Annotated in this window: 95 protein-coding genes, 1 tRNA gene, 1 riboswitch and 1 other annotated feature (1 of these 98 cut by a window edge); of the genes, 80 read left to right on the top strand and 16 right to left on the bottom strand. The window is 37.5% G+C overall.

Going from position 1 to position 104,805, the window contains the following annotated elements:
* Nucleotides 1-129: 129 nt before the first annotated feature.
* The 3 genes from GVV19_RS06170 to GVV19_RS06160 all read right to left on the bottom strand — a co-directional run bounded on the left by GVV19_RS06170 (nt 130) and on the right by GVV19_RS06160 (nt 5,266).
* Nucleotides 130-2,076 carry a M28 family peptidase gene (locus GVV19_RS06170; RefSeq protein ID WP_159646392.1) on the bottom strand — a complete coding sequence of 649 codons (1,947 nt, stop codon included), beginning with the start codon at nt 2,074-2,076 and terminating at the stop codon, nt 130-132.
* Nucleotides 2,069-3,118 carry an extracellular solute-binding protein gene (locus tag GVV19_RS06165; protein WP_159646389.1) on the bottom strand — a complete coding sequence of 350 codons (1,050 nt, stop codon included), beginning with the start codon at nt 3,116-3,118 and terminating at the stop codon, nt 2,069-2,071. The genes GVV19_RS06170 and GVV19_RS06165 overlap by 8 nt, the downstream gene beginning before the upstream one ends.
* A gap of 183 nt (nt 3,119-3,301) precedes the next feature.
* Nucleotides 3,302-5,266 carry an alpha/beta hydrolase family protein gene (locus GVV19_RS06160; RefSeq protein ID WP_159646386.1) on the bottom strand — a complete coding sequence of 655 codons (1,965 nt, stop codon included), beginning with the start codon at nt 5,264-5,266 and terminating at the stop codon, nt 3,302-3,304.
* Between the two features lie 210 nt (nt 5,267-5,476).
* Between GVV19_RS06160 and GVV19_RS06155 the strand changes: the two genes are divergently transcribed.
* From GVV19_RS06155 to GVV19_RS06080, 16 genes are all read left to right on the top strand, one after another.
* Complete coding sequence (locus tag GVV19_RS06155) at nt 5,477-6,496, top strand: phosphate/phosphite/phosphonate ABC transporter substrate-binding protein (RefSeq protein ID WP_201287486.1); 1,020 nt, start codon at nt 5,477-5,479, stop codon at nt 6,494-6,496.
* A 52-nt stretch (nt 6,497-6,548) separates the two neighbouring features.
* Nucleotides 6,549-7,331 (top strand): phosphonate ABC transporter ATP-binding protein, encoded by a 783-nt coding sequence (gene phnC / locus GVV19_RS06150; RefSeq protein WP_159640486.1) that lies wholly within the window; start codon nt 6,549-6,551, stop codon nt 7,329-7,331.
* Entirely contained in the window at nt 7,318-8,139 is an 822-nt protein-coding gene (gene phnE / locus GVV19_RS06145; protein WP_159646383.1) for a phosphonate ABC transporter, permease protein PhnE, read from the top strand. Before phnC ends, phnE (GVV19_RS06145) begins: the two co-directional genes overlap by 14 nt.
* Complete coding sequence (gene phnE / locus GVV19_RS06140; RefSeq protein ID WP_159640492.1) at nt 8,139-8,942, top strand: phosphonate ABC transporter, permease protein PhnE; 804 nt, start codon at nt 8,139-8,141, stop codon at nt 8,940-8,942. The genes phnE (GVV19_RS06145) and phnE (GVV19_RS06140) overlap by 1 nt, the downstream gene beginning before the upstream one ends.
* 320 nt (nt 8,943-9,262) lie before the next feature.
* Nucleotides 9,263-9,778 carry a GNAT family N-acetyltransferase gene (locus GVV19_RS06135; protein ID WP_159646380.1) on the top strand — a complete coding sequence of 172 codons (516 nt, stop codon included), beginning with the start codon at nt 9,263-9,265 and terminating at the stop codon, nt 9,776-9,778.
* A gap of 479 nt (nt 9,779-10,257) precedes the next feature.
* Complete coding sequence (locus GVV19_RS06130; RefSeq protein ID WP_159639090.1) at nt 10,258-10,506, top strand: hypothetical protein; 249 nt, start codon at nt 10,258-10,260, stop codon at nt 10,504-10,506.
* Between the two features lie 98 nt (nt 10,507-10,604).
* A complete protein-coding gene (locus GVV19_RS06125) occupies nt 10,605-12,407 on the top strand; it encodes an ABC transporter ATP-binding protein (RefSeq protein ID WP_159646377.1) in 1,803 nt (600 codons plus the stop codon).
* A complete protein-coding gene (locus tag GVV19_RS06120; RefSeq protein WP_159646374.1) occupies nt 12,391-14,196 on the top strand; it encodes an ABC transporter ATP-binding protein in 1,806 nt (601 codons plus the stop codon). The genes GVV19_RS06125 and GVV19_RS06120 overlap by 17 nt, the downstream gene beginning before the upstream one ends.
* A 149-nt stretch (nt 14,197-14,345) precedes the next feature.
* Nucleotides 14,346-15,008 carry a response regulator transcription factor gene (locus GVV19_RS06115; protein ID WP_159646371.1) on the top strand — a complete coding sequence of 221 codons (663 nt, stop codon included), beginning with the start codon at nt 14,346-14,348 and terminating at the stop codon, nt 15,006-15,008.
* Entirely contained in the window at nt 15,005-16,567 is a 1,563-nt protein-coding gene (locus tag GVV19_RS06110) for a HAMP domain-containing sensor histidine kinase (RefSeq protein ID WP_159646368.1), read from the top strand. The genes GVV19_RS06115 and GVV19_RS06110 overlap by 4 nt, the downstream gene beginning before the upstream one ends.
* Before the next feature lies 1 nt (nt 16,568).
* Nucleotides 16,569-17,438 (top strand): ATP-binding cassette domain-containing protein, encoded by an 870-nt coding sequence (locus GVV19_RS06105; RefSeq protein ID WP_159640504.1) that lies wholly within the window; start codon nt 16,569-16,571, stop codon nt 17,436-17,438.
* Complete coding sequence (locus tag GVV19_RS06100) at nt 17,422-18,171, top strand: ABC transporter permease (RefSeq protein ID WP_159646365.1); 750 nt, start codon at nt 17,422-17,424, stop codon at nt 18,169-18,171. The genes GVV19_RS06105 and GVV19_RS06100 overlap by 17 nt, the downstream gene beginning before the upstream one ends.
* Before the next feature lie 394 nt (nt 18,172-18,565).
* The gene (locus tag GVV19_RS06095; RefSeq protein WP_159638872.1) at nt 18,566-18,913 is read left to right on the top strand and encodes a DUF1622 domain-containing protein; all 348 of its coding nucleotides are present in this window, start codon (nt 18,566-18,568) and stop codon (nt 18,911-18,913) included.
* A gap of 67 nt (nt 18,914-18,980) precedes the next feature.
* Nucleotides 18,981-19,082: riboswitch (purine riboswitch) on the top strand.
* A 55-nt stretch (nt 19,083-19,137) separates the two neighbouring features.
* Nucleotides 19,138-20,151: an adenosine deaminase gene (gene add / locus GVV19_RS06090; RefSeq protein ID WP_159646361.1), complete on the top strand. Its 1,014-nt coding sequence runs from the start codon at nt 19,138-19,140 to the stop codon at nt 20,149-20,151.
* Nucleotides 20,152-20,325: 174 nt separating this feature from the next.
* Nucleotides 20,326-20,670, top strand: coding sequence for a hypothetical protein (locus tag GVV19_RS06085; protein ID WP_159640510.1), 345 nt, complete (start codon nt 20,326-20,328; stop codon nt 20,668-20,670).
* 113 nt (nt 20,671-20,783) lie between these two features.
* A complete protein-coding gene (locus tag GVV19_RS06080) occupies nt 20,784-21,404 on the top strand; it encodes a TetR/AcrR family transcriptional regulator (RefSeq protein ID WP_159646357.1) in 621 nt (206 codons plus the stop codon).
* 21 nt (nt 21,405-21,425) lie between these two features.
* On the opposite strand, the gene GVV19_RS06075 is transcribed toward GVV19_RS06080, so the two are convergent.
* Nucleotides 21,426-22,178 carry a putative ABC transporter permease gene (locus GVV19_RS06075; protein WP_159646353.1) on the bottom strand — a complete coding sequence of 251 codons (753 nt, stop codon included), beginning with the start codon at nt 22,176-22,178 and terminating at the stop codon, nt 21,426-21,428.
* Between the two features lie 150 nt (nt 22,179-22,328).
* Between GVV19_RS06075 and GVV19_RS06070 the strand changes: the two genes are divergently transcribed.
* The gene (locus GVV19_RS06070) at nt 22,329-23,261 is read left to right on the top strand and encodes an alpha/beta hydrolase (RefSeq protein WP_159646350.1); all 933 of its coding nucleotides are present in this window, start codon (nt 22,329-22,331) and stop codon (nt 23,259-23,261) included.
* Between the two features lie 23 nt (nt 23,262-23,284).
* Here GVV19_RS06070 and GVV19_RS06065 read toward each other — a convergent pair whose 3' ends face one another.
* Complete coding sequence (locus tag GVV19_RS06065) at nt 23,285-23,539, bottom strand: hypothetical protein (protein WP_159640522.1); 255 nt, start codon at nt 23,537-23,539, stop codon at nt 23,285-23,287.
* A 162-nt stretch (nt 23,540-23,701) separates the two neighbouring features.
* Between GVV19_RS06065 and GVV19_RS06060 the strand changes: the two genes are divergently transcribed.
* From GVV19_RS06060 to GVV19_RS05995, 14 genes are all read left to right on the top strand, one after another.
* Nucleotides 23,702-24,871, top strand: a complete 1,170-nt coding sequence (locus tag GVV19_RS06060; protein WP_159646347.1) for a DUF998 domain-containing protein — start codon at nt 23,702-23,704, stop codon at nt 24,869-24,871.
* Nucleotides 24,872-24,950: 79 nt separating this feature from the next.
* Nucleotides 24,951-27,110: a peptidase domain-containing ABC transporter gene (locus tag GVV19_RS06055; RefSeq protein ID WP_159646344.1), complete on the top strand. Its 2,160-nt coding sequence runs from the start codon at nt 24,951-24,953 to the stop codon at nt 27,108-27,110.
* A gap of 1 nt (nt 27,111) precedes the next feature.
* A complete protein-coding gene (locus tag GVV19_RS06050; protein WP_159646341.1) occupies nt 27,112-28,284 on the top strand; it encodes an HlyD family secretion protein in 1,173 nt (390 codons plus the stop codon).
* A 92-nt stretch (nt 28,285-28,376) separates the two neighbouring features.
* Nucleotides 28,377-29,090 (top strand): DUF1361 domain-containing protein, encoded by a 714-nt coding sequence (locus GVV19_RS06045; protein WP_159646338.1) that lies wholly within the window; start codon nt 28,377-28,379, stop codon nt 29,088-29,090.
* Between the two features lie 15 nt (nt 29,091-29,105).
* Nucleotides 29,106-29,441 carry a DUF6054 family protein gene (locus tag GVV19_RS06040; RefSeq protein ID WP_159646335.1) on the top strand — a complete coding sequence of 112 codons (336 nt, stop codon included), beginning with the start codon at nt 29,106-29,108 and terminating at the stop codon, nt 29,439-29,441.
* Between the two features lie 17 nt (nt 29,442-29,458).
* Nucleotides 29,459-30,226 carry an SDR family oxidoreductase gene (locus GVV19_RS06035; protein ID WP_159646332.1) on the top strand — a complete coding sequence of 256 codons (768 nt, stop codon included), beginning with the start codon at nt 29,459-29,461 and terminating at the stop codon, nt 30,224-30,226.
* Nucleotides 30,227-30,535: 309 nt separating this feature from the next.
* Nucleotides 30,536-31,732, top strand: a complete 1,197-nt coding sequence (locus tag GVV19_RS06030; protein WP_159646329.1) for an ABC transporter ATP-binding protein — start codon at nt 30,536-30,538, stop codon at nt 31,730-31,732.
* The gene (locus GVV19_RS06025) at nt 31,732-32,370 is read left to right on the top strand and encodes an ABC transporter permease (protein ID WP_159646326.1); all 639 of its coding nucleotides are present in this window, start codon (nt 31,732-31,734) and stop codon (nt 32,368-32,370) included. The genes GVV19_RS06030 and GVV19_RS06025 overlap by 1 nt, the downstream gene beginning before the upstream one ends.
* 1 nt (nt 32,371) lies before the next feature.
* The gene (locus GVV19_RS06020) at nt 32,372-33,343 is read left to right on the top strand and encodes an osmoprotectant ABC transporter substrate-binding protein (protein WP_159646323.1); all 972 of its coding nucleotides are present in this window, start codon (nt 32,372-32,374) and stop codon (nt 33,341-33,343) included.
* Nucleotides 33,344-33,976 (top strand): ABC transporter permease, encoded by a 633-nt coding sequence (locus tag GVV19_RS06015; protein WP_159638902.1) that lies wholly within the window; start codon nt 33,344-33,346, stop codon nt 33,974-33,976.
* Nucleotides 33,977-34,031: 55 nt separating this feature from the next.
* Complete coding sequence (locus GVV19_RS06010) at nt 34,032-34,562, top strand: dihydrofolate reductase family protein (RefSeq protein ID WP_159646320.1); 531 nt, start codon at nt 34,032-34,034, stop codon at nt 34,560-34,562.
* 29 nt (nt 34,563-34,591) lie between these two features.
* The gene (locus GVV19_RS06005) at nt 34,592-36,169 is read left to right on the top strand and encodes a DUF4118 domain-containing protein (RefSeq protein WP_159646317.1); all 1,578 of its coding nucleotides are present in this window, start codon (nt 34,592-34,594) and stop codon (nt 36,167-36,169) included.
* Complete coding sequence (locus GVV19_RS06000; RefSeq protein WP_159646314.1) at nt 36,132-37,196, top strand: sensor histidine kinase; 1,065 nt, start codon at nt 36,132-36,134, stop codon at nt 37,194-37,196. The genes GVV19_RS06005 and GVV19_RS06000 overlap by 38 nt, the downstream gene beginning before the upstream one ends.
* Nucleotides 37,171-37,851 carry a response regulator transcription factor gene (locus GVV19_RS05995; RefSeq protein ID WP_236262330.1) on the top strand — a complete coding sequence of 227 codons (681 nt, stop codon included), beginning with the start codon at nt 37,171-37,173 and terminating at the stop codon, nt 37,849-37,851. Before GVV19_RS06000 ends, GVV19_RS05995 begins: the two co-directional genes overlap by 26 nt.
* Before the next feature lie 47 nt (nt 37,852-37,898).
* Here GVV19_RS05995 and asnS read toward each other — a convergent pair whose 3' ends face one another.
* The gene (asnS, locus tag GVV19_RS05990; protein ID WP_159646308.1) at nt 37,899-39,263 is read right to left on the bottom strand and encodes an asparagine--tRNA ligase; all 1,365 of its coding nucleotides are present in this window, start codon (nt 39,261-39,263) and stop codon (nt 37,899-37,901) included.
* 39 nt (nt 39,264-39,302) lie between these two features.
* Nucleotides 39,303-39,540, bottom strand: a binding site (T-box leader).
* A gap of 157 nt (nt 39,541-39,697) precedes the next feature.
* Here asnS and GVV19_RS05985 point away from each other — a divergent pair.
* Nucleotides 39,698-39,859, top strand: coding sequence for a hypothetical protein (locus GVV19_RS05985; protein ID WP_159640563.1), 162 nt, complete (start codon nt 39,698-39,700; stop codon nt 39,857-39,859).
* A 15-nt stretch (nt 39,860-39,874) separates the two neighbouring features.
* Nucleotides 39,875-40,039, top strand: coding sequence for a hypothetical protein (locus GVV19_RS05980; RefSeq protein WP_159640566.1), 165 nt, complete (start codon nt 39,875-39,877; stop codon nt 40,037-40,039).
* Nucleotides 40,040-40,252: 213 nt separating this feature from the next.
* Here GVV19_RS05980 and GVV19_RS05975 read toward each other — a convergent pair whose 3' ends face one another.
* A complete protein-coding gene (locus GVV19_RS05975; RefSeq protein WP_159640569.1) occupies nt 40,253-40,693 on the bottom strand; it encodes a GNAT family N-acetyltransferase in 441 nt (146 codons plus the stop codon).
* Nucleotides 40,694-40,873: 180 nt separating this feature from the next.
* On the opposite strand from GVV19_RS05975, the gene GVV19_RS05970 reads away from it, so the two are divergent.
* From GVV19_RS05970 to pip, 5 genes are all read left to right on the top strand, one after another.
* The gene (locus GVV19_RS05970) at nt 40,874-41,464 is read left to right on the top strand and encodes a nuclease-related domain-containing protein (protein ID WP_159646305.1); all 591 of its coding nucleotides are present in this window, start codon (nt 40,874-40,876) and stop codon (nt 41,462-41,464) included.
* 156 nt (nt 41,465-41,620) lie between these two features.
* The gene (locus GVV19_RS05965) at nt 41,621-42,520 is read left to right on the top strand and encodes an ABC transporter substrate-binding protein (RefSeq protein WP_159646302.1); all 900 of its coding nucleotides are present in this window, start codon (nt 41,621-41,623) and stop codon (nt 42,518-42,520) included.
* The gene (locus GVV19_RS05960) at nt 42,517-43,215 is read left to right on the top strand and encodes an ABC transporter ATP-binding protein (RefSeq protein WP_159646299.1); all 699 of its coding nucleotides are present in this window, start codon (nt 42,517-42,519) and stop codon (nt 43,213-43,215) included. Before GVV19_RS05965 ends, GVV19_RS05960 begins: the two co-directional genes overlap by 4 nt.
* Nucleotides 43,199-43,930, top strand: coding sequence for an ABC transporter permease (locus tag GVV19_RS05955; protein ID WP_159646296.1), 732 nt, complete (start codon nt 43,199-43,201; stop codon nt 43,928-43,930). The genes GVV19_RS05960 and GVV19_RS05955 overlap by 17 nt, the downstream gene beginning before the upstream one ends.
* 49 nt (nt 43,931-43,979) lie before the next feature.
* Complete coding sequence (pip, locus tag GVV19_RS05950) at nt 43,980-44,894, top strand: prolyl aminopeptidase (protein WP_159646293.1); 915 nt, start codon at nt 43,980-43,982, stop codon at nt 44,892-44,894.
* A gap of 51 nt (nt 44,895-44,945) precedes the next feature.
* On the opposite strand, the gene GVV19_RS05945 is transcribed toward pip, so the two are convergent.
* Nucleotides 44,946-45,938, bottom strand: coding sequence for a YeiH family protein (locus GVV19_RS05945; protein ID WP_159646290.1), 993 nt, complete (start codon nt 45,936-45,938; stop codon nt 44,946-44,948).
* Between the two features lie 182 nt (nt 45,939-46,120).
* Here GVV19_RS05945 and GVV19_RS05940 point away from each other — a divergent pair, with 182 nt between their 5' ends.
* From GVV19_RS05940 to GVV19_RS05920, 5 genes are read left to right on the top strand one after another with little or no spacing between them, the layout of a single operon-like run.
* Nucleotides 46,121-47,008 (top strand): helix-turn-helix transcriptional regulator, encoded by an 888-nt coding sequence (locus GVV19_RS05940; protein WP_159640591.1) that lies wholly within the window; start codon nt 46,121-46,123, stop codon nt 47,006-47,008.
* Nucleotides 47,005-48,087, top strand: coding sequence for a Gfo/Idh/MocA family protein (locus GVV19_RS05935; protein ID WP_236261968.1), 1,083 nt, complete (start codon nt 47,005-47,007; stop codon nt 48,085-48,087). The genes GVV19_RS05940 and GVV19_RS05935 overlap by 4 nt, the downstream gene beginning before the upstream one ends.
* A complete protein-coding gene (locus GVV19_RS05930) occupies nt 48,084-49,052 on the top strand; it encodes a sugar phosphate isomerase/epimerase family protein (RefSeq protein WP_159646287.1) in 969 nt (322 codons plus the stop codon). The genes GVV19_RS05935 and GVV19_RS05930 overlap by 4 nt, the downstream gene beginning before the upstream one ends.
* Entirely contained in the window at nt 49,052-49,762 is a 711-nt protein-coding gene (locus tag GVV19_RS05925; protein WP_159646284.1) for a ThuA domain-containing protein, read from the top strand. The genes GVV19_RS05930 and GVV19_RS05925 overlap by 1 nt, the downstream gene beginning before the upstream one ends.
* Nucleotides 49,763-49,782: 20 nt before the next feature.
* The gene (locus GVV19_RS05920) at nt 49,783-50,832 is read left to right on the top strand and encodes a Gfo/Idh/MocA family protein (protein ID WP_159646281.1); all 1,050 of its coding nucleotides are present in this window, start codon (nt 49,783-49,785) and stop codon (nt 50,830-50,832) included.
* A gap of 42 nt (nt 50,833-50,874) precedes the next feature.
* Here the strand turns inward: GVV19_RS05920 and GVV19_RS05915 are convergent, their stop codons facing one another.
* Nucleotides 50,875-51,543 (bottom strand): YoaK family protein, encoded by a 669-nt coding sequence (locus GVV19_RS05915; protein WP_159646278.1) that lies wholly within the window; start codon nt 51,541-51,543, stop codon nt 50,875-50,877.
* A gap of 191 nt (nt 51,544-51,734) precedes the next feature.
* On the opposite strand from GVV19_RS05915, the gene GVV19_RS05910 reads away from it, so the two are divergent.
* The 10 genes from GVV19_RS05910 to rlmD all read left to right on the top strand — a co-directional run bounded on the left by GVV19_RS05910 (nt 51,735) and on the right by rlmD (nt 63,956).
* A tRNA-Arg gene (locus GVV19_RS05910) sits at nt 51,735-51,811 on the top strand.
* Nucleotides 51,812-51,963: 152 nt separating this feature from the next.
* Complete coding sequence (gene brnQ, locus GVV19_RS05905) at nt 51,964-53,328, top strand: branched-chain amino acid transport system II carrier protein (protein ID WP_159646275.1); 1,365 nt, start codon at nt 51,964-51,966, stop codon at nt 53,326-53,328.
* A 347-nt stretch (nt 53,329-53,675) separates the two neighbouring features.
* The gene (locus GVV19_RS05900; protein ID WP_159646272.1) at nt 53,676-55,193 is read left to right on the top strand and encodes an FGGY family carbohydrate kinase; all 1,518 of its coding nucleotides are present in this window, start codon (nt 53,676-53,678) and stop codon (nt 55,191-55,193) included.
* A 61-nt stretch (nt 55,194-55,254) separates the two neighbouring features.
* Entirely contained in the window at nt 55,255-55,779 is a 525-nt protein-coding gene (locus tag GVV19_RS05895) for a DAK2 domain-containing protein (protein ID WP_159646268.1), read from the top strand.
* Between the two features lie 140 nt (nt 55,780-55,919).
* Nucleotides 55,920-56,246, top strand: coding sequence for a DUF1093 domain-containing protein (locus tag GVV19_RS05890; protein ID WP_159646264.1), 327 nt, complete (start codon nt 55,920-55,922; stop codon nt 56,244-56,246).
* 149 nt (nt 56,247-56,395) lie between these two features.
* Nucleotides 56,396-57,520, top strand: coding sequence for an exonuclease SbcCD subunit D (locus tag GVV19_RS05885; RefSeq protein ID WP_159646261.1), 1,125 nt, complete (start codon nt 56,396-56,398; stop codon nt 57,518-57,520).
* Nucleotides 57,517-60,591 carry an AAA family ATPase gene (locus GVV19_RS05880; protein WP_159646258.1) on the top strand — a complete coding sequence of 1,025 codons (3,075 nt, stop codon included), beginning with the start codon at nt 57,517-57,519 and terminating at the stop codon, nt 60,589-60,591. Before GVV19_RS05885 ends, GVV19_RS05880 begins: the two co-directional genes overlap by 4 nt.
* A 10-nt stretch (nt 60,592-60,601) precedes the next feature.
* Nucleotides 60,602-61,573, top strand: a complete 972-nt coding sequence (locus tag GVV19_RS05875; RefSeq protein WP_159640624.1) for a nucleoid-associated protein — start codon at nt 60,602-60,604, stop codon at nt 61,571-61,573.
* 90 nt (nt 61,574-61,663) lie between these two features.
* Nucleotides 61,664-62,365: a GntR family transcriptional regulator gene (locus tag GVV19_RS05870; protein WP_159640627.1), complete on the top strand. Its 702-nt coding sequence runs from the start codon at nt 61,664-61,666 to the stop codon at nt 62,363-62,365.
* A gap of 226 nt (nt 62,366-62,591) precedes the next feature.
* Complete coding sequence (gene rlmD / locus GVV19_RS05865) at nt 62,592-63,956, top strand: 23S rRNA (uracil(1939)-C(5))-methyltransferase RlmD (protein WP_159646255.1); 1,365 nt, start codon at nt 62,592-62,594, stop codon at nt 63,954-63,956.
* 103 nt (nt 63,957-64,059) lie between these two features.
* On the opposite strand, the gene GVV19_RS05860 is transcribed toward rlmD, so the two are convergent.
* Nucleotides 64,060-64,893 (bottom strand): helix-turn-helix transcriptional regulator, encoded by an 834-nt coding sequence (locus GVV19_RS05860; protein ID WP_159646252.1) that lies wholly within the window; start codon nt 64,891-64,893, stop codon nt 64,060-64,062.
* A 95-nt stretch (nt 64,894-64,988) separates the two neighbouring features.
* On the opposite strand from GVV19_RS05860, the gene GVV19_RS05855 reads away from it, so the two are divergent.
* Nucleotides 64,989-66,722 (top strand): glycoside hydrolase family 2 protein, encoded by a 1,734-nt coding sequence (locus tag GVV19_RS05855; RefSeq protein ID WP_159646249.1) that lies wholly within the window; start codon nt 64,989-64,991, stop codon nt 66,720-66,722.
* Between the two features lie 21 nt (nt 66,723-66,743).
* Here the strand turns inward: GVV19_RS05855 and GVV19_RS05850 are convergent, their stop codons facing one another.
* Nucleotides 66,744-67,982: a competence/damage-inducible protein A gene (locus GVV19_RS05850; RefSeq protein ID WP_159646246.1), complete on the bottom strand. Its 1,239-nt coding sequence runs from the start codon at nt 67,980-67,982 to the stop codon at nt 66,744-66,746.
* Nucleotides 67,983-68,127: 145 nt separating this feature from the next.
* Here GVV19_RS05850 and GVV19_RS05845 point away from each other — a divergent pair, with 145 nt between their 5' ends.
* The 26 genes from GVV19_RS05845 (at nt 68,128) to GVV19_RS05720 (ending at nt 98,795) form a co-directional block, all read left to right on the top strand.
* Nucleotides 68,128-69,723, top strand: a complete 1,596-nt coding sequence (locus GVV19_RS05845) for an ABC-F family ATP-binding cassette domain-containing protein (protein WP_159646243.1) — start codon at nt 68,128-68,130, stop codon at nt 69,721-69,723.
* Between the two features lie 143 nt (nt 69,724-69,866).
* Nucleotides 69,867-71,633, top strand: a complete 1,767-nt coding sequence (locus tag GVV19_RS05840; protein ID WP_159646240.1) for a phosphotransferase — start codon at nt 69,867-69,869, stop codon at nt 71,631-71,633.
* Entirely contained in the window at nt 71,630-72,817 is a 1,188-nt protein-coding gene (locus GVV19_RS05835; RefSeq protein WP_159641214.1) for an ethanolamine utilization protein EutH, read from the top strand. The genes GVV19_RS05840 and GVV19_RS05835 overlap by 4 nt, the downstream gene beginning before the upstream one ends.
* Before the next feature lie 193 nt (nt 72,818-73,010).
* Nucleotides 73,011-73,859: a MurR/RpiR family transcriptional regulator gene (locus tag GVV19_RS05830; RefSeq protein WP_159636216.1), complete on the top strand. Its 849-nt coding sequence runs from the start codon at nt 73,011-73,013 to the stop codon at nt 73,857-73,859.
* Between the two features lie 79 nt (nt 73,860-73,938).
* A complete protein-coding gene (gene murQ, locus GVV19_RS05825) occupies nt 73,939-74,844 on the top strand; it encodes an N-acetylmuramic acid 6-phosphate etherase (RefSeq protein WP_159646237.1) in 906 nt (301 codons plus the stop codon).
* 2 nt (nt 74,845-74,846) lie between these two features.
* The gene (gene anmK, locus GVV19_RS05820) at nt 74,847-75,992 is read left to right on the top strand and encodes an anhydro-N-acetylmuramic acid kinase AnmK (RefSeq protein ID WP_159646234.1); all 1,146 of its coding nucleotides are present in this window, start codon (nt 74,847-74,849) and stop codon (nt 75,990-75,992) included.
* 95 nt (nt 75,993-76,087) lie between these two features.
* Nucleotides 76,088-77,197, top strand: a complete 1,110-nt coding sequence (locus GVV19_RS05815) for a hypothetical protein (RefSeq protein WP_159646231.1) — start codon at nt 76,088-76,090, stop codon at nt 77,195-77,197.
* A gap of 35 nt (nt 77,198-77,232) precedes the next feature.
* The gene (locus GVV19_RS05810) at nt 77,233-78,216 is read left to right on the top strand and encodes a sulfatase-like hydrolase/transferase (protein ID WP_159646228.1); all 984 of its coding nucleotides are present in this window, start codon (nt 77,233-77,235) and stop codon (nt 78,214-78,216) included.
* Between the two features lie 178 nt (nt 78,217-78,394).
* On the top strand, nt 78,395-79,117 hold the full coding sequence (locus tag GVV19_RS05805; RefSeq protein ID WP_159646225.1) for a WecB/TagA/CpsF family glycosyltransferase: 723 nt from the start codon (nt 78,395-78,397) through the stop codon (nt 79,115-79,117).
* Nucleotides 79,114-80,223 carry a non-hydrolyzing UDP-N-acetylglucosamine 2-epimerase gene (wecB, locus tag GVV19_RS05800; protein WP_159646222.1) on the top strand — a complete coding sequence of 370 codons (1,110 nt, stop codon included), beginning with the start codon at nt 79,114-79,116 and terminating at the stop codon, nt 80,221-80,223. Before GVV19_RS05805 ends, wecB (GVV19_RS05800) begins: the two co-directional genes overlap by 4 nt.
* Nucleotides 80,224-80,237: 14 nt before the next feature.
* Complete coding sequence (locus tag GVV19_RS05795) at nt 80,238-82,049, top strand: EpsG family protein (protein ID WP_159646219.1); 1,812 nt, start codon at nt 80,238-80,240, stop codon at nt 82,047-82,049.
* A 15-nt stretch (nt 82,050-82,064) separates the two neighbouring features.
* Nucleotides 82,065-83,258 carry a glycosyltransferase family 4 protein gene (locus tag GVV19_RS05790; protein WP_159646216.1) on the top strand — a complete coding sequence of 398 codons (1,194 nt, stop codon included), beginning with the start codon at nt 82,065-82,067 and terminating at the stop codon, nt 83,256-83,258.
* A 1-nt stretch (nt 83,259) separates the two neighbouring features.
* Nucleotides 83,260-84,276: a polysaccharide biosynthesis protein gene (locus GVV19_RS05785; RefSeq protein ID WP_159636242.1), complete on the top strand. Its 1,017-nt coding sequence runs from the start codon at nt 83,260-83,262 to the stop codon at nt 84,274-84,276.
* On the top strand, nt 84,276-85,385 hold the full coding sequence (locus GVV19_RS05780; RefSeq protein WP_159646213.1) for a polysaccharide biosynthesis C-terminal domain-containing protein: 1,110 nt from the start codon (nt 84,276-84,278) through the stop codon (nt 85,383-85,385). The genes GVV19_RS05785 and GVV19_RS05780 overlap by 1 nt, the downstream gene beginning before the upstream one ends.
* Nucleotides 85,386-86,513 (top strand): non-hydrolyzing UDP-N-acetylglucosamine 2-epimerase, encoded by a 1,128-nt coding sequence (gene wecB, locus GVV19_RS05775; protein ID WP_159641247.1) that lies wholly within the window; start codon nt 85,386-85,388, stop codon nt 86,511-86,513.
* Nucleotides 86,510-87,700 carry a glycosyltransferase gene (locus tag GVV19_RS05770; protein ID WP_159646210.1) on the top strand — a complete coding sequence of 397 codons (1,191 nt, stop codon included), beginning with the start codon at nt 86,510-86,512 and terminating at the stop codon, nt 87,698-87,700. The genes wecB (GVV19_RS05775) and GVV19_RS05770 overlap by 4 nt, the downstream gene beginning before the upstream one ends.
* A gap of 187 nt (nt 87,701-87,887) precedes the next feature.
* Nucleotides 87,888-88,853: a glycosyltransferase family 2 protein gene (locus tag GVV19_RS05765; RefSeq protein ID WP_159636250.1), complete on the top strand. Its 966-nt coding sequence runs from the start codon at nt 87,888-87,890 to the stop codon at nt 88,851-88,853.
* Nucleotides 88,854-88,863: 10 nt separating this feature from the next.
* The gene (locus GVV19_RS05760; protein ID WP_159641253.1) at nt 88,864-90,348 is read left to right on the top strand and encodes an O-antigen ligase family protein; all 1,485 of its coding nucleotides are present in this window, start codon (nt 88,864-88,866) and stop codon (nt 90,346-90,348) included.
* Nucleotides 90,349-90,445: 97 nt separating this feature from the next.
* Complete coding sequence (locus GVV19_RS05755) at nt 90,446-91,402, top strand: glycosyltransferase family 2 protein (RefSeq protein WP_159646207.1); 957 nt, start codon at nt 90,446-90,448, stop codon at nt 91,400-91,402.
* A 2-nt stretch (nt 91,403-91,404) separates the two neighbouring features.
* A complete protein-coding gene (locus tag GVV19_RS05750) occupies nt 91,405-92,451 on the top strand; it encodes a sulfotransferase domain-containing protein (protein WP_159641259.1) in 1,047 nt (348 codons plus the stop codon).
* A complete protein-coding gene (locus GVV19_RS05745) occupies nt 92,451-93,620 on the top strand; it encodes a glycosyltransferase (protein ID WP_159646204.1) in 1,170 nt (389 codons plus the stop codon). Before GVV19_RS05750 ends, GVV19_RS05745 begins: the two co-directional genes overlap by 1 nt.
* On the top strand, nt 93,617-95,119 hold the full coding sequence (gene murJ / locus GVV19_RS05740; protein ID WP_159641265.1) for a murein biosynthesis integral membrane protein MurJ: 1,503 nt from the start codon (nt 93,617-93,619) through the stop codon (nt 95,117-95,119). Before GVV19_RS05745 ends, murJ begins: the two co-directional genes overlap by 4 nt.
* Before the next feature lie 164 nt (nt 95,120-95,283).
* Entirely contained in the window at nt 95,284-97,065 is a 1,782-nt protein-coding gene (locus GVV19_RS05735) for an NTP transferase domain-containing protein (protein ID WP_159646201.1), read from the top strand.
* Nucleotides 97,055-98,017, top strand: coding sequence for a DMT family transporter (locus GVV19_RS05730; RefSeq protein ID WP_159646198.1), 963 nt, complete (start codon nt 97,055-97,057; stop codon nt 98,015-98,017). Before GVV19_RS05735 ends, GVV19_RS05730 begins: the two co-directional genes overlap by 11 nt.
* 53 nt (nt 98,018-98,070) lie before the next feature.
* Nucleotides 98,071-98,433 carry a PaaI family thioesterase gene (locus GVV19_RS05725; protein ID WP_159646195.1) on the top strand — a complete coding sequence of 121 codons (363 nt, stop codon included), beginning with the start codon at nt 98,071-98,073 and terminating at the stop codon, nt 98,431-98,433.
* A gap of 50 nt (nt 98,434-98,483) precedes the next feature.
* The gene (locus GVV19_RS05720) at nt 98,484-98,795 is read left to right on the top strand and encodes a DsrE family protein (protein ID WP_159636259.1); all 312 of its coding nucleotides are present in this window, start codon (nt 98,484-98,486) and stop codon (nt 98,793-98,795) included.
* A 152-nt stretch (nt 98,796-98,947) separates the two neighbouring features.
* Here GVV19_RS05720 and deoB read toward each other — a convergent pair whose 3' ends face one another.
* The 5 genes in view from deoB to GVV19_RS05695 are tightly spaced (at most 15 nt apart) and all read right to left on the bottom strand, a layout consistent with a single transcriptional unit that may run on beyond the window.
* The gene (gene deoB, locus GVV19_RS05715; protein WP_159646192.1) at nt 98,948-100,135 is read right to left on the bottom strand and encodes a phosphopentomutase; all 1,188 of its coding nucleotides are present in this window, start codon (nt 100,133-100,135) and stop codon (nt 98,948-98,950) included.
* Nucleotides 100,122-101,036: a tyrosine-type recombinase/integrase gene (locus GVV19_RS05710; protein WP_159646189.1), complete on the bottom strand. Its 915-nt coding sequence runs from the start codon at nt 101,034-101,036 to the stop codon at nt 100,122-100,124. The genes deoB and GVV19_RS05710 overlap by 14 nt, the downstream gene beginning before the upstream one ends.
* Before the next feature lie 15 nt (nt 101,037-101,051).
* Complete coding sequence (gene dinB / locus GVV19_RS05705) at nt 101,052-102,209, bottom strand: DNA polymerase IV (RefSeq protein WP_159646186.1); 1,158 nt, start codon at nt 102,207-102,209, stop codon at nt 101,052-101,054.
* On the bottom strand, nt 102,209-103,849 hold the full coding sequence (gene recN / locus GVV19_RS05700; RefSeq protein WP_159646183.1) for a DNA repair protein RecN: 1,641 nt from the start codon (nt 103,847-103,849) through the stop codon (nt 102,209-102,211). The genes dinB and recN overlap by 1 nt, the downstream gene beginning before the upstream one ends.
* Before the next feature lie 2 nt (nt 103,850-103,851).
* Nucleotides 103,852-104,805, bottom strand: partial view of a 1-deoxy-D-xylulose-5-phosphate synthase N-terminal domain-containing protein gene (locus GVV19_RS05695; RefSeq protein WP_159646180.1) — the 3' portion only. 819 nt of this gene lie beyond the right edge of the window; the window shows 954 of its 1,773 coding nt (coding positions 820-1,773); its start codon lies off the right edge, out of view; its stop codon occupies nt 103,852-103,854.

Here is a 104,805-nt window from a genome sequence, read left to right as displayed (position 1 = left end):
TTCATTTTTATCTCATAACTATGCATAATCCGTGTTCCCATAAGAAAACCTCCCGTATTGAATCATTTTACAATAATTCGTTTACAAGAGGTTTTTTCTTGAGTCCCAAGGAACTAGGTCAGTTCCAGATTAGGATGGTTTTTTTGTAATTAAATCGAGGCATGTTTGTATATGGTCTGAAAATAGATGAAGATGTGCCATTACTTCATTCAAAACTATCTCATACCGCAATCGTTCTGATTCAACTGCTTGCTCTATAATCTCGAAATCATGAGAATCTATGAAATCAAACAAGTCGCAATGTGTTGGTTTAAATGTAGTACCCCACATCATATTTGCAGTTTCCGATAGGACATTTTGGGTATGATAATAGTATGTTTCGCTACTCCAATGAACAGCGTATTTATTATTGTCGACAAGACTTACATATTCCATTGAACGTTTTGGATCATACAACATATGCTCTAGAACACGAACATTTGTTTGATTCTGTTCAAAAGGAAATAATACATCGTCTTCCCACGATAATCGTAGAAACTGTGTTGCTGCAAAACGGAAGATTTTTCTCACGTGCTGCTTAAGTGCTTCGTTTTCCTCGGCATCTGTAATACTTGTCAGTAGCGTGTATAAAGCGTTTGATTGATTACTGATTGTGATCACCAACTCTTTAAAAGCATTGATATCAATGTATTCGCTTGCCATTTCAAGATCGAGGGCATGTTTCAATGCTTGAATTCTTTCGCTAAAGTCCAGTGGCAACACGGTGAGAGTATCATACTGCAACATTAGAAGTCCGTAGACATAATGATGGTATAAAAATGCACCTTCGTGATAGGTATCAACGGTATCAAATTGAGTATGATAATGTGATGCGGCAAATTTTGGCTTTAAAGCAGAAACAGTCGACGGAATTCCAAATATCTCAAATGAAAAATCATCGGACCATGTTTCAATTGGATTGAGCACTTTGATGCCATTTGGATAGACGTCAGATGCTTGCGGTAAAGTAAGTGAAAATTCGCTTAAGTACCGTTTGAGTTCGTAGCTTGCACGAATCCAGTCTGTACCATCTTCGAGCATTGCTGGGAGCTCAAAGTTAATGTTTGCGAAAATTATATCTGCCCACTCTGGTGTTAATGTACTCATCTGTGTATAGGAGCCTGTTAACCAATCATATCGCGTATCAGTTGCACCCCATTCTTCGGCACTTAAAGCCCCAAACATGAGTGTTTTTTCGGGTTTGATTCCTGATGAACATAATGCTTTTGCAATTCCCATCATTAAGCCAACCGCAACAGAGTTATCCTGAAATCCTTCAAAATAGGCATCATAATGAGCGCTCATAAGAATGATTTCCTCACTTTCTCCAGGGATACATCCGAATACGTTATATGCAGTCCCATTCGGATCCAAAAGACTTGAGACATCAAGCGTTAGAGTAGGCTTGAATTTCAAGGCTTTTCGTAAGATTCTTGCATCGTGTCGGGACATAGACAGCGCTGCAGCGCCGTGAGGGATAGAGGTATTCTGTGCATTGAGCGTGTGATCACTTATTTCGCCATAGCCGCCGTCTTGAACGGCAATGATGCCCAAGGCGCCACGGTAAAAGGCTTCAGTCGCAGGGTAGTTAATCCACCAATCTTCACGCTGATTAATATCGATAAGAATCCATTTTCCGGAAATGTCTGAAGGGAAATCATGACTATCGGATCGACCAACATCAATTATTTCAATAGTTTGAGGTCCTTGAGTATCTATATGGGAAGGGTAGGCACTGAGTGTAAACGTCAAATCTTGTGATTCTGTCTTGCAACGAAGGCGTGCATGCTTAAATGTCCATGATGTGACTGGATAACTGTACCGCTTGATCTTTTGCAGTCCTATTTCAGTCATCTCAAGTTCTAAAAAATCAGCTGCTTCATGTTCGGCAAATGATCCAACCGTACGAAATCCTAGAGATTCATTTGTTCGAAACGTCCCAAGCTTTTGTGCCAGTTTGTAACCATAATCAACATCAACATGTTCCATAAATTGTGATGCATTATTCGGGTATCGATCGGTAAATGTCTTATCCATTAGATTTTACTTTAACCCAGTAATCCGCCATTGTGACGCGTGTTACGTCATCAAAACGATAATTCTCATCGAGATTGTAATTTTGACGTGTTTCATATGAATCAATACCGTTAAATGCACCGCCAGTACCCGTGACAATATCGATGACATCTTGACGCGCACTAGTGTATCCAATTTCTTCGGTGATACGTTGTTGGCTTTCTTTGCTTAAAATGAAGTTAATCCATTCATGAGCCAGATCAACGTTTTTTGCATTTTTAGTAATGACCATGGCATCCATCCATGAGTTTGTTCCTTGAGTAGGGACATAGAAGGCCATATTTTCATTCTCAGATAAAACATATGTTGCATCTCCAGAATACATGGTTCCGATTGGTTTAACTCCAGATACCATGCTGTCAATCATTTCATCACGAATGTATACAGGACGTGTTTTTTGGTTCATATCTTTGAGCCAGTTAAACGCTTCTTGTAATTCTGTTTCACTGGTTGTATTCATTGAGTAACCAAGTGCTTTGAGTGCGACCATAAATGCATCTCGTTCCGAATCTAAAAAGAATATCTGGTCTTTATAGGTTTCATTTTTGAAGATATTCCAACCTTGTTGTTCTAAATCCGTTAATGAGATTTTTGTTTTGTCATACACGATTCCTACATTTCCCCAGAAGTAACCAGCAGTATATTCAGCTGCGGGGTCCATTGCACGGCCTTTTAAACTATCAAGCGTTGCAGTGTAATTTGGAATTTTTGAATAGTCTAGTTTTTGAAGACGGTCTTCAACGCGTAAGCGTTCAATCATATAATCGGTAGGGTAGAGCACATCATAAGAGTCTTCACTTGCAACTTTGATATACATTGCTTCGTTGGAATCGAACTTGTCGTAGATGACTTTCGCGTCGAATTCTTTTTCAAATTCTGTAATGAGCGACTCATCAATGTAGGATCCCCAATTATAGACTCGGAGTTCTTGTTTGGTAGTATCTTTGTTAGCACAACCTGCAAGCGCAAGTAGCGCAATGAATACGATAGTTATTTTTTTCATACTGTCTCCTTAATTAGTATTGATTTGTTTAGTATTACTAAACTAAAAGATTAGTCATACATGACACAAGACTTATTATACATCGCAGATTCACAAAATCAACACTTTTTATTATGATTTTTTTGCAGCTCTTTCTAGCGTAGAAAATGTATAAAAAAAGCCTCAATAATGAGGCTTGAAATTTTATAGGTGTGTGTCCATCCAAGTTGTAATTTCTTGAAGGCGTTTGAGTCGTGATTGTGGGCGGCCTGATCGTGACAAATCATGATTTTCACCACGAATCCAAACAAATCGTGTTTCAACACCATTCTGTTTAACGGCCGTAAAGAGTTGCATCGCTTGTTCGATTGGACAACGGTAGTCTTCTTCGGAGTGAATAAAGAGAAGTGGTGTTTTAATCGCGTGAGCATGTTTCAATGGAGATTGTTCCCAAGCCGCTTCCAAGTTTTTGAATGGTGATCCTCCTGTTTGGTCGGGACCAAAGTAAACACCAATGTCCGATGTTCCGTAAAACGAAATCCAATTTGAAATGCTACGTTGTGTTGCTGCAGCTGCAAAACGGTCTGTATGACTCACAATCCAATTCGTCATAAATCCGCCATACGATCCCCCCGTAACACCGACCCGTGCGCGATCAATTGCGTAACGCTCTAGCACAAGATCTGTAAACGTCATGATATCGGAATAGTCAATAGTTCCATATTTACCACGAATATCGGCAAATTCATTGCCATAAACATCGCCACCATGTGGGTTTGTAAAGAATACAACGTACCCAAGATTAGCCCACGCTTGCATTTCATGATAAACCACGGCATTATAGATTGTTTTTGGACCCCCGTGGATATCAAGGATTGCGGGATATTGTTTCATAGCGTCATAATCTTGCGGGAGTAAGACCCAACCGTCCAGTAAATCGCCATTACTTTCATATTGGATATGTTGAGGCGTTGCAAGGTAGTGTGAATCCCAGTATTCGGCATTAAATGACGTAAGGAGTGTATACGTGGCTTCACTGAAATTGAAGGCATACAATTCCTGATGACGATTATCGAAAAGTCCAATCCCAAAGAATTGATCGTTTAATTTAATCCAACCATCAATACTTCCTTCAGGGCTAAACACCGTTTCAATCGTCTGGCCATCGAAGCAGTAAAGTACAGTTCGGTCTTGATATGTTCCAACAAAATAGAAGTTATTGTCGATGACGTGTTCTTGGGCACTGCCTAAGAAACGCACATCACTCCCAACTGAGTTCCATGAGCTACGTCCAAATTCACATACGCGAACAAGGGCATCATTTTCGAGGCGATAGACATCTGAGTTTTGATTGATACCGAATGCTTTTCCTGTCGATGCAAAGACATAAATCTGTCCGTCTAAAACGGTCATATTTGAAATCATATAGGCATCGTTTTTGAAAGTTTCGATAATATCTTGTGTCTGTGTATTAAAACTAACAATGTCTGCATGGAATTGAGGTAATCCATTTGGAATTTCCTTATAAAAGTAAGCAATTTGTGTTGTTTCATCAAAATGCGCCAAAGCGATATCCACATTTTGTTCTGCAATAGGATGATAGGTGCTTTCTTCAGTATTATAGATAAAAGCTTGTCCGATTTTTGCTTTTGTAAAACCGCCACCATTCGCATAAAAAGGAACACTATCAAAAACTTCGTAATTGGTGTCTTTTTTAATCTTTGCGAGATAGTCATTACGCTTTTCTGAATCAAATAGGATGTGATCATCAGTATTCATGTGTGCTGTAATCAAGAGATTGCCATTTTGAAGAACCTTGAGTGATCCAATAGCAATCGGGAAGGTATAAGCTGGTTCAATAATCCCCGTAATAATATGATAACGATAAATAATACTTTTTTGCTGCGATACTGCTTCTGTTTCTTGACTGTTGGTCGTATGGTGGAAAAGAATGGTATCATCATGTTCCCAGTAGAAACGTGCATCCGTGTCCAAATCTAATACTCTTTTAGATTGTGTTCCATCAAATAAGAAAAGACTGTGTATATAATCGTTGTCATCATAGCGTGCTTCTGAGACAACATACGCTGCGTGTGTTTTACTTGGATTTGCTTTAAGTGATCCAAGATAACGATAGTTTAAAAAATCTTCAATTTTCAGTTGTTTCATAAATAATGTATCTCCTTTCAGAAAGTATATCATATATTTTCACCACTGACTTATAATTCATTCAAAGTCTTGTTTATCCAAACAAAACATGAATTGTTATGTTTGTGTTAAAAAATACAAGTAATGTCATGATTGTGTAAATTATATGGATTTACTTGAAATCTAGGTGATGGTATGGAATTATAGACTTAGGTATTACAGGAGGAAATGATGAAAAAATACTTGTTAGTGCTTTTAGTTTCAATACTTGTTTTAACGGGTTGTAGTAGTGGAAGTGAAAAAGGAAATGACAAGAAAATAGAGACTTTAACGGTGTTCTTTATTCCAAGTCGTGATTCAAAAGAAATCATTGCAAAGACAGAACCATTAAAAGGTCTTATTAAAACAGAACTTGCTAAAGATGGCTATGAAGTTGGAAATGTTAATATCCAAGTATCTCCAAATTATGAAGCTGCTGGGGAAGCACTAGATGCTGGCCAGGCTCATATTGGATTCATTCCTGCAAGTACATATGCAATGTACTCACAGGACGGAAACATTGATGTTGCATTAGCGGCATCACGTGATGGTTTGAATAAAGATTTTGTGGAAGCAAAAGAGTGGAATGACGGTGAAGCAACATTACCTGTTGAAGAACAAGTCACATTCTACCGTTCATTGATCTATGCAGGAACATCTGCAAAAGGACGTGAACTTGCTGATAAAGTAAATGCAGGCATGAAATTAACATGGGATGATTTAAATAGTGCATCATGGTGTCATTCAAATACGACATCATCCGCAGGTTATGTTTACCCATCATTATGGTTAGCAGATCAATTCGAAGGAAAAATGATCTCTGATCTTGCAAATAAAGTTGAAGTAACGGGTTATCCTGATACAGCAGCACGTTTAGCAACTGGACAATGTGATGTCGGAGTCGGTTATGCTGACATTCGCCGTGACTTTGAAACAAACTGGACAACAGAATGGAACCAAGAAAACATTTGGAAGCAAACGGATGTTATCGGTGTAACAGATAAAATCATGAACGATACGATTTCGATTTCAAATAAACTTGTTGATGCAGACTTGAAGAAAGCATTACAACGTTCATTTATTGAAATTGCTAAAACGGATGAAGGAAAAGAAGCTATCTCAATTTATAACCACACCGGATATAAAGAAGTAACAGATGCTGATTATGATTCATCACGTAAAGTATTGGATATGCTAAAAAACAAACAATAATGAGTCAAGGTGGGTCATCGAACCCACCTTTTAAAAGTCTGTGGAGGTCTCAATGATTGAATTTCAAAATGTAACAAAAATTTATCCAAATGGCGTCAAGGCCTTGGATGGTGTTAGCTTAACGATAGAACAAGGGGAGTTTGTTGCGATTATCGGACTTTCAGGTGCTGGTAAATCAACGTTACTTCGAAGTGTTAACCAAATGCATACGATTACTGATGGAACACTTTTGGTTAATGGTAGCAATGTCTCGGAATTAAAAGGGAAGGACCTTCGAAAATTCAGACGACAAATTGGTATGGTATTCCAATCATTCAATCTTGTTAAGCGAACAACAGTACTTAAAAATGTGCTAACAGCACGCGTCGCAGAAATGCCATGGTTTAAAAGCTTATTGGGCTTGTATTCAAAAGAAGATACACTCAAAGCACTTGAGTCATTGGATCAAGTTGGTATCTTAGAAAAAGCATATAATCGTGCTGATGAACTTAGTGGTGGCCAGCAACAACGTGTTGCATTAGCACGCTGCCTGGCTCAAGAACCGCAAATCATTTTAGCGGATGAACCCGTTGCGTCATTAGATCCGATTACAGCACAACAGGTGATGGATGATTTTGTCAAAATCAATGAAAAAACAAATATCACAGTTATTGTTAATATGCACCACGTTGACCTTGCACTTAAATATGCAAAACGTGTAATAGGGATCAACAAGGGAGTTATTGTTTTTGATGGCCCATGTGAAAGTGTAGACGAAGCAGTCTTGAAACAGGTTTATGGACGTTCTTTAGCCGAGGATGAATTGATGGGAGTGACGACACATGTCACAGCTTAAAAGTCTTTTCTATCCAAAACCAATTGTTTTAAACAATGGCAAAGAAGTGAAGCCACCTTTTCGAATCGGAATCATCGTTATTGTAATCGTGGGGGTGCTTCTTTACTTTAGTGCAAAAGTTACAAATTTTAATCTTATTTTGCTAATTAATGGAGGTGAAGAGTTCTTTCGCTTTCTCGGTCGTTTATTTCCGCCTAATCTGAAATACGCGTCTACTGTTATGAATCCGATGATTCAAACATTTGCAATGTCATTTTTAGGGACATTGTTTGCTGGTATTTTTGCACTTCCTGTGGCATATCTATCAGCAAGTAACATGAATCAAAATCGAATTGCGAGAGGCATCGTTCGATTTGTGATGAGTTTCTTCCGAACGATTCCTGTATTAATTATTGCCCTAATCATGACTTACATCTTTGGATTGGGAACATTTTCAGGGATGATTGCTATCTTCTTATTTACTTTCTCGATTCTTACGAAAATGACGTATGAGCAAATTGAATTGGTTGATATGGGACCTTTTGAAGCAAGTATCTCGACGGGTGCATCTCGTTTCAAAGCTTTTATTGCCTCAGTGGTTCCACAAATATCGGGTTTGTACTTGTCTTCTATTCTCTATAATTTAGAAATGAATATCCGTTCGGCTGCTGTATTGGGATATGTTGGGGCAGGTGGAATTGGGACATTGATGAATGAAAATATTGGTTGGCGCCAGTATCAAAATTTATCAACAATACTTATCATTTTACTAATCAGTGTTATTTTAATTGAAATGCTGAGTCGTTATATTAGAAAGAGGCTTATCTGATGTCGACACGAATCTTAGAAACGTATGAAAATAGACCGCGTTATATTAAGCAAGCTTGTTTTATTGTGGGTGTTATTTTACTGATTACAGCATTGAGTCTACCTTATGTTGAATTCAACGGATTGGTTACCAATGGTTTTTCAATAGTTAATAGTATTATTCAAGGGATGATTGCACCCAACTGGGAGGCATTACTCAATTTTACGAAAGAGGGAATTCCTTACTTAGTTTTTGAAACAGTAGCAATTGCTTTCTTAGGTACTTTTATTGGTCTTGTATTATCTGTGCCCGTTGCATTTTTATCTTCACAAAATATTGTAGGTCGTAAATTCGCAACAATAGGAACATTTATGATTACAGTAATTCGGACTTTTCCTCCGTTTGTTTATGGGCTAATGTTAATTCGAGTGTCTGGGCCAGGACCGTTCACTGGTGTACTAACACTTGCGATTACTTCAATTGGAATGATTTCTAAAATGTTTGTAGAAGTTATTGAAGATTTGGATAATGGCATCATAGAATCTTTGGACGCCGCAGGATGCAATACGTTGCAGAAAATTCGTTATGGAATAATTCCTCAACTGATGGGTAATTTTGCATCGATTTCAATTTATCGCTTTGAGATTAATGTAAAAAATGCTTCAATTTTGGGTCTTGTAGGAGCTGGTGGAATTGGAGCGCCACTTCTTTTTGCAATGTCTGGTTTCCGTTGGGCAGATGCAGGAGCGCTTCTTTGGGGATTAATTCTTCTGGTGGTTACAGTTGAAGCTCTATCTTCATGGATTCGAAATAAACTAGGATAATACCTGTTAGCCGACATTTTAATGTCGGTTTTTTTGTTATCGTGAAATTTCATGTATACTTTGAGTATAGCGAAGAAGGATTTAGAGGAGTAACGTATACTGTAGCGCAAAGATTAGATGCAAGGGTTAGTAAATGCGATTTTTTCACTCTCTCTAATCATATCGGATCAATCATTTTTGTTAGGATATTTAACCACTTAAAGTGTTGGAATGATTCGTATTGATGCTTTTTTGTATGCAAAGCAGATAAAAACAACGACCTTAAAAAGAAACATTACTTCTCAAGTTGAACGTATACATATAGGAAATGAGAAATTTAGATGAAACTAATCTTAGAAACTGAACGATTGATAATTAGAAACTATGTAGCTACCGATGTCACGGATGCTGCTGAATTTCTGATGGATGAGGAAACAATGTACTATATTCCAGAAACGTTTAAGAGTCTGTCGGAATTGCAACAATTTATCGTTGCCCCTGAACACACGAATAATTATCTACCGGTTGAATTGAAATCGTCAGGGAAGATAATTGGTCATATTTCGTTTATGGATGTATTTCAAGGTCATACTTACGAGATTGGGTGGGTGTTTAATAAAAAGTATCAAGGACAGGGATATGCGTTTGAGGCAGCAAAGGCAATTATGGTGGATGGTTTTTCTAACCGTGCCCTTCACCGGATCATCGCAACGGCTCAACCTCAAAATTCTAGTTCTTGGAAATTGATGGAACGACTCAATATGCGCCGTGAAGCCCACCATATTGCCTGTATTCCGTTCCAAGACACATGGTGGGATGAGTTTTATTACGCAATATTAAAAGATGAAATGAAGTAATTGTATGGGAACGATTGTAACTATCAATCTGTTGGTATATTTGGGATAACCGTGATCCTGAATCATTTTCTGCAGATTAAGAATGGCGTTTTATCCAAACTTCAGGTTTATGGTTTATTCAAGCGGTACATGCCGACATTTTAATGAAAAGGGACGCGAATCATTTGTTGGGATGATGCATGTGAAGCTAATATACTGGGCTTAGCGTTGGATAACGGCACGTCTTTGGTACCTGACTATATAATCAAAGAAACGAATTGCCGCGTCTAATTCTCTTTAATCAAAGTGAAGCAGGTTTGGCCTAGCAAGAACTTAAAGATGATAATTCTATACCTATTATTTTAATGATTTAGGTATCGTTTTATATGAGAGTTTGAAGAAAGTATGATGTGTTGTCGTGTCAGGTGTATTTTTACAGTAAAAACTGTGTTAAAATTGAAATAGATAGAGCATAGGCTCTTTAGAAATGGAGGAATAGGATGAGTAAACATCATAACAATACGGGTAAAATTATTAAGTATGTTGCAGCAGGTGTCGCAGTTGCGGGAGTTACATATGGTGCAGTACAAGTTGGAAAATTTGTTGCAAACCACAAAATGGAACAAGAAGCAGAAACATTGCTAACAGAAAAATATGGGGATCGCTTAGAAAACAAGTCAGTGATTATTGTTGATAAGCGCGATTCCATATTCAAAAGATTTCTTAAAGTATTCTCGAGTGCACTTTAATGAAAACAGACAAAATGTCTGTTTTTTTTATGCGGTCACTAATAAATGAAATATCTATTACCCATCTAAATACTATATAATACATGTAGAGGTGGGGTATGAGTAAATCAAAAGCAAGCGAAAATAATCTAATATACTATTTCAAAACGATAGGATCAGAGCGTCCAATTACTTTTCTTTTGTTGGCTTCTGATATCTTTTTGAATGTTCTAATTGCTTTAATTGTTGCGGTTATACCATCAGTTTTGATAGGCTATGTTAGCACAACGATGTCACTTGATCGTACATTACCGTCACTAATAATTATTACCGCCACTCTAGCAGTTTTATCGTACTGTGGTGTTATGCAACAAGTAAGAAACGGAATTAATAACATTGCGGTTCGACTTTTGGTTTTTTCACTTAAATTGTCTCGTAAATACTTAACGATTGATTTCGAAACGATAGAGGAACCGTCGGTCTATCGTTTATTTCAGCGTGCCCTTGATAATGGGGTAGGTGATGTATCCTCTGGTACTCAGTCAGTTCTTGTAAGCACTAAAAATTTATTTGTGAATCTTATTACCTTTGCGCTTTTTGCCTTCTTTCTGTCTTACTTTAATGTTTGGGCGTTTATCGTAACCGTAATGGTAGGAATCATTGATTCACTGCTACTTCGCCAGTCAATCAATTTTGAGCTTGAGAATCGAGAAAAAAAATTGAGTTTGGTAACCCAACGTCATTATCTAAAATATGCGGCTGTTAATCTTGATAATAGTAAAGATGCAAGAATATACAATGTTTCATCTCTTTATATGAGTAAAGTAAAGGAACTAAACGATGAACTCGAATCAATAAACAAAAGAGCAAATTCAATAGAGTATAGAAATCAAGTTATATCAACAATTATGATATTTGCTCGTGATTGTTTTGTTTATACGATTTTAATACACCTAACCCTAATCGGAACCATGACAATAGCTGAATTTTCAGTTTTTCTAACTGTCATGGGTTCTTTAAATGGATGGATGCGTGAAATTGTACGATCGATTCATGAAATTCGTCTTTCGAGCTTGGATATTGCGGATGTTAAAGACTTCATCGAATATCCTACAATTCTATGTGAAGATTTCGCTTTGGATGATGAAGAATATTTTGACATAGAATTCCACAATGTATCGTATTGCTATCCAAACAGCAACCATAATGTCATATCAAATGTGTCTTTCGAGCTGAATACTGGAGATAAACTTGCTTTAGTGGGAGCGAATGGATCTGGGAAATCAACGTTAGTTAAGCTACTTCTAGGACTTATTCGCCCTACAGAAGGTATAATCACACTCAATGGAGTCAATATTAATACACTAAGTCGTGGGGAGTACTTTTCCTATTTTTCGCCTGTTTTTCAAAATGTTGATTTGTGGGCGTTAACATTAGAAAAGAACGTATCGCTTTCAACCATAAGCAACAAAGAGGCAACAATCGCTGCGCTTACAGCTGCTGGCTTAATAGATCTTGTTGATGCATTACCGGATGGATTGATGACAAATCTTACCCATTACGTTCATCAGAATGGTGTAAATTTGTCAGGAGGTCAAATCCAAAAGATTATGTTATCACGTGCGATTTATAAAAACTCTCCAATACTTGTTCTAGATGAACCAACTGCAGCTTTGGATGCTATTGCAGAACAGAGTGTCTATGAGGATTATAATAGACTGTCTGAGAGTAAAAGTTCTCTTTTTATATCACATCGACTCGCATCGACACGTTTTTGTGATCGTGTCATTTTACTGAATTCAGGTCGAATACTCGAAGAAGGAACTCATGAGGATTTAATAAAATTTGATGGAGAGTACGCAGCAATGTTCGCACTACAACGACATTATTATGAGGAGATGAATCATGAAGTCATTATTTAAAGTCATAGACCTTATCTATAGCCTTAATCCTAGAGTTTTAGTTCTTACTGTTCTAACTCAGCTTACTTCAGTGATGATTCCTTTCGTAAGTTTATATTTTGGTGGACAGATCATAAACTTGTTACTTGAAGGAACCTTGTATGTTTGGATCGAATTTTTAAAGTTTGTCAGTATCATATTTTTGTTGTCATTGGTGAAGACTACCTTGAAGAGAATTTATAATAATGAAGTATTTAAACTTGATCTCCAACTTGATGATTCACTTATAAATAAATCATTAACGATGAAATATGATGTCTTAGTGGATGCACAAACGCGTCTTGATTTCCAACGTGCTGAGGAAGGGAACATGATGACAGGTGGCATTACTAATTTTATTGATAGTATTGTAAATACAGGATTCACGATTATATTGAGCAGTATCGTTACATTTTTTGCGATGTATCAATTGCTTGCAACACGTACGGACACGATTTCACAATTAGGGATGTTCACGAATTCGAAACTGTTTACAGTATTATTAGTATTGATTTTGATAATTCCTATAGTTGTATCCTACTACGTAAATAAAAAAACTGCGAGTAAGCGTGAAGAAGCATATGCGACACTTAGTCAAGGTAACAGAGAAATGAATTATTATTATGAGACTTTATTGACGGATAACGAAAGTGGCAAGACTGTTCGTCTTTATAATGCGGACGAAATGGTTTTTCAGACCATCGAGAAGGGGAACTTGGATACACTTAAAATTCTTAAAAATGTGAATATCTCAAATGGAAGATACTTAGGTTTTGTTCAAGTCGTTATTGTAATAATTACATCGATTTTATTTGGTTTGATTGCTATGAAGGCAGTCGTAGGTGCAATAAGTATCGGCTCAATCCTAATTTATGCAGGTTTTCTCCAACAACTCTTGGATGCTCTAATTTATGGGGTAGCATTACTAGCTACTGCTGAACATACTCTAAAATATATGCAATATTACATTGAATTTCTAAATAAAGAAGGTCCGAAAAATCATGACTTAAGCACCACTGGGGATCTTCGCTTCAAAATAGTATTTGATAATGTATCTTTTATTTATCCAGGAACAAACACCTACGCGCTTAAAGATGTAAGTGTGATAATTAATGCTGGAGAGCGAATTTCAATTGTTGGAGAAAATGGAGCGGGTAAATCAACCTTCATTAATCTTCTATGTCGATTGTACACACCGACAAATGGAAAAATTTTACTCGATGGTGTGGATATCCAAACATTATCTTTTGATAGCTATATGGAAAAAATGGCCGTTGTTTTTCAAGATTTTACACTCTATCCGTTTACAATTGCAGAAAATGTCGCAATGACGACAACTTACGATCAAGATAGAGTTCATAAAGCATTAAATCTTGTTGGTCTGAAGGATAAAGTTGATAAATTGGAAGCAGGAATTAATACCACACTTACTGGCATATATGAGCATGCAATTTCATTATCAGGTGGTGAAGGACAGAAACTAGCAATTGCAAGAGCATGGTATAAAGATACAGCTCTTATTATTCTTGATGAACCGACATCTGCACTTGACCCGCGATCTGAATTCGAGATATATCAAAATATAACTGCGTTACTTAATAGAAAGACGTCATTATTTGTTTCACATCGTATGAGTTCATGTACATTAAGTGATAGAGTGCTAGTTTTTCAAAATGGATCAATTATTCAAGACGGTTCCCATAATAATTTGCTCAGACAATCGGGAATGTATCAGAAACTATTTAAAGCGCAATCGGATTATTATCTATAAAGTTGGACATTTTTGGTTGCCCAACTTTTTGTAACTAATGAGAAGGTTTCGTTCTCATCCTTACATCGTAAATACAGAAAATGTTTAAATTCACATCGAATTCATACGACATTCATAACACTTTGATTAAATAGCCTTAGGAGGACAACATGGTTAAAATTCTTTACTTAGAAGATGAGCAATATATACGTGAAGTTACGCAGGAATATCTCGTAATGGCACACTATGATGTAGATTGTGTTACAGATGTTTTAGAGGCTCGTGAAGCCCTGCGTACCAATACCTATGATATTGCGATTCTTGATATTCTAGTACCGCATGGTACAGGTTTTGATATTTTAGAAGCGATTCATGCGAGCTCAGCAAACACGCGTTGCATTATGCTTACAGCGTTGGACGATGAATCATCACAAATAAAAGCATTTAATGGCTTTGCTGATGACTATATGATCAAACCATTCTCTCCTGTAATTCTCATTAAACGATTAGAAGCGCTGATGCGCCGTAGAGCGTCGACATCTTCGGCTACTGCAAGTGGCTTAGTGCTTAATCCAGAGTCATACGAGGTCCTTTATAACGGCAATTCAATCCTACTTACATACACTGAGTTTTTAATTTGTGAAGCACTCATGACTCACAAGAACCGCGTTTATACACGTGAAATGTTGCTTGATATTATTGCACCGGATGATTATTTGGTAAGTGATCGGGTCATTGACGCCCATATCAAAAATATCCGGAAGAAATCACCAGTATCTATTGTTAGGACAGTGGTTGGTGCAGGTTATCAGTTTCAGGAGGGGAATTTATGAAATTGACGACAAAGGTACTCCTCTATACAGCCCTTACGACACTAACAGTTGGCTTACTAATTATTGGTTATTTCATGTTTATGCTTCCTGGCTTATATGTGGAACACAAATTAAATCAAAATGTTAATATCGTAGCAACGACGCTTGAACAGACTCGAGAAAATAACGGATGTGACATTGCATTACAAAATCATGATGTTATGAATGCTACATTTCGTTTTGCAAAGGCATCTGGGAATTATGAATTACTTGTTTGTACCAATTATTCATCAAGTACAATAGTTGTTAAAGATGATTCACTCCAAAGTATTATGGATCAACTCCGATTGATTCCAACAGCCATAAAAAATGGTGAGCCTGTAACAGAAATCGACTTTTCAGGGTTCGATCTATCAAAATACAGTGCAAATTTTGATAACGATGCACTATTTACAGTTGTTGATCATGCATTTCGTGATTTTGGGACATCATTTCAAGTAGATTCGGAGCGCATTTACCAAAAAGGGGATTCAATTCAAGTAATGAGTTCCCAAGTATCAAATGACTCAGTGAACTATACAAATTATATTGGTTTTACTGAAAACTCTGAGAATATTCTGGTAACAGTGGCGACGACTTTGACACCAAAGTTGAATGAACTTAAGCCAATCTTGCTACAAAGTATGCCAATGATTCTTGTGGTTCTTGTCTTCTTTGCAATGTTTACGGCTGCGTTATTTACAAAACTCTTGGCATTACCAATTGATACGCTTGCAAAGCAAGCTCTTCATAATGCACGCGGTGAAACTGTTCGTTTTAAACAAAAAAACCAACATGATGAATACAAAGTTTTGGAAGATGCACTAAACTCAATGCAAGATGCGATCCAACAATCAGTTGATGAGTTACGCAGTGCGAATGAGTCTTTATCATTACAAAGCGAACGTCAAAAAGTTTTCCTTATGAATGCGTCACATCAATTAAAAACACCGCTATCAGGAGCGTTGTTACTTACTGATGGTATGATTCATCAAATCGGAACATATAAGGACGTCTATAAGCACTTACCAAGTGTGCAGCAAGAACTTGTGACAATGAAACACATGATTGACAATATGTTATCGGCATTTGAGACAGAGTTGGAAAGTAGTCCCTATACCGAAGAAGCAATTGCAGCGGTTGTTCAAAGCATTCTTGCTGATTACACCAACCTTATCAACCAAAAAAATCTAAAAATTTCTGTATTGGGTGAACACACTTTAAGAACTGAATCATCGACGTTCCATTCAATTTTGGATCACTTGATTCAAAATGCCATTCAATATTCACCAGATAATGCGAACATCTCGATTTACATATCTTCCTTGGAGATAAAAATTATAAATACCGGTGTGACCATCGAACAGAACATTCTTGATCATATTTTTGATCCTTTTATTAGAGATCATCGATCAAACCACAAGGGGAGTGGCCTCGGATTATACATTGTCGCTCAAATGGTAAAAAGCCTAGACATGACAATCACCATTCAGAATTATGAAAACAGTGTGGTAACACACCTAGACTGGAGACAACATTAAAATGATTACATTTGAAAATATTATCGTAAACTATGGTGATTTTAAAGCCCTAGATTTACAAACAAAAATTGAAATCGGTCCCAATGATCGTGTTGGGATTATTGGTTCAAACGGTTCAGGGAAAACAACCTTGATAAAAGCTTGCCTCGGATTGCTACCTTATACAGGTTCGATTACAAGTGATGCATCTGTAAATGAAATGGCAGTGCACTTACAAGCAAATGATTATGTAGACACTATGAACTGTAAATCAATTATGGAAACTGTACTGCAATGTCAAATTTCGAAATCACAAGAACTTAAAGAATTAATAGATTTCTTCGACTTTAACGCTTCACTAAAGAAAAAATACAAACAGCTATCCGGAGGACAAAAACAACGTTTTACCCTAATTCTTGTATTGATGCAAAATGCACCACTGACCTTTTTTGATGAAGTGACGACTGGGTTGGACTTTGAGACACGGATGAGCCTCATGGATAAATTGTCAACATGGTATCAAGATAAAGGGGCAGCAATTGTCTTTGTAACACATTATTTTGAAGAATTGTCACGTCTAACGAATAAACTACTAATCATTGATAAAGGACAATTTATCGATTATGGAGATCGTGATGAACTTTTCAGAAAATATTGCGGACACGCAGTAATTATATTTGATGACAATGAATCTAATCAGCGAATTGCATCCGCATTCACAACATGTAAAGCACCCAATGGTCGTCTGGCTGTTGTTTGTGAAAACCAAGAAAGTGAACTTCAAGTTTTGCTTCAACTTAATGAAGCATCTGTTAATTATGTTCGATCTGATTCGGATGTTGAATTATTATACTTAAATGCATTGGAGGCTTATTATGAAGCATTATCTTAAATATGAACTAAAGAATACATTTGGAAATATCTTTTCCATAATTTTCGGAATTTTGTTTCCGATTATGATGACATTACTCTTCTATAACATGTTTAGCAGCAACGAAGCTATTCCAAAAGATGCATTGGCACTACAATTGTATCTAACCAACGTGTTGATGTCTCCATTAGCTATGGTCTTTGTAGGTTTCTCAGCATTGTTTTCACAAGAGATTGAACACGATGTCACAACACGGATGTTATTGTTTGGATACACAACATCCAATCAACTCAAAACAAAGTTTGTTGCGCAAATGGTTGCAATGGGAATTGCATTGGCTATCTTTAGTGCTGTTATTGTCCCACTACTTGGCATTGGTGCACCTTCAATCTTTGGCTTCATTGTATTTATTGTTTTCTTTGCAATAATATCCATGATTCTCTTTGTCATTGCATATAGCATTACATTACTAACGCGTAAATTTAGCTTAACATACGGAATTAGCATGACCCTATACTTTGCAACCATGATCTTCTCGGGGATGATGGGAATTCAAACATCTAATTTTAAAGGAATCATGAAGGGGATATCCAATTTATTGCCAACAACATATTTTGTGAATGATATGCCAACAGTTTGGACTGCGACATCTTACAACTTTGCACCAATGATTCAGAGTCTCGTATTCTTTGCTGGGATTGCAAGCATTCTTTATGTGATTGCCTACAACAAAACAAAACGTAGTATTCATTAATTTCTGACAGATACAACAACCTTCAAAAAGTCTCTAAGAACTTTTAAGGAAGCCCAAAAGAGCATCTCAAATGAGAATGTTCTTTTTTGATTGTCAAATATGAGGTTGTTTTGAAACGTTGATTGAAATTCATGGTACAATGGCGATAGTGAGGTAAAATAATGTTCAATCATGATAGCATAATAAAAAGAGTTAGAAACTGGTATTCTCTTACTAATGTTTTAAAAATCTTTATACTGGCTTTTATCGTAGCGGGAATACTTGATTTGTTAGCGCCACAGTTAGCGAAAGTGTACTTTAGTACGATTATGTGGGTGCTTGTCGTGTATACCGGATATGCAGTGATTTCAAAAGTTTTATCGAGCACTAAAGATAAAGACAAAGGGGGCAGTCTATGACGGTAGAAACAGTCGTGCATATCTTAATTGTTATTCTAAATACGATTTCTGTGCTTATATTAGTATTGGGGGTAATCAAAGCAATCATTCGTTTTATTAATGTGGAATTTTCACTTAAAAATAACGTCGATCGTGATGAGGTTGAACTTCGATCTATCAATATTATTAAACGAAATCTAGGAGCTTATGTGCTTTTAAGTTTAGAGGTACTCATTGCGGCTGATATTATTGAATCGATTTTAAATCCAACGATCGAAGATATCTTGATGCTTGGTGCAGTTGTCATTATCCGAACAGTAATTTCATTCTTTCTTGGTAAAGAAATAGAAGCTGTCGAAAGTTAATCCATAAACCGTCATAGAAGACGGTTTTCTTTTTGCAGATGGGTTGACCAACAGATTGGGAGTTACTATAATAACTGTATTAATAACCAATTTAATGCTCTCAATATGGGAGAGCAGTCTCTACTGATGAACCGTAAATTCGTCAACAATTGTGGAAGAAATGTGTCTTGTTTCTCCTCAATGCATTGGGGATTAATGATCGTCGAATGACGCAGGAGGAAATAATGACACACGCAACAAAAGAATTCATCTATGGTTTACCAAAGGCAGAACTTCATTTGCATTTGGAAGGCACCTTAGAACCTGATTTAAAACTTAAGCTTGCTCAGAAAAATAATATTGAGATTGCTGCGAAAACTATTGAAGATGTTGAAGCGACTTATAAGTTTAATGATTTAACATCATTTTTAGCAGTGTATTATCCAGGGATGGAAGTCCTTCGAACACAAGAAGATTTCTATGACCTTGCAATGGCTTATTTCCGCAAGGTAAAAGAACATAATGTACGTTACGTTGAAGTCTTTTTTGATCCTCAAGCCCATACGGCTCGAGGTGTTTCATTTGAAACATTATTTGAAGGCTATTATAAAGCAACGCAAGATGCAAAAGAGCTCGGAATAGAAGCTCATTTAATCATGTGCTTCTTAAGAGATCTGAGTGAAGAATCCGCTTTTGAACACTACGAAATGGCACAACCATTTAAGGATCGCATTCTAGGAATTGGGTTAGATTCTGATGAAAGAGATAACCCACCACTTAAATTCCAACGTGTCTTCAAAAAGGCGAAAGATGATGGCTTTAAGATTACAATGCATTGTGATATTGACCAAATTGGTTCAATTCAAAATATTCGAGACGCGCTTCATGTAATTGGTGTTGATCGTATTGATCACGGTACAAATATTGTGGAAGATCCAGAACTTGTTGCATACGTTATTGAAAAAGGCATTGGTCTAACCAGTTGCCCAGTTTCTAACGGATTTGTGACAGATGATATGAAAGGTGAAGAGCTCAAAGCACTCTTACACCAAGGGGTAAAAATCACCGTTAATTCTGATGACCCAGCGTACTTCCAAAGCTACGTTTCGGATGACCTTTATGCAGTCGCACAAAAAGTTTCGTTAACAGAAACGGATATTGTTACCCTTGTCAAGAATGCCTTTGAAATAGCATGGACAAGTGATGAAAACAAAGGTAAGTATCTCCAAGAAGTTGACGCTTATCTGGCACAACAGTAACTTATAAACACAGGTTAACCTGTGTTTTTTTACTTATATTTTATTCGTGGTATAATAGATGTAGAAGAGGTGATGGTGTAAACGATGAATCATGATGTGGATGGCTCAATAAGACAGGTTCCTGAATAGTTTCTATAGGCAATTCATTGAATAGAAACAAGAAGGAGACCATTAATGAGTAAAAACGATATTATGCAGACATTGCAGCGCTTTATTGCTGAATCAAATTCAGTCATTGAAAATGAATCATTAGACTTATCTGAGAAGGGTAAAAAAGTTCTTGCGCTACAAACGGAAATGCAGTTGTATGCGAAAAATTTAAAAAAGAAGCTTAAAGATCAGAGTATCGCATTTAATATAGATGCAATCACGTATGCACACAGTGCGATAGAATACTTAGAAGACACGTCAGCATTGGATAGTCTAAGGACAAAACGAGAAACATATTTCGATTTTATGAAGACGTTAAAAAGCAATACAAAAGAATTTGCTGAAGCACTTCAATTTAGCATTGAGTAAAAGGAACACTGCACATACTGTGTTCTTTTCTTTATGCAAATGTTTGGATTGACAAAATAATTATTAAATCGTACACTTTATGAAAATACTGATTGAATGATTGAGGTATAAATATGAAAAACAGATATGATTCTGAACAGACAGTGCAAGATATTATCAATGTTTCCATTAAGCTCTTTTCTGAAAAAGGATATGAAAAAACATCAATCCAGGATATTGTAAATGGCTTAAATGGGCTGACACGAGGGGCCATTTACCACCATTTTAACAGTAAAGATGACATTCTAGTTGCAGTCATTCATGAGATTGTCATGAATAGTGACTATTTCAATCAATTTTTAAATGTTGAAGGAAAAACTGCAAAAGAGCAGCTCCAAGCGCTTGTTATCAAGGCATTTTCTAACTATGGCCAGGTGAGTAACGATGTCGGTGCAGAGTTTTTAAAAAAGAATCCTGCTATTTTAGTAGAAATTTTCAAACTTACGGTTAACCAAATAGCCCCAAAAGTTGAAATGCTTCTTGAAAGTGGAAATGCTGACGGCTCATTAACAATTAAAAATCCTAAGCAAGTAGCACAAGTTATGGTGTTGCTTGGGGATACATGGTTCTCATCAGCAATGTTTGAAGATACAGGCGCAAATTTTAATGTAAAGATTGACGTCTTGATCGATGCTTTAAATGGACTTGGAGTTACAATTTTTGATGAGGCAACAATTAAAGCATTAAAACGATAAAAGAGCTCATGATTGAGCTCTTTATTTTTTGTTTTTACGAATGCGATAGAAGTCTTGGACATCTTCAATAAACTCTTGAAGCGACTCGCTTTTAAGACGTGGGAAGGCTTTAAGTAGACGAACTTCACGTGACTTAAGAGTTGCCTTTAAGGTATCGTAAGAAGTATTAAGTTCTTTCAATCGAATTTCGTACGAACCTTCTAGTTTTGATTTCAATTTATCAATTTCATACTTGATGTTGTTTAACTCGAATAAGCGACTTTGAAGGTTCAACGTTGCTCGGAGTGACGCTATGAAGTCGATAATGACTACTACAAACAACGTAAACGCAATATAATTAAGGTATTCAATGGAAATGTTGGCAACCAAATCTACAATAACAGGGTGAATGTATTCAACTAGGACGAGCGATAAAGCACCAAACATGGTTGAATTAAGCAAACATACTCGGCCGTTGATATTCATAAACATTTCTGAATAGTCCCACCATCGCATTTTGAATGCTTTCTCCATGATGTAACTCGTCAGATACTCAAGTGAGCTTGTAAGAATCAGTCCGAGTATAAAGACAAGTACCGGGTTGAAAGCATAGGGTAGTAAAGTAGCGAGGATAATCATGGCACCGAAACCATAAATTGGAACCAGAGGTCCATTTAAAAAACCGCGTTCTTCGAATTTTCCGGAGAGGATCGAACAATAAACTGTTTCTAAGATCCAACCAATAAAACTATATATAATCCAATAGACAAATAAAAGTGCAAGCTGTGAATTCATTATGAATCCTCCTAATGAAATCATACCAAAAATAGGATGTGTTTAATAGCGTTTAAGGTGAACAGACACTTACGACTAAATATACTTTACAAGTTGCGTATTGAATGTTATCCTAAATATTATTTTGATTATCAAACTATTGGAGGAATTATGAAAAAAAGAATAACGATAGTAAGCTCAGTTGTATTAATGTTTTGTCTCGTACTCTGGGGTGCTGGTGAGTATTTTTTTGCACAAGCAATCAAGATTGGTCCTAAATCATTTATTGATTCAGAAGTGTCCGATGTATGGCGTGAAGCGAACGAGTGGTTTGCAACAACAGATTTAGAAACATGGAAGATTACATCAGACAATGGCTTATTGTTGTCGGCAACATATATAGCAGCTACGGAAGCAACGAATTCAACAATCTTTGTCGCGCATGGTTATGGAAATAGTACAGCAACTATGACACAGTATATAAAAATGTTCCATGATGTAGGATACAACGTGCTTGCAGCGGATGCACGAGGACATGGTGAGAGTGAGGGGTCATATATTGGGTTTGGCTGGCCTGAACGGCGGGATGTTGTTCAGTGGACACAGGAAATCGTCAGTCGATTGGGTTCACAGCAACAAATTGGACTCTATGGATTGAGTATGGGTGCTTCGACAGTAATGATGGCAAGTGGCGAATCTGATCTTCCAAGTAATGTAAAGGTGATTGTTGAAGACTGTGGTTATAGTTCTGTTGATGCAGAGTTGTCATTTCAACTTAGTGATATGTATAGTTTGCCCGCGTTTCCGATGATTCCTGTTACAAGTTTATTGACTGAAGTGAAGGTAGGATACAGTTTTTATGAAGCGAGTGCTATTAATCAATTAAATAACAATGTAAAACCAATTCTGTTCATTCATGGAGATGCCGATACCTTTGTCCCAACATCGATGGTCTATGAACTATTTGAAGCAACACGTGGTCCTAAAGAGTTATGGATTGTTGAAGATACAGATCATGCTGATTCATATGAAAATAAAGGTTTTGAATATGCACAACGTGTGGTTCAATTTATGGATGCGCACATAGAAAAAGCACACGAATGATTCGTGTGCTTAGAAACGCGGTTCTATCTGTAGACTTTACCAATAATGCCTTTGATACCATCTAAGGCAATTTCTTCAGGAATTACAAACCAAAGAGACGTTTTTCCGAAAAGTGGAAAACCTCCCGGTTTGTTATCATCACCATTCCATCGCATTGCGTAAACATCTGAGCCTTTCCAATTTATGATCGCAACGGCATATCCATCTGCGCCGCCATCGTAAAGAACTCGGACATTTGTTGCACTTCCGCCAACATCTTGCGGTTTGATGTAAGTCATAATAGTACCTCCTTATATCCATAATAACACACTTATTCGTGTAAATTATGATGTTGGGCATAGAATTGTCTTGAATTATTAGGAAATTAATAAAAATAGTGAAGGTACTGATATAAATATATTTGAAAATATCGTATTATAAAAACATAGGGGGATTCTTCCATGAAAGAAAAAAACTTGGGATTACCAATTCCAGAAGCATTGCGGGAAACTGTCGAATTTGTCGATGGCCAAGAGGTTACAGTGACACTGACCGATACCGGTTTATTATATCAGTTAGATAGTTTAGCAAAAAAGGTTACGGTACCATTGATTCCTGTAATCGTAGCATCAATACTTGCGATGGCGGCGATGACAATCGTGTTTATGCCATATCATCAAATTCCTTTGGTGGGGATGAAATCAATTGCGAGTGTCGTCATTATAACGGGTGTTATAACAGGTGTCGTAAATTTTACATATTTCTTTACTAAAAATAAAAATAACCAGATGGGGCATCTATCGAGTCAGATTTTTTGGCGAAACTACCCCGTGGTATTGATTTCCTTTACATTACTGCTCGTTGTCTCATTATTGTTTGGGTTTTGGATCATTGGTGAATTGTTTTCCGGAGCGACCTTTGATGTCTATACTTCATCCTTGATGGGTGGGATTGTCATTGGGGTTGTGAACTACTTAATGATTCATACAGCCTTGAGTATTACACCAACGGTAATGATTCGCTCATTAATTACAATTATTCTTGGCGGTGTTGGTGTTGCTATGATTACGAATCGTGACCAACAATGGTGGTTGTACAACTTTAGTTTCCTCGGAACTCCTGAAGCGACACGTAGTTGGCAATTTAACTTAACGCTTATTTTGTCTGCATTTTTAATGATTGCATTGATTGACTATGTTTTCGTGCTCTTGTATGAAGTGCTTGGAAAATCAAAAAACTTATTGATTTTAAAACTTCTCTTGATCGCAACTGCAATATGTCTTGGCGGTGTTGGGTTCTTCCCATACAATGACAGTGTTTTTTATCAAAATATGCACAATCGCGTTGCGGGGTATCTTGTATATCTCTTTATTATTCTGATAATTGCCATTAAATGGTTATTACCAAGTGTATCTAAAGAATTCTTGCGTCTTTCGTATATTCTCGGAGGTGTATTGGTAATTGTGTGTATTCTATTCTTAGGAGTCCACTACTTCTCACTTACAGCGTTTGAATTGATGGCTTTTGTCATCGCGTTTAGTTGGCTTTTACTGCTCATGCAATACCTCATCAATATAATCAATACTCATGGTAAAACATTTAAAGTTACCATTCACACAACAAAAGACTAACAGCCCTCTGGCTGTTTTTTTAGATAGGATAGGAAATTCTAAGATTAGCACATACTTAAACCTATAGAAGAGGTGAAGTATGTTTAAACGTTTCAAGCACACGCAGCAACATGAGTCTTGTGATTGTGGAGTGGCTGCTGTAAGTACAATTCTCAAATCGTATCGTATTTGTGATAGTTATGGAGTTATTAAGGATGCGGTAGAGACTGATAAAACTGGAACCCAGTTAAATCTCATTTCCGAGTATTTTAAATCACTAGGCTTCATAACATGTATGATTCGAACACAAATTAACGAACTAACTCCACGCTTGACCTATCCAATTCTCATTCATGTTTACTTGGAAAATGCTGCGGAACACTATATCGTAATTCATGCAATGACACGTCGAAATAAATTCATTATTTCTGACCCTAGGGATAAGAGTGTTAGAAAAGTATCTAAGGATACATTAGAAGCGATATTCTCAGGAAATGCACTCTTTCTAATTGCAGCATCAGATCAGTCACGTATTTATCATGAGCAAACGACAATATATACATTTATGAGCTCACTTATAAAACCAAATTTATCAGCGGTTATCTTATTAATTGTATCGTCAATCGTAATGAGTATCTTAGGCCTGTTCTCAAGTACCTTTCCAAAATTGGTAATGGACTCTATTATTCCGTATGATTTGAAAAACTCACTTCCAGTCTATGGAATTATTTTTGTAATATGTATAATATTTCAATCCATTCTAAGAGCATATCGTAGCATGGGAATGTATTATTTTATGCGCCGTATTGAGGTGCCGACAATTTTGAATTTTTTCGAACATCTTTTAAAAATTCCTTTACATTCAATATCTCAAAGACAAAACGGTGATTTACTCACACGGTTTCAAGATATTATCAGTGTTATTAATACGCTTGGAACTGTGACTATCAGTGTGGTAGTGGATGTGATAATCGGCACAATTGCACTTTTGCTTATGACAAACACGAACCCCAAATTATTTGGGGCATTAGTTTTAATCATATTTATTAATATTTTGTTGATCTATTTCTTTAAAGGGCCATACCAACGTATTAATCAACAACAAGTCAGTGCTCAAGGTCAGGTAAATTCAGTCATGATAGAGTCATTGCAGAATATTGAAACTATTAAATCGATGAAAGTTGATAAGTACGCAATTAATCGCTTTGAGAAGTGTTATGAAAAACTTACGCATCTTTCCCATAAAGAACATGCGATGGGAACCCTTCAACAGTTATTGCTTGGATGCATTAATGAAAGTAGTGGTATTATTTTTCTAATGCTTGGAGCTTTCATGATTATGGATGGATCATTGAAAATTGGTGATTTACTAGTCTTTCAGACGTTAAGCCAGTATTTCATGGGACCAATTCAGAACTTTATTGATTTACAGATGCGATGGGTTGAGGCTAAAATTGCATTTGAACGTTTTGATGAAATTGCATCGTTGTCTGAGTATGATGCAGACTATGAACACCATAATCTGAATATGTCAGATGCATATATTAAAATAGAAAAAATTGGTCTGAAACAAAAACATAAAGAAGTATTAAAAGATGTAAATTTAAATGTCATTAAAGGTTCAAGAGTTGCTCTTGTTGGACTTTCAGGTTCTGGGAAAAGCACGTTGAGTAAAGTGTTGGCAGGTTTAATTAGACCGACGACAGGGAGTGTGTCTATAGCGACTAATAGTTTAGACGAAGTAGATGATTTAGAGACTGCAAAAATTGGGTACATGCCACAAAAGCCACAACTCTTCCAAGGAACAATTTTAGAGAACATTTGCTGTGGTCGTGCAGTTTCGGTCGAATCAATCCAATACTTGATCCATCAACTTGGGGTCAAAGATATTTTTGACTCAATGCCTCAAAAACTAAATACATTGCTTTTTGAAAATGCATCAAATTTATCAGGAGGTGAACAGCAAATCATTACATTAATTAGAACACTCATTCATAATCATGACATTTATATTCTTGATGAACCGACGGCAAATCTTGATAGCCAGCATCAAAAATCTGTCTGCGAGTACTTAATGCAGCAAAGTAAAGAAAGGACAATGTTTATAATTTCGCATCAAATTTTACCCGTAATTCATTGTGATTTAGTTTGTTTTATGGAAAATGGAACGATATCCGGAACTGGAACACATCATCAATTGCTTCAGAATCATCAAGGATACGCAACCCTTGTTGAAAATCAAAAGGTTGATGGGCTGTAATATGTCTACAAAAAAACAAAAAAGGGCATTAAACTCACGAATCCAACTAATGCAAACGCCGAAGGGGATGACGGTATTTCTTCTCATAATTTTGAGTGTTATTGTTTTATCGGGTTATATTGCAGCTATAACTGTACAACCTACAAAAGTCCTTTCTACTCAAGGGTATATCACAACATCGAATCGTCAGATTCTATCAGTGAACAACCCTCTCAAAGTTAAGTCAATTCACTATAAAAATGGTGACTACGTTGAAAAAGGAGTAAAAATTTTGGAAGGCGATGCATCCAGTCATATCAATAATGTTGAACTAATTGAAGAGCAATTACGAAACTTGGACAAGCGACATGAGGCAGTAAATCAGTTCATTACAAGTTTACAGCAAAAGTATAATCATTTAAGTCAAAGCGGATATCAACTCGAATATTATGGCAAAGTGGCATATTTTTTGAATACAATAAAGCAAGAAAAAGATCAGAAGCAAGTTATTAAGGACAAGATAGACTTGAAGAAGATACAATTGAGCACGATGGCAAGCAATACCTTTGAGGAAAAAGAGCAGATCCAAAATGAAGTGGAAGCGTTGCAGCAACAAAGCGAAAGCTTTACTCAGGCTGACAGCTTATACTATCAGCTATTGTCAGAATCAGGCCATGCCAAAACACAGATAATGAATGAAACCGAGGGTTTAAATTTGAAACGGATCGCGCTCGAAAAAGAAATGGATCAACAATCCATTAAAGCACCTGAAAATGGTATTATTCACTTATATCAACCAATTACGGTTGGAACTGAATTTCAGGCTCAACAGATGTTTGGAGAAATTATTGATGGGACGAACACGGAATCATTTATCGAAACATTTGTAGAGAGCCAGAATCGCTCCAAAATAAGTGAGAAGCAGCAGATTAAGTTCTCAATTATTGGAAACAGGCAATTAAATCGTGAACTTATCAAGGGGTCAGTTACTTCGATTGAAGAATCTCCGACCATGACAACTCAAGATGGCAATACATCGTATCGGTACAAGGTAAGAATTCAATCGAACAAGCTTGAAGATTTAATTTCTAAACACCACGTTACTACAGCAGTAGAGCCACTCCTCATTCATTTCTTAGAAAAGGATGAAACATACATGGATATTTTCTTGAAGGCAATTAATCTAAAGGGTTAACGATTTCCCAATCCATAGATACTATACAATTAAAGTAAACGAAATAATGTGATACAATAAGTTCATAACTTTACTTGTAAGGGGGATCTTATATGGGCGTATCTAGCTTAATTCTGTCGGCTGTTTTACTCAACATATTTGCATATACTACGATTAAACTTAGACCACGAATTTATGGAGTCTCATTGTTTAAGCCGATGATTTGGAACTTTAAATTATCATTATTACCGTTTGCGATTCTTGTCGTAGATATAATTATCTTTCTCTTAGCTGCAATCATTGCTTCATATTCGGGGATTGCATTTATCCGTTATGCTGGAATGTTCACAGCAATCATGGGTTTGTTCGTGTGGCTGTTGGCACTACCAAATTCAGGTTATCTTATTACCGAATTAAATTTGACGCATCGTGATGTTGATGGTGATAAAGTACCGATTTGGTATGATATTATTTCGGTGATGGCATTTGCTATGTCAGGAATTGTGAATACTCTAGTTAATATTGTAATGATTCAAGTAATGATTTTAATTTTCTACGATCCGAGCACTGTAACAAAGACCCATCAATCAATATTCATGTTGACTGCACTCATTTTGAATCTATTAGTTGCAATTGGTGTCTATTTAGGTCGTTCAATACGATTCAACTCATGGGATGTCATCCATATCAAATCATTTTTTACCAAATTGAAAAATCATTTTGAAAAACTAGGAGAATGGAAAAACTGTGTATTATTTGTAGTGTTTCATACATTATTCTTCATGATTATGTATGTCCTGGCAGGAATTCCATTTTTCTTTAAATAGAAAGGAACGATGATCATGGCGAATTTTAGATTTCAAACAAGTGGTAATTTAGTAACGTTTAAAGAGTCTGTTCAAAAAATGACACGTGCACTTAGCATGTCAATTACGCAAGAAGAAGATATTCAGGTTAATGAACATACATATCTTTTAGGATTTGAGCGTTATAGCATGACTGGAAGCAATCGCATCTCCTTAACATTGGTGATTTCACAAAATGGATCAACCATTGATCTGGTTGCAATTTCAACTGGAGGAAGCCAAGCGAAACTTTTTAAATTCAATACTTTTGGTGAATCCCAGTTTATTATCGATTTTGAGCGTGCGCTTGAGCGTCTTCCGCAAACGTGGTAGTTAAAAAAGGAGATTCAATGAAGCAAATAATAGTAACGGGAGTTAGCAGACAAGAAAGTATTGGTCCGTCGGTCGTGCGCCAACTTTTAGCAGATGGTCACCGTGTTATTGTTCACGGGTTTTCACCATTTGATAGTTTAGTTGGTGGCTACAGCGATGCATCTCAGACATTTACTGAATTGTTTGTTAAGTCACTTCAAGAACAAGGTTACGATGTCGATATGGTGTCTTCGAGTGACCTTTCAGATCCCAATAATGCTGAACGACTCATTCACGAAGCTAATTCAAAATTCGGAGAAATTCAAGGCCTCGTTCAATGTCATGCTTACTCCAAGCCTGAGACATTTGAGGATATTACATCTGAAGAAATGAGAATGCATTTTGATGTGAATGTAGTCAGTGGTCTCAAATTAATTCAAGCATTTACTAAGCAAAAAAAATCAGATAAACAGGCATCAATTGTCATGTTTACGAGTGGACAATACTTGGGACTTATGAAGGATGAGCTATCATACGCAATTTCAAAAGATGCCATAATTACTATCGTAAGGCAAACAGCACGGCTTTTGATGGATTCAAACATTCAAATTAATGCTATCAATCCAGGGCCTACGGATACAGGTTACGCAACCGGTTCTGATTTTGAAGCAGTTCGAGATCGCTTCCCATTAAAACGTTGGGGAACTCCTCAAGATGTTGCGAATCTAGTTTCAATATTGATGGATACAAAAGCACAATGGATCACTGGTGAAGTGATTGCAAGTGAAGGTGGATTTCGTCGCTAATCATTCACCTAAATGAAAAGTTAACAAATTTTAACAATTTTTTTCAGTCTATCTAAGGACTAGGATTGAAGCGGTCATAATGATTATTAGAAGGCATACATTTAGACCATTTAACCCTCACTTTTTGAGATTGAACTGTAAAAATGGTATACTTACTCCATTAGTATTCAGTGTTTTACAAATCATACAATCAAAGAACATGTAAATTATGTTCTTTTTATTTACATTTTGAAGGCGTTTTATTTTCAAGTAATTCCACAATTCACAGATTTGTAACATTGGGTACAGAAGACTGGAAGGGGATTTATGATGATAGAATTTAAAAATGTGACAAAAACATACGGTAATAAAAAAGCGGTCGATAACGTAGATATAAAAATTGAAACGGGGTCATTTGTGTGCTTTATCGGAACATCTGGTAGTGGTAAAACAACGACCATGCGAATGATTAACCGTATGATTGACCCAAGCAGGGGAACGATTCTCATTGATGGAGAAGATATTCAAAAAACCAATGAGGTAGCATTACGTAGAAAGATAGGATATGTCATCCAACAAATTGGTTTGATGCCACATATGAGTATTTATGAAAACATTGTTATGGTCCCAAAATTACTGAAGTGGGATGAAACAACAATGCGTGAAAAAGCCGAGACATTGATGAAACGTGTCGATTTACCAATGGAACTACTCGATGCTTACCCATCTGAACTTAGCGGTGGCATGCAACAACGCGTTGGTGTTATTAGAGCTCTAGCTGCAGATCAAGATATAATTCTAATGGATGAACCATTTGGAGCTTTAGATCCAATTACTCGAGATGCGCTGCAAAGACTGGTTAAGCAATTACAACGTGACATGAATAAGACCATAATATTTGTAACTCATGATATGGATGAAGCATTAGCATTGTCTGACAAGATAGTCGTCATGGATCATGGTAAGGTTGTTCAACAAGGATCACCCAAAGACATCTTAACGAGTCCAGCCAATGACTTTGTGCGCAACTTAGTGGGTGAAGATCGTTTACATCAAGCGACATTTGAGTACAACTCGGTTGAACAATTAATGATAAAGCCAATTAAAGTAAATGCATCCGTGTCAATTGCTGAAACAGTTCGTCATATGCAGCAAACACGTGTTGATGATATTTTAGTTGTTGATGATGAAAATGTTCTAATTGGTAGAGTAGATATCCGTGCACTGATGCGTCGAAACAATCGCGAAGATGCCGTTCAAACTATCATGAAGCAAGTAACATATATCCATAATACGACGACAATTCGTGATGCTATTTACTACATTCAAGAATTAGGACATCGAAATATTTCAGTTGTCGATAGCGATGGGAAGCTCGTTGGAATTGTGACACGTGCGGCAGTTGTTGGAGCAGTCTATGATGCATTCTGGAAGGATTACGAACCACAAGAAGACCTTGAAGTAATAGACGATGAATTATCAGATAAAGCATCTTCTGCTGTTGCTCAGAATGGTGGTGTTGCTTAATGTTTTTTATTGAAAATGGTCCTATGATTCTTTCGAAAATTGGCGAACACTTATTGATTAGCGCCGCTGCACTCCTGCTTGGGTGTTTAATTGCGATTCCTTTAGGGGTTATCGTCAGTCGAAATAAGAAACTCGCTCAATTTACAATTTCAATTGCTTCTGTTTTGCAGACGATTCCATCGCTTGCGTTGCTAGCGATGATTGTGCCAATAATGGGTGTGGGGCGTGTTCCGGCAATCGTTGCACTTTGCATCTATTCATTACTGCCTATCCTTAGAAATACGGTTTTAGGGATGGAGGGTGTTAACCCCGGCATCGTGGATGCATCCAAGGGTATGGGAATGAATACCCTACAACAAATTTTTAAAGTACAACTTCCGCTCGCATTATCTGTAATTATGGCAGGTGTTCGATTATCAGCAACCTATGTATTGGCGTGGACTACGTTGGCATCATACATTGGTGCTGGCGGATTAGGAGACTTTATTTTTAGTGGTCTGAATAATTTTGATTTCAATCTTATCATTGCCGGAACATTACCAATTATGATTCTTGCATTCATTGTTGATCTTCTGCTTGAGAAAGTAGAAATAAAGTTATCGCCTCAAACAGGTTCAGAACTTAGAGAGGGGGCATAACATGAAAAAAATAATCACAACATTAGCAGCACTTATGATTCTTACAGGATGTTCACTTCCAGGTTTAGGTGGAAATGCTCGTAACAATGATATTGTGATTGCTGGTGGTAACACTACTGAACGGCAGATTCTATCTGAAATTGTCAGTCAAATGACACAACACTACTTACCAGAAACACGTGTGTCCCTTATCAATAATCTCGGATCAACCCTGCTCATATATCAAGCGATGAGTCGTAAAGATGCGAATATTTCGGGAGCTATGTATACGGGAACCTCACTGACAGGTGAGTTAGGACTTCCGGCATCAAGGGATCCGCAGGATGCGCTCAAACAAGTTCGTGAAGGTTACTTTGAACGGTTTGATATGGTTTGGTTTCCATCTTATGGTTTTGCAAACTCCTATGCATTTATGGTAACGCGTGAATTTTCAGATACACATAACATTACCAAAGTTAGCCAACTTGAAGAACTCGCCCCATCGTTGCGTGCAGGGGTTGACGCATCATGGATGGATCGCAAAGGGGATGGTTACGCTGACTTTAAGACTCAATATGGTTTTGATTTTGGCACAATGTACCCAATGGAGATAGGCCTAGTTTATAACGCCGTTCAAGTAAACGAAATGGATGTGGTGTTGGGGTACTCAACAGATGGCCGTATCGATGGCTATGACTTGGTTGTACTTGAAGATGATAAAAATCTCTTTCCACCGTATGATGCGAGTCCCGTGTTATCACGCGCTGTGCTTGAGCAATATCCAGAACTTGAGCCAATTATGCTTAAACTTGAAGGTGCTATCCCTCAAGAAACGATGCAACAATTGAATCAAAAATCTGATGAAGGTAAAATCGAACCCAAAGTAGTTGCTCGTGAGTTTTTAGAAGCGCATAACTATTTCGAAGATAAAACGGTTAAACCGTTGGTACAACGTTCCGATTACCAGTTTTTGACAAAAAAGGAGAGTGAATAAATGATTCAGGAAATAATTGAATACTATATTGCGAACGGAGGAATTGTTTTCCAACAATTTCTTCGACACTTTCTAATATCAATATACGGTGTGCTATTTGCATCACTCGTAGCCATTCCCTTGGGATTCTTTATTGCTCGACATCGAAAACTGGCACCTTGGGTGATTCGTTTGGGAAATATCATTCAAACAATTCCGTCCCTTGCGATGCTATCAATATTAATGATTGGAATGGGACTTGGGCCCAATACAGTCGTTGTGACAGTTTTTTTGTATTCTTTGCTACCGATTGTAAAAAACACTTACACAGGTGTTCTAAATGTTGATGACCAATTGCTAGACGTTGCAAAAGGAATGGGAATGACCCAATGGCAAATTCTATACAAAGTTGAGTTACCTTTAGCCGTATCGATTATCATCGGGGGAATTCGAAATGCGCTGGTGGTTGCGATTGGAATAACGGCAATTGGCACCTTTATAGGCGCCGGTGGTTTGGGCGATATTATAACCCGCGGTATCAATGTCTCGAATGGGAGTGCAATTGTATGGGCAGGAGCGATACCAACTGCACTTATGGCCATTCTTTCTGATCTCTTGCTAGGTTCTATTGAGAAACGCTTATCGCATAATTAAAAGAAGTGATTCATCACTTCTTTTTTTGTATAATAGAAGCAATGGAGGCATGATCATGCAAGAAACTATTCTATACATTGCCGTGAGTATTGATGGATACATTGCGACAGAATCTGGAACAATCGATTGGCTAGATTTAACTCGTGTTCCACTCGTTTTATCATCACAATACACGCAATTTTATGACACAGTTGGTGCTGTTGTAATGGGGAATAAGACATATAAGCAAATTACGACAGAGCTTGCCGTTGATAATTATCCGTATAATGATGTTCAATCGTACATATTTACGCATCAACCATCTACAAATACTGATTCAATCACATTCCTTAATGAACCGGTCGACGTTGCATTACCGAAGATTCGAGAAGCAACAGTAGGAAATATCTGGATTGTTGGCGGAAACAGTGTCATTCAACCTTTAATCGAAAAGAATCTTATCGATACATATATTATCACAGTCATTCCAGTGTTCTTAGGTAAAGGCATTCGTCTTTTTGAAACATTTGATTCAGACCAGTACGAATTTATCATGAAGTCTACAACCCTTGAGAATGGAATGGTTACATATACTTTTAAAAAATAATACTACAAACAAGAGGGTGAGGCGATGACATGAAGCGCGGTAAACTAAAAATATTCTTAGGCTACGCAAAAGGCGTTGGTAAAACATATGCAATGCTTGATGAAGCGAAAATCCTAAAAAATGAAGGTGTAGACATTGTGATTGGGTATATGACACCCAATCAAAGTAAAACGACCTTAGCACAAGCAACAACCCTTGAGACTATGCCATACAAAACATATAAAAATGAAAGTCAAATATACTTAGAATTTGATTTGGATGGAGCGCTTCAACGAAAACCAAATACTATAGTGATTGATGAGTTGGCTCATGATAATGTACCAGGTATGCGACATAAAAAAAGATATCAGGATGTAGAAGAATTGCTCAGAAATGGCATTAATGTTTACACAACTATTAACATCAAAAATATTGATAGTTTGCATGATTTTGTTGAGTCAATTACAGGTAAACGGGTAGATGAGCGGATTCCTGATGTTATTTTTGACGCAGCGGATACCATTGAGCTCATTGATATTTCGCCCAAAGACTTATTGCTTCGGGTTGCAAATATAGAAGGTACTGACGCGGAACAAGGTGTTTTATTTCCTAAAGAGATCTTTACGGAAGAAAATCTTATTGCTTTGCGTGAAATAGCACTTCGTAAAGCAGCTGATCAAATTCATCACAGTAGTTACAAAACCGCATCCTACACTACGAAAGAACACATCTTAATCTGCCTTTCGACATCACCCACAAACGAAAAAGTTATACGGACTGCGAGTCGAATGGCTGAAGCATTTCATGCCAGTTTTACAGCAGTATACGTAGAGAATGAAACGAAGCAATTAAATCCCGATGCTCAGCTTCAGCTCGACCAAAATATAAAGTTGGCAGAAGCTTTAGGAGCTCAAGTTACCATGCTTTATGGAGATGATATTGCACTTCAAATTTCTGAATATGCGCGCTTAAGTCAAGTAACAAAAATCGTGATTGGGCGAACAGTTCGTAAACGAGGAAGGTTTCGTGGTCCCAGCATTATTGACCAACTCTCAGAAACGGTTCCTACCATAGATATTTACGTCATTCCAGACCAAAGCACTTCATACTATTTAAAAAGGGAGTCAACTTTACAGAAAGAAGTTTTTCATTGGAACGATGGATTCAAAGCGTTGTTGGTTATATTTGGTGTCACTTTAGTTGGCGGACTCTTTGCCTATCTTGGTTTTAATGAATCTAATATTATCGTTGTGTATTTGTTAGGTGTTCTAGCAATTGCAATGTTAACTGAAGGACGCATTTGGTCATCCATTGCATCAGTGATATCAGTACTTGTGTTTAACTATTTCTTTACGAAACCTCAATTTTCATTGCAAGCGGATGATTCGGGTTATCCGTTCACATTTGTATTCATGTTCGTTGCAGCATTTGTAAGTTGCACGCTAACAACAAAATTGAAAGCTCGTGATCTTCAATCAGCGAAGAAAGCATATCGTACCGATGTACTTCTTGAAACCAGCCTTCGCTTGCAAAAAGCATCGAGCTATAGCGAAATCGTGGACGCTATGGGTCACCAAGTAAAAAAAACTTTTGAACACAACGGTTATTATTTATACACCAGAAAATAAACAGCTCATTCCGACGGTATATAGCGACTTAAGTCCTGATTATATTCATCATGAATTATTGTCTGAAGATGAGCGGAATGTTGCACAATGGGTATATAGAAATAACAAACGCGCAGGTGCCTCAACAGACACCATGTCCGAAAGTCAAATGGCCTATATGGCAATTCGCTCAACAGATAAAGTTGTGGCTGTGCTAGCGGTTCATAATGAACATCAAACTATTGATCCATTTTTACGAAATCTTCTGGTTTCACTAATTAACGAGGGGGGCATTGCTCTAGAAAAAGCAGCATTGGATGCCCAACAGCACCACGATGCTATAGTGATTGAACAGGAGAAACTACGATCGACGATCCTTCGAACAATTTCCCATGACTTAAGAACACCACTCACAACGATTTTGGGCAACGTTGATTTGCTCCAACATGGAACTCTTGAAGATGGTGAGGTTCATCGAATTTATACTGATATTAAAAATGATGGTATTTGGCTCATGGATTTAATTGAAAATATACTTGCGATGACAAAAATTGATAATGATAACCTAATTATTCAATTTGAAGGGGAAGTGCTTGAAGATTTAATTGCTGAAAGTCTGCATCGCGTTTCAGGAAAAGCAAAGCATCACACCATTCTTGTAGACGATGCGGAGGATGTCGTGCTAGTCAATGTGGACTCAAAACTTATGATCCAAGTCTTTACCAATTTAATAGATAATGCATTAAAATATACACCAGAAGGAACACAAATCCGTATCCGTACCGATAACAAAGACTTAGAAAAGGTCACGATTCATGTTGAAGATGAAGGACCAGGAATTGCCGACAAGCAACATCTTTTTGAGATGTTCTATACACAAAATCAAGACAGTCGCCGTGGTATGGGTTTAGGATTGTATCTCGTTAATGAGATTGTGAAGGCTCATGGAGGAAGTATCACCGTTAGTGATGTTGAGCCGCAAGGTGTTCGTTTTTCAGTTAGTCTAAGGAGGTATGTTATTGATGAAACCGCACATATTAATCGTTGAAGATGATCCAATTATTCAAAATTTGATTCTTAATACACTTAAGCTCGAAGCGTATCCAGCTTACGTTGCAAATACGGCTTTGGAAGGTGTTCAACTTTTTAATGCCAATAATCCAGAAATCGTTATTTTGGATTTAGGGCTTCCAGATCGTGATGGTGTTTGGGTGGTGCAAGAAATTCGAAAACAATCACTTGCGCCCATTATTGTTGTGAGTGCGCGTGCTGAGGTAGATGATAAGATAGGGGCTTTGGATGCGGGTGCTGATGATTATATCACGAAACCTTTTGAACCCGAGGAACTCATGGCTCGAATTCGAGTAGCGCATCGTCGTCTCCATGTATCGGATACACAATCAACCCAATTTCGAAATGGTAATCTTGTGATTGACAGTGATGCGAGCACAGTTCAAATCCATGGTCAAGATGTACACGTAACACCGACAGAGTTTAAACTGTTATTGTTGATGATTGAAAATGTTGGTAAGGTACTAACCTATCATATGATTCTAAAGGAAGTATGGGGTTTATATTCAGATAATATTCCTGCCTTAAGAGTATTTGTGACTACGTTACGAAAGAAACTTGAAAAGTATGATCCAGATCTTCAATACCTACAAACACATGTAGGTGTCGGATACCGCATGATTAAGCATTAAAATAAAAAGAAACCGCTGATTATACATGATAATCGGCGGTTTTATGATTAGAAATCTGCAGAACCCGGTGTTCGTGGATAGGGAATTACATCACGAATGTTGTCCATCCCGGTGATGTAACGCATAAAACGTTCGATTCCAAGTCCAAACCCACTGTGCTCAACTGTCCCGTAACGGCGTGTGTCAAGGTACCATGTGTACAACTGTTCATCTAGGTCATGGGCTTTGATACGCTCTTGCAACACGTCAAGACGTGTCTCACGTTCGCTAGCGCCTACTATTTCTCCAATTTTAGGGAAAAGTAGGTCAGTGGCTGCAACTGTAACTTGATCGTCGTTGAGTTTCATATAAAAGGCTTTTTGATCTTTTGGATAATCTGTAACGAATACAGGCTTTTTAAAGATAACATCGGTTAAATAATGTTCATGTTCACTTTGGAGCCCGGTTTCCCAAGTTGGATTGACTGTAAAAGCATGATCTGTATCAACAAGTAACTGGATTGCTTGTGAGTACGAAATTCGTCCGTAGGGTTCAGATACTGTTTGTTGTAATTTTTTGATAAGCCCTTTCTCGATGAATTCGTCAAAGAAAGCCAGTTCTTCTGAGGCATGATCAAGAACATATTGAATCATTGCGTTAGACATTGATTCAATGAAGTCCATTAATCCCACAAGATCAACGTAAGCCAACTCAGGTTCCACCTGCCAAAATTCAGATACATGTCGAGATGTATTTGACTTCTCTGCACGAAATGATGGTCCAAAAGTATATACTCTTTGAAATGCTTGGATGAATGGTTCAATGTGAATTTGGCCTGTGACGTTTAAAAATGCTTCTTGTTTAAAAATATCGTCTTTAAAGTCTTGATGAGGTTGTGTAGGGTCTAAGGTACTGATTCGGAAAACATCTCCACCACCTTCAGCATCAGTCGTCGTGATTGCCGGTGCTTGTATATAAGTGACATCTTGAGATTCTAAGTATTTGTGCATCCCTTGTGTAAGGATTGAACGAGTCTTAAATACAGCATAAAAAGTGTTAGATCGTGGGCGAAGATGTGGAATCGTTCGGAGAAACTCAAAACTGTGACGTTTCTTTTGCAATGGATAATCACTGTCAGCCATGCCTTCAACGATAATGGTGTCAATTGCAATTTCATGTTTATGTTTGCCTGTAAGCCCAGTTTTCAATTGACCATGGATTCGAACACTGCTCCCAATTGTAAGCTTGGAAATTACAGAATACTGTGAATGATCTGCATCGATGACACATTGAGTCGTTGCAAACTGTGATCCATCATGGATTTCGATAAAGAGAATAGAGCGAGATTGGCGTGTTGTACGCACCCATCCCGCAACGTGAACAGGTGTCCCATGTTCTAAAGTATGTAGTGATTTAAGTGAATGTAATGACATCTTAGGTCCTCCTTGGTATAAAAAAACAGCATTATATCCCAAAGGGACGAAATGCTGTGTTCCGCGGTACCACCCAAATTATCATAATTATGATCACTTTACGATTCTATCAAATCGTGTAGTAAGATAACGGACTACACCCGATTTTCCCTAGTTCAACGTTCAGGAAAATTGCTCAAAGGGGTTATTTACAGTGGGCTTACTTAATGACCTTTCACCATCTGTCATCTCGCTAATAGCAGTTCCCAACGAAACATATCCTCGTCAACGCTTTATTTTGTACTATTATAACGCAGTTTTCTCAGAAAGCAAGTTTTAATGTAAATTAAATGACAAAGCTGTAAGACAGGTGTCATTAAGTTCGATGGCTCGTAAGATTCGCCCGAGGTATACTATGTATACAAAAGGTAATTCATACCACAAGGAGAAACATTATGACCATCGTAACTTTAACATCAACACTTATCACAAAACTTGCTGGTAAGAAACCATCTACACCAAAACCTGAAATGACATTGTTTGATATTGCGGAAAGTGCAAATCTTGATAAAGACCAAGTTGAGAGTTTCTATACAGCACTTAGCAATACATTATAATAGGAGGGATACACCATGACATTCATGACATTAGATTTATCAAAAAATAATAAAACGCAGGCATCAAAAAAAGAAGTGAAAATAGAGACAATTCTTGACATTGCAGCTCAAGAAATTACAAATCCAGAATTGCAACTGGCATTTATTAATCAATTGGCTGCTCAAAACAACCCTTTCTAGTGAAAGGGCTGTTTTTTTTTATGAGATGATGGTAACTAACTGAATAGCACTGTAAATGATGCTATAACAGATAATTATAAAAAAGAATAGGGCGACGAATTTTCGTTTCATAGAACACCTCACGTAATTACCATACCAATTTGTATCATAACTGCCATCGATAACAATAACGAAATCCTTACAAAGATGTAACAAAAAAACTCCAAAGGGAGTTTATTTACGATCGATAATCATTTGTTCGTAGGCAATGAAGTCGTAACCTTTACGTTTGTATAAACGTTTTGCAGATTCATTTGCAGGTGCAACCTCGAGTCGGAACCGTTGCACATTTGGGAACATATCTTGAAGTTGGTCAAGAACTGCAGATCCAAGACCCTGTCCCTGATGGGAATCTAAAATACTCAATTCCTCAATCCATAGTTGAGGTGCTCCGATTTCTGTTGAAAACATTCGAGAGCATAAAACATACCCAGCAATGGTACCATCAACTTTAATAAACCATCCATAAGCATCCGAACTATTTAAGATATATTCAAAGTTACGAGTAAACACAGAAATGTTCGGTGGTGTAAAAGATGCTGGACCACTGTGAAATTCGGATGCAAGAGCAATGTAGGCATCTAAATCATTGACTGTAAAATTTTCTAAGTTCATAAGAACCTCCTGTTTATACGAAAGAAAAGCGTAATGTTTATATTCTAACAAGTTGTGTATTAAATTTCAAACAGGAAGTTGGATTGATGAAAAATAATTGATACTTCGAATTTTTTGCAAGGTGGAGTCTTATGGCCATTTAATCTATAATAAAGAAACAAACTAATATCGGAGCCAATTATGTCAAACTTTCTACGTAATCTAAAATATAAAATACTTTATAAAAAACATAAAGATTCCAGTATCCGTGCTGAATATGCTGTTTTTGCTGAAGTTAAACGAAATCTTGCTGGAGCTACATTTATGCGAACGTATGTTCCTATCGCAAAGAATCAGGGAATCCGAGAAATTGATGTTCTGTCGATTTCTAAGTTTGGTGTCTATATCTTCGAAGTGAAGCATTATGCAGGGGCAATACAAGGGAAAAAAGATGTTTCTTCATGGAATCGTCGATATCAAAACGGTACACTTACACAATTTCGAAATCCGCAAATTCAAAACGGCTATCATCGTGATGCGTTAAGGGATTTTTTCCATCTGAATACAGTTGAGTCCTATATTGTTTTTACCCATCCTCAAAGTACACTGGAAACTGATGCCGGTAATACCGTCTTATTGAAAAACTTATCGAAAGCAATTGCGAAACGGAAACGTGTTTTAAGTCGAAAAGACGTACGACAAATGAAACGTTCTTTAAAAAAATATAATCGTATGTCATGGATACGGCACTATCAACATCGCCGTTATGTTAAATCGATGAAACAGAAGTAAGGTGATCAACTTTGTGAGGATGACTTCGCATTTCGACAAGCCGTCGTCAAAACGAAACGAACTAAATTTTATGGGTATTAGAAATCGGTGCTGATGTAGCGGATAGGCTTTATATTTGAGTGATTTCGTTTAAACTAAAAGGGAAAGAGGGAACCTATGAAAAAAACAGTCATTTTAGGAGTTGTTGTAGTATTCGCAATCGTTCTAGGAGGATGCAGTGCGAAAAAACCAGATAATGTAGTTTTAAACTTGGGAATGATGCCGGCAGTTGACGCCGCACCTATTCTCTATGCTCAAGAAAAAGGAATCTTTGATGGATTAAATTTAGAAGTTAATGTTGCTATCTATCAGAATGCGATGGAACGCCAAAGTGCACTTCAAAGCCATCAAATTGATGGCGCATTAACGGACGTTATTGCCTTGATGCAAAATGTTAATGCAGGATTTGATATGAAAATCACCCTGTCTACGGATACCAGTTTTTTACTTTTGGCAAAAGACCCTAATCGTTTGGATGCTGAGCACTTAAAAGCAGCATTAATGGAAGTGAGTGTGACAAACTATTTGACGGATCAAGCGTTAGCTGGTATAAGCGTTGAGAAGATATACATTAATGATATTCCTGCACGATTAGAAATGATTGGTTCGGGCAATGTCGATGTTGCGGTTATACCAGAACCCGTTGCATCCATGGGAGTTTTGAATGGTCTTACGAAAACAGCAATAAAAGTTAATGATAGTTTCAGTCCTAATGTCATTGTATTTACTGATAAAGCAATTGCGGAGAAACACGATGCGATTCAAACATTTCATCAAGGGTACAATCAAGCTGTGACTGCAATGGCAAATGATGAGGCTGGTGTACGATCAATCTTAGTTAATCGTTTAGGTTTAAAACCGGAGATTGAACAAGACATTGTATTGCCACAGTATCAAGTCATTCGCGTACCTTCTAAAGAATATTTAGAGAAACTTGCGACATGGAGTCAAAACGTTCTTAACACAATTGTAACTGTGGATTATGACAGCATGGTAGATGCACAGTTTGTCCAATGATTACAATTCAAAAATTGAATTACGCCTATAATCAAGAACGTGTACTAAAAAATATAAATCTTCAAGTGGCGTATGGAGAAGCAATTGTATTGCTCGGAAAATCTGGATGTGGGAAGACAACACTTCTAAATTTAATAGGAAATATTATAAAAACAGATGCAGGATCAATAAAAGTGGTAGCACAGCGCCCCGCAATGATATTTCAAAATTTTGGGTTAATGCCGTGGTTGACTGTGAAACAGAACATCATGTTGGCAATGCGCGCTTATCCGAATATAAACATGGAAACAGAAGCCCAACAGCAAAGTAATGACATAGGAATTCAAGCGTATATGGATCGCTATCCGAGTCAACTATCAGGAGGGCAGAAACAAAGGGTTGCGATTGCACGAGCACTCAGTATCCACCCTGATTTATTGCTTGTGGATGAGGCAACATCATCACTGGATACACAACACGCGGAAACAATACAGGCAATCCTCAAAACATTACAAAAAAGCATGACTCAAATCATTGTAACGCATAATATTGAGGAAGCAATTTTCCTTGGTAAACGGATTTTAATTATGGATCAGGGAGAAATTGTGCACGAGTTTGATAACCCGATTTATGATTTAGAAGATGCCCGTCAAGATATTCGTTTCTATGAAGTCTGTCTAGAATTGCGAGGTTTATTTGATGCGAAAACACGTTAAGTATATTTTTACTTCAGGATTGTTTATCTATGCAGTGGCGTGGCTCTTTCATGTCATATTTCAAACGGCATTGTTTCCAAATCCGAACACAATTATCATGATATCGATACGGAATTTCAATAAATTTGTTCCCCATCTTCTGGTGAGTGGCTATCGAATTCTAATCAGTATGAGTGTCGCATTGATTTTAGGTGTTTTAATCGGTCTTACGATGGGCGTTGTTCCATTGGTTAAAAAGATTCTTAATCCGTTAGTCTATACGTTGTATCCAATTCCTAAAATAGCCTTTTTACCAGTCTTTATGCTTCTATTTGGCATTAAAGACTTTTCTAAGATTCTATTAATTGTAAGCATCATTATTTTTCAATTTTTGATTGCGACAGTGGATGCAGTTGAAGCAATTGATAATGATATTCTTAAAGCTGCAAAAATCATGAAATTACCGAAAGGTAGTATGTTTAAAAGCGTATACTTGCCCGCTATACTTCCCAATATTCTGACTGCTAGTAGAAATGCATTTGGAATGAGCATTGCTGTTCTATTTTTTGCAGAGAACTATGCAACAACTTATGGTATGGGTTATACCATTATGAATTCGTGGATGATGGTTCAATATAAAGATATGTACGCCGGTATTCTTTTGCTCAGTATTTTTGGATTACTCGTCTTTATTCTTATTGATTATGTTGAAATGCGCTTGATTCGTTGGCGATAAGGCGTATTAGTCTGAGAATGTGCTACAATAATTTTATTAAGGAGAATTTATGGAACCAACACAATATATTACAACTGAGGATGGTCAAGAATTAGCAGTTTATATAAAGGGGAACCCTGAAAAACCTGCAGTGATTTTTTTGCATGGTGGTCCAGGTGGACGTATTTCAGAGGCGTCATTTTCGTTTTTTGATTTAAATGAATGGTTTGTAATCGCATTTGATCAACGGGGGTGTGGGAACTCAAAACCGTTCGCAACATTAGAAAATAATACACCTCAAGCAGGTGTAGCGGATATCGCACGTATTGCTCATACTTTAGGGATTTCAAAATGGACAGTGTTTGGCGGTAGTTATGGTTCAACCCTTGCTTTGCTTTATGCAATTGCATATCCAGATGCAGTAAAAGCATTGGTTTTAAGAGGAATTTTCTTAGGTCGTGAAGAAGATGTCGCATGGTTATATCAAGAGGGTGCTTCATATTTCTACCCAATAGAGCACGAAGGGTTTAAAAAGATGATCGAACCATCAAAACGTCATGACCTTGTGAGTGCCTACTATGAAATATTCACCGGAGATGATGTTGACCTAAAACGACGTGCTGCTTTTGCCTGGTCCCGATGGGAAGGGTCGCTGGTACGTCTTGTGCCAGATCTTTCTGTTCAAACTGACCCAATCACGGATGCAGATATTAGCCTTGCGACACTAGAATGTCACTTTTTCGCAAATAAAATGTTTTGGAATGATGACAATACAATTCTAAATCACAGTGCACAGATTGCACACATTCCAACGTTTATTGTTCATGGTCGCTATGATGTAGATTGTCGAGTGAGTGCAGCATATGAGCTTCACGAGGCTTTATCGGGAAGCGAGCTACACATTGTTGAAGCCGCAGGTCACAGTCCTTATGATGTACCAATGCATGATCGTTTAACAACAATTATGGCACAACTGCAATACTAAAAAAACACGCCTTGTTTTGGATCAAGGTGTGTTTTTTTTGTTGTGATAACTTTAAAGAAGAATAGCGATCAGTGCAGAAGCGGCAAGGATTTGAAAAATACCAATTGCGACTGCTAACATGATTAATTGACGACCGCTTTGGATAAGAACGCGTATATTCAGCCGCAATCCGATAGCCGCAAGTGCAGAAACTTCCAAAAAGGTGCTGACATTACTGAGTGGTTGTGCAATTTCGACTGGAACCAGTGCCATTGAATTTAAGATACATACGACGATAAAGCCAAGAATATACCATGGAACAAATTGTGAAAATTTGCGTTCAACTTTTTGGGAATTCGATGGTACATCTTTACCAGCAACATAGCCCCAAAGTAAAACTACAAAGACAAGCATTAAGACTCGAATTATTTTGAAAATCATAGCATACTCGAAGACAGGTTTGCTAATACTGCTTGCAGCACCAGCTACTTGTCCAACGGATTGAATGGTTCCTCCAAGAAGCGCGCCAATTTGTGTATCACTGGCAAAAAGGGTTGTCGCAATGATTGGTAGCCCTAGCATTAAGATGGTTCCCAATAGATTGGTAATTGTAATTGAAGAACCTTTATCATCACGTGAAGCCTGAATGCTTGGGGCGACCGACGCAATGGCGCTTGAACCACAGACTGCATTCCCACTTGCCATAAGAATGGCGAAGTTCTTACTGAAGCCCATTTTCTGTGCTAAAAAGTAAACAAACGCCAACGTTAATGCCATTAAAATTACAACGAAGAGGAATGCATTAATTCCAAGATCAATCAAGGTCTGAGTTGTTACCGAGAGGCCAAGCAATACAATCGACACCTCTAAGAAACGTTTTTCAGTAAAACCTGTTCCACGCTCCCATATATTTTGTTTAAACAACGTGTTACCCAAAGCGATACCCAGTAGGATGGCAAGTGTTGCAGCTCCAATTTTAGGGATAAATTGGGCGCCTAAATATGCGAGTCCGCAAATGACAATAGAGAGTCCGATTCCCATGCTATAATCTTTAATAGTTTTCATATGTTACTCCAATCTCTTACGTAAAATTATAAACCTATTTCTTTGAGATACAACTGCAATTTCACGGATATCCAATTTTGGCGCTTTGCCTAAAAAAGTCAATATATAAGACAAATGTGTAACGAAGTGTGATGTATCCGCTTACTTGGTGGTGTATGATAAACATAGAAGTGAGGGATAGCATGATTAAATATTTAGAACGTCCAATCTTTGAACACGACCTGCCGGTTATGTATTACCGTCACGAAGGACGTGTCTTAACTGCACCACATTGGCATCAAGAAATTGAGCTCATTTATGTTCAAGAAGGAATCCTTAACTTAGGTGTCGAAGAACACGTCTTTACCCTTGAAAAAGGAGATATTTATATCGTTAATAGTGGAATAAGTCATTATTTTCTGAGTTCACCAGGAAGCGTCCGTTTGGTAGTGCAAATTGATCCAACGTTTTTCACTCATGAAACATCTGCCAGTGATCTCGTTAAACATCTGAACTTAATTGAACCGTATAGTATTCATTGGGATCAAACGATTCGCGAACAAATTTATCATTTTATTGCCACAATTGGGCATGAAATTGGGTCTAAAGATATTGCATATCGATTTCGCATCCAAGAATTACTCTACGGATTTTATGTCAAGACGTTTCGAAACTTTCCGTTAAAACAAAGTGGTTCGGATATATTGGCACCAAGTATCAAGAATCAAGATGTTTTGGATAAATTAAATCGTGTCTACCGTTACATCGAGACTCATTATGACCACGATATTTCTCTGGAACGTGTTTCGGATCATATTGGTTATAACAGTTATTACTTTACGCGATTTTTTAAGAAGCATACCGGTCAAACTTTTGTAGAGTTTCTGAATGAATTCCGAGTCAATCGCGCTAAATGGTATTTAGTTACAACAGACTGGAGTATTTCTGAGGTTGCATTTGAGTCGGGATTTCAGAGTGTTAAGACCTTTCATAGCGTGTTTCGCAAACATGTAATGGATAGTCCCTTACAGTATCGAAAAAATATTCAAGATCGTGTCGAAGAATCAGCAATCAAAAGGAGCGAATTATGATTAAAATAGGTATTATCGGTTGTGGTGGTATTGCTTTTGGGAAGCATTTACCCAATCTAAAATTGCTGGATGATGTGGAACTTGTCGCGTTTTGTGATCTAGACATCGAGCGTGCTACTAAAGCAAAAGACGAATATGGTACATCCAATGCACGTGTATACACCGATTATTTAGATTTATTGTCAGAGCCATTGGATGTTGTTCATGTTTTAACACCAAACAATACCCATGCAACCATCACAATTGCAGCGCTGGATCACAAAAAACATGTTATGTGCGAGAAGCCAATGGCTAAATACGCATCTGAGGCTCGTGAAATGATTGCTGCAGCAAAGCGTAACGATAAGAAATTAACAGTCGGCTATCAGAATCGTTTTCGAAGTGATTCCATATTCTTAAAAAAGATTGCACAAGAAAATCAATTGGGACATATCTATCTGGGGAAAGCCAAAGCAATCCGACGTCGCGCTGTTCCAACTTGGGGTGTATTCTTAGATGAGGAAGCGCAAGGTGGCGGACCACTGATCGACATTGGAACGCATGCGCTTGATTTAACGTTGTGGACGATGAATAACTATAAGCCAAAGTATGCAGTCGGAACAACCTATCATGAACTAAGTCAAACACCCAATGCTGCGAATGCGTGGGGATCATGGGATCCATCCCAATTTACAGTTGAGGATTCGGCATTTGGGTTCGTTGTTATGGAGAATGGTGCAACCATTATCTTGGAATCGAGTTGGGCTTTGAACACATTGGATGTTGGAGAGGCAAAAACATCTCTTTATGGAACCAAAATGGGTGCGGATATGGAACAAGGGTTACGCCTCAATGGTGAGGAACATGGAGCCCTTTACCAAAAAAATATAGATTTTGAAATCGGTGGCGTTGATTTCTACGATAGTAAAGGAACAGAGCCGGGATATCTAGAAGCGCGGGCATGGATTGATGCTATCACTATGGATACACCACCGGTCGTTGATCCATATGAAGCGTTGATTGTAACTGAAATACTTGAAGCTATCTATACATCAGCAAGCACAGGTAAACCTGTATATTTTGAGGAGGAAACACAATGAAATTAGGCGTATTTACACCACTTTTTGCAAATTTATCATTAGATGAACTTCTGATTCGTGCTAAACAAGCTGGATTAAGTGTATTGGAAATTGGAAGCGGTGGTAATCCAGGAAGTCATCACTGTCCTGTTAATCTTCTTTTAGAAAGTGAAGAGGCGCGTCAAGATTATCTTCAAAAGTTTGCGGATCACAATATCACAATTAGTGCCTTAAGCTGTCATAACAATCCACTTTCTCCAAATCGGGAAGAGGCAGAATTGGCCGATAAAACACTTCGTGACACGTTGCAACTTGCCCATCTTCTTGGCGTTCCTGTTGTGAACACATTTTCAGGAATCCCAGGCGATAGCGAAACTGCAACCTATCCAAACTGGCCAACGCTATCATGGCCAACTGAGTATCGAAAGATCTACGATTGGCAATGGGAAACTCAAGTAATTCCGTATTGGAAAGACATTGCACAATTAGCAGAATCCCTAGATGTTAAGATAGGTATTGAAATGCATGGCGGATTTTCGGTTCACAGTCCCTATACGGCATTGAAACTACGCCATGCAACATCTGAATATATTGGGGTAAACTTTGACCCGTCGCATATGTGGTGGCAAGGTATAGATCCAGTGGCAGCGATTAAAATTCTCGCTCGCGAAGATGCTATTGTGCACTTCCATGCCAAAGACATTTATATGGATCAAGACAACATTAATTTGTACGGTGTGACAGATATGCAACCGTATGGTGATGTTACGACACGAGCTTGGACATTTAGAAGTGTTGGCTGCGGTCACGACTTAAAAATATGGTCAGACATGATGAGTCATTTACGCATTTATGGCTATGATGGTGCAATAAGTATTGAGCACGAAGATCCACTCATGTCAATTGAAGAAGGTTTTGCACGTGCAGTTAAAAATACCAACGCAGTCATGATACACAATGCATCTTCCGAAATGTGGTGGGTCTAATGAACATCACAATTTATAATGAATTTATACACGAACAAACACAAGCGGCTGTAAAAGCAGTGTACCCTGAGGGTATCCATGCGGTGCTTGCAGAAATGCTTGGAAATGAAAACAACACGATTTCAGTGGTTACACTTGAAAATCACGATACTGAAGCTTCTCGAGAAATCTTGAAAAATACGGATGTGTTATTGTGGTGGGGACATTTGGCACACGATAAAGTCTCAGATGATATCGTGACAATGCTTCAAAATCAGGTCTTAAAAGGCATGGGACTTGTTGTGTTGCACTCAGGGCACATGTCGAAGCTGTTTATGCGATTAATGGGAACGAGCTGTGATTTGAAATGGCGTGAAGCAGGGGAAAAGGAACGATTATGGGTTCTAGATCCAATTCACCCTATAATGCGTGGCGTTCCTGAATATATTGAGTTGGAAAATGAAGAAATGTATGGTGAATTCTTTGATATTCCCAAACCTGATGATGTTTTAATGGTATCATGGTTTACAGGGGGCGAAGTTTTCCGAAGTGCATGCACATTTACTCGTGGACATGGCAAAATATTCTATTTTAGACCAGGTCATGAAACCTACCCAACGTACTACGATCCCCATATTCAATCAATTATACGAAATGGGGTCGAATGGGTAGCACCTGCACCCAAAATTAATCGTGCATTCGGAAACCGACAAGCACTCGAAGTAATCTAACACAGGAGAGATAGTGTACAATGTTAAATTTAGTAATTATTGGCTATGGTGGCATGGGACGTCATCATGCAAAAGATTTAATTTCTCAAACACGACATGTTCAATGTGTCGGTGCTTATGATACGGACCCAGATAATCTTGAGAAGGCAGGGTTGGATGGATTCATTATGTACCAAACTTTTGAAACAGTACTCGATGATGATGGCGTTGATGCAATTCTTATTGCAACACCGAACGATTATCATGAATATATTGCGATTCAAGCACTGCAAGCAGGAAAACACGTTATTTGTGAGAAACCTGTTACATTAACAGCAGCTTCCTTAGAGCGGATCATGGTTGTTGCTAAAGCAATGGAGCGCACATTTATGGTTCACCAAAATCGCCGTTGGGATGATGATTACTTAATCATTCGAAATATATATGAAAACCAAGAGATTGGTGATGTCTTCCATATTGAATCACGAATTCATGGTGGCAATGGCATTCCGGGTGATTGGCGTTGTGAAGCAGTCCATGGTGGTGGAATGGTATATGATTGGGGTGTTCATGTCTTTGATCAACTTCTCATGATGATAAAGAGTCCAGTTATATCGGTTTCTAGCGATTTATCGTTTGTTTTGGGTCATGATTCTGATGATGGATTTGTAACTCAACTTATTTTTGAAAATGGTATTCGAGCACATATAGAGGTTGCAACAACTAATTTCATTACTTTACCACGGTGGTATGTCAAAGGGTTAACGGGGACTGCAGTCATCCATGACTGGAATCGAAATGGCGAAATGGTGCTGTTGCGCGCTAATGTCGATCATGTACCACCAAAACCAATTCGTGCGGGTGCAGGGTTCACAAAAACGATGGCACCGCTTCGTGAGGCGTCATTAGAGCGAAAGCCACTACCTGAACCGTTAGTATTGGATACAACGTTTTACGATAACTTTGCGGCGGTTGTGGCGGGGACTGCAATGCCATACGTTGCAAATGACGAAGTCATGCGCGTGATGGTGCTTCTCGAAACAGTATTCGAAGCCTTTGAAACGCAACAAACGATTCACACCCACATTTAAAAAAAGTCACATTCTCGAATGTGACTTTTTAAGTGTTCAAATTTATAATTTTGAATTGAGTGAAGTTTCAATGCTATCGAAGTGTGCACGAACATAAAGCACCAATGTCATGATGAAAATAATTGGGAAGATTAAGGAGAAGAAATCATCGACGACCCAAAGACTAAGAGCCCCACATACTGCACCACTTAGAAAGGCTATCCACGTTGAAGCAATAATAAGAACGTCTATGCCTGATTTTTCCTTACGAGTCCATTGAGCAAGCGTTGTGCCAATTGCATAAAGTACCCCAGTCATATAACCTTTACCCAAGATTAACCCATTAATTGCGAATTGTAGCCGGTTTTGCATTCCCATCGCAAAGGTGAGCAACAGAAAGCTAGGGAGCGAATCATGAACGGAATCCATGACAAGAGATAAACTCAGTAAGACACATTCGATAAGCATAATTTGAATCATGCCTAAAGCATCCAATGTAGGAACAAGAATATTCGCGACATAGACACCAAATATAAAGAATGTAAGTGCTCCTGTATAAAAGACGACTTCTTTAATAGGGCCATTTGCGATATGAATTCCCAGCCGTGCACTATTTCCACTCATGAATGAGATGAACATGTCTCCGAATTCGAAAATACCTAAAACACTAATAAATGCCGCTATAAATGATAAAGCAGTTAATACAATAAATATATGTTTGTTATTTTTCATGATAAACCTCTTATTTCCAATAGTAGCGAAATCAGAAAATGAATGCAAGAATTTTGTATCGCATGGATGGATAGCAAGAACACATTTCGTTTAATGTATTCGTGATTAAATTTTGTAAAAAATCAAGTAATTGGTAGAAATGGGTTGCACTCTTAGGGTGTTGGTGGTATTATAACTAAGCCTTAAGTGATGCGCTCGTAGCTCAACTGGATAGAGCACTTGATTACGGCTCAAGAGGTTATGGGTTCAACTCCTGTCGAGCGCGCCAATAAGTTAATTCAAACAACATGAAAATGTTGTTTTTTTTGTCTGCACATGTATTTTTGATGCATTAGGGGTCAATTATGAAAGTATATTCAGAAAATGCTTGAAAGCATATTACATGTGCGATAAGATAATGAAAAATTGAAGGAGATTCTTATGAAGCAAACAGTATTAACACGGATGAAATCACGCATAGTTCTTGCATCGCTCTTATTTGGTTTATTTTTTGGAGCAGGAAATCTGATTTTTCCAGTTAATATTGGCCAATTATCAGGTTCAAATATTGCTCAATCAAGTTTTGGTTTCATACTCACTGCGGTGGGATTGGCAAGTCTAGGAGTAATTGTTTGTGGACGATCAAAAGCAGATAGTCTAGAAGATATGCTACAGCCATATGGAAGGCGATATGCTCGCATGTTCACCATTTTGCTACTCCTAACAATCGGACCAATGTTCGCATTGCCTCGAACAGCAACAGTGCCTTACGAGGTTGCGATTAAAGCACTAATGCCACAGGCTAACCATCAATTAGGTATGTTTGTTTACTCGTTCTTATTTTTTGGTGGTGCATTATTAATTGCAATTAAACCCTCTAAAATTGAGGTTTGGGTTGCAAAGATCATTAATCCACTTTTTCTAATCTTTCTAGCAGTCTTCTTCATCATGTTTATGATTAATCCTTTAGGAAGTGCATCGAACACGCTCCCTTCAGGAACCTATGAGACATCAGCATTTCTAACAGGATTTCAAATGGGGTATCAAACCATGGACGTTCTAGCAGCACTATCGTTTGGGTTTGTTATCGTACAATCAACAAAAGAAAACCACCCAGAATCACAATCATCACTCGTTAAGGATGTTGTATATGCTTCTTTGATCTCGGGTGGAGCGATGATTTTTATTTACACAATGCTTCTGTTAATCGGATCGTCATCTCTAAATGTATTACCTGTTGCTTCTAACGGCGGTATTGCATTAGGGCAATTATTTCATTATTATTTTGGGAGTGCTGGACTGATATTTTTTGGGATTACAATTACGTTTGCATGTATCACAACAGCCGTTGGTCTTATAACGAGTTGTGCTCGTTACTTTTCCTCGATTATCCCGAAAGTATCCTACGAATTAATGGCGGTTGTGATCGCTAGTGCTGGCTTCTTAGTTTCTAATGTAGGGCTTGAAGCAATCATTCAGCTATCGATTCCAGTTCTGAATTTTATTTATCCTCTAGCAATCATGCATGTCATTGTGGGTTTGGCTTTTGCGAAATTATTAGATAAGAAACGTGTGATTAATGTCATGCTTGGGATAATGATTGTAGTAGCTATATTTGAAACAATGATGCAATTGCCGTTACTTGCAAATCAACAATTGCTGAGCCCGATTTTTACCGCATATCAGACATATGTTCCGTTAGCGTCAATTGGGTTAGGGTGGTTAAATTTTATGATTACAGGACTTTGTATTGGATATTGGCTTCAAAATATCTCAAACCGTAATACTAGACCAAACATTACATAGTACTTTAAATTAAAAATTGAAGGAATGTTAGATTATAGGCTTATTTAAGCGGTCTGAATGATAAAGAAAAATGAATGTAAATAAAGTTATGGGTGCGCAAGCATCCTTTTCTTTGCCTGTTTTTATAAATATAAGGATCAAAAATGATTTTAAAATGTAGTTTTTTATAAATGTGATAGTTTTGTAAAGTTTATGTGAATAAATCTTCTATCACAAACAAATGCCTTATTTATGATACTATGAGGCAACAAGGAAGCGCTATCATTTACACTGATAGACATGCATAATACTTTGATGAAACCTTCTGAACAAATTACCTTATCGTATTAATAAAACAAAGGAGATTTATGGAACGAAACATTGTTGTATTACATCATGAACTAACATATTCGCGAGCGGTTGTTGTTGATCAAAACAAAGAGATTGTGGCAACTGCATCTGTTGAAATATCACCAATCTATTCTCATCTGTACAGGGTTGAACTCAGTCCAGAAGCAATTTGGGATTCGCAGATGCAAGCGTTAAAGGATGTTTTGACTCAGGGCATCGATATAAAGTCTATAGAGGCAATTGGAATCGCAAATCAAAGAGAGACGATACTTGTTTGGGACAAAAAAACCGGGGTCCCTATATACAACGCAATTGTTTCAACCGATGACTCAACATCACACGTTTTTTTACATCGGCTCAAAAAAAATAACTTGAAAGACATTTACGAGTCAACAGGTTTATTTGCTGACAGTCTTTATGCTGCATCAAAAATTAAATGGATATTGGATAATGTTCCAGGAGCGCGTCTGCGTGCTGAAAAAGGAGAGTTGTTGTTTGGTACAGTTGATACGTGGCTGGTCTATAAGCTAACGCATGAAAAAATACATGTCACAGATGTAACTAATGCAGCCCGCACTATGCTATTTAACATTACATCACGTGCATGGGACGATGCATTACTTCAATTATTTGATATTCCCCGTAAAATGCTTCCAGATGTCAAAAATAGTTCAGATATGTATGGGTATGCCACGATCCAAAACACGTCAATTCCAATTACTGGAATCATAGGTAACGACCAAGCTGCTTTGCTTGGGCAAACATTTTTAGGATCAAGTAACAGTTATACATATAACTCAGGGAATTCCCTAATACTGAATACAGGATTAAAGCAAATTCGCAGCAATCATGGATTAAATACAACAATAGCGATGGGTATCAATAACCAAGTTCACTATGCATTGGAAGGAACTACCGTCCCAGACACCGTTGTTAATCATTGGTTACATCAAGATTTGGGGATTATTCAAAAAACTGATGATTTAGAATTTTTTGCCACGAAAGTAGAAGATACGCTCGGTATTTATGTGATTCCAAAACAGACCAACGCGCTACAGATTGGTTATAATCGACCAGTTCGAGCAAATATTTTGGGATTAACCCGTGCATCTAAACGAGAGCATATTATTCGGGCAGCACTCGAATCAATTGCGTACCAGTCCTACGATATTATTCAGGGAATGGAAACTGATTGGGGTGGCGCTTTGACAACACTAAATGTAAGTTCACAAATGACTACTAATAGTTTTCTTATGCAATTACTAGCAAATCTAACAGGCACGAAAATTAGATGTATTGACCAGGATTTGGCGATTGCAGTAGGGGTGGCTTTCTTAGCGGGTTTTGCTACTGGGGTGTTTGGTGATGATATTCGCGCACAAAACCAACCCGTAACAAACACAGAGTGGCACCCTGAAATATCTTTAGAAACGCGCAAAGTGATGATAAATGGATGGCATCAAGCGGTTGTAAGGTCTACGAGTATAGCATGTAGAAGGCAAAGTACAACAGAATATGATTCAGTTGCGGTATAAGTGGAGTAATGTATCTTCACATGCATTCGGTAAAAATCAATTTAGAAAGGTGTAAAATATCATGAAATTAGAGCAGTACGAACTATGGATTCAAGAATTTAATGCATTGATTCAAGATAACGAAGAACTTTTAAATCACTATGATACAATGAGCGGTGATGGTGATCATGGCACTAATATCGTACAGGGGTCAAAGGCTGTTTTAGAAATGATGGAGCGGCGTCCATATTCCGACCCTTCGCAATTTATGAAACAAGTCGGTTTGACCCTGCTTGCGAAGTTAGAGGGGGCGTGTGGTCCCTTGTATGGAGCAGCATTTAATTCCATGGCATTGCATACTTTTGATCCTTCAAATGTGATGTTTCACACAGGGTATGAGGCGATCGCGAAACGTGGACAGACACCTCGTGACCATCCGATGCTTAAAGTGTGGCAGCACTTTGCGGACAGCGATGTTTTAGAAGTCGCGATTCCTAAGAAACATAAATTAGAGGAACAAATCATCACAATTGCGAATTCAGCAGATCCAGGGGCATTTTCATCGTACTTGTTGTTTCAAGCCTGGCTTAATGTGTTTGGTGAGTGAGTTGTTCTAAATTGATGAGAAAAAGAAATGACACGGTCGTTTCTTTTTTTTGTGACAATATTGTAAGTCAGATGTTCTGGAATTCGATGGGAGTTAAGTTTAAAAGTGCGTAAGATAGGAGTAGATAAAGGAGAACCGGTATGACCAAAAATTTCAAAAGAATCTTAATTGTTGCAGTTGTTTTCGTAGGTGTCGCGTTCTTGCTAAAAGATCAATTCAAAAAAGACTATCGCACTGCGTATGGATCGACTGAACACGCTGAAATCTCTCAACTTGCAAATGGTAATTTTAAATATCAATTGGAGGTTGAAAGCTCAGATGGGGATAAAAAAATTATCAGTTTCGAATCAAAAGGACAAATTGACCGTCATAGTTATCTGAAAGTAGAAACTGTGGATGATACTTTAACACAATGGTCTTTGGTGGAAGCGCATCAAGTACCTCGACGTATTCGAACCCAACAATAAAGAAAGCATAGAAAGCTAGTTGCTTTCTTTTTTTTGACCTTAATTTAACGAAATATGATGAAATAGCAAAACTATACGACACTTCGCTGTTATTCCTTTGAGAACGATTAAAACATTGATACAATAAAGATAACAAACCGAGGTGAACCATGAAATTTTTACATTGTGCTGATTTACATATAGGAAGACGCTTAATGCAAGTTTCTTTAATTGAAGATCAAAAATACATCTTACGTCAAATACTGGATATTGCTAAGCGTCATGATGTTGATGCACTCATTATCGCCGGAGATGTGTATGATAAAAACAGTCCCAGTGAAGAGGCTTTCTCCTTATGGGATTGGTTTCTTGTTGAATTAGCCAATCATCAGTTAGAAACGATTGTGATATCTGGGAATCACGATTCTAATGATCGATTAGGGGTAGGGAAGCGCCTTTTAGAAAGAACGAATATTCACGTTATTACACATCTAACCTCTACGATTAATCCCATAACGATTGCTAATGTCGATTTCTATCCAATTCCGTTTATTAAACCGGTCTATGTTGCGAATGTTTATGAAGACTTTAAAAGTTCAAATTACCAAGAAGCGTATCAATTTGTTCTTGATCGTCTTGAACTCAAAAATGATCGTAAAAACGTCATGATAGGTCATCAATTCTTTGTGAGTGGAAGTAGTGAACCTGAAATAGCTCAATCGGAAACAGGACTAACTCTGGGTGGTCTCGATGCAATTAATACTACAATTCTTGAAACGTTTGATTATGTGGCATTGGGACATATTCATCGTCCACAAAGAATTGGTAGTGATACAATTCGATATTCAGGATCAATTCTTAAGTATGCATTTGAGGAGGCACAGCAACGAAAGTCAGTAAACTTAGTAACTGTCGATGATACTGTTGTTTATGATCAAATACCCCTTAAACCGTTTCGTGATGTTCGCGTAATCAAAGGGCCAATTGATGAGCTCATAAAGATTGGAGAAACTGAAACTTCGCAAGACTATATCCATGCGATTATTACGGATGAAACCGTTGTTCATAATGCAATTACACGACTTCAACGTGTTTATCCAAACACATTAACCTTAGAAGTTCAAAATCAGCTGAGTACACATAATGGTTCATTACAACGAGCTGAAGAAGTGGTATCAAAAAAACCACTAGAACTTGTTCATGATTTTTTTGAACAACAGACAGGTCGTGATTTGAATGATGCGGAACAGCACTTAGTAGTTTCCATTTTAGATGAGATTGGAGATGTGTCATGAAGCCAAAAAAATTAATAATGAGCGCCTTTGGCCCATATGCAGAACAGACAACAGTAGATTTCTCAAAATTTAAGAATGGTCTATATGTTATATCTGGAGATACTGGTGCTGGTAAAACGACGATATTTGACGCTATTTCCTATGCATTGTATGAAGATGCGAGTGGGTCGATGCGCCAACGTGATACCTTACGAAGCGACTATGCACCAGCAGAGATAGAAACTGCGGTAATTTTGGAGTTTGAACATTTTAACGAAACGTATACGATTCGTCGAACACCACGATATGAACGTCCTAAACTAAGAGGAGAAGGAACAACAACTCAAGAGCCGACAGTTCTTTTAACGATGCCAGATGGCACGCAATTCGATAGCATTAGTGATGTTAAAAACAGGATTGAAAGTCTGCTAGGTATGGATGCAGCACAATTTAAACAAATTGTTATGATTGCGCAAGGAGAGTTTTTGTCGTTACTCACTGCAAGCAGTTCTGACCGAAGTAAAATTTTTCGAAAAATTTTTAGTACGCAACTTTATGATACAGTACAAAGAAAACTTAAGGAGCAATCTCTTCTTGTTCGACGAGAGTTGGACAGCATCCAAAAACTAGCACATGACCAAATGATGCGCATCAAAGGTTTTGATGCTTCAGATATGGATAGTTTTGATCTTCAAATGGTGCTAAGTCAATTAAGTCAATATATTGCAGCTACCCAAGCAGAAATCAAAGAACTTGAGCAACGTGCGCAGCGTTTAGAAACGGAAGCGATTGGGTTACAAGACAGCTTAACACGAATTAATACTCAAGAAGCACTAACACAACAAATTGATGAACTGACGAAACGTCATGAAACGCTCCAACAACAACGCGAGCAGATTCTTCAACGAGAAAAGGACCTAGTACAGTACGATACAATGGTTGCGGCAGTCGATCCAATCGTCAAATCGTATCAAGAAACGTTGGAGGTTTCACAGAAATTAAGTAATGAGGGCCAAGAACTTCTTAATCAAGAAAAAATTGTAGACGAGAAGATAAAGACATTAGAGGTACAAAAAATTGAGATGGATGCACACCGCACCATGATTCAAAATCAATCCTATGCAATGAAAGAATTAGAACAATTGATGCCCAAATATGAAGCACTAAAAACCCTTCAGGCAAACCTCGATAAACAGCAGCTTGCATTATCTCAGCTTATTTCTTCATATGACCAAACAACTTTGAAGAATGCACAGATACAAAAGCGTTTAGAGGAAGTTGCACTTGCCGAAGCTGAAATTGTAAATCAACAAATTTTGCTAATTAAAGCGCACGATACCCAACAAGCATTGAATACTCAAAAACAACATGTTGAATCAGTGCTTGAAAAGATTCGCCTCAACACGCAACTCAAAACTTCATTCGCTGCCAAACAGCAAGTGGTTCAAGACGTTGAACAAGAATTAAAGATGCAAAATAAAGTAACCATGGATGTTCAAAAGACATTCTTTATGAATCAAGCCGGAATCATCGCTAAAGACCTACAAGATGGTGAACCATGTCCTGTTTGTGGATCGCTAGAGCACCCACACATTGCCGAATTTCATGATGCTTTAGTGACTCGAGAAACGGTTGAAGACGCCCTTAAAGCTCGTCAAAGTAAAGAAACTGTATTCCAAAAACATCTTGCGGAGTTGGGGGATTTGAAGACGCGACGTGATGATTCTGAATCAAGCCTTGTCCAAATTCCGGACTATGATACATTCAATGATTCATCGTTAGAAGCTCTTATTGCACAAATCAACGATCAATCTACTACAATTAATACACTAAAAAGTAAAATTTCGACCTATCAAACGAAGATCGCGAATAAGCAACAACTTCTTGATGACAAAAAAATACTGGATCATACGGTTGAAACATTAGCGGGGCAAATTCAGTCTGAAAGAACAGAAGAAACGACGCTTAAAACTGAACTTTCAGCAATTAAAAGCAGTCTATCTTTCGATACATTAAATGAAGCGCAAACACATCTAAAAACGCTCAAGGAAGCGAAACAACGTCTTGAATCACTTGTAGACGTCTATGATGCTGCGGTCACAAAAACTCAAAATGATCGACTCGTGCTTCAAACTACCATGAAACACAATGTTGACCAAAAACAACAAACAGATAAAGCGTTAGAAACGCTGAACGTGTCGTTAAATCAATTACTGAGAGAGTATCATCTTGATAGTTTGGCAACATACAACGACCATCTAATGAGTGAAGCTGCATACAAACAGGAACAAACGATAATTCAAAACTATAAACAAAATAGTCGGGATGTCGAAACAGAACTGAAGGCATTACGATCGCAAGTTAATCCAATTGCAGACGGGTCAAAACCAGCACTTTTAGAAGCGCTTAACGAAAATAAAACTCACCGTGAGACTAACCATCAACAACTAAATAGTTCCATGCGAGAATATCTAGTGTATGATGAAATACATAACAGTCTTCAAAAGTTGTATCAGCAGAGCAAGGCAAGCCTAAACGAATATCAAACGGTGTCCGATTTAGCGCGAGTCATGAATGGTGAACTTCAAGGAAAAGATAAAATCACGCTCGAAAATTACATTCAAAGTGCCTATTTTGAATATATTATTCATGAGGCGAATAAGCGTTTTAAGATTATGACTGCTCAGCGATATGAACTCGTTCGTCAAGAAATAGCAAGCAACAAGCGCGAAAAATCAGGGTTAGACCTTGATGTCATGGATTATTGGACGGGGAAACGTCGTAGCGTAAAATCCTTATCCGGTGGCGAATCATTTAAAGCATCGTTATCGATGGCCCTGGGGCTTTCGGATGTAATTCAAAATAGTTCAGGTGTAGTAAGTGTAGAAGCAATGTTTATCGATGAGGGGTTCGGAACACTGGATGATAAGTCTCTTCAATCAGCTGTCGATGCCTTACAAAACTTAGCATCAAATGATCGCCTTGTCGGTATTATTTCGCATGTTTCTGAACTTAAAGAGCGTATTCCGCAACAAATTGTTATAATGAAGACTGATAAAGGCAGTAAGCTGCGTCAAATCACAGTAGAATAACGGGGTAACTATGGATATTAATAAAGCAATCATTCATACTTTGGATGATGATCTCAAATCAATAATTTTGTCACAACAACCGCTGAACTTAAACAATCAGCATGCAATTGAAAACTACTTACTTAAACTTGTGAAAGGGATGCAAAACAGCACTTCTACGACACGGGCAACAATTGGTGAGCGCAGTCCATTCAAAGCGCTAATCGGAACTCAATTTCCATTCTTGGAAACTACACAAGATTTAGCCCGCCAATGGTTCGAACAGTATATCCAAAATATGGACTATACGAGCAACAATCTTGTGTTTGTACTTGCTGATTTAGGAGAATCTGTTGGTTTTGGAATGTTTGAACTTCTAAGCAAAGATGGTGTCATCAAAATCACGCAAAATGTTCAGGGAGTTGAAAATGCATTGGTATACAATCATGCAATTATGCCAAGTGGATTCGCAAGTGTTCAAGCAGGATTTTTAATCGATCTAACAACCGGTGATACTCGAGTTAAGGCAGTGCCAGCAAATCGAGATGCCATCGAAACCTTTTTAGATACGACCTTGATAGCCAATTCTAAACAATCATTTCAAGTTGTTGATACCCTGATTCAATCGATTTCAGATCAACGGGACGTTGACCGATTACCTAATACAATCAAAGCGCGACAAATTATTACAGATAACGTCGAGCTGTATGATGAGATTGAACCCGAGCAAATCTTAAAGGAAATTTTTGAGGATATTGACGAACATGAAGCTTCGCTAATTCATAACGCTTTTGAAGCAAATAACGTTACGGACCTCATTAATTTGAAACTCATGAATAAAACGGCAACCATAAAAAAACACCGTATTCGAACAGAATCAGGTATCGAAATTATCCTGCCACTTGATATTTTGGATGTTCAAAACATAATCGATATTAAAACCGACATCAATGGGCGGGTCTCAATCGAGCTTAAAGATATCGGGAAAATTGTTGAAGAATAACAAAAACATCATAATATTTGCATTCATACTGTATATTAGCTGTTAATAAGCTATAATTGTAGAAACTAAGGGATTGAGGGAGGTATGTCAGTGAACAGAAAAAAATTATTGTATTTAGAAGTTGCACAACAAATTAAGAAAGACATTCTCTCGGGCCGTTATCCTGTTGGCAGTTACATTCCGACAGAGCGTGAATTAGAAGAAATGTTTGCTGTTAGTAAAATCACAGTTCGTAATGCGGTAGAAATACTGAGTAATGAAGGATATCTTGAGAAAAAGAGTGGTAAAGGAACGACTGTTCTAAGTAATCGACTTTTCAATCGGCTCTCAAAAGCAAATTCATTTTCTTCAATTCTTGAAAAACAGCACGAGTTGAAAAAAGAACTTATGGAAATTGATGTTGTGGATGTACAGAATAATGCCACATTATTTGAGGCGTTTGGTGAGTCTGCAACGTGCCTAAAACGTATGTACTATTTGGATGGTGAACCGTACATTACGTTTGAACACTATTTTCCAGTCATGTCGATAAAACATGCCATTAATGAAATTGAATCAAATTCATTATACAAATGGCTTGCTCTTAAAGGCTTTGATGTGGCAAATTTTAGTGACCGTTTTTATGTGGTAGTGGATGTCGATCCGATGATTCGTAAGATTCTAAAACTCGAAGACCAACCTGTGTTATGTCGTGAACGTCACACAGAAAACGCGGAGGGGGAAGTTGTTGAAATATCCTACGGCTACTACAATACCGATGCGAAAGCATACCAGATTGACTATGAAATCTAAAAAATAGCAATGAAGCATCTTTTAAGATGCTTTTCTTTTGAGATATGAAGGATATATGTTTACTTATATAGTCCAAAATCATATACTAAACATGTTCGAAATTTTTAATAACTAAACTTCATGCGAAATCTTTCAGCACCAATGTAAACTCCACATTGCTGCAACCATGATTTTATTAAGAAATTTAAACCACAATCGATAACATAATCGAAGAAAGAAGGAAACCATGAATACAGATTCATTAAAGAAAAATGATATTCTTGAATTAACATTTATTGATATGTCTTACGAAGGAAAAGGCGTCGCTAAAGTCGACGGTTATCCTATTTTTGTCGAGGGAGGAATTACGGGCGAAACTGCACTGGTAAAGCTTGATCGCGTTGAGAAGAAATATGCCTTTGGTCGTATTACCGAACTTCTCATTCCATCACAAGATCGCGCCTATGTAAAGCCGAAAGATCTTGCTCTAAACAGTACTATTCCACTCCAACATGTCAGTTATTCCCGACAATTAGAACTCAAAACAAAAATTGTAGAGGATGCTTTCAAAAAAGATCCTATGTTTAAAAATGTATTGGTAAATCATATTATTGGAGCCGAAAACGAATGGCATTACCGTAATAAAACACAAGTTCCGGTTCGAAAAGTTGATGATGCTATGGAAATTGGCGTCTTTAAACATAACTCACACCAACTCATCCCAGTTAACAACTTCAAAATTAATGCACTTGGAATTGACGAAATTGTTGTTGGAATTCGCGATATTCTCGTTGAATTTAATGAAAAACCATATGATGCTCGCACAAATACAGGAAACATTCGTCACATCATTGTTCGCCATGGTCAAAATACTGGAGAAGTGATGGTTGTTTTAGTAACACGTTCGAAGAGTTTATTCCCGCAATCTAAAATTGTTCCGGCAATTGCAGCCCTATCGGATAATATTGTAAGTATCGTTCACAATGTGAACCCACTTAAAACGGCAGCTATAATGGGTCCAGAATCAAAAGTTGTATATGGCAAGGATACATTCAAAGAAGTTATTCTCGAAAATACTTATGAAGTCACAGCGGAATCATTTCTACAAGTGAACACTCCGCAAGCGGAAGTACTCTATCAAACACTCTTAGATACACTTCAACTTGATGGAACAGAAGTCGTACTTGATGCTTATTCTGGAATTGGAACAATATCCCTGAGCCTTGCACAAAGAGCTAAGGAAGTCATTGGAATTGAAATTGTTGAAGAAGCTGTTATTGTAGCCGTTAAAAATGCAGAGATTAATGAAATCTCAAATATCTCGTTCATTGCAGGTGATGTCATTGAGGGAATTAAAGAACTATCGTTAAAACCAGACGTAGTTGTTGTTGATCCACCTCGAAAAGGGCTTGAATCTTCATTTATTAATGACGTTATTGCCTTAAGTCCAGAGAAAATTGCGTATGTAAGTTGTAATCCTGCAACGCTCGTTCGTGATTTAAAACCATTCGTATCTGCTGGCTATAGCATTGATAGTGTTCAACCTGTTGATATGTTCCCACAAACAACACATATCGAATCTATCGTATTATTAGTTAAAAGCAGTATATAGTTTTTAAAGCAATCAAAAATACTATATCGAAAAAGGAGCAAGTCAAAACTTGGCTCCTTTTTTTATGTGGGATTGAGTTAAATGCATGGTATTTCGTAAGGCGTTAATCGGATTTACGTCGGTTTGTATTCCGCCACTGAGTCGGTGTATATCCACTTTTACGTTTGAAAATATTGGAGAAATACTGCGGGTCGGAAAATGCCAACCGATCAGAAATTTGTTGTACAGTTAAAAAAGACTCCGAGAGTAGTAATCGTGCCATTTCAAGTTTCTTATCAAGAAGGTAATTGTAGGGTGTTCGATGAAGTTGCTGCTTGAAAATCCGGGTTAATTGTGAGGACGACATGTTCACGTGAGCGGCTACTTCGCTAATCGATATAGTTGTAAACACTGAGTCATCGAATCGTTGTTTTGCCTTATAAACAGGTTCACTGAGATGTAATACGTCGTTTTGGATGGAATGGTCGTGAATAAGTAGCATTAATTTATGAAATTGAAGCGATGTTTGCTGTGAACGTTGTTGCGGTGTCAATGTGTAACTTTCACATATAACCAGAAATTCAGAGAGACAATCAAATACATCCAAATTACGAAATACATAATTATTGTGAATGTGATACGTTTGAAGCAGGTGATCGCATAAACTGCCTGACACATTAATCCATAGTTTATGGAGTGGCTTTTTGGGGTTTGACCAATATTCATGATCATGGTGCTTAGGCAAGATAAAAACATCTCCTTGTTGCACACTGTATTCGATGCCGTCAATTCTCAGCGTTCCGGATCCAGATACAACATACTCGAAACTGTATATATGCGAATGTTGGCGTTGGACATGATACGTGCTGAATGGGTATGTGATTCCCGCAATTTCAATACGAAAAAGGGACGGTGTCTGAAAATGACTGGGTAAAAAACTAAGTATATGTTCTTTCATGCGTGTATTCCTCACTTAATTGATTGAAATATCCACCATTTTTGAAATTGGTGATTGTATAATTCAATTATAGATAAAAGAGAAGGAGAACTCAAATGAATAGTATACCCAGACATGAACATCCAAATCCGCAATTTGAACGCCAAACTTGGCAAAATTTAAATGGATTATGGAAATTTGATTTTGATTTTGGAAAAAGCGGTTTAGATCGTCAATGGCAAAAAGAGCACACCTTTACGCGGCAAATAACTGTTCCGTATCCTCCAGAAAGCAAGCTTAGCGGTATTGAATATACTGATTTTATGCCGGCAGTATGGTATCAAAGAAATTTTGAAATTGGTGCAGATCAGCTTCAATCCGAGATCATACTTCACTTCGGTGCGGTCGATTATAAAACAGAAATATTTGTGAACGGTCAGTCAATAGGAGCTCATGAAGGCGGTTATGATTCATTTTCATTTGAAATTCGAGAGCATGTCCATGTAGGTATCAATACTTTGACTGTTTATGTAGAGGATGATGTACGTTCGGGAAGACAGCCAAAAGGAAAACAAAGTTCTTTTTACTACTCGCGAGGTTGTGATTATACCCGTACAACGGGTATATGGCAGACTGTGTGGTTAGAGTTTGTGCCTTTTACACGACTCGAAAGCATTCGATACTATCCAAATATCCATAATAGTACAATTGCGATTGAAGCTTTTACTACGGGAAAAGGGCAATTATCAGTTGAAATTACCTATGATGGAAGGTGTGTCGGACAACATCAAACGACCCACAATAAGCATGGATTTGTACAAATAAAACTGGATGAGCTACATCTGTGGGAAATCGGTGAAGGTGCATTGTACGATGTCAGATTCTCTTTTGAAGATGATACGGTTCATAGTTATTTTGGGATGCGTGAAATTGAACTTGATGGGTATGAATTTAAGCTCAATGGTAAAACAATATTCCAACGATTTGTGCTGTTACAAGGATTTTATGAAGATGGTGTTTATACCGCGAAGGATGATGAAAGCCTAAAACATGACATTACTTTAAGTCAATCTATGGGTTTTAATGGCGCACGGTTACATGAAAAAGCATTTGAACCGAGATTCTACTACCATTGTGATCGCGCTGGATTCATGGTCTGGGCCGAAATGGCAAACTGGGGCATTGATCTTTCGAATTACCAATCGATCACGGATTTTCTACCCGAATGGCAACAACTCGTTAAACGAGATTTTAATCACCCATCGATTATCACCTGGAGTCCATTCAATGAGACATGGAATGTTGAGGGAAGACCTCAACGTGACGAAATTATAGAATTAATTTACCGAACGACTAAAGACATGGACCCAACACGACCATGTGTTGATACGAGTGGTAATTATCATGTTGTTACTGATTTTTATGATGTTCATGATTATACTCAAGATGTCGATCAATTACGGTATCATTTCCAAGGGATTCATCACCCAAATGGTGCATTTTGGGATGAACATGATGCCCGACAAACCTATAAATCAGGACAGGCATTTTGTATTAGCGAATATGGCGGTATTAAATGGGATCCAAGTGGTGAAAGTTCATGGGGTTATGGTACAGAACCACAATCTGAAACTGAATTTTTAGAGCGCTATGAAGGACTTACAAATGTTTTACTCCAGCACCCACAATTGTTTGGCTATTGTTACACACAATTGTATGATATTGAGCAAGAAAAGAATGGGTTGTGTTACTACAATCGTAAACCCAAATTTGATGCCGAACGCATTAAAGCCATCAATCTACAACCAGCGGCCATAGAATTGCTATCAGCGTCGGATGGAAAAGAATAAAAAAAGCCCGTTGAGGCTTTTTTATTTCAAATGCTTGTGAATTAAGGCAAGCGCCGCCTGAGATGCTGCATATCGAACACTTTCACGATCAAGATGGCGATGGCCAAACATGTATTTTTCAGTAACACATCCTGCTGTCGTTGCAAGGGCGATATACACTGTTCCTACAGGTTTTTCAACAGTTCCACCAGTAGGGCCTGCGATTCCTGTTATTCCGATACCATAATCAGCGTTAGCAAGTTTTTTAACGCCAAGTGCCATTGCTTCAGCTACTTCTTTTGAAACAGCACCCACCGAATCAAAAAGAGACGAATCGACACCGAGGACTTGTGTCTTCATGGTATTTGAATATGTGACTGCACCATAATTGAAAATGGCAGAACTTCCATTAACATCCGTAATTCGTTTCGCAAGTAAGCCACCGGTGCAACTTTCAGCCGTTGCGATAGTTTGATTGCGTTTCGTCAGTTCGAGAACTAACTCTTCTTCTAAAGAGCCGATATTCACTCCCATAATATTGTCTGGGAAGGTTTCGAGAATGACGTTGACTGCGTTTTGATTTAAAGCATGTCCTTCTTCTTGTGAACGTGAGCGTGCACTAACGCGTAACATGACCCCATTTTCATGCAAATAGGGGGCAATCGTGGGATTGGTGCTTTCAATCATAAGACTGGAGAGCGCTTCCTCGATGTGTGACTCTCCAATACCCTGGATGTAGACACGATCAGAAACAATCATAAAGTCACGTTTTTCTGCGAGAAACGGAATAATAGCATTCATAAACATCGGTTTCAGTTCCCGAGGTGGTCCGGGCAATAAAATGACTGTTTTGTCATTTTGCTCAATGAGCACACCGGGTGCGGTTCCGTAATTATTATCCAATGCTCGCGAACCGTCTGGAATCATGGCTTGCTTAAGGTTGTTGTGAGGCATAGCGCGATGTGATTTCTTGAAATAAGACTCAATTCGTTCTTTGGATGCCAAATCCATGACCATTTCTAAGTTTAATGCTTGAGCAACGATTTCTTTCGTTAAGTCATCATATGTTGGGCCCAGACCGCCAGTGATGATAATCATATCGCTACGGCTTAGTGATTGTTTGATTTGTGCTTCTAAGCGGGCGGGATTATCGCCAATTACTGTTTGAAAGTAATTGTTGATTCCGTAATCTTGTAAGTGTTTAGCGATGAATGTTGCATTTGTGTTTACAACATCTCCCATCAATAATTCAGTACCAACATTAATAATTTCTGCGTTCATAAGTTCACCTCAATATGGTTCTATTTTAGATGTAATTGAATAGCAGTTCAAGAGCATCACTCAAGAAGTATTGATCTCGAGACAATGAATACGTACCAATTCTGATTTTATGATATAATTGATTGGATTCAAAAGGAGAATGCGTGTGATTAGTACAAATAATTTATCATTAATGTTTGATGGGAAGGCTTTATTTGAAGATGTATCCATCAATTTTATAGAGGGTAACTGTTATGGGGTTATCGGTGCAAACGGTGCGGGTAAATCAACTTTTTTAAAGTTGTTATCAAAAGAACTTGACGCAACGGGTGGGCATGTATCAGTCCAACCAGGGAAACGTCTTTCATTTTTAAAGCAAGATCATTTTGCATATGATGAATTTACTGTCTTAGAAACAGTTATCATGGGAAACCAAGACTTATATGCCATCATGAAAGAAAAAGATGCAATTTATACTAAAGAAGATTTCACAGAAGCCGATGGAATTCGTGCGGGTGAGTTGGAAGAAAAGTTTGCAGATATGGATGGTTGGAATGCTGAAACCGAAGTATTCATGCTTTTAAATGGTCTTGGAATTGACAGTCAATATCATGAAGCTAAAATGGCTGATGTTCCTGCAGCTGATAAGGTTAAAGTCTTATTGGCACAAGCGGTATTTGGTAATCCAGATATTTTACTACTGGATGAGCCGACTAACCACCTTGACATTGAAGCAATTCAATGGTTAGAAGAGTTTATTATGAACTTAGATAATACAACTGTTATCATGGTTTCTCACGATCGTCACTTCTTAAATAAAACATGTACTCATATTGCAGATATTGACTATGGCAAAATTCAACTCTTTGTAGGAAACTACGATTTCTGGTATGAATCCAGTCAGTTGATGCTTCGTCAAATGAAAGATGCAAACAAGAAAAAAGAAGAAAAAATCAAAGAACTTCAAGACTTTATTGCCCGTTTTAGTGCGAATGCCTCGAAGTCCAAACAAGCAACATCACGAAAACAAGCGTTAGCAAAAATTAATATCGAAGAAATGCAACCCTCAAAACGACGTTATCCATTTATCGAATTTAAACCAAAACGTAGTTTAGGTACTTCAATTCTACAAGTTGAAGACCTTACGAAAACAGGGGATGGGATTACCTACTTCAAGAATCTTAATCTTACGGTCGGAAATGGCGAAAAAGTAGCCCTTGTTGGCGAAAATGAGCTTGCTAAGTCAATGTTCTTCGATGTTATTTCAGAAACGACACCTGCTGATTCGGGTTCGATTAACTGGGGATCTAGCGTTGAATATGCATACTTTAATAAAAATTTCGAAGAGAACTTTGAAGTTGATGAGCGTATCGTCGACTGGTTAATGGAATTCTCAGATGAAAAAGATGAAACATTTGTTCGTGGATTCTTGGGACGTATGTTATTCGGTGGCGATGATGCATTGAAGAAGGTCAATGTCCTTTCAGGTGGAGAGAAAGTCCGTTGTATGATGTCAAAAATGATGATCTTAGGTGCCAATGTGCTCTTACTTGATGAGCCAACGAACCACTTAGACATGGAATCAATTACTGCATTGAACAATGCGCTCATTAAATTCCCAGGTACAATTATTCTGGCATCCCATGACCATCAAATTATCGAAACAACAGCAACACGAGTCTTTGATTTTAAAGCAGATGGATCTGTGTTTGATTACCTCGGTACTTACGAAGAATATCTCGAGTTTAATAAAAATAAATAATACATGATAAACGGTCGAAAACGACCGTTTTTTTTATACTGGAAAAATGTGATTTCTGATATTTACAACAATAATATCGTTAAATATATTGCTTTCGTTCATTTTATGGTAGAATTAAGGAAATTATGAACAAGGAGAAATATATGATAACAAAAAATGAATTTGATATCCTAAAACTATTTCATCTCAATCAGTTTACAACACAACGCGACGCAAGTGCGCTTAACCAACTATCTTTGGGTAGTGTTAACAGTGTTCTAAACACTTTAGTCGAAAACGAGTATATCAAAGACAACCAAATTACTGAAAAGGGAACAGCTATTATGCAGCAGTATAAAGTCGATAATGCGATTATTATGGCTGCAGGAATGGGGTCCCGGATTGCACCACTCGGTTATGAAAACCCAAAAGGACTCTTGAAAGTCCGCGGTGAAATCCTTATAGAACGCCAAATTAAACAATTACAAGCATCCGGAATTAAGGACATCACACTTGTTCTTGGTTACATGAAAGAGAAGTTCTTTTATTTAGAAGACAAGTTTAACGTAAAAATCGCCATCAATGAAGACTACTACCGCTACAACAATATTTCAACTATTTTGAAAGTAGCATCGCAATTTAAGAATACCTATCTTTGTGTTTCAGACATCTATTATGATGAAAATCCATTTGATCCATATATGTATGGGCCAAGTTATGCAGTAGTTCATGAACATGCAAATGTTTCGGGGGAATTCTATGCATTAATGAACTCACGAAAATTGATTAAAGATATCGAAATTGGCGTTGGTGAACCGTTGATGACAGGACACGCTTACTTTGATAAAGAGTTTTCGGATACATTTATTAATATCTTAAAAGAAGAATTCAAAGATGAAACGACACGTTATCGTCTGTGGGAATATGTCCTCATGAAGCATATCGGAACATTAAAAATGTATGGTAAGGAATATCCAGCGAATTCAATTCATGAATTTGATAGTTTTGAAGACCTTCAAAACTTCGATACTTTGTATATTACGAATACCGACTCACAAATTTTAGAAAACATTACGACATCGCTAAATTGTGAGCTTAAAGATATCAAGAATATTGAGGCAGTCAAAAAAGGACTCACAAACTTGTCATTCAAATTTGAAGTCTTCGATAAAGTCTATATGTACCGTCATCCTGGTGTCGGAACGGATAGCTACATTAACCGCAGAGCCGAAGCCTATGCGCAAGAAGTGGCGAAAGAATATGGACTTGATGATTCCTTTATCTGTATGAATCCAGATAAAGGTTGGAAAATTGCGAACTATATTACCGATACGCATACCATGGACTATCACAATGACTATGAAGTAAATGCGTCTCTTGAAATGATTCGTAAACTTCATGATCTCCAACTGGAAGGTAAATATGAGTTCAATGTTTGGAAAAAAACAAATGATTTTATTGCGATGATCGCTGAAAAAGGTCGTCATGATTTTGACGATTTCGATGAATTATATAATAAATTAGAACGTGTTTTCCAGTTTACAGAATCGGATAACTATCCGAAAATACTATGCCATTGTGATTTCTATGATCCAAATATTCTCTTCCAAGGTACACGTCCATATCTCATTGATTGGGAGTATGCTGGCGTTGACGATCCAGGTGTTGATTTAGGAACGTTTATTGCATGTTCAGATTACACCTTTGAAGAAGCTATGGATATTTTAGACCGCTACGAAGGCAAACCGATGAGCTTTGAACGCCGTCGCCACTTTATTGGCTACGTTGCACTCGCATCATATTACTGGTTTATCTGGGCTATTCTTCAAGAATCAAATGGCGCAACGGTCGGCGAATACCTTTACATTTGGTATCGTTCAAGTATTAAATATGCAAACGAAGCTTTAGCACAGTATGGAGAAACGCTATGAAAATAATTAGTGACGTTGTTGTCTACATCATCATGTTCTTTGCAGTATGGGGATGTTTGGCATCAATATTTAAACCGGAAAGTGAAATGGGAAACCAATTCCTTGAAGGAATTAACGCAATCGGAAGTATTTTCTTACCAGTTGCCGGTATTATGGCATCCTTGCCAATCTTAATCAGTTTGATTACAAACTTTATCAGCCCAGTTTTTGCCTTCTTTGGGGCAGATCCAGCAATCGCAGCAACTACATTTCTCGCTGTCGATATGGGAGGATATCAACTTGCGGAATCATTAGCAGTAACGAAAGAATCATGGATTATGGCAACAACGGTAGGGTATATGGCTGGTGCTACCATCGTCTTTAGTATTCCTGTGGCTTTGAAAACGGTTAAGGAAAAATACCACCGTCAAATGTCATTGGGAATTATGATTGGATTTATTACGATACCTGTTGGTGTTCTTGTAAGTAATATTATTATTGCGTTGATGAGTCCAAGTGTGCGTGCCTTGTCGAGCACAAGCGCTGCAGCTCAAACAGTTATCTTGAACATGACCTTCCAAACAATCTTTCTTAACTTGATTCCATTACTCATCATCTGTTTTTTAATGGCGTTTGGCTTATGGAAAAAACCAGATATGATGATTGCTGGATTCAAAGGCTTCGGCCGTTTCATGGATGCATTTACCAAAATTGTCTTTACTTTAGTCGTAGTTGAGTATTTTACAGGTATCTTCAGCACACTCTTTGGTGTTTGGCCATTTGAACCCATCATTGCAGATGAAGCAGATATTAACCGTGCACTTGAAGTTGCTGGTTATATTGGTATTATGCTCTGTGGTGCATTTCCGATGGTGTATTTCATGCAGACGCGACTCGAGAAACCGCTGGAACGTTTGGGTAACAAAGTTGGACTTTCATCGAAAGTGGTGACAGGTATTCTTGCTGCTGCAGCGAATGTAATCGCACTCTTCTCGATGATTGACGATTCATTCGAAGATCATGAAATCATCGCAGTTATAGCTTTCTCAGTCTGTGGTGCGTTTGTAATCGGGGACCATCTTGCGTTCACCGCTAACTTCCAACCAAACTTAATTGTACCGGTTATGATTGGTAAACTCACTGCAGGAATTGTTGCAGTCACAATCGCTTTAAAGGTCTTCAAACCTAAGAAATCTCTAAACTAGTAAAAAAAGGACTTTGAGTTTCGATTCGAAGTCCTTTTTGTTTGCACTTTTCTTTAAATAAGTTGTTTTTATAGTTCTTTTTGTAATACTGAGTACCGAAAGTACAGTAATTGTGGTATCTTTTGTGATATATTTCCCATTTATTAGGAAATACGTTACCATAAGGTTAAATAAGCAATTTTGGGAGGCTTTTATGAGTAGTATATATCGCATTAAGGAGAATATGGGGACCTATACAGATACAGAGTTACGGATCGCAAACTATATTCTTGAAAACAAGGAGTATGTTATCACGCTCTCATCACAAAAATTAGCAGAAGCGGTTGACTCATCTGCGGCAGCCGTTGTCCGTTTTTCGAAAAAAATCGGCTATAAAGGATTTACTCATCTCAAGGTAGAGCTTGCGAAATCAAAAGATGATATCGAAGTTATTGATTCGATTAATCGCTTAATTACACAAGACGATTCGGTCCAAACCATGATTCAAAAATCGAAGTTTGGAAATGCCGAAACTTTTGATAAGACATACAAACTTCTTGATGTGGACCAACTTGTAAAGGCAATCGAAACGCTTAAAGGGGCTCGTCGTATTTATCTGCTTGGAATTGGCGGTTCCAGCCTACCAGCACAGGATTTGTATCAAAAGTTAACACGAATTGATAAACAGGTGCTGTATTTTGATGATTTTCACTTGATGGTGTCTGCGATGACACACATAAATCAGAATGATGTCGTTATTGCGTTTTCCTATTCAGGCATGACGCGTGAAATTCTCATTGCACAACGTGAAGCAACTGAAGGTGGGGCTTGTGTTATTGCTGTTACTCAAGTTGGTCGTAATGACCTCTCACGATATGCGGACATCGTTTTACATATTCCAAAAGAAGAGTCAGAGCTTCGTTTGGGATCCATTGCATCACGATTTTCAATGCTTGCAGTTTCCGATTTACTTTATTTAGGAGTTGCGAAAGACGACATTGAATCTACCCGTAAAAAACTGGTTGCATCACGTCAAAGTGTCAAAACAATCCGCGATATTTAATAAAATTTCATAAAAAGTCAAAAGGGTTTGAAATAACATTTCAAACCCTTTATAATGGAATTAAAGTGAGGATGAGATTATGAAAATTGATTTGAGTAAGATAGGGACAGAGCAACAAAATAAAAATACGATGCATATTGATACGCTCGAAACGGAAGCAATGATTCGTTTGATTAATCAAGAAGATCAAGCTGTTATTGATGCAGTTGGCGCAGCTGTACCACAAATTGCGAAAGCAGTTGATGCAATCTATGAAACAATTTTAAATGGCGGACGCCTTGTATACATTGGTGCTGGAACATCTGGTCGTCTTGGGGTTCTTGATGCATCCGAAGTGCTTCCAACATTTGGAATGGGTGAAGAAGCCGTTGTGGGATTAATTGCTGGTGGTGATGTCGCATTGCGTCATCCAGTTGAAGCGGCGGAAGATAATGAAACAATTGTAGTTGAAGATCTGAAACGTATTAATTTTAATGAGAATGATATTCTCTGTGCGATTGCGTCATCAGGACGTACACCATATTGTGTTGGTGGCTTAAAGTATGCACGTAGCCTCAATGCTAAAACAATTTCATTGGCATGTGTTGCTGATAGTGTTATCGCACAATATGCCGATTATCCAATCGAAGCTGTCGTTGGACAAGAAGTTGTTACAGGTTCAACACGAATGAAATCAGGTTCAGCAACAAAAATGGTCCTAAACATGTTATCAACAGGGGCTATGATCAAATACGGTAAAGTATATGGAAACCTAATGGTTGACGTTAAAACAAGCAACGCAAAATTAGTTGAACGTGCAAAAGGTATTATCATGAAAGCAACGGGTGTTGACTATGACCGTGCTGCTTACTTACTTGATGCAAGCGGAAACCATGTGAAAACAGCAATTGTCATGCAAGAGACAGATACAACTCAAGCAGAGGCGAGAGCACTACTAGAAGCAAATGAAGATCGTATTGCACTTGCAATCGCAAATCGAGGCTAAAAATGACAGAAAAAATCGCTATAGGATTGATGTCAGGAACGTCATTAGATGGTGTTGATGCTGTACTTACGAAAATTAGTGGGTATGGTGTGGATACAAATCTTGAGGTTTTAGGATTTACATCACTCGACATCGATGACACACTTCGTCAAAAAATTCTCAATGTCAGTCACCCAGAATCATCACGTGTTGATGACATTACATCTTTAAACATGGAACTGGGAATGATTTGGTCAAAGGCAGTAACAAAATTACTGGATGAAACACAGTATGAAGGAGCAATTGACTTTATCGCATCACATGGGCAAACAATTCATCACTTGCCAAATGCGACAGCACCCCATGTCCGTTCAACCTTACAAATCGGTGATCCGTCTTATTTAGCGTATGATCATAATACTGATGTTGTCTTTAATTTTAGAATGATGGATATGGTTGCTGGTGGAGATGGTGCACCGTTAGTTCCATATACTGAATTTGTGCTTTATCGGGACGCTAAAAAGACCCGTCTACTTCAAAATATTGGTGGAATTGGAAATGTCACTGTTATTCCAGCCAACGCACAACTTGATGATGTCAGCGCATTTGATACAGGTCCTGGTAATATGATGATGAATGCTGCAATGGCATACTTTTACCAAAAACCGTACGATAAAGATGCTGCAATGGCGAAACAAGGTCATTTAATTCAAGAGATATTTGATACTTTAGCAACGAATCCATACCTAAACATCGCACCGCCTAAATCAACAGGTCGTGAAATGTTTGGTGAAGATGTTGTTAAGGCAATTTGTGAGACGTATCCAAATCAAGCAAATGATGTGCTTTACACTTTGACATATTTTACAGCATATACGATCGCTCAAGCTTACAAAGACTTTGTGATGCCACACCACACAATTGATGAAGTAATTCTTGGTGGGGGAGGAGCATACAATCCACTCCTTGTATCATTAATTGATGAAATGCTTGACGGCATCGTAGTCATCACTCAAGAATCTCTAGGATTCTCAAGTGATGCTAAAGAAGCGATTGCCTTCGTAATTTTAGGGAATGAAACCCTGAATAAACAACCAAGCAATGTTCCAACAGCAACTGGGGCATCAAAACCTGTCATTTTAGGACAGATTCAACCAAAACCATTTTAAGCGCTACGACAGCGCTTTTTTAACGAAAATCACGAAATGTTATTGTTTTGTTAACTGAAAGTGATATCATAAAAGCATTGAGTGAGGGAATTAATATGCTATTTAATGTAAGTCTTATACTTCTGTTTCCGCTTCTAGGAGCATGGATTCTAGTTAAAGCAACACGACAAACCATGAAGGTTCGAGATGTAGCAGCGCTAGCCATGTTATTAACGGTAACAATCGGCAATGCAGTGAACTGGATCATGCGCGGTAAATCAGTAATTGGTCATGTCAATCGCAATCCACGATTCTATGCATTACATATTGGTATTGCTCTAGTAGCTGTTTTAGCATCATATTTGATTATTCGAATGATGAAGAAAAACAATTATACAATCAGAATCTACCGGTTTTACACCGCAAGTATACTCAGTATCTTGTTATTTATGATTATTTATATTCTATGGATTCTAAGTACAATGGGAACACTAACCTTTGATATTGTGCTCAATAATCTAATTTCACCAATTAACACACAAACGGGAACGTTTGTAAATGACATAGTTGGTCTTGGTAGCAACTTCGTTGCCATCTTCTTTGGCTTCTTTACAATCGCTTACTCAAAAGATTTCGTTAATCCAATTCGTTGGAAATCACGCCGTAACACACCATTATGGCTTCGTTTCACAAATCGAATGAGTGTCGCCGTAATTGCGGTCTTAGTGGTATCATTATCATCTCAAGCGTTATATGTACCGCAAATTATTAGTTATGCATTGTCGAACGATACATTCTTTGAGGATCACTATGTGAATCCGCATGATGCAAACCTACAGTTTCCAGAAAAGAAACGAAATCTAATCTATATTTTCGTTGAATCATTGGAAACAACATATCTTGATAAAGAACGTGGGGGAAATCATGATGTGAATATGATTCCAAATCTAACACGTTATTTGGAAGGCGGAGCTGTTAATTTTTCAAATACAGATGCGCCTTATGGTGGAATTCAAAATGTCCCTGGCGCAACATGGTCAATTGCAGGAATGTCAACACAGATGTCTGGGATTCCTTATAAGAAACCTCCAGGAGAACGTGAGGATGGCTATGTTGAATCGTTTTTACCAGGAATGGTAAATCTTGGTGACATTCTTCACGAACAAGGTTACCGTCAACGACTGATTGCAGGAGCGAATGCCTCATTATTTTCTTTGAATCGTTAGAAGCAACATACTTTGATAAAGCAAACGGTGGAGCGATGGAGCAAAACCTTATTCCGTCACTGACAAAATACCTTGATGATGGGGAAGCTGTAAACTTTTCACATCAATCGACTTATGGTGGAATCCGTACTGTTCCTGGGGCAACATGGTCTATTGGAGGCATGGTAACCCAAACGAGTGGAATTCCATACGTTTGGCCACCAACATCACATGAAGATGGAACTGTCGAAAACTACATGCCTGGACTAACAAACCTTGGTGATATCCTTTATGCGAACGGATATCACAATCGACTTATAGTCGGTGCAAGAAGTTCAGACTATGGTGTCAAGAGCTTCTACGAACAACATGGTAACTATGATATTTACGATCGTCTCCATTACATCGAAACTGGCCAATCATCACATGAGTACTTTAAAGGTCAATTCGGAATTGAAGATCGTACCATGTTAGAATTCGCAAAAGAATCAATTCTTGAGATGAGTGCCGGAGATCAACCATTCCATGCAGTTGTAGAGACAGTCGATACGCACTTCCCAGATGGTTATGTTGATGAACTCTGTGATGCACCATCAATTCATCCTTATGAAAATTCAATCACATGTGACGAACGCATTGTTGCAGATTTCATTGATTGGATTAAAGCTCAAGACTTCTACGAAAACACAACAATCGTCGTTAATGGGGACCACTTAAGCATGGATAAGACATACTTTACAACGATTGATCCGAATTACGAACGTACGACATTCAATATGATTATCAATCCAGTATGGGATGAGTTGGATCCGAGCATCACTCGGAATCGAGGATTTAATGCTACAGATATTTTCCCAACTGTTCTATCGGCTATTGGTGTAGAAATTGAAGGATCAAAACTAGGTATCGCAACTGACTTAAGTTCAGGCGTTCCTACTCTGACAGAAACTATTGGTCATGATCCAATCTTTACTGCCTTGGGTGAAACAAGCCAATACTATAACCGTAAAATATTCTGGAACAAAGACAACGAAGAATAAACCCTAAACCTAAAGATTTTCTTTAGGTTTTTTCTTATTTCTGAAATAAGTTTAGTGGTGAAGTAATCATGAGATATTCATCAGGAATGGTTAACTATGACCACCAAATATGATATTATAGATACAGATATTTACGAACTGAACGTATCGGTTTATAAGTGCCGAAAGGAATTGAACAATGAAAGACTTACTTAAAAAAGTCACGCAAATGCCGCGTGACGAAGTCAATGAATTTTTGACACAAAAAATTATGCAACACGAACGGGTCAACTTAGTGACAGCAAACCCAGAAATTATGATGCATGGAAGCCAAGATGAATCCATAGCTCGTTTTCTGCTTGATGAATCTACGCTCATAACTCCAGATGGAATCGGGGTTGTGAAGGGATACAACAAGCTTTTTTCAGCAGATATTAAACGCGTTACAGGTGTTGATACAGTGAGTGACATGCTCAAGATTTCTAGTGAGCAAGGTTTCTCGCTTTTTGTCTATGGTGCGAAACAAGAGGTTCTCGACAAATTTAAAGAAATTCTTGATATTGAATATCCAGGAATAGTTATTAATGAACTGCTTAATGGCTATGACAATACATTTGAAGATGCTATTGAAGCGATGAAAGGGTATAACTCTGACCTTGTACTCGTTGCGTTGGGAGTACCGCGTCAAGAACGTTTCATGATTGAAGCTGCCACAATTCAACAAGGTGTATTCATTGGATGTGGTGGTAGTATCGACGTTTTAAGCGGTATGATTAAACGCGCACCTAAGTTAATCATGGCAATGAACCTTGAATGGCTCTACCGTATTGCATTTGATCCCAAACGCATGAAACGTTTTTGGAACAACCAAGTTGTGTTTATGAGAAAAATTTACAAACTTAAATCGGAGGAAAAACAATGATTAAAGTATTATCCATATTTGGTACACGCCCAGAGGCGATTAAAATGTGCCCACTTGTCAAAGAATTACAATCCCGCGAAGCGATTCAATCGGTCGTTTGCGTAACAGGGCAACACCGTGAAATGTTAGATGCTGTTCTTGAAGTCTTTGATGTTGTACCTGATTATGACCTTGCAATCATGAAACCAAAGCAAACTCTATTCGATGTTACAACTGAGATTCTCAATAGAATCAAAGAAGTGTTAGAAATTGAAAAACCAGATATTATTCTTGTACATGGTGATACACAAACAACATTCGTTTCAGGACTTGCTGCATTCTACATGCAAATTCCTGTAGGTCATGTTGAAGCTGGATTAAGAACATACAATATCTATTCACCATTCCCTGAAGAATTCAACCGCCGTGCTGTGGGTCTCTTCGCTGCGAAACACTTTGCACCGACACAACAGTCTTACGATAACTTAATTCGTGAAGGAATCTCCAAAGAACTTGTGGTTATTACTGGTAATACCGCAATTGATGCTTTAAAAACGACGGTTCGTGATAATTACGACCATCCAATCCTTCAATGGGCAAAAGGCAGTCGATTAATTCTTATTACTGCTCATCGTCGTGAGAATATTGGTGAACCGATGCGTCAAATGTTTAAAGCCATTAAACGCATTATCGATACTCATCCAGATACTAAAGCAGTCTATCCAATTCATATGAATCCCGTTGTTCGAAGTATCGCAGATGAAATCCTCGGAGATGACGATCGCATTCGTATAATTGAACCGCTTGACGTAATTGATTTCCACAACTTTTTAAATGCATCATACCTTGTATTAACCGACTCTGGAGGAATCCAAGAAGAAGCACCAAGTTTAGGGAAACCGGTTCTAGTTATGCGTGATACAACTGAACGCCCTGAAGGAATCGCTGCTGGAACACTCAAACTTGTCGGTGTTGAAGAAACTCCAATTTATAATGCATTTTATGACTTATTGAATAATCAAGAAACTTACGATGCGATGTCTCATGCAACGAATCCTTATGGTGACGGAACCGCATGCGTTCAAATTGCTGACTCCATTATCCAAATGTTCCAAGATAAGGCGTAGAGAAGGGGTAAATTATGTATTATTTACTATTCATCTATCTTTTGGCAATTAGTTTTATCCCGTTGCCAAAGAAATACGAACAGAAAGACAAACTTATACGCTTAATCTTTGCGGCAGTGCCACTGATTCTTATTTCAGTTATGAGATATGGCGTAGGTGCCGATTACTTCTCATATCAATATCTCTACGATAAGACGTCTTATGTATCTACCTCTGTTATGCGATGGGAATTTCCCAACATTGATATTGGCTTTCTTTATCTGATGAAAGGATTCGGTCTGTTACATATCCCATATTGGGGCTTTGTAGCAATCCTCTCAACACTCCAAATTTTAGCAATGTCTTGGTGGATTTATCGAAACTCTGAAAATGTTGGTCTCTCAATGCTTGTCTACTATGCAATGTTCTTGTTTGTATGGAACTTTAGTGCTTTACGACAAGGTCTTGTGATCACATTTGCACTTCTATTATTTGATAAAGATTTTGAAATGCCTGTATGGGCTGAAATCCTATTAATTCTTGGATTATCGCTCTTCCATTCAAGTGCCTTAATTTTACTCTTGTATGTTATTTCAAAACGTATCAATATTTCCAGAAATGCGATACTTGTCATTTTTGTTACATGTATTGTTATCAGTTTATTACCATTCAGTACATTACTTGGAAGATTTGCTCATATTGAAATTGTGGCACGTTTTCTTGAATATGTCGGAACAACAGGGTATCGCAATCTACTATCATTTGCATCTTTAGCCAGAATAGCACTCTTTGTAGGAACTGTCTTGTTCTATAAAGCCATTACTTCGGATACTTATTCAAAGAATATTGTAAATGCATTCCTTCTTGGATTTGCACTCTACCTTGCACTGTCATTTGCACCAGTTGCTGCGGGGCGCTTTGCATCCTATTACTATATTCTTGCAATTCTTGTATTCCCAATGATTGTAACGAAAGGTCCTGAAGTTTATGCACGTCTATTCTCAGCAATCCATATCGTGATTACGAGTGCACTCGTAATTTTCTTGGGCGTTTCGCTAATGAAAGAAGTAAGTACAATGGCAGAACAAACAGAGTATGTTGGGGATGCACGAATGATGCCGTACACGACACTCATGAATAAAGATGCAACACAATTTAAGAGCACTTATGCTCATTTAGTTTATGATTATGAACAACGTGATGTTCGATATCTTGACTTTAAAGCTAAAGAACAAACGGTAACTGGCAACATTAAACCAGCCCGTGAACAAGATACTTTTGTATCGGTATGGTCAGAAAGTCTTCAAACATATATTTACTTGAACCAAAGAGGGGAACGTGTTACTGATTTAACATCAAATACACGAAGTCCAATCTATGGCTACAATATTATGTACCCAAATTTTTATGGAGGATATCCAATTGATTCTGTTTACAATTTAGTAACTGAGTCAATTTCTGATCCACGCACAATTGGTCCTGAAGTATCGCTTGATTTCGCTCGCAGTAATGAGTACCCAGTGACTGTTGAGATGACGCAAAACGAACTTGATTCGCGAATTCTAGCTTTATTTGATGATGTAACACAAATCACGAGCATTTTAGAACGGACCTTCGTACAAAATGATTACAAAATCTACGAAATTGTCTTCCAAACCGTTCCAATGCATGTCTACACAGATATGGATAATAAACCATTGGTTGATCGTCACTTTTCAACTGGAACACGACTTTACAACAATGCGTTTATAGTCACAGAAGGTTTTAAAACTCGTGAGATTTATAATCTCGACAATACATTAATTTGGGTAGAGCCCGCACAATCAACAAGTACGATTAAGAATTAGAAAGAAGGTGTCACTATGAATGTACTATTTCTGAGTTCAACGCATGCTGGCGTCGTCGACAAGGGAATTTATTCCGATCTTATGTTGTATTTCGCAACACAAGGTCATAATGTTACGATTGCTTATAGCAGCGAATCACCTTCAGTCGAAGTATCAGATTCATACGTTCATGACAAGATTCGTTATGTCATGAGCAAATCCGCAAAACTCACAAAAAATAAAAATATGATTCAAAAAGGAATTGCAACAATCACGTTTGATTCAAAGCTCAAACGTACGATAAAGAAAGAACTTGCCAATGAAACCTTTGATATTGTTCTTTACGCAACGCCACCAGTAACAATCGTAAGTACGCTCAAGTATTTACACAAAACAAATCCCAATGCATTCTTCTATCTAATGCTAAAGGATATTTTCCCACAGAATGCAGTTGACTTGAATATTATGGGAAAAGGAATTATTTTCCGATATTTCAAACATATGGAAAAACAACTGTATGCATTATCTGATTTCATCGGAACCATGTCACCCCGAAACTTAGACTATATCGTTGAAAAAAATCCAGATCTTGTTGATAAAGTTGAGGTACTTCCTAATACGACAAGCCTTAACACCGATGAAGGGCGACCTTTGAGTCGAAAAGAATTGGGATTGCCTGAGAACAAGAAACTTCTGTTCTATGGTGGTAATTTGGGGTTACCTCAATCTGTACCATTCATCCTGGAATGTTACGAGAAGATCAAAGATCGAGAAGACCTTGGCTTCGTTATTGTTGGAAGTGGTGCTCAGGCTGATTTGATTACCGACTACATAGCAAATGAAAAACCACAATCACTCTACTATTTCAAACACAAACCCCATCATGAGTACATTCAAGTGATGGCACAGTGTGATGTTGGTTTGGTATTCTTAGACCATAAATTTACCATTCCTAATTATCCGCAGCGAATTCTTGCATATATGGCACAAAGCATGCCAATCATCTGTGCAACAGATGAAAGTAGTGATATCGGAACAATCGCAGTTGCAAATGACTATGGTTTCGCAGTATCAAGTAATGATTCCGATCAGTGGCTTGAAGCAGTGGACGTACTAATCAACAATCCTGATAAAGCTATCCAAATGGGTGAGGCGGCATTCACTTACCTCAAAAACCATTACACAAGTGACAAAGCATATGACATTATCATGAAACACATGGAGGTATAACATGGACGAGAATACAATTATTTTAATCACCGGTGGTACAGGTTCTTTTGGACACGCAGTCGTTAGACGTTTACTTAACGATAATCTTGCTAAAGAAATCCGGATTTTATCCCGTGACGAAAAGAAACAAGATGATATGCGTAAAGAGTTTAATGATGACAGACTACAGTTTTATATTGGCGACGTACGTGATAAATCATCGTTAGCTTATGCAGTACGTGGTGTAGATTTTATATTTCATGCCGCAGCACTAAAACAAGTTCCATCATGTGAATTTTTCCCAATTGAGGCTGTAAAAACGAATGTAATCGGAACCGATAACGTTCTAGAAGTAGCGGTTGAGAATAATGTAAAACGTGTTGTTTGCCTATCAACCGACAAAGCCGCATATCCAATCAATGCAATGGGAATCTCCAAAGCGATGATGGAAAAAACATTCATTGCGAAAGCACGACTCGCACAATCAACTGGAACTGTAATCTGTGGAACGCGATACGGAAACGTCATGGCATCACGCGGATCCGTTATTCCATTGTTCTTTGACCAAATTAAACAAGGAAAGGCACTAACAATTACCAATCCTCAAATGACTCGTTTCCTTATGTCACTAGAAGATGCTGTAGATCTTGTCCTCTTTGCATTTGAAAATGGTGAGCCGGGCGATCTTTTTGTTCAAAAATCACCAGCAAGTACGATTGAAGATCTTGCGACAGCAATCTTAGAAATGACACATTCAGACGTTGGAACACGAATTATTGGGACTCGTCATGGAGAAAAAGTTTCCGAAACACTCTTAACACGCGAAGAATTTGTGAAAGCAGATGATTTAGGAGAGTACTACCGTGTACCTATGGATCAAAGAAGCTTAAACTACGATAAATATTTTATTGATGGTGAAGAACATCCGACTGAAGCAGAGTATAACTCTGATAATACATACCGTCTAAATGTCGAAGAGATTAAAGAACGGCTTGCAAATTTATTTGAAATTCAAGAAGAACTTTCGAGGTTTCAATAATGAAGGTTCTGGTAACAGGCGCTTCAGGATTCATTGGTAAAAACCTCATTGCATCACTTCATAACCTCGGTTATGAGGTTTTTGCGTTTGATAGAGAATCTACACAGCAAGATCTCATTTTGTACACAAAAGAAGCCGACACTGTTGTTCATTTGGCGGGAATAAACCGACCTGAAAATCCTGCTGAATTTAAAGAAGGTAATACCGATTTAACGCAACAAATTTGTGAATTGTTGGCTCAACATCAAAATCAAGCACCACTTATTCTCTCAAGTAGTATTCAAGCTTCCTTAGATAATCCTTACGGACAAAGCAAACATGATGCAGAAACCATAGTGAAAAATCACGCCGCTAAAAACAACAGCCGTGTTATTATATACCGTTTTTCAAACCTGTTTGGAAAATGGTCGCGCCCCAATTATAATTCGGTTGTTGCAACATGGTGCTATAACATCAGTCGAGATCTCGAAGTAAATTTATCGGATCCAAATGTCACCTTAACATTAGAATATATCGATGATGTAGTACACGAGTTGATTCGAGCAATCAATGGCAATCCAAATATTGATAATGAATCCATTGCGACAGTTCCTGTCTCACATACCGTAACATTACAAGAACTCTTGAACCTCATTCAATCCTTCAAGCAATCACGAATTGATTTGAGAATTCCAGACGTTGCGGACCCCTTGACACGAAAACTCTATAGTACGTATTTAAGTTATCTAGATATTAATGATTTCTCGTATCCGTTAATGATGCATTCCGACAACCGTGGAAGTTTCACGGAAATATTCAAGAATGACCATGCGGGACAAGTTTCTGTAAATATATCGAAGCCCGGAATTACAAAAGGTAATCACTGGCACCATTCAAAAATTGAAAAGTTTTTGGTTGTCCAAGGCGAAGGCACATTTCAATTTCGACATATTATTACAAACGAAATCATTGAATATCAAATCAATGATGAGAATATGACGATTGTTGATATACCACCAGGATATACTCACAATATTATTAACACCGGAACAACTGATCTTGTCACCATTATTTGGGTGAACGAGTATTATGATCCAAATAATCCAGATACATATAGCATGGAGGTCTAAATGAAAAAGTTAAAAGTTATGACTGTCGTGGGAACACGACCAGAAATCATTCGATTATCAGCAGTAATCAACCGTCTTGAGAGTAGTGATGCTATTGAACATGTTCTCGTTCATACAGGGCAAAATTACGACTATGAATTAAATGAAGTCTTTTTCAAAGATTTCAACATTCAAAAGCCTGATTATTTCTTAGAAACTGCAACAGGACAGCCAATTGGAACGATTGGTAATATCCTCATTAATATTGAACCAATTTTACAAAAAGAAGCACCGGATGCATTCTTGGTCCTCGGTGACACTAATAGTTGTTTATGCGCGATTGCTGCGAAACGAATGCACATTCCGATTTTCCATATGGAAGCAGGGAATCGCTCCTTTGATCAACGAGTGCCCGAAGAAACAAACCGAAAAATTGTTGATCATATATCTGATATCAATCTTACCTACAGTGATATCGCACGTGAGTATCTACTACGCGAAGGTATTTCATCTGATCGAATCATTAAGACCGGAAGTCCTATGTTTGAAGTTATCGAATCACGACGTCAAGATCTTGAAAACAATACCATATTGGAATCGTTGGGTCTTCGTAAAGGACACTATTTTGTGGTGTCTGCCCATCGTGAAGAAAACATTAGTTCTGAGGTGAACTTCATGAATCTTGTGGATACACTCAATACCATAGCTGAAGTTTATGATATGCCAGTTATTGTTAGTACACATCCACGAACTCGAAATATGATTGAAAAGAAAAATATTACGTTCCATTCTAATGTTCAAATTCTCAAACCAATGGGATTTAACGACTATGTTACGTTACAAATGCACGCAAATGTAACGCTTAGTGATAGTGGTACAATTTCAGAAGAGTCATCAATTTTGGGATTTAAAGCACTGAATCTTCGCGAAGCACATGAACGTCCTGAAGCAATGGAAGAGGCTTCGGTCATGATGGTTGGACTTCATAAAGATCGTATCCTTCAAGCATTACGCGTTCTCGAGACACAATCAACCGAAACATTACGAACCGTCGCCGATTACAGCATGCCTAATGTTTCAGAAAAAGTACTTCGAATCATTATTTCATATACCGATTATGTTAACCGAACAGTTTGGCAAAAAATATGAAAGTACTCTTTATAAATTCAGTTGTAGATTTCGGTAGTACAGGTAAAATTGTACGACAACTGTCAGATGCACTTATTCAAGAGGGCCATGAAACACTCATAGCATATGGTCGAAATTATGATGAGAATGCTGCTAATTCATATTACATTGGTGATAAACTGGCGACGTACTGGCATGTTGGTATGACGAGACTTTTTGGTCAACACGGACTTCACTCGAATAAAGCAACAACAAGGCTGATTCGAAAAATCGAAAGCTACAATCCTGATGTTATTCACATACACAATATTCACGGATACTACCTTAACGTTAAAATGTTGATGAATCATTTGAAGAATAGACCTCATACGCGCATCGTCTGGACACACCATGATTGCTGGGCATTTAGTGGGAGTTCTGCATATTTTTCTTATAGTGGATGCAAGGTGTGGGATCAAGGCTGTGTTGAATGTGTATCTACAAAAGAATATCCTGAAGTTAAACTTTTCGCTAATCAAAAAGAAAACTTTAAATGGAAACGCGAAGCTTTTTCCAACTTTAATAATCTAAACATTGTGGTTCCTTCTGAATGGCTCAAAAATCTTGAAATGGATACTTTTTTTATTGAGTATCCAATTACGAGAATTTACAATGGCATCGACTTAGAAGTCTTTAAACCACAAGAACCAACACAAAATAAAAAAATTGAAATTTTAGGAGTCGCTAATTTATGGGAAACGCGCAAAGGCTTGCAAGATTTTATTGAACTCGCAAAGCGCTTGGATGAGCGTTATCACATAACTCTAGTTGGTGTTAGTGAATCACAAATTACAACGTTGCCCCAAAACATAACAGGAGTTCAACGTACTAATAACCAGCAAGAATTAGTTCAACTCTATAGTAATGCTGATGTCTATTTGAATCTGAGTGTTGAGGAAACACTCGGTATGACGACAATTGAAGCACTTGCTACTGGAACACCTGTTATCACCTATGATAAAACTGCTGTGCCTGAAGTTGTCACAGAAGCAGTAGGGAAGGTTGTTGCAGCAAATGATATTGATGCCTTAGTGAATACACTTGAGACATTCTCATTTGATGCGTACACTATTGACCAATGTGTTGCACGCGCACATGAATTTGCAAAAGAATCGATGATCAAGAACTATATAAAAATGCTTATTAATGAAGAAACAGCGAATGGGTAAATTTGCTGTTTCTTCATTTATGTGAATGTTCACATATCCGTATGTTTTTAATCAAAGTGTAATACAATAGATAGTGCAGATTTCACTAATAAACAAAGGAAATTATGCATTTTCAAAAACTTGAACACATAATTTATCAATGATATAATTATGCTAGTTTTGCCAAAATAGAGAAAGGGATATAAAGATGACAATCAGTGTAATTGTACCCGTATACAACGTCGAAAAATATCTTGCAAAGTGTCTTGACTCACTCGTGAATCAAACACATAAAGAATTCGAAATCATACTTGTTAACGATGGATCAACAGACAGCAGTCAATCAATTATTGAATCGTATCAAGCGCAATACCCACAACGAATAATACTTATTAACCAGGAAAATGCAGGCCAAAGTGCCGCACGTAACCGAGGAATTCAAGAAGCTAAAGGGAAATACATCTACTTCTTGGATAGTGATGACTACATTAAACCAGATACATTGGCTATTATGTATAAAACAGCAGAAATGAATAAACTGGATTATGTTATTGATGGCTTTGAACAGGTTGACGAAGATGGCATTAAACTTAGTACCTATTCAATACCAACAATTCCGCATAATGTCGTATTTGACCCACGAACCAATGATGAATTGTTCTTGATTCATAATTCTGTATGGAATCGACTATACGTTCGAGATTTAATTATAGATAACGATCTCCATTTCATGTCAGGTGTTTGGTATGAAGATCTTCTCTTTGGACATCAATACCTCATCTATGCAAAAAGAGCTATGGTTATTAACCAACAATTCTACTATTATGTTCAACGTCCTGGTTCAATCATGTCCTCAATGACGTCTGAAAAAAACCTCGATATTAAGATAGTATTTGATGAACTCATTAAGTACTATAAAGAAAAACGTGTGTATGGACAATATAAAGAGCTTATCGAATTTATGGCAATTAATGAATTTTATATTGCAACCATGGTACGGTTAATTCGAACCAATACCATGGACTTGGCACATCAAGTACGCGATGCGTTCGAAACATCTTTCCCAAATTACCAAAAGAACCCACGTATCGCAAGTTTTCCTATGAAACGAAAACTTGTGTACAAACTTTTAAACATGAAAATGTATCGAATACTCGCAAAATTATTTAAGTAAGGAACCGTATATGAATATTTATGAAGACAAACCACAGCTAATATCAACACGAACAGTTATGATTTCCTTTGCTGTTGTTATGATTATCCAGCCTTTGTTTGACATTATGTCATACTTCACTAACCAAATCGGAATTACATCAATATCAACGCTAGTACGATTTGGCTTGCTAGGACTTGTAACACTCTTTGGATTTATTATTTCTAAACGCAAAGGTCGATATTTTATTTGTGCAGGGGTGCTTGCCGCATTTTTTGCATTGCACTTTATGGCCAATTATCTGGCCGGTTACTTATCAATTGGATCAGACATTGCCATGTATGCACGGGTCATCCAATTGCCACTCTTTTTTCTTGCGTTCTTAGATGTCTTTGATGTCATGAAAAAAGAATACACAACTGAAGAAATTAATCATTATGTCAACAAACTCGTTGTTGGAATTCTGCTCACAATCACAGCATCCATTGCCTTATCATACATAATCGGTATGCCTGAATACACCTATAACAATGGACTCGCAGGACCACACGGTATCAAAGGATGGTTCTTAAATGGGAATTCACAGAGTGTGATTTTGTGTGTCGTTGTCTCGATTACTTTAATGACTGCCGTTCAATCTAAAAACTGGTTCATTACAATCGGACTCTTTGCAATAGGTTATGGTTCTTTGTTCTTCTTTGGGACAAAACTATCCTTCTATGCAATGTACTTAATTTCAGCAGCATTAATCGTTATCATTCTTCTTTCAAAAGAAAAACAATGGTTAAAAATCTTACTAGTTATCGTCGCAATTGTTTCTGTCTATGCATTTAGAACACAATCGCCAATGTATGTGAATACTTACTACACCGATCAATCATTTGCGGAATGGCAGCATCAAATTGAGGATATAGAGAAAGAAGATCCTACAAAACCAACGAATCCAATTTCAGTAAAAACAGATAAAGCATACTTCGAGCAAAATCGTGAGCTTTATATTAAAACATATAGCTTGAACTCTAAATCGCTCGTCGATGTTTTTGGAATTGATCGCGTTGCCGAAAAATACGATTATACTCTAGATGCTACAATTCTCATCAATAATCGCAATATTAAACTCGTTGCTGCATCCTTAGTCTATGATGATGCATCAACTTTACAACATGTATTTGGATTTGAGCAACAACGTTACTATGTTGGCGGCGAGAATTTTGATTTAGAAAATGACCTTCACGGTATATTCTATTCATATGGTTATGTCGGCTTTGCGATGTACCTCGGATTCATTCTTTATGTGCTCCTACGTGGTATTTACAGTTACTTCTTTAGCAAGGAATTCCGATTCAACCAAAATTTAGCAATTTATCTTGTCGCATTAGGTTTAATCATGGGTGCTTCGCAATTCTCTGGACATGTACTTAAAAGACCGAATGTTGTCTTCTACATTTCGCTTGTAATGGCACTTGTAACCATAAATTCGGAAACCATCCTAAAACGGTTTAGATTAAAAAAATAGATGCTTCGAGGGGTCAGTGGTTTTTCCATTGACCCCATGATATTGAAGCGGTTGGTACTAAATGGTAAAATAAGACTATGAAATTAAGAGGGATTCTATGATAAAAATAAGTGTCATCATTCCAGTATATAATACTGAAGAATATATTGGAGAATGCTTGGATTCATTAATTAGCCAAACATATCCCAATATGGAAATAATTGCTGTAGATGATGGATCAACGGATGGAACGCTAGAGATTATGAAAACATATGAAGCACAACATCCTGATAAATTAAAAGTATTAACACAAGCAAATCAAGGTCAAGCTGTTGCGCGTAACTATGGATTGGAGTTTGCTACTGGAGAATACTTAGGATTTGTAGACAGTGATGATTGGGTTGACAAAGATATGTATGAAAAAATGATTCATCAAGCAACTGCTACATCGGCAGACATTGTCATTGTAGATATGGTTGATCATTTTCCAAATCGAACAATCTACCACCATGCATCCGTATTTGATAATAAATTCAAAGTTACGCCATCTGCGTGCAACAAGTTGTTTAAACGTGATTTTGTAGGGGACGTTCGTTTTCCAAAGGGATTATGGTATGAAGATTTTTGCTTCACTACAAAGCTACTCTTTACAACAGATGCAATAGCAACGATTCATGAAGGACTTTATCATTGTCACGCACGTGAAGTTTCAACAATGTTCAACAATAACTCCGAGAAAAATTTAGATATGATTGTAATCTTGGATGAATTAAAAGACTATCTACATAAGCAGAATTTATGGGATAGCAATAAATACGTATTCAATTACTTGATTGTTGACCACGTACTCATTACGACGATTAATCGTGTCTCAACACAGAAAAATGAAGCCAGAAATCACGTCATTAAAGAGCTTCGTCGCTATGCGACTAGCAACGATGTATCCATTTCAGATGCTCAAGAGAAATTCAGTATTCCTAGCAAGCGTGCGTTGATTGCAAAATTAAACTTAAATGGAATGCACGCTGTTTCAAGAACTATTTTAGACATTACTGCAAAAATTAAGCGAGGATAAATATGAAAAATATACTAATACCAACAGGTTATATGAGTTCGGGGTCATCAGCCATTACAAATATTGTCTCCGAATTTGATGGTTATTTTGCCGATTACGGTACTCATGAGTACGTATTCCTACACTGTCCTAATGGTCTATTCGACCTAGAAGATAAATTACTAGTAGGTAATAATGCGATTCGTAGTGATGAAGCAATGCATTCATTCCATAATACGATGAAAATGCTTTATAACAAAAAATACTGGTGGGTTGGTCATTATAACGAGACCTTTGGCAAAGACTTTTTGAAACATACAGAAGAGTTCATGGAATCCATCACAACGCTCAAAACAACACAGTATTGGTACTATCAAGAGAATACGACCTTTAAAATGGCAATTCGTTTAACATGGAATCGTATTCTAAAACTTGTCACAATGAATAAAGTTAAAGGTAAGAAACCATTGCTTTATCCAGAAATGTGGATAGCAATACCAACTGCAGAAGAATTTTATGATGCTTCAAGGGTTTACTTGGATAAATTATTCCATATGATTGGTAATGACAAGAGGGCACTCATTTTAGACCAATTTTTATTACCATTTAACCTACACAGGTATGAAAACTATTTTAATGATCACATTAAAGTTGTAGTTGTTGAGCGTGATCCACGAGATGTCTTCTTATTAAACAAATACGTTCACATCGCATCTGGAGAATCTGTTCCTTATCCAACTGATGTCGTCCACTTCTGCAAATACTATAAACGTATGCGTGAAAGTGAAAAACTTTTCGACAATCCAAATATTCTACGCATAAATTTCGAGTCATTGATTTATGACTATGATGCGTCCATTCAAAAGATCATGAATCTACTTGAATTAGATGAATCCGCTCACGTTCGTAAATTTGAAAGTTTCAATCCAGATATTTCAATCAATAATACCCAAGTCTTCACCAATCGAGTAGAGTACGAAGCAGAAGTTAAGATCATTGAACAAGAATTAAGCGATTATTTGTTTGATTTTCCATATGAACGTGAAGCAAATCAGAAGGTCACATTCTGATGAATAACTCGCGAAATATCTATATTACAAGTCTTCATATGCAACATGGAGGTGTCGAAAAAGTTATTGCGTCTCTAGCAAATATGTTTGTAGAATTTGATTACAATGTCGAAATTTTATGTACTTATAATCTAGGCCCTATGGCGTATCCTTTGGATAGTGCAGTAAAAATCACTTATTTGACTGAAAATGCACCAAATCGTGATGCCTTCAAAGCAGCTGTTAAGTCGAAAAACCCATTTTCAATCTTAAGTGAGGGGCTTAAAGCATTTAAAACGTTACGCCTCAAAAAAGAATCGATGATTCAGGCGATTAAAAGCATTGAGTCAGGGACTATCATTTCGACACGAAACGAACATTCTGTATTATTATCAAAGTACGGTCATAAGAATGTCCACAAAATTGCACAACTTCATCACGACCACAACTTTGATGAAGGACTGATTAAAGACTTTAAATATCATTATCAAAATATCGACGATTTCTTACTTCTAACACCTGGACTTACTGAAGAGGTACAAGAAATAATGATGCCCACAAACAAACATACGCATTGTTCAACGATGCCCAACTTTATTGATGTAGCATCGCCAAATCAAATAGCAATGAAACAAAAACAAGTTATAGCTGCCGGTCGTTTGCATGCAGATAAAGGCTTTGATCGTCTCCTTGATATTTGGGCTCTTTTTGTAGAAGTACACCCAGATTATCAATTAAAAATATATGGGGATGGGCCACTACGAAACGATTTAATTGACAAAGCAGCGAAGCTTCAGATTACATCAACTGTGTCTTTTCCAGGAAACATAGATAATACCGATTTAATTACAGAAATGGGTTCATCAGTAGCTTATGCTTTGACTTCCATTTCAGAAGGTTTTGGTTTAGTGCTTATTGAAGCTATGAGTCAATATACGCCAGTTATAGCATATGATGTTCGCGCATCACCATCAGCAATCATTACTGATGGTGTTGATGGATATTTGATCAAAGAAAATGATGCTCAAAGTTTCGCTGATAAATTGGCATTACTTGCAACAGACGACACAATGCGTGACACAATGTCTCGCAATGCTCAAAAAACGTCACAAAAATACACTAAGGAATATATACAAAACAGCTGGTTGGCTCTTATCGAAAACCATTCAGTCAAAAAGGAGTTAAGATGAAACGAATTACCATTTTAATGATGTTATTGTCCATCCTATCGAAACTGTTTGGTTTCGCTCGAGAAATAACATTATCAACAACCTATGGCGCAGGTGCCATTTCAGATTCATTTATATTTGCTTATAACCTTCAATCGACATTGTTTTCAGTCTTTGTTGCTGCATTCGTAACTGGATTTATTCCAATGTTTACACGGATTGAACGCGAAGATGGGGAAGAACGTGCGATTGAATTTACAAATAATGTTCAAAATGTCATGCTCGTCATTGCTATTATCGTCAGTGCTCTTGTATTCATATTTACGGAGCAATTTATATCAATCCTTGTACCATTAGCAACTCCAGAAGCACTTTCTTATATGATTCCATTCACGAAAGTAGCCATCTTTACGGTTATGTTTACTTGTGTTATTCAAATACTAACTGGATTTTTACAAATCCGTAAAAGTTTCTTATTTCCAGTAGCACTTGCTTTCCCAATGAATATCATCCTGATTGGAACAATCATTTTATCTAAATCTACATCGGTTAATATTCTTCCGTACGGAATACTATTCGCATATGGAACACAAGCGCTTCTCATCATGCTCTATGCTCGAAGAAAAGGATTTAAGTTTAAGTTTCACCTTGATCTACACGACAAGCACTTACATACTATGCTTATCCTTGCGATTCCACTCATTATCGGTTCAGCAACCTCAACAATTGGAGGCTTAGTTAACCAAGGTCTCGCATCGGGGATTAATGGTGGTATCTCACATGTCAACTACGCAACAAAAATTGGAGGTATGGTTGAGGGAATCTTCGGTATGGCAATCGTATCTGTCATGTATCCAACCCTATCCGCAGCTGTAGCCAACCGAGAAATGGATAAAGCTGAACACGAATTTCAACATTCGCTAAGCTCATTACTCATTTTCATCATTCCATGTGCGTTAGGAATGGTATTATTGGCACAACCAATCGTTGAATTTGTATACATGCGTGGTGAATTCAGTATGGATGAAGTTCTCGTTCTTGCTCCTGTATTTAAAATGTACAGCTTAGGACTCGTTAGTTATTCAGTTTATGGCTTACTCGCTCGCGTGTTTTATTCATTCCAAAACACACGTACACCGATGCTTATTTCTATTATGAATATTTCAATCCAAATCGGACTTGGCCTCTTATTAGCAAATATGATTGGCTTACACGGGATCACTTTAGCAATGGCTATTGCATCAACTATCGGTATGATTACGCTGCTCTCACTAGCCATTCGTTTATTTGATAACTTTAATTATCAATTATTCTTTAAAGAATTAGGTAAGGTCGTACTTGCGGCTATACTAATGGGAGTTGTTGTCAAGTTTGGCCATACTATGTTTGTAGGTATGATGTCAGATAAAATTGCACTTGTGGTTACCATAGCAGTTGCAGCAGTCTCATATCTTATAGCTCTAATTATTCTAAAAGTGGACGTCATTAATGATTTAGTAATCTCATTCAAACAACGCTAATATTTAGAATCCAACCTCAGCACTGATTGAAACACCAATCAGTGCTTTTTATTTGTTTATAAAGCTAACATTATCATTTTATTAATCAAAATAGAGCTCAAAGATGGCTTTTGTTCAATAAACTGTGTAAAATATAAGGAAATGAACGAATGGAGTTTTAAGGAATGAATATAGACTTATTAAGAACACTGAGGCTCATTAGCGAAACTTCTTTGGCGAATCAACGTCAATTAAGTATGCAGTTGAATATCTCACTTGGGAAAATAAATCGTATTGTAACGGAACTACAAGAGCAACAATTAATCGAAGCACAGGTTGTTCCATATCACATTACAACCCAAGGAATGGAATTACTTAAGGAATATCGTGTAGATAGCGCGATTATTTTAGCTGCTGGGATTGGTGAACGTATTGTTCCATTATCATTTGATAAGCCCAAAGCTTTACTACGCGTTAAAGGAGAACGTCTTATTGAACGTCTCATCGAACAATTGCATGAACGCGAAATTTACGATGTCACAGTTGTTATTGGGTACATGAAAGAAAAAATGGAGTATCTGAGCGATAAGTATGGCGTAAAACTTATCTACAACCCCCAGTTTGATGCAACGAATAGTGTAACTTCGCTTTCGTTAGCCTCGAGCCAAATTAGAAATACTTATATCATCCCGTCGGATGTATATTTTACGGAGAACATTTTTAATAAATATGAATTTCAATCATGGATTGGTGCAGTTAATGATCCAAACAAACCAACGTATTGGTCGATTGAAACTGGCACAAACAAACGTGTTACAGCGATTATAGGTGATTCCGAGGCAACAACTGTAAATACAATTTATGGACCATCCTATATTGCCAAAGAAGAGGCTCGGGCATTATCCCATTATGTTCAAAATGATAGTCGATTGAGTTTTAAATCAGGTTTCTTCTGGGAGAATTCAATTGCGGATCATTTAAAAGATTTTCCAATCTATGCGAATATTTTTGAAAATTCAATCATTTACGAATTTGATACTTTTGAACAACTTCGAGAATTTGATGCAGCGTACCAAGATGATTCTCAAAGCCGAATCATTAGTATTATTTGTGATGTCTATAATATTACACCACTTGAAATAAGTGATATTCAAACACTGAAAAAAGGGATGACAAACGATTCTTTCCTTTTTACAGTTCGAAACAAACGCTTTGTATTCAGAATGCCTGGACGCGGTACAGACGCCCTCATTAACCGAAAGGAAGAAGGGGATGTCTATACTCAAATTGATCCGCTTCGTATCGCAGATAGCCTGTATTACTTTAATCCGGATACTGGGTATAAGATTTCGCGCTTCTATGATGGTGCAAAACCAATAACATACGATGATTACCCAACAGCCTTCGGAATCCTACGCAACTTACATACAAGTAATCTTCATGTCGATCACGAATTTGTACTAAGTGAGCGTATTAAATTCTATAAGTCGCTTTGCGATGATGCTGATGCTACATACTTTGAGGACTTTGATGAAGTATCAAGTATTGTTGAAGACGTCGTTACAATTATTGAAGCCATGAATCGACCTAAGGTTCTGGCACATATCGATCCAGTTATCGATAACTTTATCAAAATCCAAGATGGAACGATTAAACTAATAGATTGGGAATATGCAGCAATGGCAGACCCTTATCTTGATCTTGCAATGCATGCAATTTATAGTGGATTCAATCAAACTCAAATTGATGATATAACTGCGATTTATTTAGAGGAACAACCTACCGACGCCCAACAACATCTCGTTTATGGTTATGTCGCTCTTGGTGGATTCCTGTGGGCGCTCTGGACTTTATTCAAGGAAGCAAAAGGTGAGAACTTTGGAACATACGGCCTTGAACAATATCAGTATGCACGAACTTATGGTAGAAAATTCTTAGAATTTAATAGGAGTGAACATGAAGCGTAATGGTACATTAATCGGTCTTGGGTCAGGTCTTTTTTGGGGACTTGATACAGTTTTACTTGGAATTGCGACCTCTTCCACATTATTTCTTACAACACTTGCAGAAACAGCACCTTTGATTACAACGTTTCTCCATGATGGCGCATCGTTTGCCTTTTTGATGGTCATTATCCTAGTTCTTGGGAAGCATAAGCAATTTCTATCAACTCTACGTTCTAAAGCAGGGCTCGTAATCATTGGGGCCGCACTTCTTGGTGGACCAATAGGAATGACAGGTTATATTTTATCAATTAGAAATTTAGGACCTTCGATATCAGCAAGCATTTCAGCGATTTATCCGGCCTTTGGTCTTGTTTTAGGATACATCATTCTAAAAGAAAAACTAAAACCGAGAGCCATTGTAGGGATCATACTATCCATCGCAGCAATCGTTTTTATGGGTTTAAGTACAATTGGAGATATTCCAAATATGATGGCAGGATTATTCTTTGCCTTAATGTGTGTCATAGGGTGGGGTAGTGAAGCAGTTATCATTGGCGCTGCTTTAAAAGATGACGTTCCAGCAGAAATTGCTCTTGCAATTCGACAAATGGTAAGCTTTTTAACATATGGCTTGATCATTATTCCAATAATTGGTTACGATAAAATATCACTAATTGGACTCACAAATCCAAGTTTATGGTTGATTCTTTTTACAGGTATTATTGGATCCATTTCATACTTGTTCTACTACAAGGCAATTGCGCTAATTGGACCTGGTAAAGCTATGGGTTTAAATATCACATATCCAGCTTGGGCATTCCTGTTTAGCTATATTTTAATGGGAGATTTCGACTTCAAAACACTTGTATTTGTAATCATAATCTTTATTGGTGCCATCATGAGCATGGATGATCCAACTGAACTCATTCCATTTCTAAAAACTTCACAAGCTGAAGCACAAGAAAACAGTTAAAAAGACACTTTGGTGTCTTTTTTATGATAGAATTATCACAGTGAGGTTACAAAATGCATATTAATAATTACATGACAAACAATGATATTGAAGTAGTCGATTCAGGCATTGATTTCGCAACAACCCGAGTCGAATTTAGTGAAAAATTAACAAACTATTATGGCTATTTTCATGGGGGTTTATATTTTTCAATGGCAGATTCAGCTGCAGGAATTGCAGCTCGTAGCAATGGATCAAATTATGTGACGCTTAATGCAAACATTCACTTTATGGTTGCTGTTAAATCAGGTCATATTTACGCAAAAGCGCGAGTAATTTCGAGAACATCGAAAATATGTCTCGTGGAAGTTAATATTTTTGACGATCACGACCGTTTGGTTAATTCTGGTACATATACAATGTATCGCGTTCAATAATATCTTCGTGATTAAAATCTTGATATAATGAGTTATAGGAGGTTTATCATATGAAAACAGTATTTCACGTAAATGATGTACAGAATTTAGATGCTGCAGTGGCTAATATCGAAAACTTACTCGTATTTGAACCCATTGAACAAATTATTCTTGTAATCAATGGTCCAGCTATTAAAGTCGTTAAAGACAGTCCACAGATTGTCAAATTGGTTGCAATGGAAAAAGTTACTGTGTATGCATGTAACAATGCAATGAAGGCACATGATATTGATTATGTCCTTGAGGGCGTAAAAGTTGTGCCAGCTGGTGTTTATTCATTAACTCAATTGCAACTTACAGGTTTTGCATATATTAAACCTTAAACAGTCTGAATTAACCGACTGTTTTTCTCTTTTATTAGGTACTTCGCATAATGTATATTATGTAACTTAAATATATCCGAAGTCGATGAACTACTTAGCAATTTGATTAATTATTAATAAGACTAATAAAAAACCGCTTTCGCGGTTTTAAACTATTTGAGTAGTGACAGTACGGAGTGACCATTTGCTGTTGGTTCTGCACCGAAGTTATCGGCTACTGTTGCACCAAGGTCCGCAAACGTTTCATTTTTGGGAAGCATGCCACTACCCTCAAATGATGGTGAGTAGTAAAGTACTGGAACTTCCTCACGTGTATGATCGGTTCCATGATGAATTGGGTCGTTACCATGGTCAGCAGTGATGATGAGTAAGTCATCCTCTTTAATGAATGGTAATAATTGACCGAGTTCTTTATCGAACGTTTCAAGAGCTTCACCGTAGCCAATTGGATTACGACGGTGTCCGTACAATGCATCGAAATCAACTAAGTTAACAAATAAGAATCCATTAAAATCAACATCTTTAACAATACGAATTGTTTCTTCCATTCCATGAGAATTGCTCTTAGTGCGGAATGACTCTGTAATTCCTTCATTATCAAAAATATCAACAATTTTCCCTACACTGATTACATCTTTTCCAATTGCTTTCAAGGAATCGAGTGCTGTCTTGCCAAATGGTTTTAGCGCGTAATCATGACGGTTGGATGTACGTGCAAATTCACCTTTACGAGGTCCAACAAACGGTCTTGCGATGACACGTCCTACTTTCCAATCGTCTTTCATGGTTAATTCACGAGCAATCTCGCATACACGATACAACTCATCCAATCCAAAAACTTCTTCGTGAGCAGCAATTTGGAGTACGGAGTCTGCTGATGTATAAACAATCATTTTCTTAGTAGCCATGTGTTCTTCACCAAGTTCGTCGAGAATCTCTGTTCCACTTGCTGACTTATTACCAATGATTCCATAACCAGTACGTGCTTCAAGTTCATCTAAAAGTTCTTTAGGGAAACCAGTTTCGGTAAACGTAATGAATGGATTTTGAATATTAAGTCCCATCATTTCCCAGTGACCTGTCATTGTATCTTTTCCGTTTGAAGCTTCAATCATTTTTGTATAGTAAGCTGCAGGATGATCAACAGGGTTTACACCTTGAATTTTATGTAAATTTCCAAGTCCTAGTTTTTCCATATTTGGCATATTAAGGCCATTCATACGCTCTGCGATATGACCAAGTGTATCGGAACCTAAGTCACCAAATTTTTCAGCATCATGAGCAGCACCTGCTCCGACTGAATCCATAACTATGGTAATTATACGATTATATTTCTTCATCTGTATTGCCTCCTTTATTAGCAAATGTACCGACCAAAAACTGATCATACTCTTTCTTGAGTGCATCTTTTGATACGTGCGTATAAATTTGAGTTGTGCGGATATCCTGGTGTCCCAAAAGCTCTTGAATCACCCGTAAATCTACACCAACATCAAGAATGCTTGTAGCAAATGCATGTCTTAAAGTATGGGCGGAAATAGCAGTACTTAAATTCATTTCCTTACTTCTTAATTTTATCATATTGTGAATGTATTGTCGTGTAACTTGGTTACCTTTTGAACCAACAAATATATATTCACTAGAACTTACAAGCCATACTGGCCTAACTAATTGAATATAGGTATCCAATGCTTCTTGTACATCTTGTGTCATCGGAATCACCCGTTGCTTGTTCCCTTTACCCACGATTCTCAAAAGTTTTTCTTGTGGATAGTAATTGCTAAAGGTTAAATTGGTACACTCACTGACTCGAAGACCGCACCGATACATGATTATAAGTAATGCATAGTCAAATGTATCTTTGGGCGTCTTTCGGGCAAAGGATAATAACGTCACAATTGCCTCATTTTCGGCAATGTACGGGAGCCTTTGTCCCTGGTTTTTTAGGTTCATATATTGTGTGGGATCGTGTTGTGTCACATTCGTTTTAACAAGGTACTGATGAAATTGTCGAATGCTTACTACTTTGTGCTGAAGTGTTGCTGGTGCATAACGAGACTGAATGGATGCCATATAGGATGTTATATGTCTATATTCAATCATTTCAGGTGTTCGAATTTCTTGAGATTCAAGAAATTCTATATAATCACGTACATCGGTAAGATACGATTTAACGGTTAATTCGGATTTGGGATCAATAAATTGAATGAAATGATTGAAGTCATTGAGATATTTTTTCATATCATCCCACCTCCTTTATTTCTTTATAAGTGTGCTGGTTCGTTTAAATGCATCAATATTTAGTTCTTTGTTCAAGCGGGAAATAATGTCATTAATTGTTGGTTCTTTCAAATCATCAAAGAGATTGAGTTGTTCTATCTTGTCTTCAAGCGTTACGAGGTTTGACATTGATACGGATATGAAAGTAACACCATCCATGCTATCGAATTCTTCATATAGGTCCATCACACGTTCATAAATTAAATGCCTGTCATCTGTATAGTTTTCAAGGGTTATGGACCGTGCAGCAGTTTTGTAATCAGCCATTCGAATTGCAAACGTTAGTGTTTTCCCTACTAAATCATAGCTTTTCATGCGTAGTGTCATCTGTTCAATTTCATGACGGATTGCATGTTGAATTTCATCCAAGTCGACCATTGGTGTTGTGAAAGTTTTTGATTGTCCGACTGACTTTGCAGAGGTATCGGTTTCGATCTTTGAATTATCGCGACCATTTGCCTTTTCCACAAAACTTTGTGCGTTATTTCCGAGTATGTGGCGAATCGAATTTGGATCTGTTTGCGCCAAATCCTTGATAGTATGAATTCCATAAGCAATTAACTTCGGTACAGTTTTCTTTCCAATCCCATGCATCTCGTTGATTGGCAATGGCCACAAGAACTTGTCAATTTCACGAATTCGCAGCACAGTAATACCATTGGGTTTCTGCATATCACTCGCCATTTTTGCTAAAAATTTATTTGGGGCAACACCGATAGAAATCGGTAATTTGAGTTCTTTTAAAACACGTTGTTGAATTTCGACTGCAAGATCCAATGGTTTGGGATAGTTCCTAATTACATCGCTAACATCAACATAACACTCATCAATGCTTGCTTGTTGTAATTTTGTAGAATAACTCCGTATTATATCCATAAAACGTCGGGACAGGTCATTGTACAAGTCAAAATCAATCTCCACTACAACTAAGTCTTGGCATAAACGTTTTGCGTGACTTAAGGGCATTGCAGATTGAATTCCGAATTGTCGTGCTTCATAGGAAGCAGTTGTAATTACAGATCCACGGTGATTCGAACAAACCACAACAGGTTTTCCAATCAAGGATGGATCGGTAATAACATGTGCACTTGCAAAAAATGCATTGATATCAATATGAAAAATTACATTAGCCATTAAAACGATTGCCCTTCTTTTAATAATTCTTGTGCTGCAAGCAGTGACGCGCTGGATACAGATCCGCTCATGATTAATGCAAGTTGTTCCACTTGCTCTTCAGGTGTTAGCTGATCAATAGATGTCATGGTAGCTTCATCTTCTTGAGATTTGGATATTTTGTAATGTTGGTGCGCATGTGCAGCCACTGAGCTCAAGTGAGTAATTGTCAGTACTTGTGCTTCCTTTGAAAGGTCCTTCATTTTTTGTCCAATTCGCATTCCAACACGTCCTGAAACACCAGTATCGATTTCATCAAAGACGATTGTATCAATATGTTGAACACGACTGAAAATGACTTTAAGACCGAGCATCAGCCGTGACAACTCCCCTCCACTCGCGACTTTGTCGAGTGGGGCTAAATCCTCACCTTTATTCATACTGACATAGAATTGTACATTATCATGGCCATTTTGATTTAAGTTTACACTTGAAAATTTGACTTCAAAACGCGCATGTTCGAGCATCAGATCATGCAATTGAACTTCCACAGCCTTCTCCAGTTCAACTGCAGCATCGCGACGCTTTACACTTAATGACTTGGCTGATTCTGTCGCTACATCAAGTGCAACATCACGGATGTTCTGAAAGTCTTCACGGATTTCATCAAAGTGTTTTGCACGATGTAGCAATGCATCATAAGTTTCCATAACCGCTAAAATACCCTCAACATCGCCAAATTTACGGAAGTATTGTTGATACTGGTACATGCGTGATTGATATGAATCAAATTCATATGCATCGAATTGCAGTTCATGACTAAGTGCCTGGACGGTGTCTCGGACATCTTCGAGTAGAAAATATGCTTCACGATATTTTTCACCCAGTGTATCGTTATTAAGCTCTTCGTATAACGATAAACCATCATAAAGACGCGCAAGTGCATCATTTTGCTTGAATATCTCAAGCATATCACTATAAATAGTTTGGTATCGTTCGAAATTTGACATCGTTTCAAGGTTTTCAGTCAAACTTGTATAGTCATCGACACTTGGTTTGAATTTCTCCAGTTCACGTAACATTGCTTCAGCACGCTCAATCTCGTCCGGCGAAATATCACTGGATTCAAACGTTTCTAAATCTCGTTGTGCTTCTTTATACGTTTGATACAGATGAGAATATGTTTCAAGAGCCTCTTGTATTGATGCAAATCGATCAAGTAGGTTTAAGTGTTGTTTACTATTAAGCAAACTTTGAGTTTCATGTTGAGAGTGAATATCAATGAGGTATCCTGCTAATTCACGTAATAGTGAAGCTGTTACAATTCGGTGATTGATACGAGCATTACTCTTCCCATCACGATTCATATCACGGGAAATGATGATTGGATCGCTAGGGTCGACATCAAACCCTATTTCCTCAAGATAAGGAATTACTGGATGATTATCAGCGACTGTAAAAATCATTTCTACACGAGAAACATCATCATACTTTCCAACAATACTTGCACTGCTTCGCTGTCCAAATGCAAAATTCAAAGCATCGACAAGCATGGATTTTCCTGATCCAGTTTCACCAGTAAACACGTTGAAATTATCAGATAAGTCTACGGAGATATCTTGAATGAGGATATAATTTTTAATAGCAAGATGTTGGAGCATAGTTATTTCCCTTCTATTAGTAATCGAATTGCATCATCAATATGTAAATGATGTGCACGTTTAAGTTCTTTAGATCCAGCTGTTAGCTCGAGACCTCTTAAATCAACACAATGAATTTCTAAATCAAGTTTTTGTTCATAGCAGTGACGTAAAATGTGATAGTATAACTCGTTGTGAATATCTTCTATATTATAAATAAGAATTTTGTGATGAAACTCCGCAATTTTTTGAAGCAATTCGGAATCAACACTTGATAAATTTCGTGTATTTACTACACCAACATTTAGTGCGTTTGCTTCTATTTTTTTGATAAAATCTTGAATCGAGGTTCCAAATGTTAAGATGACCCCTTCACTAGAAACATCAAAAGGGTGTGCTATTTCCCAAATGGCATCCAAATCAAGCAATTGTGGCATGTGTTTTTCTGCATCATTTTGATATCGAATCGCATTAATTCCTGGTTTTTGTAAAATTTTGTTCAACAAACCACTGGCCTCGTTAAGGTCTTTAGGCATATAAACGTTTGCGAGGTGTTCTAAAGCACCAATATCATAAACCCCTTGCTCAAAACGGTTACCTGTTGAATTTAGTCCCGTACTGCGAATAAGGAGTGTCAACGGTAATTCGGAAAGTTTGAATTGATTGTTGATGTGACTTTGTACCTCTAACACACGTTGTGAGGATAGTGCTACTACGACACGATATCCCATCCGAACATATCCAGCAGCCATTGTAACTAATGATTCAGTGCTACCAGATGTCACGACATAATTGTTTGGGTATGCTTCAGCGAATTCACTAAAGTAATCTCCAAAATTAAGTGCGTCTACAAGCAGCATCAATTTAGGATCGCGAATCCCTACAAGCGTAGAGTCAAAAATCTCATGATAGGTTTTATAATTGTCTGGTGTTGCATCATCCAGTTTAAAATTGGGAAATTCTAACTTGCGACGTTG

Source organism: Erysipelothrix anatis, assembly GCF_009828745.1.
GTDB lineage: Bacteria > Bacillota_I > Bacilli_A > Erysipelotrichales > Erysipelotrichaceae > Erysipelothrix > Erysipelothrix anatis.
This window is presented reverse-complemented; position numbering and strand designations above follow the sequence as displayed.

Bases quoted from the DNA above. Each gene is read 5' to 3' on its own strand.
- GVV19_RS06170 (WP_159646392.1), bottom strand. From the start codon at position 2,076: ATGGATAAGACATTTACCGATCGATACCCGAATAATGCATCACAATTT.
- GVV19_RS06165 (WP_159646389.1), bottom strand. From the start codon at position 3,118: ATGAAAAAAATAACTATCGTATTCATTGCGCTACTTGCGCTTGCAGGT.
- GVV19_RS06160 (WP_159646386.1), bottom strand. From the start codon at position 5,266: ATGAAACAACTGAAAATTGAAGATTTTTTAAACTATCGTTATCTTGGA.
- GVV19_RS06155 (WP_201287486.1), top strand. From the start codon at position 5,477: ATGAAAAAATACTTGTTAGTGCTTTTAGTTTCAATACTTGTTTTAACG.
- phnC (WP_159640486.1), top strand. From the start codon at position 6,549: ATGATTGAATTTCAAAATGTAACAAAAATTTATCCAAATGGCGTCAAG.
- phnE (WP_159646383.1), top strand. From the start codon at position 7,318: ATGTCACAGCTTAAAAGTCTTTTCTATCCAAAACCAATTGTTTTAAAC.
- phnE (WP_159640492.1), top strand. From the start codon at position 8,139: ATGTCGACACGAATCTTAGAAACGTATGAAAATAGACCGCGTTATATT.
- GVV19_RS06135 (WP_159646380.1), top strand. From the start codon at position 9,263: ATGAAACTAATCTTAGAAACTGAACGATTGATAATTAGAAACTATGTA.
- GVV19_RS06130 (WP_159639090.1), top strand. From the start codon at position 10,258: ATGAGTAAACATCATAACAATACGGGTAAAATTATTAAGTATGTTGCA.
- GVV19_RS06125 (WP_159646377.1), top strand. From the start codon at position 10,605: ATGAGTAAATCAAAAGCAAGCGAAAATAATCTAATATACTATTTCAAA.
- GVV19_RS06120 (WP_159646374.1), top strand. From the start codon at position 12,391: ATGAAGTCATTATTTAAAGTCATAGACCTTATCTATAGCCTTAATCCT.
- GVV19_RS06115 (WP_159646371.1), top strand. From the start codon at position 14,346: ATGGTTAAAATTCTTTACTTAGAAGATGAGCAATATATACGTGAAGTT.
- GVV19_RS06110 (WP_159646368.1), top strand. From the start codon at position 15,005: ATGAAATTGACGACAAAGGTACTCCTCTATACAGCCCTTACGACACTA.
- GVV19_RS06105 (WP_159640504.1), top strand. From the start codon at position 16,569: ATGATTACATTTGAAAATATTATCGTAAACTATGGTGATTTTAAAGCC.
- GVV19_RS06100 (WP_159646365.1), top strand. From the start codon at position 17,422: ATGAAGCATTATCTTAAATATGAACTAAAGAATACATTTGGAAATATC.
- GVV19_RS06095 (WP_159638872.1), top strand. From the start codon at position 18,566: ATGACGGTAGAAACAGTCGTGCATATCTTAATTGTTATTCTAAATACG.
- add (WP_159646361.1), top strand. From the start codon at position 19,138: ATGACACACGCAACAAAAGAATTCATCTATGGTTTACCAAAGGCAGAA.
- GVV19_RS06085 (WP_159640510.1), top strand. From the start codon at position 20,326: ATGAGTAAAAACGATATTATGCAGACATTGCAGCGCTTTATTGCTGAA.
- GVV19_RS06080 (WP_159646357.1), top strand. From the start codon at position 20,784: ATGAAAAACAGATATGATTCTGAACAGACAGTGCAAGATATTATCAAT.
- GVV19_RS06075 (WP_159646353.1), bottom strand. From the start codon at position 22,178: ATGAATTCACAGCTTGCACTTTTATTTGTCTATTGGATTATATATAGT.
- GVV19_RS06070 (WP_159646350.1), top strand. From the start codon at position 22,329: ATGAAAAAAAGAATAACGATAGTAAGCTCAGTTGTATTAATGTTTTGT.
- GVV19_RS06065 (WP_159640522.1), bottom strand. From the start codon at position 23,539: ATGACTTACATCAAACCGCAAGATGTTGGCGGAAGTGCAACAAATGTC.
- GVV19_RS06060 (WP_159646347.1), top strand. From the start codon at position 23,702: ATGAAAGAAAAAAACTTGGGATTACCAATTCCAGAAGCATTGCGGGAA.
- GVV19_RS06055 (WP_159646344.1), top strand. From the start codon at position 24,951: ATGTTTAAACGTTTCAAGCACACGCAGCAACATGAGTCTTGTGATTGT.
- GVV19_RS06050 (WP_159646341.1), top strand. From the start codon at position 27,112: ATGTCTACAAAAAAACAAAAAAGGGCATTAAACTCACGAATCCAACTA.
- GVV19_RS06045 (WP_159646338.1), top strand. From the start codon at position 28,377: ATGGGCGTATCTAGCTTAATTCTGTCGGCTGTTTTACTCAACATATTT.
- GVV19_RS06040 (WP_159646335.1), top strand. From the start codon at position 29,106: ATGGCGAATTTTAGATTTCAAACAAGTGGTAATTTAGTAACGTTTAAA.
- GVV19_RS06035 (WP_159646332.1), top strand. From the start codon at position 29,459: ATGAAGCAAATAATAGTAACGGGAGTTAGCAGACAAGAAAGTATTGGT.
- GVV19_RS06030 (WP_159646329.1), top strand. From the start codon at position 30,536: ATGATAGAATTTAAAAATGTGACAAAAACATACGGTAATAAAAAAGCG.
- GVV19_RS06025 (WP_159646326.1), top strand. From the start codon at position 31,732: ATGTTTTTTATTGAAAATGGTCCTATGATTCTTTCGAAAATTGGCGAA.
- GVV19_RS06020 (WP_159646323.1), top strand. From the start codon at position 32,372: ATGAAAAAAATAATCACAACATTAGCAGCACTTATGATTCTTACAGGA.
- GVV19_RS06015 (WP_159638902.1), top strand. From the start codon at position 33,344: ATGATTCAGGAAATAATTGAATACTATATTGCGAACGGAGGAATTGTT.
- GVV19_RS06010 (WP_159646320.1), top strand. From the start codon at position 34,032: ATGCAAGAAACTATTCTATACATTGCCGTGAGTATTGATGGATACATT.
- GVV19_RS06005 (WP_159646317.1), top strand. From the start codon at position 34,592: ATGAAGCGCGGTAAACTAAAAATATTCTTAGGCTACGCAAAAGGCGTT.
- GVV19_RS05995 (WP_236262330.1), top strand. From the start codon at position 37,171: ATGAAACCGCACATATTAATCGTTGAAGATGATCCAATTATTCAAAAT.
- asnS (WP_159646308.1), bottom strand. From the start codon at position 39,263: ATGTCATTACATTCACTTAAATCACTACATACTTTAGAACATGGGACA.
- GVV19_RS05985 (WP_159640563.1), top strand. From the start codon at position 39,698: ATGACCATCGTAACTTTAACATCAACACTTATCACAAAACTTGCTGGT.
- GVV19_RS05980 (WP_159640566.1), top strand. From the start codon at position 39,875: ATGACATTCATGACATTAGATTTATCAAAAAATAATAAAACGCAGGCA.
- GVV19_RS05975 (WP_159640569.1), bottom strand. From the start codon at position 40,693: ATGAACTTAGAAAATTTTACAGTCAATGATTTAGATGCCTACATTGCT.
- GVV19_RS05970 (WP_159646305.1), top strand. From the start codon at position 40,874: ATGTCAAACTTTCTACGTAATCTAAAATATAAAATACTTTATAAAAAA.
- GVV19_RS05965 (WP_159646302.1), top strand. From the start codon at position 41,621: ATGAAAAAAACAGTCATTTTAGGAGTTGTTGTAGTATTCGCAATCGTT.
- GVV19_RS05960 (WP_159646299.1), top strand. From the start codon at position 42,517: ATGATTACAATTCAAAAATTGAATTACGCCTATAATCAAGAACGTGTA.
- GVV19_RS05955 (WP_159646296.1), top strand. From the start codon at position 43,199: ATGCGAAAACACGTTAAGTATATTTTTACTTCAGGATTGTTTATCTAT.
- pip (WP_159646293.1), top strand. From the start codon at position 43,980: ATGGAACCAACACAATATATTACAACTGAGGATGGTCAAGAATTAGCA.
- GVV19_RS05945 (WP_159646290.1), bottom strand. From the start codon at position 45,938: ATGAAAACTATTAAAGATTATAGCATGGGAATCGGACTCTCTATTGTC.
- GVV19_RS05940 (WP_159640591.1), top strand. From the start codon at position 46,121: ATGATTAAATATTTAGAACGTCCAATCTTTGAACACGACCTGCCGGTT.
- GVV19_RS05935 (WP_236261968.1), top strand. From the start codon at position 47,005: ATGATTAAAATAGGTATTATCGGTTGTGGTGGTATTGCTTTTGGGAAG.
- GVV19_RS05930 (WP_159646287.1), top strand. From the start codon at position 48,084: ATGAAATTAGGCGTATTTACACCACTTTTTGCAAATTTATCATTAGAT.
- GVV19_RS05925 (WP_159646284.1), top strand. From the start codon at position 49,052: ATGAACATCACAATTTATAATGAATTTATACACGAACAAACACAAGCG.
- GVV19_RS05920 (WP_159646281.1), top strand. From the start codon at position 49,783: ATGTTAAATTTAGTAATTATTGGCTATGGTGGCATGGGACGTCATCAT.
- GVV19_RS05915 (WP_159646278.1), bottom strand. From the start codon at position 51,543: ATGAAAAATAACAAACATATATTTATTGTATTAACTGCTTTATCATTT.
- brnQ (WP_159646275.1), top strand. From the start codon at position 51,964: ATGAAGCAAACAGTATTAACACGGATGAAATCACGCATAGTTCTTGCA.
- GVV19_RS05900 (WP_159646272.1), top strand. From the start codon at position 53,676: ATGGAACGAAACATTGTTGTATTACATCATGAACTAACATATTCGCGA.
- GVV19_RS05895 (WP_159646268.1), top strand. From the start codon at position 55,255: ATGAAATTAGAGCAGTACGAACTATGGATTCAAGAATTTAATGCATTG.
- GVV19_RS05890 (WP_159646264.1), top strand. From the start codon at position 55,920: ATGACCAAAAATTTCAAAAGAATCTTAATTGTTGCAGTTGTTTTCGTA.
- GVV19_RS05885 (WP_159646261.1), top strand. From the start codon at position 56,396: ATGAAATTTTTACATTGTGCTGATTTACATATAGGAAGACGCTTAATG.
- GVV19_RS05880 (WP_159646258.1), top strand. From the start codon at position 57,517: ATGAAGCCAAAAAAATTAATAATGAGCGCCTTTGGCCCATATGCAGAA.
- GVV19_RS05875 (WP_159640624.1), top strand. From the start codon at position 60,602: ATGGATATTAATAAAGCAATCATTCATACTTTGGATGATGATCTCAAA.
- rlmD (WP_159646255.1), top strand. From the start codon at position 62,592: ATGAATACAGATTCATTAAAGAAAAATGATATTCTTGAATTAACATTT.
- GVV19_RS05860 (WP_159646252.1), bottom strand. From the start codon at position 64,893: ATGAAAGAACATATACTTAGTTTTTTACCCAGTCATTTTCAGACACCG.
- GVV19_RS05855 (WP_159646249.1), top strand. From the start codon at position 64,989: ATGAATAGTATACCCAGACATGAACATCCAAATCCGCAATTTGAACGC.
- GVV19_RS05850 (WP_159646246.1), bottom strand. From the start codon at position 67,982: ATGAACGCAGAAATTATTAATGTTGGTACTGAATTATTGATGGGAGAT.
- GVV19_RS05840 (WP_159646240.1), top strand. From the start codon at position 69,867: ATGATAACAAAAAATGAATTTGATATCCTAAAACTATTTCATCTCAAT.
- GVV19_RS05835 (WP_159641214.1), top strand. From the start codon at position 71,630: ATGAAAATAATTAGTGACGTTGTTGTCTACATCATCATGTTCTTTGCA.
- GVV19_RS05830 (WP_159636216.1), top strand. From the start codon at position 73,011: ATGAGTAGTATATATCGCATTAAGGAGAATATGGGGACCTATACAGAT.
- murQ (WP_159646237.1), top strand. From the start codon at position 73,939: ATGAAAATTGATTTGAGTAAGATAGGGACAGAGCAACAAAATAAAAAT.
- anmK (WP_159646234.1), top strand. From the start codon at position 74,847: ATGACAGAAAAAATCGCTATAGGATTGATGTCAGGAACGTCATTAGAT.
- GVV19_RS05815 (WP_159646231.1), top strand. From the start codon at position 76,088: ATGCTATTTAATGTAAGTCTTATACTTCTGTTTCCGCTTCTAGGAGCA.
- GVV19_RS05810 (WP_159646228.1), top strand. From the start codon at position 77,233: ATGGAGCAAAACCTTATTCCGTCACTGACAAAATACCTTGATGATGGG.
- GVV19_RS05805 (WP_159646225.1), top strand. From the start codon at position 78,395: ATGAAAGACTTACTTAAAAAAGTCACGCAAATGCCGCGTGACGAAGTC.
- wecB (WP_159646222.1), top strand. From the start codon at position 79,114: ATGATTAAAGTATTATCCATATTTGGTACACGCCCAGAGGCGATTAAA.
- GVV19_RS05795 (WP_159646219.1), top strand. From the start codon at position 80,238: ATGTATTATTTACTATTCATCTATCTTTTGGCAATTAGTTTTATCCCG.
- GVV19_RS05790 (WP_159646216.1), top strand. From the start codon at position 82,065: ATGAATGTACTATTTCTGAGTTCAACGCATGCTGGCGTCGTCGACAAG.
- GVV19_RS05785 (WP_159636242.1), top strand. From the start codon at position 83,260: ATGGACGAGAATACAATTATTTTAATCACCGGTGGTACAGGTTCTTTT.
- GVV19_RS05780 (WP_159646213.1), top strand. From the start codon at position 84,276: ATGAAGGTTCTGGTAACAGGCGCTTCAGGATTCATTGGTAAAAACCTC.
- wecB (WP_159641247.1), top strand. From the start codon at position 85,386: ATGAAAAAGTTAAAAGTTATGACTGTCGTGGGAACACGACCAGAAATC.
- GVV19_RS05770 (WP_159646210.1), top strand. From the start codon at position 86,510: ATGAAAGTACTCTTTATAAATTCAGTTGTAGATTTCGGTAGTACAGGT.
- GVV19_RS05765 (WP_159636250.1), top strand. From the start codon at position 87,888: ATGACAATCAGTGTAATTGTACCCGTATACAACGTCGAAAAATATCTT.
- GVV19_RS05760 (WP_159641253.1), top strand. From the start codon at position 88,864: ATGAATATTTATGAAGACAAACCACAGCTAATATCAACACGAACAGTT.
- GVV19_RS05755 (WP_159646207.1), top strand. From the start codon at position 90,446: ATGATAAAAATAAGTGTCATCATTCCAGTATATAATACTGAAGAATAT.
- GVV19_RS05750 (WP_159641259.1), top strand. From the start codon at position 91,405: ATGAAAAATATACTAATACCAACAGGTTATATGAGTTCGGGGTCATCA.
- GVV19_RS05745 (WP_159646204.1), top strand. From the start codon at position 92,451: ATGAATAACTCGCGAAATATCTATATTACAAGTCTTCATATGCAACAT.
- murJ (WP_159641265.1), top strand. From the start codon at position 93,617: ATGAAACGAATTACCATTTTAATGATGTTATTGTCCATCCTATCGAAA.
- GVV19_RS05735 (WP_159646201.1), top strand. From the start codon at position 95,284: ATGAATATAGACTTATTAAGAACACTGAGGCTCATTAGCGAAACTTCT.
- GVV19_RS05730 (WP_159646198.1), top strand. From the start codon at position 97,055: ATGAAGCGTAATGGTACATTAATCGGTCTTGGGTCAGGTCTTTTTTGG.
- GVV19_RS05725 (WP_159646195.1), top strand. From the start codon at position 98,071: ATGCATATTAATAATTACATGACAAACAATGATATTGAAGTAGTCGAT.
- GVV19_RS05720 (WP_159636259.1), top strand. From the start codon at position 98,484: ATGAAAACAGTATTTCACGTAAATGATGTACAGAATTTAGATGCTGCA.
- deoB (WP_159646192.1), bottom strand. From the start codon at position 100,135: ATGAAGAAATATAATCGTATAATTACCATAGTTATGGATTCAGTCGGA.
- GVV19_RS05710 (WP_159646189.1), bottom strand. From the start codon at position 101,036: ATGAAAAAATATCTCAATGACTTCAATCATTTCATTCAATTTATTGAT.
- dinB (WP_159646186.1), bottom strand. From the start codon at position 102,209: ATGGCTAATGTAATTTTTCATATTGATATCAATGCATTTTTTGCAAGT.
- recN (WP_159646183.1), bottom strand. From the start codon at position 103,849: ATGCTCCAACATCTTGCTATTAAAAATTATATCCTCATTCAAGATATC.